General features: G+C 57.9%; 104 protein-coding genes, 5 tRNA genes and 1 rRNA gene (1 of these 110 cut by a window edge). 37 read left to right on the plus strand and 73 right to left on the minus strand.

Annotated elements, in window-relative coordinates; all coding sequences use genetic code 11:
* The 4 genes from RS9916_RS12910 to recA all read left to right on the plus strand — a co-directional run.
* Nucleotides 1-1,521 carry the 3' portion of an AAA family ATPase gene (locus RS9916_RS12910; protein WP_038023830.1) on the plus strand. 156 nt of this gene lie to the left of the window's left edge, so only the last 1,521 of its 1,677 coding nucleotides appear in the window; its start codon lies beyond the left edge, outside the window; the stop codon is at nt 1,519-1,521.
* Nucleotides 1,522-1,625: 104 nt separating this feature from the next.
* A tRNA-Gln gene (locus RS9916_RS12915) sits at nt 1,626-1,697 on the plus strand.
* 16 nt (nt 1,698-1,713) lie between these two features.
* The gene (locus tag RS9916_RS12920) at nt 1,714-2,484 is read left to right on the plus strand and encodes an HAD family hydrolase (protein WP_007099893.1); all 771 of its coding nucleotides are present in this window, start codon (nt 1,714-1,716) and stop codon (nt 2,482-2,484) included.
* A gap of 152 nt (nt 2,485-2,636) precedes the next feature.
* Nucleotides 2,637-3,821 carry a recombinase RecA gene (gene recA, locus RS9916_RS12925; RefSeq protein WP_007099894.1) on the plus strand — a complete coding sequence of 395 codons (1,185 nt, stop codon included), beginning with the start codon at nt 2,637-2,639 and terminating at the stop codon, nt 3,819-3,821.
* Between the two features lie 43 nt (nt 3,822-3,864).
* On the opposite strand, the gene RS9916_RS12930 is transcribed toward recA, so the two are convergent.
* The 3 genes from RS9916_RS12930 to RS9916_RS12940 form a co-directional block, all read right to left on the minus strand.
* Nucleotides 3,865-4,233: a DUF1815 family protein gene (locus RS9916_RS12930; RefSeq protein WP_007099895.1), complete on the minus strand. Its 369-nt coding sequence runs from the start codon at nt 4,231-4,233 to the stop codon at nt 3,865-3,867.
* 112 nt (nt 4,234-4,345) lie between these two features.
* A complete protein-coding gene (locus RS9916_RS12935; RefSeq protein ID WP_038024651.1) occupies nt 4,346-4,585 on the minus strand; it encodes a DUF2839 domain-containing protein in 240 nt (79 codons plus the stop codon).
* A 38-nt stretch (nt 4,586-4,623) separates the two neighbouring features.
* Entirely contained in the window at nt 4,624-6,072 is a 1,449-nt protein-coding gene (locus tag RS9916_RS12940; protein ID WP_007099897.1) for a hypothetical protein, read from the minus strand.
* A gap of 96 nt (nt 6,073-6,168) precedes the next feature.
* Between RS9916_RS12940 and RS9916_RS12945 the strand changes: the two genes are divergently transcribed.
* Nucleotides 6,169-7,041, plus strand: a complete 873-nt coding sequence (locus RS9916_RS12945) for a prephenate/arogenate dehydrogenase (RefSeq protein ID WP_038024652.1) — start codon at nt 6,169-6,171, stop codon at nt 7,039-7,041.
* A gap of 35 nt (nt 7,042-7,076) precedes the next feature.
* On the opposite strand, the gene crtD is transcribed toward RS9916_RS12945, so the two are convergent.
* Entirely contained in the window at nt 7,077-8,573 is a 1,497-nt protein-coding gene (gene crtD, locus RS9916_RS12950; protein WP_038023832.1) for a C-3',4' desaturase CrtD, read from the minus strand.
* Here crtD and RS9916_RS12955 point away from each other — a divergent pair.
* The gene (locus RS9916_RS12955) at nt 8,499-9,494 is read left to right on the plus strand and encodes a fructosamine kinase family protein (RefSeq protein ID WP_232199596.1); all 996 of its coding nucleotides are present in this window, start codon (nt 8,499-8,501) and stop codon (nt 9,492-9,494) included. The two genes, crtD and RS9916_RS12955, sit on opposite strands and share 75 nt — an antisense overlap.
* Nucleotide 9,495: 1 nt before the next feature.
* Here RS9916_RS12955 and RS9916_RS12960 read toward each other — a convergent pair whose 3' ends face one another.
* Nucleotides 9,496-9,885, minus strand: a complete 390-nt coding sequence (locus RS9916_RS12960) for a CAAD domain-containing protein (RefSeq protein ID WP_038024654.1) — start codon at nt 9,883-9,885, stop codon at nt 9,496-9,498.
* A gap of 20 nt (nt 9,886-9,905) precedes the next feature.
* Here RS9916_RS12960 and RS9916_RS12965 point away from each other — a divergent pair, with 20 nt between their 5' ends.
* A complete protein-coding gene (locus tag RS9916_RS12965; protein ID WP_083773071.1) occupies nt 9,906-10,439 on the plus strand; it encodes a M67 family metallopeptidase in 534 nt (177 codons plus the stop codon).
* Entirely contained in the window at nt 10,432-11,607 is a 1,176-nt protein-coding gene (moeB, locus tag RS9916_RS12970; protein ID WP_007099903.1) for a molybdopterin-synthase adenylyltransferase MoeB, read from the plus strand. Before RS9916_RS12965 ends, moeB begins: the two co-directional genes overlap by 8 nt.
* A gap of 12 nt (nt 11,608-11,619) precedes the next feature.
* Here moeB and RS9916_RS12975 read toward each other — a convergent pair whose 3' ends face one another.
* On the minus strand, nt 11,620-12,774 hold the full coding sequence (locus RS9916_RS12975; protein ID WP_007099904.1) for a cob(I)yrinic acid a,c-diamide adenosyltransferase: 1,155 nt from the start codon (nt 12,772-12,774) through the stop codon (nt 11,620-11,622).
* 175 nt (nt 12,775-12,949) lie between these two features.
* Between RS9916_RS12975 and larE the strand changes: the two genes are divergently transcribed.
* Both larE and RS9916_RS12985 read left to right on the plus strand, forming a co-directional pair.
* Nucleotides 12,950-13,771 carry an ATP-dependent sacrificial sulfur transferase LarE gene (gene larE / locus RS9916_RS12980; RefSeq protein WP_038023835.1) on the plus strand — a complete coding sequence of 274 codons (822 nt, stop codon included), beginning with the start codon at nt 12,950-12,952 and terminating at the stop codon, nt 13,769-13,771.
* Nucleotides 13,772-13,867: 96 nt separating this feature from the next.
* Nucleotides 13,868-15,262 carry a glutamate decarboxylase gene (locus RS9916_RS12985; RefSeq protein ID WP_007099906.1) on the plus strand — a complete coding sequence of 465 codons (1,395 nt, stop codon included), beginning with the start codon at nt 13,868-13,870 and terminating at the stop codon, nt 15,260-15,262.
* An 83-nt stretch (nt 15,263-15,345) separates the two neighbouring features.
* Here the strand turns inward: RS9916_RS12985 and speD are convergent, their stop codons facing one another.
* Nucleotides 15,346-15,834, minus strand: a complete 489-nt coding sequence (speD, locus tag RS9916_RS12990) for an adenosylmethionine decarboxylase (protein WP_007099907.1) — start codon at nt 15,832-15,834, stop codon at nt 15,346-15,348.
* Between the two features lie 29 nt (nt 15,835-15,863).
* A complete protein-coding gene (recF, locus tag RS9916_RS12995; RefSeq protein WP_038023838.1) occupies nt 15,864-16,961 on the minus strand; it encodes a DNA replication/repair protein RecF in 1,098 nt (365 codons plus the stop codon).
* Between the two features lie 103 nt (nt 16,962-17,064).
* Here recF and RS9916_RS13000 point away from each other — a divergent pair.
* Nucleotides 17,065-17,138: transfer RNA gene (locus tag RS9916_RS13000), tRNA-Arg, on the plus strand.
* A 17-nt stretch (nt 17,139-17,155) separates the two neighbouring features.
* On the opposite strand, the gene RS9916_RS13005 is transcribed toward RS9916_RS13000, so the two are convergent.
* From RS9916_RS13005 to RS9916_RS13040, 8 genes are all read right to left on the minus strand, one after another.
* Nucleotides 17,156-17,617, minus strand: a complete 462-nt coding sequence (locus RS9916_RS13005) for a hypothetical protein (protein ID WP_007099909.1) — start codon at nt 17,615-17,617, stop codon at nt 17,156-17,158.
* A complete protein-coding gene (ppc, locus tag RS9916_RS13010; RefSeq protein WP_083773099.1) occupies nt 17,618-20,593 on the minus strand; it encodes a phosphoenolpyruvate carboxylase in 2,976 nt (991 codons plus the stop codon).
* A 32-nt stretch (nt 20,594-20,625) separates the two neighbouring features.
* Nucleotides 20,626-21,768 carry a glutamate--cysteine ligase gene (gshA, locus tag RS9916_RS13015; protein WP_007099911.1) on the minus strand — a complete coding sequence of 381 codons (1,143 nt, stop codon included), beginning with the start codon at nt 21,766-21,768 and terminating at the stop codon, nt 20,626-20,628.
* Nucleotides 21,765-23,291 (minus strand): anthranilate synthase component I, encoded by a 1,527-nt coding sequence (locus RS9916_RS13020; protein WP_007099912.1) that lies wholly within the window; start codon nt 23,289-23,291, stop codon nt 21,765-21,767. Before RS9916_RS13020 ends, gshA begins: the two co-directional genes overlap by 4 nt.
* Nucleotides 23,292-23,332: 41 nt before the next feature.
* Nucleotides 23,333-23,764: a photosystem I reaction center subunit II PsaD gene (locus RS9916_RS13025; protein WP_007099913.1), complete on the minus strand. Its 432-nt coding sequence runs from the start codon at nt 23,762-23,764 to the stop codon at nt 23,333-23,335.
* A 103-nt stretch (nt 23,765-23,867) separates the two neighbouring features.
* Nucleotides 23,868-25,226: a HAMP domain-containing sensor histidine kinase gene (locus RS9916_RS13030; protein ID WP_007099914.1), complete on the minus strand. Its 1,359-nt coding sequence runs from the start codon at nt 25,224-25,226 to the stop codon at nt 23,868-23,870.
* Nucleotides 25,223-26,554, minus strand: coding sequence for a rod shape-determining protein RodA (gene rodA, locus RS9916_RS13035; protein ID WP_007099915.1), 1,332 nt, complete (start codon nt 26,552-26,554; stop codon nt 25,223-25,225). The genes RS9916_RS13030 and rodA overlap by 4 nt, the downstream gene beginning before the upstream one ends.
* 2 nt (nt 26,555-26,556) lie before the next feature.
* A complete protein-coding gene (locus RS9916_RS13040; RefSeq protein WP_007099916.1) occupies nt 26,557-27,651 on the minus strand; it encodes an Mrp/NBP35 family ATP-binding protein in 1,095 nt (364 codons plus the stop codon).
* A gap of 119 nt (nt 27,652-27,770) precedes the next feature.
* Here RS9916_RS13040 and hemF point away from each other — a divergent pair, with 119 nt between their 5' ends.
* On the plus strand, nt 27,771-28,880 hold the full coding sequence (hemF, locus tag RS9916_RS13045; RefSeq protein WP_038023843.1) for an oxygen-dependent coproporphyrinogen oxidase: 1,110 nt from the start codon (nt 27,771-27,773) through the stop codon (nt 28,878-28,880).
* Here hemF and RS9916_RS13050 read toward each other — a convergent pair.
* From RS9916_RS13050 to RS9916_RS13060, 3 genes are read right to left on the minus strand one after another with little or no spacing between them, the layout of a single operon-like run.
* The gene (locus RS9916_RS13050) at nt 28,807-29,667 is read right to left on the minus strand and encodes an N-acetylmuramoyl-L-alanine amidase (protein ID WP_232199597.1); all 861 of its coding nucleotides are present in this window, start codon (nt 29,665-29,667) and stop codon (nt 28,807-28,809) included. The two genes, hemF and RS9916_RS13050, sit on opposite strands and share 74 nt — an antisense overlap.
* Before the next feature lie 7 nt (nt 29,668-29,674).
* Nucleotides 29,675-30,232 (minus strand): cofactor assembly of complex C subunit B, encoded by a 558-nt coding sequence (locus RS9916_RS13055; RefSeq protein WP_007099919.1) that lies wholly within the window; start codon nt 30,230-30,232, stop codon nt 29,675-29,677.
* 33 nt (nt 30,233-30,265) lie between these two features.
* The gene (locus RS9916_RS13060; RefSeq protein ID WP_007099920.1) at nt 30,266-30,682 is read right to left on the minus strand and encodes a PadR family transcriptional regulator; all 417 of its coding nucleotides are present in this window, start codon (nt 30,680-30,682) and stop codon (nt 30,266-30,268) included.
* Between the two features lie 104 nt (nt 30,683-30,786).
* Here RS9916_RS13060 and RS9916_RS13065 point away from each other — a divergent pair, with 104 nt between their 5' ends.
* A complete protein-coding gene (locus RS9916_RS13065; protein WP_007099921.1) occupies nt 30,787-31,431 on the plus strand; it encodes a ribonuclease D in 645 nt (214 codons plus the stop codon).
* A 37-nt stretch (nt 31,432-31,468) separates the two neighbouring features.
* Here RS9916_RS13065 and RS9916_RS13070 read toward each other — a convergent pair whose 3' ends face one another.
* Both RS9916_RS13070 and RS9916_RS13075 read right to left on the minus strand, forming a co-directional pair.
* On the minus strand, nt 31,469-31,738 hold the full coding sequence (locus RS9916_RS13070; protein WP_007099922.1) for a hypothetical protein: 270 nt from the start codon (nt 31,736-31,738) through the stop codon (nt 31,469-31,471).
* Nucleotides 31,716-32,981 carry a lipid-A-disaccharide synthase-related protein gene (locus tag RS9916_RS13075; protein ID WP_038024659.1) on the minus strand — a complete coding sequence of 422 codons (1,266 nt, stop codon included), beginning with the start codon at nt 32,979-32,981 and terminating at the stop codon, nt 31,716-31,718. Before RS9916_RS13075 ends, RS9916_RS13070 begins: the two co-directional genes overlap by 23 nt.
* 54 nt (nt 32,982-33,035) lie before the next feature.
* Here RS9916_RS13075 and RS9916_RS13080 point away from each other — a divergent pair.
* A tRNA-Cys gene (locus RS9916_RS13080) sits at nt 33,036-33,106 on the plus strand.
* A gap of 125 nt (nt 33,107-33,231) precedes the next feature.
* Here RS9916_RS13080 and RS9916_RS13085 read toward each other — a convergent pair.
* Together RS9916_RS13085 and RS9916_RS14645 are read right to left on the minus strand one after the other, a co-directional pair.
* Nucleotides 33,232-33,771 carry a hypothetical protein gene (locus RS9916_RS13085; RefSeq protein WP_007099924.1) on the minus strand — a complete coding sequence of 180 codons (540 nt, stop codon included), beginning with the start codon at nt 33,769-33,771 and terminating at the stop codon, nt 33,232-33,234.
* A 12-nt stretch (nt 33,772-33,783) separates the two neighbouring features.
* Entirely contained in the window at nt 33,784-33,951 is a 168-nt protein-coding gene (locus RS9916_RS14645; protein ID WP_156777557.1) for a hypothetical protein, read from the minus strand.
* A gap of 71 nt (nt 33,952-34,022) precedes the next feature.
* Between RS9916_RS14645 and RS9916_RS13090 the strand changes: the two genes are divergently transcribed.
* Entirely contained in the window at nt 34,023-34,982 is a 960-nt protein-coding gene (locus RS9916_RS13090; RefSeq protein WP_038023849.1) for an aldo/keto reductase, read from the plus strand.
* Here the strand turns inward: RS9916_RS13090 and RS9916_RS13095 are convergent, their stop codons facing one another.
* Together RS9916_RS13095 and purM are read right to left on the minus strand one after the other, a co-directional pair.
* Nucleotides 34,983-35,615, minus strand: coding sequence for a hypothetical protein (locus RS9916_RS13095; protein WP_007099926.1), 633 nt, complete (start codon nt 35,613-35,615; stop codon nt 34,983-34,985).
* 129 nt (nt 35,616-35,744) lie between these two features.
* A complete protein-coding gene (gene purM, locus RS9916_RS13100) occupies nt 35,745-36,782 on the minus strand; it encodes a phosphoribosylformylglycinamidine cyclo-ligase (protein WP_007099927.1) in 1,038 nt (345 codons plus the stop codon).
* Nucleotides 36,783-37,153: 371 nt separating this feature from the next.
* Between purM and RS9916_RS13105 the strand changes: the two genes are divergently transcribed.
* Nucleotides 37,154-37,747, plus strand: a complete 594-nt coding sequence (locus RS9916_RS13105; protein WP_007099928.1) for a septal ring lytic transglycosylase RlpA family protein — start codon at nt 37,154-37,156, stop codon at nt 37,745-37,747.
* Between the two features lie 29 nt (nt 37,748-37,776).
* Nucleotides 37,777-39,294: a bifunctional pantoate--beta-alanine ligase/(d)CMP kinase gene (locus tag RS9916_RS13110; RefSeq protein WP_007099929.1), complete on the plus strand. Its 1,518-nt coding sequence runs from the start codon at nt 37,777-37,779 to the stop codon at nt 39,292-39,294.
* Here the strand turns inward: RS9916_RS13110 and RS9916_RS13115 are convergent.
* From RS9916_RS13115 to RS9916_RS13155, 9 genes are all read right to left on the minus strand, one after another.
* Nucleotides 39,284-39,763, minus strand: coding sequence for a low molecular weight protein-tyrosine-phosphatase (locus RS9916_RS13115; RefSeq protein ID WP_038023853.1), 480 nt, complete (start codon nt 39,761-39,763; stop codon nt 39,284-39,286). The genes RS9916_RS13110 and RS9916_RS13115 overlap by 11 nt on opposite strands.
* A gap of 8 nt (nt 39,764-39,771) precedes the next feature.
* Complete coding sequence (locus tag RS9916_RS13120) at nt 39,772-41,115, minus strand: HEAT repeat domain-containing protein (RefSeq protein ID WP_255346335.1); 1,344 nt, start codon at nt 41,113-41,115, stop codon at nt 39,772-39,774.
* Between the two features lie 149 nt (nt 41,116-41,264).
* The gene (locus RS9916_RS14015; RefSeq protein ID WP_007099932.1) at nt 41,265-41,858 is read right to left on the minus strand and encodes a chromophore lyase CpcT/CpeT; all 594 of its coding nucleotides are present in this window, start codon (nt 41,856-41,858) and stop codon (nt 41,265-41,267) included.
* 79 nt (nt 41,859-41,937) lie between these two features.
* A complete protein-coding gene (cpcA, locus tag RS9916_RS13130) occupies nt 41,938-42,426 on the minus strand; it encodes a phycocyanin subunit alpha (protein ID WP_007099934.1) in 489 nt (162 codons plus the stop codon).
* A gap of 41 nt (nt 42,427-42,467) precedes the next feature.
* A complete protein-coding gene (locus RS9916_RS13135) occupies nt 42,468-42,986 on the minus strand; it encodes a phycocyanin subunit beta (protein ID WP_007099935.1) in 519 nt (172 codons plus the stop codon).
* A gap of 156 nt (nt 42,987-43,142) precedes the next feature.
* Nucleotides 43,143-43,919 (minus strand): phycoerythrobilin:ferredoxin oxidoreductase, encoded by a 777-nt coding sequence (locus RS9916_RS13140; protein WP_007099936.1) that lies wholly within the window; start codon nt 43,917-43,919, stop codon nt 43,143-43,145.
* The gene (locus tag RS9916_RS13145) at nt 43,916-44,623 is read right to left on the minus strand and encodes a 15,16-dihydrobiliverdin:ferredoxin oxidoreductase (RefSeq protein WP_007099937.1); all 708 of its coding nucleotides are present in this window, start codon (nt 44,621-44,623) and stop codon (nt 43,916-43,918) included. Before RS9916_RS13145 ends, RS9916_RS13140 begins: the two co-directional genes overlap by 4 nt.
* Nucleotides 44,616-45,212 carry a phycobiliprotein lyase gene (locus tag RS9916_RS13150; RefSeq protein WP_007099938.1) on the minus strand — a complete coding sequence of 199 codons (597 nt, stop codon included), beginning with the start codon at nt 45,210-45,212 and terminating at the stop codon, nt 44,616-44,618. Before RS9916_RS13150 ends, RS9916_RS13145 begins: the two co-directional genes overlap by 8 nt.
* A 26-nt stretch (nt 45,213-45,238) precedes the next feature.
* Nucleotides 45,239-45,472 carry a hypothetical protein gene (locus RS9916_RS13155; protein WP_007099939.1) on the minus strand — a complete coding sequence of 78 codons (234 nt, stop codon included), beginning with the start codon at nt 45,470-45,472 and terminating at the stop codon, nt 45,239-45,241.
* 383 nt (nt 45,473-45,855) lie between these two features.
* On the opposite strand from RS9916_RS13155, the gene cpeB reads away from it, so the two are divergent.
* Nucleotides 45,856-46,410, plus strand: a complete 555-nt coding sequence (gene cpeB, locus RS9916_RS13165) for a class 1 C-phycoerythrin subunit beta (RefSeq protein WP_007099941.1) — start codon at nt 45,856-45,858, stop codon at nt 46,408-46,410.
* A gap of 51 nt (nt 46,411-46,461) precedes the next feature.
* Nucleotides 46,462-46,956, plus strand: coding sequence for a class 1 C-phycoerythrin subunit alpha (gene cpeA, locus RS9916_RS13170; protein WP_007099943.1), 495 nt, complete (start codon nt 46,462-46,464; stop codon nt 46,954-46,956).
* Nucleotides 46,957-47,029: 73 nt separating this feature from the next.
* Here cpeA and RS9916_RS13175 read toward each other — a convergent pair whose 3' ends face one another.
* Entirely contained in the window at nt 47,030-47,923 is an 894-nt protein-coding gene (locus RS9916_RS13175) for a HEAT repeat domain-containing protein (protein ID WP_007099944.1), read from the minus strand.
* An 84-nt stretch (nt 47,924-48,007) separates the two neighbouring features.
* Between RS9916_RS13175 and RS9916_RS14020 the strand changes: the two genes are divergently transcribed.
* Nucleotides 48,008-48,433 carry a DUF2656 family protein gene (locus RS9916_RS14020; protein WP_007099945.1) on the plus strand — a complete coding sequence of 142 codons (426 nt, stop codon included), beginning with the start codon at nt 48,008-48,010 and terminating at the stop codon, nt 48,431-48,433.
* Between the two features lie 18 nt (nt 48,434-48,451).
* Here the strand turns inward: RS9916_RS14020 and RS9916_RS14650 are convergent, their stop codons facing one another.
* On the minus strand, nt 48,452-48,787 hold the full coding sequence (locus RS9916_RS14650; protein ID WP_007099946.1) for a hypothetical protein: 336 nt from the start codon (nt 48,785-48,787) through the stop codon (nt 48,452-48,454).
* Nucleotides 48,788-49,044: 257 nt separating this feature from the next.
* Here RS9916_RS14650 and RS9916_RS13180 point away from each other — a divergent pair, with 257 nt between their 5' ends.
* Both RS9916_RS13180 and RS9916_RS13185 read left to right on the plus strand, forming a co-directional pair.
* A complete protein-coding gene (locus RS9916_RS13180; RefSeq protein ID WP_232199600.1) occupies nt 49,045-50,367 on the plus strand; it encodes a HEAT repeat domain-containing protein in 1,323 nt (440 codons plus the stop codon).
* Nucleotides 50,368-50,447: 80 nt separating this feature from the next.
* On the plus strand, nt 50,448-51,077 hold the full coding sequence (locus RS9916_RS13185; protein ID WP_007099948.1) for a HEAT repeat domain-containing protein: 630 nt from the start codon (nt 50,448-50,450) through the stop codon (nt 51,075-51,077).
* Nucleotides 51,078-51,082: 5 nt separating this feature from the next.
* On the opposite strand, the gene RS9916_RS13190 is transcribed toward RS9916_RS13185, so the two are convergent.
* From RS9916_RS13190 to RS9916_RS13210, 5 genes are all read right to left on the minus strand, one after another.
* Nucleotides 51,083-51,979 (minus strand): HEAT repeat domain-containing protein, encoded by an 897-nt coding sequence (locus tag RS9916_RS13190; RefSeq protein WP_007099949.1) that lies wholly within the window; start codon nt 51,977-51,979, stop codon nt 51,083-51,085.
* Nucleotides 51,980-52,121: 142 nt separating this feature from the next.
* Nucleotides 52,122-53,003 (minus strand): phycobilisome rod-core linker polypeptide, encoded by an 882-nt coding sequence (locus tag RS9916_RS13195; protein WP_007099950.1) that lies wholly within the window; start codon nt 53,001-53,003, stop codon nt 52,122-52,124.
* A 367-nt stretch (nt 53,004-53,370) separates the two neighbouring features.
* A complete protein-coding gene (mpeA, locus tag RS9916_RS13200; RefSeq protein WP_007099951.1) occupies nt 53,371-53,868 on the minus strand; it encodes a class 2 C-phycoerythrin subunit alpha in 498 nt (165 codons plus the stop codon).
* A gap of 43 nt (nt 53,869-53,911) precedes the next feature.
* Nucleotides 53,912-54,448 carry a bleomycin hydrolase gene (locus RS9916_RS13205; RefSeq protein WP_007099952.1) on the minus strand — a complete coding sequence of 179 codons (537 nt, stop codon included), beginning with the start codon at nt 54,446-54,448 and terminating at the stop codon, nt 53,912-53,914.
* A 196-nt stretch (nt 54,449-54,644) separates the two neighbouring features.
* Nucleotides 54,645-55,841, minus strand: coding sequence for a HEAT repeat domain-containing protein (locus tag RS9916_RS13210; RefSeq protein WP_038024665.1), 1,197 nt, complete (start codon nt 55,839-55,841; stop codon nt 54,645-54,647).
* Nucleotides 55,842-55,964: 123 nt separating this feature from the next.
* On the opposite strand from RS9916_RS13210, the gene RS9916_RS13215 reads away from it, so the two are divergent.
* Genes RS9916_RS13215 through RS9916_RS14030 form a run of 3 tightly spaced genes read left to right on the plus strand, consistent with a single transcriptional unit; the run spans nt 55,965 to nt 56,836 of the window.
* Entirely contained in the window at nt 55,965-56,285 is a 321-nt protein-coding gene (locus RS9916_RS13215) for a Nif11-like leader peptide family natural product precursor (protein WP_007099954.1), read from the plus strand.
* Nucleotides 56,285-56,581 (plus strand): Nif11-like leader peptide family natural product precursor, encoded by a 297-nt coding sequence (locus RS9916_RS14025; protein ID WP_071961585.1) that lies wholly within the window; start codon nt 56,285-56,287, stop codon nt 56,579-56,581. Before RS9916_RS13215 ends, RS9916_RS14025 begins: the two co-directional genes overlap by 1 nt.
* A gap of 33 nt (nt 56,582-56,614) precedes the next feature.
* Nucleotides 56,615-56,836, plus strand: a complete 222-nt coding sequence (locus tag RS9916_RS14030; RefSeq protein ID WP_007099956.1) for a Nif11-like leader peptide family natural product precursor — start codon at nt 56,615-56,617, stop codon at nt 56,834-56,836.
* Nucleotide 56,837: 1 nt separating this feature from the next.
* Here the strand turns inward: RS9916_RS14030 and RS9916_RS14035 are convergent, their stop codons facing one another.
* The 12 genes from RS9916_RS14035 to RS9916_RS13265 form a co-directional block, all read right to left on the minus strand.
* Nucleotides 56,838-57,143 carry a hypothetical protein gene (locus tag RS9916_RS14035; RefSeq protein ID WP_007099957.1) on the minus strand — a complete coding sequence of 102 codons (306 nt, stop codon included), beginning with the start codon at nt 57,141-57,143 and terminating at the stop codon, nt 56,838-56,840.
* 3 nt (nt 57,144-57,146) lie between these two features.
* The gene (locus tag RS9916_RS14040; RefSeq protein ID WP_038023861.1) at nt 57,147-57,758 is read right to left on the minus strand and encodes a chromophore lyase CpcT/CpeT; all 612 of its coding nucleotides are present in this window, start codon (nt 57,756-57,758) and stop codon (nt 57,147-57,149) included.
* Nucleotides 57,759-57,776: 18 nt separating this feature from the next.
* Nucleotides 57,777-58,313 (minus strand): phycobiliprotein lyase, encoded by a 537-nt coding sequence (locus RS9916_RS14045; RefSeq protein WP_007099959.1) that lies wholly within the window; start codon nt 58,311-58,313, stop codon nt 57,777-57,779.
* A 301-nt stretch (nt 58,314-58,614) separates the two neighbouring features.
* A complete protein-coding gene (locus RS9916_RS13225) occupies nt 58,615-59,346 on the minus strand; it encodes a phycobilisome rod-core linker polypeptide (protein ID WP_007099960.1) in 732 nt (243 codons plus the stop codon).
* A gap of 82 nt (nt 59,347-59,428) precedes the next feature.
* The gene (locus RS9916_RS13230; RefSeq protein ID WP_007099961.1) at nt 59,429-61,075 is read right to left on the minus strand and encodes a phycobilisome rod-core linker polypeptide; all 1,647 of its coding nucleotides are present in this window, start codon (nt 61,073-61,075) and stop codon (nt 59,429-59,431) included.
* 57 nt (nt 61,076-61,132) lie between these two features.
* Nucleotides 61,133-62,017, minus strand: coding sequence for a phycobilisome linker polypeptide (locus tag RS9916_RS13235; RefSeq protein WP_007099962.1), 885 nt, complete (start codon nt 62,015-62,017; stop codon nt 61,133-61,135).
* A gap of 169 nt (nt 62,018-62,186) precedes the next feature.
* Nucleotides 62,187-62,915, minus strand: a complete 729-nt coding sequence (locus RS9916_RS13240; RefSeq protein ID WP_007099963.1) for a pentapeptide repeat-containing protein — start codon at nt 62,913-62,915, stop codon at nt 62,187-62,189.
* A gap of 281 nt (nt 62,916-63,196) precedes the next feature.
* Nucleotides 63,197-64,099 (minus strand): phycobilisome rod-core linker polypeptide, encoded by a 903-nt coding sequence (locus tag RS9916_RS13245; RefSeq protein ID WP_007099964.1) that lies wholly within the window; start codon nt 64,097-64,099, stop codon nt 63,197-63,199.
* Nucleotides 64,100-64,534: 435 nt separating this feature from the next.
* Entirely contained in the window at nt 64,535-65,281 is a 747-nt protein-coding gene (locus RS9916_RS13250) for a phycobilisome rod-core linker polypeptide (protein WP_007099965.1), read from the minus strand.
* Between the two features lie 96 nt (nt 65,282-65,377).
* Nucleotides 65,378-65,956, minus strand: coding sequence for a phycobilisome polypeptide (locus RS9916_RS14050; RefSeq protein WP_007099966.1), 579 nt, complete (start codon nt 65,954-65,956; stop codon nt 65,378-65,380).
* A gap of 7 nt (nt 65,957-65,963) precedes the next feature.
* A complete protein-coding gene (locus RS9916_RS13260; protein ID WP_007099967.1) occupies nt 65,964-66,371 on the minus strand; it encodes a hypothetical protein in 408 nt (135 codons plus the stop codon).
* A gap of 53 nt (nt 66,372-66,424) precedes the next feature.
* Nucleotides 66,425-67,021: a chromophore lyase CpcT/CpeT gene (locus RS9916_RS13265; RefSeq protein WP_007099968.1), complete on the minus strand. Its 597-nt coding sequence runs from the start codon at nt 67,019-67,021 to the stop codon at nt 66,425-66,427.
* Between the two features lie 272 nt (nt 67,022-67,293).
* On the opposite strand from RS9916_RS13265, the gene RS9916_RS13270 reads away from it, so the two are divergent.
* Nucleotides 67,294-67,620 carry a hypothetical protein gene (locus tag RS9916_RS13270; protein WP_156777558.1) on the plus strand — a complete coding sequence of 109 codons (327 nt, stop codon included), beginning with the start codon at nt 67,294-67,296 and terminating at the stop codon, nt 67,618-67,620.
* A 9-nt stretch (nt 67,621-67,629) separates the two neighbouring features.
* Here the strand turns inward: RS9916_RS13270 and RS9916_RS13275 are convergent, their stop codons facing one another.
* From RS9916_RS13275 to nrdR, 9 genes are all read right to left on the minus strand, one after another.
* The gene (locus RS9916_RS13275; protein ID WP_369791596.1) at nt 67,630-67,893 is read right to left on the minus strand and encodes a hypothetical protein; all 264 of its coding nucleotides are present in this window, start codon (nt 67,891-67,893) and stop codon (nt 67,630-67,632) included.
* A tRNA-Phe gene (locus RS9916_RS13280) sits at nt 67,864-67,936 on the minus strand. The genes RS9916_RS13275 and RS9916_RS13280 overlap by 30 nt, the downstream gene beginning before the upstream one ends.
* Nucleotides 67,937-67,966: 30 nt before the next feature.
* On the minus strand, nt 67,967-68,623 hold the full coding sequence (locus tag RS9916_RS13285) for a ComF family protein (RefSeq protein ID WP_050752277.1): 657 nt from the start codon (nt 68,621-68,623) through the stop codon (nt 67,967-67,969).
* A 41-nt stretch (nt 68,624-68,664) separates the two neighbouring features.
* A complete protein-coding gene (locus RS9916_RS13290) occupies nt 68,665-68,937 on the minus strand; it encodes a DUF2470 domain-containing protein (protein WP_007099974.1) in 273 nt (90 codons plus the stop codon).
* A gap of 198 nt (nt 68,938-69,135) precedes the next feature.
* On the minus strand, nt 69,136-70,368 hold the full coding sequence (locus RS9916_RS13295; protein ID WP_007099977.1) for an FGGY-family carbohydrate kinase: 1,233 nt from the start codon (nt 70,366-70,368) through the stop codon (nt 69,136-69,138).
* Nucleotides 70,369-70,374: 6 nt separating this feature from the next.
* The gene (gene metK, locus RS9916_RS13300) at nt 70,375-71,601 is read right to left on the minus strand and encodes a methionine adenosyltransferase (RefSeq protein WP_007099978.1); all 1,227 of its coding nucleotides are present in this window, start codon (nt 71,599-71,601) and stop codon (nt 70,375-70,377) included.
* Between the two features lie 50 nt (nt 71,602-71,651).
* A complete protein-coding gene (locus RS9916_RS13305) occupies nt 71,652-72,449 on the minus strand; it encodes an HAD family hydrolase (RefSeq protein ID WP_007099979.1) in 798 nt (265 codons plus the stop codon).
* A 17-nt stretch (nt 72,450-72,466) separates the two neighbouring features.
* Complete coding sequence (locus tag RS9916_RS13310) at nt 72,467-73,546, minus strand: 30S ribosomal protein S1 (protein ID WP_007099980.1); 1,080 nt, start codon at nt 73,544-73,546, stop codon at nt 72,467-72,469.
* Between the two features lie 99 nt (nt 73,547-73,645).
* The gene (gene nrdR / locus RS9916_RS13315; protein WP_038023865.1) at nt 73,646-74,119 is read right to left on the minus strand and encodes a transcriptional regulator NrdR; all 474 of its coding nucleotides are present in this window, start codon (nt 74,117-74,119) and stop codon (nt 73,646-73,648) included.
* 6 nt (nt 74,120-74,125) lie between these two features.
* Between nrdR and RS9916_RS14655 the strand changes: the two genes are divergently transcribed.
* On the plus strand, nt 74,126-74,284 hold the full coding sequence (locus RS9916_RS14655; protein WP_156777559.1) for a hypothetical protein: 159 nt from the start codon (nt 74,126-74,128) through the stop codon (nt 74,282-74,284).
* A 1-nt stretch (nt 74,285) separates the two neighbouring features.
* Here the strand turns inward: RS9916_RS14655 and RS9916_RS13320 are convergent, their stop codons facing one another.
* On the minus strand, nt 74,286-74,381 hold the full coding sequence (locus tag RS9916_RS13320; protein WP_006042122.1) for a photosystem II reaction center protein T: 96 nt from the start codon (nt 74,379-74,381) through the stop codon (nt 74,286-74,288).
* Between the two features lie 21 nt (nt 74,382-74,402).
* Nucleotides 74,403-75,962, minus strand: a complete 1,560-nt coding sequence (gene psbB, locus RS9916_RS13325; protein WP_007099982.1) for a photosystem II chlorophyll-binding protein CP47 — start codon at nt 75,960-75,962, stop codon at nt 74,403-74,405.
* Nucleotides 75,963-76,215: 253 nt separating this feature from the next.
* Between psbB and RS9916_RS13330 the strand changes: the two genes are divergently transcribed.
* A complete protein-coding gene (locus RS9916_RS13330; RefSeq protein ID WP_038023870.1) occupies nt 76,216-76,707 on the plus strand; it encodes a 2Fe-2S iron-sulfur cluster-binding protein in 492 nt (163 codons plus the stop codon).
* Between the two features lie 59 nt (nt 76,708-76,766).
* Complete coding sequence (psbM, locus tag RS9916_RS13335) at nt 76,767-76,871, plus strand: photosystem II reaction center protein PsbM (protein WP_007099985.1); 105 nt, start codon at nt 76,767-76,769, stop codon at nt 76,869-76,871.
* Nucleotides 76,872-76,897: 26 nt separating this feature from the next.
* Here psbM and RS9916_RS13340 read toward each other — a convergent pair whose 3' ends face one another.
* Nucleotides 76,898-77,746 (minus strand): universal stress protein, encoded by an 849-nt coding sequence (locus RS9916_RS13340; protein WP_038024671.1) that lies wholly within the window; start codon nt 77,744-77,746, stop codon nt 76,898-76,900.
* A gap of 55 nt (nt 77,747-77,801) precedes the next feature.
* On the opposite strand from RS9916_RS13340, the gene RS9916_RS13345 reads away from it, so the two are divergent.
* From RS9916_RS13345 to RS9916_RS14985, 5 genes are all read left to right on the plus strand, one after another.
* Nucleotides 77,802-78,257, plus strand: a complete 456-nt coding sequence (locus RS9916_RS13345; RefSeq protein ID WP_038023873.1) for an acyl-CoA thioesterase — start codon at nt 77,802-77,804, stop codon at nt 78,255-78,257.
* Nucleotides 78,258-78,344: 87 nt separating this feature from the next.
* Nucleotides 78,345-79,391 carry a DNA-processing protein DprA gene (locus tag RS9916_RS13350; protein WP_232199601.1) on the plus strand — a complete coding sequence of 349 codons (1,047 nt, stop codon included), beginning with the start codon at nt 78,345-78,347 and terminating at the stop codon, nt 79,389-79,391.
* A gap of 8 nt (nt 79,392-79,399) precedes the next feature.
* On the plus strand, nt 79,400-80,299 hold the full coding sequence (gene prmC, locus RS9916_RS13355; protein WP_007099989.1) for a peptide chain release factor N(5)-glutamine methyltransferase: 900 nt from the start codon (nt 79,400-79,402) through the stop codon (nt 80,297-80,299).
* A gap of 83 nt (nt 80,300-80,382) precedes the next feature.
* Nucleotides 80,383-80,976: an L-threonylcarbamoyladenylate synthase gene (locus tag RS9916_RS13360; RefSeq protein WP_050752345.1), complete on the plus strand. Its 594-nt coding sequence runs from the start codon at nt 80,383-80,385 to the stop codon at nt 80,974-80,976.
* Nucleotides 80,964-81,122 carry a hypothetical protein gene (locus tag RS9916_RS14985; protein WP_007099991.1) on the plus strand — a complete coding sequence of 53 codons (159 nt, stop codon included), beginning with the start codon at nt 80,964-80,966 and terminating at the stop codon, nt 81,120-81,122. Before RS9916_RS13360 ends, RS9916_RS14985 begins: the two co-directional genes overlap by 13 nt.
* On the opposite strand, the gene RS9916_RS13365 is transcribed toward RS9916_RS14985, so the two are convergent.
* The 7 genes from RS9916_RS13365 to ctpZ form a co-directional block, all read right to left on the minus strand.
* Nucleotides 81,123-81,194, minus strand: a tRNA-Thr gene (locus tag RS9916_RS13365).
* Nucleotides 81,195-81,220: 26 nt separating this feature from the next.
* Nucleotides 81,221-81,391 (minus strand): response regulator transcription factor, encoded by a 171-nt coding sequence (locus RS9916_RS13370; protein ID WP_007099992.1) that lies wholly within the window; start codon nt 81,389-81,391, stop codon nt 81,221-81,223.
* An 84-nt stretch (nt 81,392-81,475) separates the two neighbouring features.
* Entirely contained in the window at nt 81,476-81,757 is a 282-nt protein-coding gene (gene minE, locus RS9916_RS13375; RefSeq protein ID WP_007099993.1) for a cell division topological specificity factor MinE, read from the minus strand.
* Nucleotides 81,758-81,762: 5 nt separating this feature from the next.
* Nucleotides 81,763-82,578 (minus strand): septum site-determining protein MinD, encoded by an 816-nt coding sequence (minD, locus tag RS9916_RS13380; RefSeq protein WP_007099994.1) that lies wholly within the window; start codon nt 82,576-82,578, stop codon nt 81,763-81,765.
* Nucleotides 82,579-82,650: 72 nt separating this feature from the next.
* The gene (gene minC, locus RS9916_RS13385) at nt 82,651-83,319 is read right to left on the minus strand and encodes a septum site-determining protein MinC (RefSeq protein WP_007099995.1); all 669 of its coding nucleotides are present in this window, start codon (nt 83,317-83,319) and stop codon (nt 82,651-82,653) included.
* 46 nt (nt 83,320-83,365) lie between these two features.
* Nucleotides 83,366-84,628: an HD domain-containing protein gene (locus tag RS9916_RS13390; RefSeq protein ID WP_007099996.1), complete on the minus strand. Its 1,263-nt coding sequence runs from the start codon at nt 84,626-84,628 to the stop codon at nt 83,366-83,368.
* 6 nt (nt 84,629-84,634) lie between these two features.
* Entirely contained in the window at nt 84,635-85,945 is a 1,311-nt protein-coding gene (gene ctpZ / locus RS9916_RS13395; RefSeq protein WP_007099997.1) for a carboxyl-terminal processing protease CtpZ, read from the minus strand.
* A gap of 59 nt (nt 85,946-86,004) precedes the next feature.
* Here ctpZ and petB point away from each other — a divergent pair, with 59 nt between their 5' ends.
* Both petB and petD read left to right on the plus strand, forming a co-directional pair.
* On the plus strand, nt 86,005-86,661 hold the full coding sequence (petB, locus tag RS9916_RS13400; RefSeq protein WP_007099998.1) for a cytochrome b6: 657 nt from the start codon (nt 86,005-86,007) through the stop codon (nt 86,659-86,661).
* 48 nt (nt 86,662-86,709) lie between these two features.
* Nucleotides 86,710-87,192 carry a cytochrome b6-f complex subunit IV gene (gene petD / locus RS9916_RS13405; RefSeq protein ID WP_007099999.1) on the plus strand — a complete coding sequence of 161 codons (483 nt, stop codon included), beginning with the start codon at nt 86,710-86,712 and terminating at the stop codon, nt 87,190-87,192.
* A gap of 50 nt (nt 87,193-87,242) precedes the next feature.
* On the opposite strand, the gene RS9916_RS13410 is transcribed toward petD, so the two are convergent.
* Entirely contained in the window at nt 87,243-88,742 is a 1,500-nt protein-coding gene (locus tag RS9916_RS13410; protein WP_007100000.1) for a glycoside hydrolase 100 family protein, read from the minus strand.
* Nucleotides 88,743-89,422: 680 nt separating this feature from the next.
* Between RS9916_RS13410 and RS9916_RS13415 the strand changes: the two genes are divergently transcribed.
* Nucleotides 89,423-90,290, plus strand: a 16S ribosomal RNA gene (locus RS9916_RS13415); the annotation flags it as partial.

Raw genomic sequence — 90,290 nt, forward strand, 5'->3', positions numbered from 1 at the left:
TCCATGCCCCTTGGAGATATCTGCCTCAGTCGCGAGGAGCTGCTGGCCACTGTTGAACGTCTTGGTCAATTCGGGGCTGACAATCGAGCCGGGATTGAACGCACCCTGCATCGCATCAGTGCGATTCGCAACCGTCGCGGCGATGTGGTGGGCCTTACCTGCCGAGTCGGCCGTGCTGTGTTTGGCACTGTGGCGATTGTTCGGGATTTGCTCGACAGTGGTGAGTCGCTGCTGTTGATGGGCCGGCCGGGTGTGGGCAAAACCACGGCTTTGCGGGAAATCGCTCGCGTGTTGGCCGATGAGCTTGGCAAGCGGGTTGTGGTGATTGACACCAGCAATGAGATTGCCGGCGATGGAGACATCCCTCACCCCGCGATTGGTCGGGCGCGGCGCATGCAGGTGGCCCGGCCGGAACTGCAGCATCAAGTGATGATCGAGGCGGTGGAAAACCACATGCCCGAGGTGATCGTGATCGACGAGATCGGCACCGAGCTCGAAGCGCAGGCTGCCCGCACCATTGCCGAACGGGGCGTGATGCTCGTGGCTACCGCCCATGGCAATGCCCTGGCCAATCTGATTAAGAACCCCACCCTCTGCGACCTGGTGGGGGGAATTGAGTCCGTGACCCTTGGTGATGAGGAGGCGCGGCGTCGCCGCAGTCAGAAAACCGTGCTGGAGCGAGCGGCTGAACCCACCTTTCCCCTGGCGGTGGAAATGCATCAACGCCATCGCTGGGCTGTCCATCCCGACGTCGGTGCCACCGTGGATCTGTTGTTGCGGGGACACGCGCCGCGGGCTCAGCTGCGGGAGCTCAGTCCTGACGGCCAGGTGCGTCTGGTCGAGATCGAGCCGGCTGGGACGGGCCCTCGGCGCCCTCAAACGCCCCCCTCCCCCTCCCCTGGCTTGCTCAGGGACAAACCAGTCTTGGCTGTGGTGCCATCGCCAGACCCCGCTGCTGATCCGGTTGGTTCTGATCTCTCCCTCGCTGAGGGTGAAGCGGTGTCGTTGCAAGACGACGGCGAGGGCGCCGAATTCGATGGCCTGCAGGTGCTCTGTTGCGGCCTCACTCCCCGTCTTGTGGAGGAGGCCACGCGTCGTCATGACTGGCCGGTACGCCTGGTGGAGGAGTTGGAGCAGGCGGATGTGGTGTTGAGCGTGCGTCAGGGCATGGGGCAGCAGCCGGGGTTGCGACGTCAGGCCCGGGAGGCGCGGGTTCCGATCCTGGTGATCAAATCCGACACATTGGCCCAGGTGGAGCGCGCCTTGGAGCGCTTGCTGGCCAGACGGGCCGATCAAACGCCCCCGGCCAGCAGTGAAGACCGCGCGGATGCGTTTGCGGCGTTGGAAGAGTGCCGCCTGGCGGTGGAACAGGTGGTGGTGCCTCTGGGGCGGCCCGTGGAGTTGCTACCGCGCACTGAGGAGGTTCGGCGCATGCAGGCCGATCTGGTGGAGCGCTATCGCCTGCGCAGCGATGTGTTTGGCCAGGCCGATCAGCGTCGGTTGCGGGTTTTCCCGCCCTGATTCGGTCGAAGGCTTCGCGGCAATGGATTGACGAAGGTCACTCCGCTGTGGGTAACTATTCAGGCACCAATCAGCAGTCCTCCGGGAACGCCGATTGCGCGCGTTGGGCCGTCGCCAAGTGGTAAGGCAGCGGGTTTTGGTCCCGCCATTCCTAGGTTCGAATCCTAGCGGCCCAGTTTTGAATCCTTCTCCGTGTTGGATCGCCCTCTGTTGGTCTTCGACTTTGACGGCGTCATCGTTGATGGCATGAATGAGTACTGGTGGAGTGCCAGTGCTGCCTGCGCTCAGCTGACGGGGTCTCAGCCCCCTTCATCCTCCGAGGGTGTTCCTGCTGCGTTTCGGGCGCTGCGTCCTTGGATTCACCACGGTTGGGAGATGGTGCTGATGGCGGCTCTCCTGCAAGATCGTGATGGCCTGTTGCAGCGTCTGGGAGTCAATGCCTTTGTTGAGGCTTACTCCGATCACTGCAGTCAGGCCCTGCAGGCCAGGGGCTGGACGGCGCCTCAGTTGCAGCAGGCCTTAGAGCAGGTGCGTCAGGACGCTGTCGCGTCGCATCGGGGTGACTGGTTGGCGCGACATCAGCCATTCTCAGGGGTGCCGGAGCGGTTGCGCTCTCTGGCCGATGACGGGGTGGACTGGGCCGTGCTCACCACCAAAGGCCGCCGCTTCACTGCTGAATTGCTCGACGGTTTTGATCTGCACCCCTCTCTTTTGTTTGGCCATGAGGATGGAACCAAGCCTGAGGTGTTGCTGCGATTGAAGTCCCAGCGACCGTTGCGCGGGTTTGTCGAGGATCGCAGGCCGACGTTGGAGACGGTCTTGGCAACGCCAGGCCTCGAGGCGGTTCCCTGTTTTCTCGCTGATTGGGGGTATCTGCGGCCGGTGGACCGTGACGGATTGCCGCAGGGGATCGCTCTTTTGGGCCTGAGCCGCCTGGCATCCCCCTTGGCGGAGTGGCCCTGATTCGTTAACAGTACATCTGTACTACATGGGACGGTTGGCCGTGGCCGGGGCACTGGATAAACAGTTCAGGTTCCGCTCGTCCGGTTGCAGCGCTTTGTGCTCCGTCCTGCTTGCGGCCTGTAACGCCCGTTAGCCCCTTAGCTTTTCCTGCCATGCCAGTCGACGTGAAAGCCGCTCAGTCCTCCGGATCCGATTCCCGCCCAGGCGACCGCGATAAAGCCCTCAACCTTGTGCTCGGCCAGATCGAGCGCAATTTCGGCAAGGGCTCGATCATGCGCCTCGGCGACGCGTCCCGGATGCGGGTCGAGACCATTCCCACCGGCGCCCTCACCCTCGACTTAGCCCTGGGCGGTGGATATCCCAAGGGCCGGGTTGTTGAGGTTTATGGCCCGGAAAGCTCCGGTAAGACCACGCTCACGCTTCACGCCATCGCTGAGGTGCAGAAGCGCGGTGGAGTGGCTGCCTTCGTGGATGCAGAGCACGCGTTGGATCCGGTCTATGCCGCGTCCCTCGGCGTCGATATCGAGAATCTGTTGGTCTCTCAGCCGGATACCGGTGAGATGGCGCTGGAAATTGTCGATCAGCTGGTGCGTTCGGCTGCTGTCGACATCGTGGTGGTCGACTCTGTTGCTGCCCTCACACCCCGGGCCGAGATTGAGGGGGAAATGGGAGATCTGGCGGTGGGGAGTCAGGCTCGGCTGATGAGTCAGGCGATGCGCAAGATCACCGGCAACATCGGCAAGTCGGGCTGCACGGTGATCTTCCTGAACCAGCTTCGTCTCAAGATCGGTGTCACCTACGGCAACCCGGAGACCACGACCGGCGGTAACGCCCTCAAGTTCTATGCCTCGGTGCGTCTCGATATCCGCCGCATCCAGACCCTTAAGCGTGGCACTGAGGAATACGGCATTCGAGCCAAAGTGAAAGTGGCCAAGAACAAAGTGGCCCCCCCGTTCCGGATCGCTGAATTTGACATCCTGTTCGGCCGCGGCATCAGCACCCTGGGCTGTCTTCTCGACCTCGCTGAAGAAACTGGTGTGGTGATTCGCAAAGGTGCCTGGTACAGCTACGAAGGCGACAACATCGGCCAGGGGCGCGACAACACCATCGGCTGGTTGGAACAAAACCCCGAGGCCAAAGACGCCATTGAGGTGTTGGTGCGCCAGAAGCTCACCGAAGGTTCCGAGGTCACGTCCAATTCGATGCGTCCTCTTGCCGCCGCAGCGCGCAGCGCCGCAGCCAAGGGAGGTTCGGCCTCGAAGGCGGCGTCCGCTGCAGCTGGCAAAGGAGGTGACGGGGCTGCCGCGGATGCCAAATCACCCTCGGCGGCCGCCTGATTGCGCGCAGTGCACGGATCAGGGATCACGCCCTACTGAGAGATCAGCGGGGAAGCTCAGCGACCTCGTTGATCTCTTTGCTCGTCAGGGATGTGGCTGCTTGCCCGTGATCTTGAAGGAACTGGGCCATGCGCTGCAGCTCCTGGATGGCTTCGGCGCCTTCGAGCTTCACCAGTTCATGGCCGTTCCGCGACTCCACCCAGCTGATGCCGAAGTCAGACACCAGAAAGCGGACGAGATGCTGGTCCCCCAGGTCGGCCACGAAAGAAGCTCCTTGGCCGTCACGGCCGTCTTCGCAGATGTAGCAGGTGGCTGTAAAGCCTCGCTTTTTGAGGCTGCTGGCCAGGGCTTGAAGGCTCATCACCAGGTCATTCACCACCGAGCGGTACTGCTGAGCCAGGCGTTGAAACATGGGGCAGGCCGATAGACCCATGAATCTTAAATGTTTCCTTTAGATTCCCGCGAGCCTGTGTGAGGACGGGAACACGGCCCTTGGGAGTTGTCTCAGCTGGATCTCAGTTGTGTTAGGGCATGTCAGCCAAGGTCCACCAGCCTGCGGCTGGACCGATAAAGCGCACCACCACCCAGAGCACCACCAGTGCGCCGATGCCGACCCAGGCTCCCCGGGTGGTGATCGCCATGAACTGGCTTGTTTGCTGCTTGGTCAGAGGGAGCCAGCTCACCACGCGTTCCGATGAGCCGCTGGATGTTTTCGGATTCCTGGGCGGTAGACCCTGGCTGGCGCGGCGTCGGGCTTCTCCCATGCAGGGCGTCTCTTGGCTGGCCAGCAGCCTAAAGGCAATCACTGCGGCAACAGTCTTTGCAGCGGTGTCCAGGGTTGCAGGGCCGTCAGCACCTGCTCTCCCCAGCTGCGGCTCCGTACCCTGCCATCCAGGATCGCCAGGCGGCCGCCATTGCGTCGCAGCGGTGACACGGCCGGTGCCAGTTGGCTGAGGGCTTCGGGCAACAGCAGTTCTCGGAACCAGTCACGTCCCTGGCGCTTGAGGGCTTCGACCCGCGCTGCGGTGAGGGGCGATTCCAGGCTGGCGAGTGGGAGGAGGGCGACGATCAGTTGTTCCGGGAGCGGTAGCTGGTGGTGATGGTGGTGCCACCACTCCCAGCGGCAGCAGATCACCCCATTGCTGTCCGGGCCGGTGGTTTCGTGGATCACCCGGCTGCCGAATTCCCCCGCCAGTTCACTGGTCAGGCGATGACGCAGCGCGTCATCGTTGAGTAGCACCACGGTGAGCCCTGCTCTGCCGAGGATGAGTCGACGCGCTTGGTCGAGGAGGTGTTCAGCAAAGATCTCCGAGTTGGGGAGTGGCTGGCGACGGGGGGCGAAGAGCGGCAACGGCTCCAGCAACGACGGCTCGCGCAGGTGCACGCAGACATCCAGTTCCACCCCGGTCGCCTCCAGTTCCTGTTGAAGCTGATCGGCCTGGCCGTTGGCGCTAATCAGCAGATTGGGCTGGCCTTGCAGCAAGGTTTGTAGTTCCTGGAGCGGTTCCAGGACATCCAGGTGCCACTGCCACTGCAGCAGGCGATGGTCGAGGGCGGCCCAGCTCACCCAGCGATCCCCATGGGTGTCGAGCAGCTTGGGCCATGGATCAGGAAGCGGACCCAGCATCCGCACCAGATCATTGAGGGCCTGGAGTTCGCTGCCATCGAGCCGCACCTGGGCATCGCATCGGGGGGCCTGGGAAAACAGGCGCCGGCTGAGGCGTTCGTGCAGGTCGAGCAGCGCCGCATCAGCACATGGATGGGCTTGGCGCAGCTGTTCCCAGTCGCCGGGACCGATGGTGATGGACAAGGCCTCGCGCAGGCGTTGGCTGAAGTGTTCGGCTTCGGGGATCACCAGCTGGTGGTCGGCGTTCAGCAGCCCCCGCTGATGGGCTTGCACCAGCCTGGCCGTTGACAGCACCCAGAGTTGATCCCCTTCGGGAGGGGTCTCCGCTGTCCAGCAGGCCAGCTTGAAGCCTGCATCACGCAGCCGGGGCAGTTCCAGCTGCAGGAGCCTTTTCTGTAGAGGCTCTTCCAGCACTAAAACGGCCCGGCGGCTTTGGAGGCACAAAGGCACGAGGACACCGAGCCACCACTGCTCCTGGCTCCCGGGAACCAATTGGAACAAGGCCTGATCGCGGCGCCGCAAGCCTCGTGCGATCAGACGACTGAGGGTGAGGTGGTGAGGCCAGGTGGATTGATCCCGCTGCAGCAGGTGCTTGAGATGCTGATGGGCGAGCGCTTCCAGCATCGACAAAGCCTAGTGGGGCTGCTCCAGGACCACTGTTCGTGGGTGACCGTTGCGCGGCAGCGTCGACCAACATGGATGCGATTGGTGTGGAAGGGGATGCAGCACGTGGCCACTGGCACAACGGCACTGCCTGCAACGGTCGGGCTGGTGGGGCTTGGCTTAATCGGTGGGTCCCTTGGCCTTGATCTTCAGGCGCTCGGTTGCCGTGTTCGAGGGGTGGCTCACCGGCAGGAGACGGCGGATCGCGCCCTAGAACGCGGATTGGTGCAAGCGGTCAGTACGGATCCGCAAACTCTCCAGGGTTGTGAGCTGGTGATTCTTGCTTTGCCGTTGGAGCGTCTGCTGGATCCAGACCCCGCTCTTGTCGCGGCGCTCCCACAGGATGCCGTGGTGACCGATGTGGGATCGGTGAAGGGGGCTGTGCTGGAGACATGGGGCGCCTTGCATCCTCACTTTGTGGCCAGTCATCCGATGGCCGGTACAGCGGAATCCGGTGTGGAAGCCGGCCTCCATCACCTGTTCCGGGGACGTCCCTGGGTGGCGACTCCCTGTCCCAGCACTGATATGGCGGCTCTCGCCATGGTGGAAGCGGTTGCCCGCGCGCTGGGCAGTCACTGGTTGGTGGCGGAAGCTGAGCGCCACGACCAGGCCGTGGCCTTGATTTCCCATGTGCCGGTGTTGGTCAGTGCGGCGTTGCTGCAAGCGGTGGGATCGGAGCGGGATCCCTCCGTGCTGGCGTTGGCCCGACAACTGGCCTCCAGCGGCTTCGCCGATACAACCCGCGTTGGCGGTGGCAATCCTCAGTTGGGTACGGCGATGGCCGCGCGCAACACCGCCGCCGTTCTGCGCGGTTTGGCTGCCTACCGCTGGAGCCTGGAACAGCTGGAAGAGGCGATTTTGGAGTCCAATTGGGAGCAGTTAGAGAGCGTGCTGAATCACACCAAGGCGTTGCGTCCTGAGTTCCTCTGATCGCGTCAGCCCCCGCGCGGATCGTTTCGCTTTCTTTAGCGGAGGGTCAACGATTGTCCCCGCGCGGCCATTAGCTGTTGGCAGGCCATCAGCGCCGACAGGCTGACTCCGGCAGTGCCTTCTCCGGGGTAGATCGAATCACCGCAGAGCCAGAGGTCAGGCATCGGCGTGCGGCTGGCGAGGCCAAAGGGGCCAAAGCGGCTGGGGTGTTGGCCGAGCCCACCAACGATTCCCTGGGGCCGTCCGGTCCAGTGGGCAAAGGCCCTGGGGGTGGAGAGCTCGACGTGATTCCAGGCGTCTGACGGGAAGCCGAGCCAATGCTCGAGCGTGCTGCACATCTTCTGCAGCGCGCTGGCCTTGCGTTCCTGGTGTTCCGTTTCCGATAGATCAACCCATCGATCTGGGTCGGTGAACACACTGGCGATCACGGTGGCTTGACCTTTCGGGGCACGACCATCTCCATCTCGGCTGATGGACACGAACAGGGAGCCAGGATCCTGCCCATCCCGTTGCAGGTGGGCGGGGCAGTCAGCAGGCAAGCAATCACGATTCACCGCGCCGTAAAGCACCAGTGCACCGCTCGGTGCTTTCAACCTGTTGATGCGCTGCTTGTATCCCTCAGGCATCGGCGTCAGCGCTGGCAGGCATTGGGGCGGAAGACTGCTGATCAACTCGTTGCAGTGCAAGCTCTGGCGACGACCATCGGGATGTTGGCTGTGCACACGCCATCCGTCCGCGTCGCAGCGTTCCAGCTGGGTGACCCGCTGGCGCAGTTGAATCGTGCCTCCGTCACGGCGCACCGCACCGGCGAGTTGCTCGCTCAACACCTGCATCGATCCCTGCAGATGCCAAAGCCCCAGGGGGGCTTGCACCATTTGCAGCACGGTGGCGCCGTAGAGCGCTGCGGTGCGCTCACAGGGCTCTTGGGAGTACAGCCGCAGCTGGAGGTCGAGGAAGCGGCGCAGGCGTTGTTGCTGAGCGCAGCCGGTGAGTCGCAGCAGATCCGCTACGGTCATCAGACTGAATGGGGCGCTGGCCAGGGTGCCGAGTCCGACGGCTTGCAGGGTGCGCTGGAGATCCCAGCCGCTGCGGACCGGTAGCACTGGATCCTGTTCGGCAAACGACCAGTTGTGGCGGTGCAGCCAGGCACAGAGGGCCCAGAACCGTTCTGAACCAGGAAATTGCCGCAGCCGTTCCTGGTGCCAGCGGGTCGGCTCGTGCCAAATCCTGATCGGATCACTGCCGTCGGCGAGATCCACAACGCAGCCGGGATCGAGCTGCTCTGCAGCGGGGAGCGGCAACTGCAGGTGGCGGAAGATGCGCGCATGGCTGCCACCGACCTCAAAGCCTGCGACCTGGGTGGCGCCGACATCAAAGGTGTAAGGCCCTCGCCGGAACGTACCGGCGCAGCCGCCTAGTTGGTGATGCGCCTCGAGCAGGGTCACGCGGGTGCCTGCATGGGCGAGCAGGGCGGCAGCGGTGAGACCGGCGATGCCACCGCCGATCACGATCACGTCCTGGTCGTGCTCCATGGCGGCATGCTGGCAGTGCAGCGGGTGGGGCCGTGGATGCAGCCTGAATTGGAACGACTCCTGAAGGCCGATTCGGCGTTGTTGGCCGGGGCCAGCCTGGATCAGTGCCATGCCCTTGGTGGGGGCTGCAGTCAGCAGGCCTGGCGGTTGCAGCTCAGCGATGGTCGCTGTTTGTTTGCGAAGCAGGGTGACGCGGCGATGCTTGAAGCCGAGCAGATGGGTTTGGCTGCGCTGCATGCCGCTGCGGATCCTGCCGACCTGGTGGTGCCTGAGCCTTTGGCGCTGTTGGTTGACTCAGCCGGCTCCGCTCTGTTGGTGCTGCCTTGGCTCGAGCAGCAATCGGGGGATCAGCAGGCTCTCGGCCGTGGTCTGGCTCGGTTGCACCGCCGCTCGCTTGCGCAGGGTTGTGGACGTTTTGGCTGGGCGACGGATGGATTCATTGGACTGGGCCCCCAGCCCGCCGGTTGGCGAGATCACTGGGGTGAAGCATTTGTGGAGTTGCGGTTGCGTCCTCAGCTTCAGTTGGCTCGCTCCTGGGGGCTTTCGTTGGCGCCGCTGGAGTCCTGGCTTGCCAGGCTCGCAGAGCTGTTGGACCAGCACGGAGCCGAACCGGTTCTCGTGCACGGGGACCTCTGGGGAGGCAATGCCGGTGTGCTCGGCGATGGCCGCGGCCTCTTGATTGATCCGGCCAGCTGGTGGGCTGATCGTGAGGTGGATATCGCGATGACCCACCTCTTTGGTGGCTTCAGCCGATCCTTCTATACGGCATATGAGCAGGAATGGGCCCTCGCACCAGGGGCTTCAGATCGTGTCGCGATCTACAACCTCTATCACCTGCTCAATCACGCCAATCTGTTTGGCGGTGGTTATCAGCAACAAAGTCGCCAAGCCATCCGCCATCTTCAGCAGCAGTTTGGCTGAATCAGCCGAGATACTCCTTCCGCAGCGTTTGGACGCGGTTCACCAGGGCAGAGCGCTTGTCGCTGGTGGTGAGGTTTTTCCAGCTCCATTGGCCGACAACAACCACACCCAGCAGTTCCAACAAACCGGGAACAACAGGCAGGAGATTGATGGTGTCGAGGATGCCCTTGATCAGAATCTGGGCAACGATCACCGCAGCAAAAATGCCGACCACTTTGCCCATACGGCCGACCTGGTTCCAGTCGACCTGGTCGAGGGTGGCGTTCACCTTGCCCAGCACTTCGCTGTAGCGCTCAGTGAAATTGATGGTTTCGCTGGTGCTGCCTGCGTCGCTCTCAGAGGTGGTCTGCGAGGTTGCAGGATCCTGGACTGCGGTGGTGTCCTCACTCATGAGCCTGATGCGCAAACCAAATGTTGGTTGAGCGTATCGGTCAACCTGCAGAAACGCCATGGTCGTTGGCGTTCGATCCCGAAGTGCTCATCATTCTGCGCAGCACCCTCCAGGTCGCGTTGCCCGAAGAGGGTTGTGCACTCTTACTGGGATGCCGGCAGCCTTCGGGGTGGCTGCTCCAGCACATCTGGCCCTGCCGCAATGTCTGGCACCCAGGCATCGCAGCGTTGCCGGAAGCAGTAGGGGAATGCATGGATGGCACCCCGCCTCCGTCCCGTTGCAATCGGTTCGCCTTGGATCCGCGGGAGCAGCTGTTGGCGCAGCGTTGGGCGCGGCAACGCGGCTTCGACGTGATTGGGACTGCCCATTCCCACCCCCAGGGGAATGCGACCCCATCCCGGCGCGATCGGGACTGGTTGCGCTTCCCGTCGTTGATGGTGATTCAGGGGGCTGACCTGCGGCTGCGGGCCTGGTGGCTCGAACCTGAGACGGCCCTTTGCACGGCCCTGGTGAAAGACACTGACGAAAGTGATCTCCCACTGCGCAGTGTCTGATGACCCCGGGTTCCCATCCAACCTCAGTGCTGATCTCAGCGCAGAGGAACGGGCCCGCTACGCCCGGCATCTGACCCTGCCCGAGGTGGGGCTTGAGGGTCAACGCTGCCTGAAGGGGGCATCCGTGTTGTGTGTGGGCAGTGGTGGCCTGGGATCCCCTCTGCTGCTCTACTTGGCTGCCGCCGGAGTCGGCCGCCTCGGAATTGTGGATTTCGATGTGGTCGACCACTCGAATCTGCAGCGACAAGTCGTCCATGGCACGGCCACGGTCGGAATGGCCAAAACGAGCTCAGCGCGGCATCGGATTGAGGACCTCAACCCCCACTGCCGTGTCGAGGAGCACAACCTGAAGCTCACGGCAGCCAATGCTCTCGAGCTGCTGGCCTCCTACGACTTGGTCTGTGATGGCACCGATAACTTCCCTAGCCGCTACCTGATTAACGATGCGTGCACCTTGTTGGGCAAACCTTGCATCTATGGCTCTGTTCAGGGATTTGAGGGGCAGGTGAGCGTGTTCAACCTCACCGCCTCCAGCCCTAACTATCGCGATCTGGTGCCTGAGCCTCCACCGCCAGGTCTGGTGCCCTCCTGTGCCCAGGGAGGTGTTCTGGGTGTGATGCCGGGTCTGATTGGGATCCTGCAGGCCACGGAAGCCATCAAGGTGATTACTGGAATCGGCAGGCCACTCGATGGGCGCTTGCTGCTGGTCGATGGGCTGGCCATGCGTTTTCGCGAGTTGCAACTGCAACCGATCCCTGGCCGGCCTCAGGTCAAGCAACTGATTGACTACGAAGCGTTCTGCGGCGTGACTGGCGCCGCATCTGAAGAGGTGGCTGCCATGGACAGCATCAACGTGCAGGAGCTCAAACAGCGCCTTGATGGGGGCGAGGCCCTCGTGCTGCTCGATGTGCGCAATCCGCCTGAAGCGGAGGTGGCGGTGATCCCCGGAGCCGAATTGATTCCCCTGGCCACGATCGAAAGCGGTGAAGCGGTTGAGCGGATTCGCGACCTCGCTGCGGGCAAGAGTCTTTACGTGCATTGCAAGCTCGGGGGGCGCTCCGCCAAAGCCGTGGCCCTGCTGGCAGGGCATGGGATCGATGCCATCAACGTGGCCGGGGGGATCGACGCCTGGTCGCAGCAGGTGGATCCCACTGTTCCCCGCTATTAATCGCGAAACGTCTCAGTAATCCACGCCGCGCTTGAGGTCGACCCCTTGCTCGGCGTAATGCTTGTGGCACACCATCTCGGAGTGGACACTGGCGAGATCGAAGTAGGCGGGAGGGTTCTTGCAGCGGCCGGTGATGATCACTTCGGTCTCGGCCGGTTTACGCAGCAGCGTTTGCATGATCGGCTCCACCGGCAGCAGTTCGAGATCCACGCTCGGGTTGAGCTCGTCGAGAATGACCGTTTTGTAGAGGCCGCTGGAGATGGCAGCGCGGGCAATTTCCCAGGCCCGTTCCGCTTCCACGTAGTCGATCGGTTCCTGCTGGCCTCGCCAGACGATGGCGTCGCGGCCGGAACGCAGATGGTCGACCAGGTGGGGGTAGCTCTCCCGTAGGGCCGCGATGGCGGCGTCTTCGGTGTAGCCGGTGCCGCCTTTGAGCCACTGGAGAATCAGCACACGATGGCTCTTGTCCTGGCTGATACCGCGCCCGATCGCTTGCAACGCCTTGCCAAGAGCGCTGGTGGATTTGCCCTTGCCTTCTCCGGTGTAGATCTCGATCGCTCCCTGCGCATCGAACCGTTGCGCATCCCCCGGGTCGGGGCGGCGGTGGGCGCGCATTTCTGAGTGCAGATCCGCCATCTGCACCAGAGGCCGGGGTGCACCCCGGCCAGTGACGATGATTTCCATCCCCTCAGGCCGAGCCTGCAGGCTGCGCACCACATCATCGATGTCAAGCAGCCCGAGATCCAGCACGGGATTCAGCTCATCGAGCACCACCACGGAATAGAGGGCACTGGCGATGGCGCCCTTGGCGATGTCCCAGCCCCGCTGCGCTTCCTGGCGGTCGAAACGGGTGACATCCTCCGCTCCAAAATGCTCACCGCGGCCGGTGCGCACCTGATCGATCAGATGGGGGAAGCCCTGTTGAAGGGCTTCGATCGCGGCGTCTTCGTCGTAAGCACGACCCGGGCCCTTGAGAAAGCGCAGCAAAAGCACCCGGGTGCGGCGCTGTTCGCAGATGCCCAGACCGATGGTGCGCAAGACGACGCCAAGGGCGGCCTGGCTCTTGCCTTTACCCTCGCCGTCATACACGTGCAGTTGCCCGAGACTGCGCTCACGGCTGTCAGCGGCGGTGACGATGCCGACGGCTGGTCTGCGATTCCCTGCCATGGACCGACCGGACGTTCCCGGAGCTTACCGAGTGCAGGCCTTTTGCGGTGTTCTGACCGGCACGGCGTTGCCGATGGCCACCAATGCCTAGCTTGGCGCCAGAATTCACTCCTGCCAGGCGCCCGTGGTTGAAGTCAACGCATCGTCGCCGGGGGTGCCGTCCACAGGGTCGCTGATGCGTCAGCTCGAGCCGTTGCAGGCAGATGACCAACGTCAGTTGGAGCGTCTGCGCCACGAGATCCGTGCCTACGGGCGGGTCGTTGTGGCGTATTCCGGCGGGGTGGACAGTGCGCTGGTGGCCACCATCGCCCAGGAGCAGTTGGGTGCCCAGGCCACGGCGATCACGGGCGTTTCTCCCGCTCTGGCTCCCCATTTGCTGCAGGAAGCCCGCCAGCAGGCGGCCTGGTTGGGCCTGCGCCATCAGGAAGTGGCCACCGAAGAACTCAAGGATCCGCACTACAGCAGCAACCCCACCGACCGCTGCTTTGCCTGCAAACGGGAGTTGCATCGCCACCTGGGGCCTCTGGCCGCGGCGGCCGAGGGGGCGCAGGTGCTTGATGGTGTCAACGCCGACGACCTCAGTGACCACCGGCCAGGCATCCAGGCGGCTCGGGAGGCTGGGGTGATGTCTCCCTTGGCGGATCTCGGCATCACCAAAATGCAAGTCAGAGAGCTGTCGAAGGCGCTGGGGTTGCCGTGGTGGGATAAGCCAGCCCAACCCTGTCTGGCCTCACGTTTCCCCTATGGAGAGGGAATCAACGCCGAACGCCTGCAGCGGGTCGCCCAGGCCGAGGCGTGGTTGATCGCCCGCGGCTTCGCTGCAGTGCGGGTGCGCAGCCAGGGCCTGGCAGCTCGCATTGAGGTGCCCGCCGATCAGATTGTGGCCTTGGCGCAGCATCCGGAGCGGGATGCGTTGGTGGAGGCGTTTTTGGATCTGGGATTCACGGCCGTCAGCCTGGATTTGGAGGGGTTGGTCAGCGGCAAACTCAATCGCTGAAGCGGTCGTGATTGGTGTCGCTTCGTCGCGGGGGTGTGACGGCCGACGGCAGGGTTGGACCGCTCTGGATACCTTCCCAATAGAAGCACTCCTTCCATGGGGATTCATCGCTCCAGGCATCACCTGATCGACAGCGGCGAGCAGGCGCTCGTCGATGCGATGGTCGATCCCCTTCCGCGGGATCACTTCCCTGTCGATGGCCGCGCTGCGGACACCACCGTTCAACTGCTGAAGGAAGAGTTGTTGCTTGATGGCAACAGCAAGCAGAACCTGGCCACGTTTTGCCAGACCTATCAGGGCTCTGCAGCGATGGAACTGATGGCCCTCGGCGTGGATAAAAACCTGATCGACAAAGACGAATACCCCCAGACCGCTGAGGTGGAGCGTCGTTGCGTGTCGATGATGGCCGATCTGTGGAATGCCCCGGGGGAGGCTATTGGGTGTTCCACCATCGGCAGCAGCGAAGCCTCAATGCTGGGGGGGATGGCCGCGAAATGGCGGTGGCGCAAGAAGCGACAGCAGGCAGGCCTGCCCACCGATCAACCCAATATGGTTTGCGGCAGCGTGCAGATCTGTTGGAAGAAATTTGCCCGCTACTGGGATATCGAGATGCGGGAGCTGGAGATGCGTCCCGGAGATCTGTGCATCACCCCTGAGCGGGTGCTGGAGGCCGTGGATGAAAACACCATCTTTGTGGTGCCCACGCTGGGGGTGACTTATCACGGCCTTTACGAGGATGTGGAGGCCATCAGCCGTGCCCTCGACGACTACCAGGCCCGCACCGGCATTGACATTCCGATTCACGTCGATGGAGCGAGTGGTGGTTTTCTTGCTCCGTTCTGTGCCCCTGATCTGCCGCCCTGGGATTTCAGGCTGGAGCGGGTCAAGTCGATTAATGCATCAGGCCACAAGTTCGGTCTTGCCCCCTTAGGTGTGGGTTGGGTGATGTGGCGTAGTCCGGAGGATCTGCCCGATGAGCTGGTGTTTCACGTCAGCTATCTGGGTGGCGACATGCCCACGTTTCAAATCAACTTCTCACGGCCTGCCGGGCAAGTGATTGCGCAGTACCACGAGTTTGTGCGTCTCGGCCGCGAGGGTTACCGGCTCCTGCATCAGGCCAGCCACAGCAATGCGCAATACGTCGCCAAGGCCCTCGGGCAGATGGGGCCTTTCCAGCTGATTCACGACGGCGCACCTGAGAAGGGCATACCCACGGTGGTGTGGACGCTCAAGGAGGGGGTGGACCCCGGGTTCAACCTCTATGACCTTGCGGATCGGCTGCGGATGCGTGGTTGGCAGGTGCCGGCTTATCCCTTCACCGGCGATCTCGCCCATCATGCGTTTCAACGCATCCTGGTGAAGCGCGATTTCACCCGCGAAATGGCCGATCTGCTGCTGGATGACATCCGGACGGCATTGGCCCATTTCCAGAAGCACCCGATCACCAGCAATCTGCAGGCATCGGAAGCGGCGTCCTACAACCACCTCTGATCCAAGCCAGTTCAGCGCCATCAAAAACCCGTGGTCAGCGGATGCCGGCCACGGGTTTGGAGGTTTTTGTGTGCTGCCTGTGTTCAGGCCAGCGACGCGATCAATTGGGGATCGCGCTGCGCATTGGCCACGGCTGCTGGAGTTTCCCGCAGGAAGCTCTTGAGCTGGTGGCGTTGAGCGCCAAGGGCGCAGCGCAGAACATCACAGGCCCGTTCGGGCATGGTGTGATCGCCGCAGGTGAACACATCAACAGCTGCGTAGCCGTTTTCAGGCCAGGTGTGGATGGAGATGTGGGATTCAGCCAGGAGAGCCAGTCCCGTCACGCCCTGCGGTTCGAACCGGTGGGTGATCAGGTTGAGCAGGGTTGCACCAGCACTTTTGGCTGCTGTGGTGATGGTGTCCCTGAGGAAGGCTTCGTCGTCGAGCTTGGCGTGGTCGCAGTCGTAAAGCTCGAGAATGCAGTGTTTGCCCACCATATCGGTGGCACTGGGCGCAGTGGAACTGAGGGCCGAAGGGGTTGCTCCGCCGCCCCATCCCGGGTTGGGATGCAGGCAAGACAGGTTCTGCTTCATCAGGATTCAGATGAAAAGAGTTCGTAACGTTACCTCAGGTTTCCTTCAGGTTTCAACGTTCCTGCGTCCACCACCTGGGATTGCCTGCACCAGTCCCCTTCGAAGGCGTCCAGGTGGGTGGCGCTGACAAGGCATTGGTGCTCGTCGCCCACAGCTTCCAGCAGGGTGAGCTGGCGTTCGGGGTCCAGCTCGGCCAGCACGTCATCCAGCAGCAACAGAGGCGGCTGACCCCACAGTTCCCCCACGAGTTCCAGTTCCGCTAGCTTCAGGGCCAGCACCAGGGTGCGTTGCTGGCCAGCCGAGCCGAAGCGCCGGGCTGGGTTGCCATTGAGGTCGAGGCTGATCTCATCGCGGTGCGGCCCGACCCGGCAACTACCCAGTCGCTCCTCCTCGCTGCGCTGCAATTTCAGTTGTTCGCCAATCGCTAATCGCCAGGGTTCTTCCGCTTCCTCCCCTTCCAGCCGGCTGCCCGGTTGATAACGCAGGGTCAGCTGTTCGTTCCCTTGGCTGAGATGGGTCTGCCACTGGCTGGCCAAGGGCTCCAGTCGGGCCAGGGCTCGGCGTCTGCGGCGGTGGATCCGGGTGCTGATCAGCGCCATCTGCAGGTCAAAAGTGTCGAGCAGAGCGTCCCGTTCCGCCGAGGGCATCCCGCGTCCACGACGCCAGAGTTGGGCGCGCTGACGCAGCAGCCGGCTATAGCGACTGATCAGCTCGGCATAGATCGGCTCCAGCTGCAAGACCACGCGATCCAGCCATGACCGACGCAGTGCCGGTTCGCCGCGCACGAGATGCAGATCGAGGGCGCTGAAGCCTACGCAGCGCAGCGGTCCGATCAGATCCAGCTGACGTTCCAGGTTTTTGCCGTTGCGCTTTGCTTGACGACCTCCTTTGCGTCGCAGCTGGAGCTCCAGCTCGTCGTGATCGACGGTGCGGGCCTTGAGCCGTGCTTCGCGGGCATCCCAATGGATCAGGTCTTGATCTTGGCTGGCCCGGTGCGACCGCAGGCTGCCGAGCAGCTCGACCGACTCCAGCAAATTGGATTTCCCCACACCATTGCGACCAATCACCAAGAGGCGAGGTGCCTCAATCTCCAGCTGCAAATTGCTGTAGTTGCGAAACCCCTGCAGTTCCAGCTGGAGAAGCCGAATGGGTCCGGGTGCGGCGTGTCGCTAAGGTACCTGCACCGGAGCGGCCTGCGGGCTGACTTCACGCAGCGGCATCAGCCGATGTGGGCATGTAGCTCAGTTGGATAGAGCATCAGATTCCGGTTCTGAGGGTCGCAGGTTCGAGTCCTGCCATGCTCGTGATCAGGCTCCACCGGTTATCGGAGCCTTAACCCCATGGCTCTGATGCCACCGGGGTCCAGTACAAAACCTTGGCTCTTCAGGGCTTCCAGTGCTGCTGGGGGAGCGGCAATCGAGATGCTGCATCCAGGCAACTCCTTGCGCAGGCTGCTCAATGACCTGTGCACCAGCACCGCCAGGAGCGCGGCCTGATGGGGGCCTGGGCGGGCCGCCAGATTCCACAAGTTGGCGTTCAGTGCCTTGTCGCTGGTGATGCGTACAAACCCCATCAGTTCGCCGCTTTCGCAGTCAAGGATGCAGAGTTGGCCATAGCTGTTCTGCAAGGCGGCGGCCCATCGATCAGCGGGAGGGATCGCTTCATTGCATGCCGCTAAGAGCTGATTGATAGCTTCAGCTGAGGGGATGTAGTCGTTGCGGAGTTCAAAGCCCCCGGGCAGGGCGGGGGCTGGGGGTTGCTGACGAAAGGGAAGGAAGGACACTCAGCCTGTGTTGCGCATGCCGGCAGCGATGCCATTGATGGTGAGCAGCGCCCCGCGCAACAGTTCGCTGCGGCTGTAAGTGCGGCCATCGCTATCACCTGACGTTGCCTCCCGCATGGGGGGCTGCCGGTTTTGGTCGCGCAGGCGGCGCAGTAACGCGACCTGCAGGAATCCAAGCGGCACAATCGTGCGATTGCGCAGATCGACAGACAGTTGGAGGCCAGGATCGCCATCGAGTAGACGTTCCTGACCGGTGATGTCGAGCACCAGCTGGAGCGTGAGGGCATGCTCGCGAGCAATGGTGCTGTAGATGCGCTCGAAGGCGTCGCGGTGCTCGCTGCGGCCCAGGCTGGTCACGTAGTGACGGGCCAGTTCGAGATCCACCTTGGAGAGAGTCATCTCCACTTTGGAAATCAACATTCGGAAGAAAGGCCAGCGTTGATGCAATCGCCGCAGGACATCCAGTTGTTCGGGGTCTGAAGCCACTTCTTCTGCCAAGGCCGTGCCGACACCAAACCAGCTGGGGAGCAGGAAACGACTTTGGGTCCAGCCGAACACCCAAGGGATGGCTCGCAGACTGGAGAGATCCTTCGCCCCCGTTTTGCGCCGTGCTGGGCGACTGGAGATCTGCAGTTTGCTGATTTCTTCGATCGGTGTGACCTGCTGGAAGAAGGCCACCAGATCGGGATTGTCATGCACCAGAGCCCGGTAGTGGCTGCGTGATCGCGCGGCGAGTCGGGCCATCAGTTCGTTCCAGCTCGGGGTGGCATCGAGCTGGTTGGTGACCAGGCTGTTTTGCACAACAGCGGTACTCACCGTCTCGAGGTTGTACAGCGCCAGTTCGGGCAGGCTGTATTTCGACGCCAGCACTTCACCCTGCTCGGTGATCTTGATACGACCCTGAAGCGTGCCGCTTGGTTGGGCGAGGATGGCCTGATAGGCCGGGCCACCACCACGCCCCACCGAGCCGCCCCGACCATGGAACAGACGCAGGGCCACACCGTGGCGGCTGGCCAGGTCTTGAAGGGCAATCTGGGCTTGGTGAATCTCCCAGTTGCTGGAGAGGAAGCCTGAGTCTTTGTTGCTGTCGGAATAGCCCAGCATCAATTCCTGCAGGGGCTGCACGTGCTCACCGACTTGGGGCAGGAGCTTGCGGTAGAGGGGGTTCTCGAACAGCTGCTCCATCACCGCAGGAGCGCGCTGGAGATCCTCCACGGTTTCAAACAGGGGAACGACCAGCAGATCGGCATGCTCGGCGGCCGGATCCACAAGGCCAGCTTCTTTGGCAAGGAGCAGCACCTCGAGCAAATCCGAAGCGGAGTTGCTCATGGAGATCACATAGGTCCGGCAGATGCGACTTCCGAACTCCTCCTGCAGGCGATGCAACATGCGGAAGACGGCAATCGTCTCCGCGGTGCCGGGGGACCATTGAACAGCCGGTGGAATGAGAGGGCGGCGTGTCTGCAGTTCCTCCAGCAACCAGGTCACGCGTTCGCTCTCATCCATGTCCTCGTAGGACTTGGGAAGCCGCAAGTAGCGGGTGAGTTCGTCGAGGGCGTCGCTGTGGCGGGTGCTCTCCTGGCGAATGTCCAGGCTGGCCAGGGAGAAGCCAAAAATGTGCACCTGCGTCAGCAAGGTGTCGAGTGGTTCGCAGCTCAGCTCGGTGCTCACCAGGCTGTTGCGGATCAGTTCGAGGTCACTGCGGAATTCAGCGACAGAGCCGTAGTGGAGTTCCTCTTGGCCGCCGGGGGTGGTGCTGTTGGCCACAAGCCCTTCGGTGGGGGTCTGCCAGCCGGCTTCCGCCAATTGCTTGTTGCGCAGCTGCGTCAGCCGGAGGCGCTCCAGCATGTAGCTGAGCTTGAGGCGGTAGGGCTCCAGCCGATAGCGCGCTGCCCGCTCCTCATAAACATCCGGGAAACGCAGCCGATCCATTTCCAGTGACTCGAGCAGTGGGGCGCTCACCTGGCTCCACTGCATGGAAATACTGAGCTGGTCGCGCAGGGCCTGGACGGCGGCGATGTAGCGCTCCAGCATCAACTGGCGCTGATAACAAGATGTTCTCCAGGTGATTTCAGGAGTCACCGAAGGGTTGCCATCGCGGTCGGATCCCACCCAGGAGCCGAAGGTGCAGAAAGCGGAGGGTGGAAGACGAACGTCGGGATAGCTGCTGGCCAGGGCGCTGCTGATGCGACGACGCAGTTGGGGCATCGCATCGAAGAGCACCTGCTGGAAGTAATGGAGGGCGTAATCGACCTCGTCCAGCACCGTGGGTTTGAACTGGTGCAGCTCGTCGGTGCGCCACCAGAGGCGGATCTCTTCTTCTAACTGCTGCCGCAGACTGGAACTTTCACTGCTGCTGACGGCTGGTGTGGCCTGCAGCTGCTGCAGCAAGGTGGCCACCCGGCGCTGCTTATGGCGCACGGTGTGACGGACGATTTCGGTGGGGTGCGCGGTGAACACCAGCCGAATGTCCAGATTCTGGAGCAGTGCTTCCAGTTGGGCGGGGGGCACATTCAGGTGCCGCAGCCGCTCGAACAGTTCGCGGAACGTGGCTGGTTCGGTTTGGCTGGCTAGCGGCGGAGCGAAGGGGTCCACCGCTTCGGCATGGTCGTGGGAGCGGCTGATGCTCTCCAAATAGCTGTCTTCCTCAATCCGCTGCTCGAGGATGTTGACCAGCTGGAAGTAAAGAGAGAAAGCCCGCGCTGCGGCGATCGCTTCCACCAGATCCATTTCCCGGATCAGCTGGGCTACGGCATCACTGCTCACCGCAGCACCGTCGCTGGCCACCGGGTCACTGAGCTGCTTCATCCGCAGCAGACGCTCGGCCTGATCCGGCGGGCATTCACTGCGCAGCACCGTTTCCCACAGGTCCTCCACCAAGGCCAGACGCTGCTTTAGCAGCTGCCCACCGGCCTGGAAAGGCTCAGCGATCCCCGACCGGTCACTCTCAGGAGTCTGGGCGTGGGTCGAGAGCATCGAGGAAGGGTCCGAATCAGCTGAATCCATGATCATCCCAAAACGCCGGTTTGCTCTGCCTCGCCGCGTTCCTCATCAGCCATGGTGCGAATTCCGGCTTGGAGTACTTCTGGGAGGGTGGCGCCTGAGTTGACCGCTGCCAGCCAGCGCATCGCCTGGTTTCCATCCTGAAGCACGCGATGGATCGGCTCGAGCTGCTGGATAAGGCCGAGTTCCTCAGCCAGAGGACTGACCGTCTCACAGAGTTCCGCAATCCAGTCACGGCAGAGCAGCGAGCGACCATCACGCCAGTGGTGCAGCGGCGCATCGAGGCTGGCGCGGGCCGCTGCCGCATCATTGGCATCGCTCAGGCTCTGCAGTTGCTCAGGGCTGAGCTGGCTGGCGCGGAAAGGATCAAAGCGTTCAGGAGACTCGATCACCATCAACACCCGCAGCTCCAGAAGGGTGGTGACCGCCAGCAGTAAGCCAGAGTCGGTGATCAGATCACAAATGCGCAACTCCAGGCGATTCAGGTCGAGAGGGCGGCTCGGACCATTCGGCCGCACCGAGGTCCAGAGGTGCCGCACGTTGTGCATCGTTCCGGCTTGCAGTTGCTCGTCGACCCAGCGGATGTAATGCCCATGGTCCTGAAACAGGGGGACGGACGATGGCGTGAGGGGAAATTGCAGCCACCGTTGGGAGTGGACGCCGGTGACCGCGCCACCGAGAAAGGGTGAGCTGGCACTCAGAGCCAGCAGGAGTGCCGCCTCACAGCGAATCAGTCGCAGTGCGGTGAACAGGGCGCTCGTGTCATCGATGCCCAGATTGATGTGAATGCTGGCGGTCACCACCCTGGTGCCGTAGGTGGCTTCGATCAGGGAGTGATAAGCATTGCCCGGGTTGGAGCGTTCAAACCGGTTTGGGTCTCCCAGGCTGAGAGTGCTGCCTGGAAGCAAGGTCAGAGCCCTTGCTTCCAACCACGCACGCAACTGGCGTCTGGGCGCGAGCAGGGCTTCGCTGAGCGGGGCATAGTTGTACTCCGGGGCCGTGATGTATTCGAGGTTGCGGTTGTCGGGCTCGGTGACGAACCCTTCAAGCGCTCGCGCTGCTTCTGCGGCGATGCCGACGTTTTCCCCGCTGGGGTTGCCTGTGAACAGCTCGATTTCAAAGCCTTTGAGCAGCAGCGATCCCGTCATGCCGATGGATCCTCGAGGCAGGCGAGGGCGGTGAGCATGCCCTTGGCCTTGTTGAGTGTTTCCTGGTATTCCGCCTCAGGCTTGGAATCGGCCACCACTCCGGCGCCTGCTTGCACTTGAATCCTCCAGCCACCTTCGGGATGGGGGCGCACCACCATCGTGCGGATGGTGATCGCAGTGTTGAGAGCACCTGCCAGATCGACTGACCCATACACCCCTGAATAGGGACCGCGGGCATCGGGTTCGAGCTCGTTGATCAGTTGCATCGCTCGGATCTTCGGAGCACCGCTGACCGTGCCGGCGGGGAATGCGGCCATCAATAAATCCCAGACGTCGTGCTCGGCGGCCAGGCGACCTTCCACCTGGCTGACGATGTGCATCACATGGGAGTAACGCTCGATCACCATCAGGTCCTTGACCTCGACGGAGCCCGGTTGGCACACCCGGCCAAGGTCATTGCGGCCCAGATCCACCAGCATCACGTGCTCGGCCCGTTCCTTGGGGTCGGCCAGCAGATCGGCCTCGAAGTTGCGATCCTCCAGTTCCGAATGGCCTCGCGGGCGGGTGCCGGCGATTGGTCGCAGGCTTGCCTTGACCCCTCCCGGGACTGGGTCGGCCTTGACCATCACCTCGGGGCTGGAGCCGATCAGCTGCCAGTCGCCGAAGTCGAAGAAGGCCATGTAGGGCGATGGATTCACCATCCGCAGGCTGCGATAAAGCTCCAGAGGCTTTTGGGGCACGCGAGCCTCAAGGCGCTGGCTGAGCACGAGTTGGAACACATCACCCGCTGCGATGTGGTCGCGTCCCCGCTCCACGGCGGCTTCAAAATCTTCGCGGCTGCGGTTGCTGATGGTCTGTGGCGAGTTCTGGCTGGTGGGTTGCCAGCGCAGCGGGCGGATCGCTGGCAACGGTGCCGCCATTCGCTCCTCCAGACGCGAAATGCGGGCCATGGCGTCATTCCAAGCCGCTTCCGCACTGGGCGGATTGCTGCCACTGAGGTCGCCGTAGGCCACGGCTGTGATCAGCCGTTTCACCTGATCGAAAATCAAGATGCTGTCCATCAGCATCCAGACGCCATCGGGAGGAGATCCTTCCGGCAGGGGATGGGTGGGCACGGAGGGTTCGATCCAGCGGATCAGTTCGTAACTCCAGATGCCGAACAACTGGCCGATCGACGGCAGCCCCGGTAAGGCCCCAGGTTGGTAAGGAGCAAGTGCTTCACGCAGCACATCGAAAGGATTGCCGCTCAGTTGCTCGCAATGGCCATCACGCCACTGCCGTTGAATCTCGTCATTGCGGACCGTGAGGGTCCAGAGCGGATCGCAGGCCACCACGCTGTAGCGACCGAGGGTTTCACCACCCTCAACGGATTCCAATAAAACACCTGGAGGACGTCCCTCTCCCACTTTGAGCCAGGTGGTGAGGGGGGTCTCCAGGTCTGCCGGCCAGCTGCGTGCCACGGGAATAAACGTGGCACCAGCGGCTGCGGCCTCAAGGAACGCGGCGCGGTCGGGGCTGAGCATTAAGGGATTGTCGCAGCCCTAACCGACGCTTGTCGACGGGATCAGGCGTCGAAGGTGTTCCGACCGCTGAACTTGATGTTTGCGGGGTTGGTGTTCTCGCCAATGCGGCGGGGGTTGTGGCCCACCATCTGGCGACCTTCGTTCACCTTCTCGGGGAACACACCATCGCTGGGATGCAGGAACTCGGTGTCGCCACCAGGGAAGATCCGGTAGATCTTGTAGTCCTCGATCCGGGGCTTGAACTTGGTGCGCAGCTGGGTGCCAAGGGCCAGGCACTGCTCTTTGCGGGCGAAATACATGATGTTTTCGCCTTGGCTCATCATCGCTGCGCCACCTGTGGGCAGCTCAAAAGCCTGCGCAGAGGAGCTGGTCCAGGTGATGGCGTACTTCTCTTCAGTCTCCGCGGCATTCAGAAGTCCACCGGTGCTGCCGATGAACTGGGGGAGCTGACCGTTCAACGCCGTTGCTGTCATGGCTGTCCTCGAAAAATCGGCATGCCGTTACGGCTGGAAAGTAGCACCGTGATTCGGTCCTGATCCCCTGTGCCGTCAGCAAGCTTCACACCCGTCAACATTGTCAGGCCACAGGGAAGAACACCGTCAGCCCGCGGTCCCGTTGCTGAATCAGTCGTCCTCCCAGGCTGGCCAGGAGTCGGCGGGTCGCGCCCTGGCTGAGTTGCAGGCTGCCGGTGCCTGGATTCCAGCTCAGCACCGGCCCCAGCTCTGCGGTGCGTTCGGCTGTGTTGTCTGCGGCGCGTCCATTGCGCACCTGGCCGCGGAGATGCAGCTTGAGACGCGCGCCAGCGGGCCGCAGTTGGATCAACAACTGGGCGCCGTCGGGAAGGCCGCGGCTGCTGCGGTCGATCAGGCCGCCGAGCATGGGTTCAAGCCGTCCGGGATCACTCAGCACCGCCGGCAAATTGGCGCTCAGGTCGAGCTGAAGGGTGATGCCCCGCCGCTGCAACTGCTGCTCCCATCCCGGAGCCAGATCCTTAAGCATGCGCCCCAGGTCGGTGCGAGCGAGGTCTCCGGGTGGGGGCGGTTGCCGTTGAAGTTCTGCGGCATGGAAGATCAGCCCGAAGCGATCGATCTGCTCGGTGCATTCGCTGTCAATCTGTTGCAGCCGGCTCATCACCACAGCTGGAAGGTCTTTTCGGCGCAAGAGGGATCGGATCAGGGTGCGGATGGTGGCTAGGGGTGTCCGGACTTCGTGGGTGATCGCCTCCAGCAACGACAGCTCCGCTTCCGCGGGATCGTTGCTGGTGTCTGGCTCTCGAAGGGTCTGAAGCGTCAGGCTGGGCGCCATCGAGGCCAGGCGTTCCGCCAGGCCTGGCCAGAACCGCTGGCCGAATTGTTCGCTGCTCTGCAGTGGGCCGAGTGCTCCGATGGCGCGCCTTAGGGCCATGGCTTGCTCAGGGGCCTGATCCTGCAGGCGTTGATCCAGCATGGCCAGCAGGGCTCCCAGGGTTTCTGGGTCGGAGCGCATCAGCAATTGGCGCCGGTTGCTGTCTCCATGCAGCGCTAAGGCCACCTGGCGCTCCGCGGTGATCACGATCAGCAGCGGGTCAAGGCCATCGCTGTCCAGCAGGGACAGGCGTTGATAGGGGCTGCTTGTTGTGCTGTTTTGATCGGCGCGATGCAAGCGATCCGGCGGCAGGAGGGCGCTGGGCCCACCTGTGTTCAGCTGGAGTTGATCCGGGGTCCAAACCCATCCCTCGAATCCAGCGAGCAGGTCGGGGTCGTAAAGCGCAGGTAGGGGGGCTGCGATCCAGACACCACGCGGGGGGGTGTGGGTGCCAACGGGCAGCAGTTCGGCCTGAATCGTTTCCAGCGCTGCCCACCAAAGTCGGCGGGCGGTGGCATCGTCGACGCGTCCAGTGTCCAGCCCTTCAGCCATTCGGGCTTGGAGGGTCTGCAGCGTGATCGTGGCTCTCACCGCAACTGCTGAATGCGGCTGCGACGTGCAACCGAAAGGCAAAGGCCAAGGGCGATGAAGTTCACGACCATCGCCGAGCGGCCGTAGCTCATGAATGGCAGTGGGATCCCCGTCACGGGGCCAAGGCCGATGGTCATGAAGATGTTTACCACCACCTGAAACATCACCATGGTGGCCACTCCGATCACAACCAGGGATTCGAAGTCGCTGCGCGCGCGGTTGGCGATTTGGACCAACCGCGCCATCAATGCAGCAAAGCCCACCACAACAAGGACAGTGCCGATGTAACCGGTTTCCTCCCCCAGGGCACTGAAGATGAAGTCGGTGTGCTGCTCAGGGATGAAGCGCAGCTTGGTGAGTTGGCCCTGAAGGAGACCTGTGCCGAACCAGCCTCCGGAGCCGATCCCTACCGTGCTCTGCAGCAGGTGATAACCGCCGCCGAGTGGGTCTTTGCTTGGGTCGAGGAACAGCACTAGTCGGTCGCGCTGGTAATCCTTCAGACCGTGCATCCACAACCAGGGTGTAACGGCTGCCACCCCTCCCTGGATGAGCAAGACGGTGGCTGTGGCTAGGCGCTTCCAGGGCAGTGAGCGGTAGGCGATCACCATCATCAGCGGTACCCAAAGGGCGAGAGCCCAGGGGATGAGTCCTGCCAAAAGAGCCGTTCCCAGTGGGGCCAGCAACAGGACGAGCCATTCGAAAGGCATCCCTGACCAATAGAGCATGGTCAGCAGGAGTGCTCCGAACACCAACGACGTGCCGAGATCAGGCTGGATAAACACCAGCGCCCATGGAATGGAAATCACACCAAGGGGGCGGAGGAGATCCACCGGTCGCTCCACTGGATAGCGATCGAGTACAGCGGCTAACAGAAGAATGGCGGCCAGCTTTGCGAACTCAGAAGGCTGAACATTGAATGGTCCAATGCTGATCCAGCGCTGGGCCCCTAGTGCAGACGTGCCGATGAACCGAACAGCGATCAAGCTGATCACCGTGACGATGTAAATCGGAAGTAGAGGGGGCTTGAGGCGTTCAAGCCTTAAGTTCGCGAACAACAGTGCGATCCCACAACCAACGAGTGCTGTCGCCAGTTGCGATAACCAGAATTGGCTGTTGATGAATGCAAGAACTCCGACAAAGCTGAACTGGAACGACGAGAATCCTTCGATTGCCTCCTGGCGCTCAATGCTGAGGATCAGGAAGCTCGAGACTCCCACCATGGCCAGGGGCACGCCCCACAGCACGAGTTCGAAGTCGTTGCGGCGACGCAGTGACGAGCCCGTTCGGGACTGAAGACTCTGTCGACGTCGCCGAAGACCCCCGAGCATGGTTAAGCAGTGGCTCCAACCATCGTGGTGACGTCTTGAGCAAGCTGCTTGAAGCTCGCTGCACTTGCTGAATCGGGCTGGCTGATCACGATCGGACTGCCCTGGTCTCCCCCAGTGAGGACTGGCATCTCCAGGGGCACCTGAGCCAGAAGCGTGGTCTCGAATTCATCAGCCAATGTTTGTCCGCCTCCTTCGCCGAACAGCGCATACCGCTTCTCTGGCTGATCGGGAGGGATGAAGGCGCTCATGTTCTCAACCACGCCGAGCACGGGAATCGACATCTGCCGGAACATGGCCAGGCCGCGACGGGCGTCCTGCAGGGCCACTTGTTGAGGCGTGGTCACGATCACGACGCCAGCCATGGGGACGGCTTGGGCCAGCGAGAGTTGGGCGTCACCAGTGCCGGGTGGGAGGTCGACCACGAGCACATCGCGTTCTCCCCAGGTGACCTGATACAAGAACTGACGGATGATGCCGTTCAGCATCGGTCCGCGCCAGATCACCGGTTGATCCGGGTCGATCAGAAGACCCATCGAGACCATGGCCACGCCACAGCTCTCAATGGGAGTCATCCGTTGTTCGCTGCCGCTGCCTTCCACTTCGGGCGTGCGATCCGCAACCCCCAGCATCGTGGGGGCATTGGGTCCATAGATGTCGGCATCGAGAAGACCAACCCGCAATCCCTGACGGGCCAGGGCGCAAGCCAGGTTCACAGCCACGGTGCTCTTGCCAACGCCGCCTTTGCCACTGCTGACGGCGATCACCTGCTTCACGCCAGGAATGGGTTGCCGTTCCGCCACCTGACCGTGGCCTGCCTGGCCGATGCCCCCGGGCTGAGGACTGCTCTGCTGCTGAGCGGGAGAGCCCAGTTCGATCTGCACATCATCGATGCCATTGAGCTGCAGCAATCGCTCGCGACTCTCCTGGGCAATGCGTTCCCGCTGGCCCTGGGCAAAACTGGGCAGGTTCAGGCGAATGACAGCGCGAGGTGGTGCGATTCGGATGTTGTCGATCCAGCCGAGATCGAGAGCCGGGCGTCCAGTTCCGGCATCCAAAATCTGCTTCAGCGCTGTGGTGGCCTGCTCTGCGGTCGCCATGAAACCCGTGCGTTGAGCGGGATCCTAGGTGTGGGCTCCCGTGACAGTCCTTCACGGCCTCTTGTCGGGAGAGGGCACGGGCTGAAAAGGTTCCTGTCAGTACCTGCAGCAATTGATCCATGGTTCGTTCACTGCTGAGGCGCCTGAAGGGTTCGTCCTCCTCCGCCCCCAGTGCAGCGTCCGGTAATGGCGCTGCAGCACCGATGTCTCCACCACCAGCTGATTCCAGGGAACGGGCTCGTGCTCTGGTGATGGGGCTCCAGGACGAGATTTGTGCAGGTCTGGAGGCCCTCGATGGTGTGGGCCGCTTCCAGGAGGAAAGCTGGGATCGCCCCGAGGGCGGCGGTGGCCGCTCTCGTGTCATGCGCGAGGGGCGCATTTTTGAACAAGGCGGCGTGAACTTTTCGGAGGTTCACGGCCAGGAGTTGCCGCCGTCCATCCTCAAGCAGCGTCCTGAGGCGAAGGGGCATCCCTGGTTCGCCACCGGCACCTCGATGGTGTTGCACCCCCGCAACCCCTATGTGCCCACGGTGCACCTCAATTACCGCTACTTCGAGGCAGGACCGGTGTGGTGGTTCGGCGGTGGTGCCGATCTCACGCCCTTCTATCCGTTCCTCGAAGACGCCCGCCATTTCCATCGCACCCATAAGCAAGCGTGTGATTCGGTGAGCACCGACCTGTATCCGGTGTTCAAGCCCTGGTGTGACGAGTATTTCTTCCTCAAGCACCGCAATGAAACCCGCGGTGTGGGCGGAATTTTTTACGACTACCAGGACGGCAACGGCCAGCTTTACAAGGGTCAGAACCCTTCAGGACCTGCTGCAGACGTTGCCAAGGCCACGGGGTCTCGTCCTCTCAACTGGGAGCAGCTCCATGACTTGGCCAAGGCCTGTGGTCAGGGATTCCTGCCGGCCTACACCCCGATCGTTGAGAAGCGGCACCCTCTGGCCTATGGCGAACGGGAGCGTCAGTTCCAGCTCTACCGCCGTGGCCGTTACGTCGAGTTCAACCTGGTGTGGGACCGCGGCACGATCTTTGGCCTGCAGACCAACGGCCGCACGGAGTCGATCCTGATGTCACTGCCACCCCTGGCACGCTGGGAGTACGGCTTCACGGCAGAAGAGGGGTCGCGCGAGGCTCTGCTCACGGACGTGTTCACCCGTCCTCAGAACTGGTTCGAGGATCCTTCTCTGGAGGAGCGTTGCCGTCCACATCAGGCGGTGAACTGACCTCCATGGGAGGTGCTGGCGGTAATCCATTGAGGATGGCGTCAGTGACCCGTCGGGCAATCGCATCGAGTGTTGCCTGACGGGTTTTGGGGTCCCGCAGTCGTGTCTCGAGTCGGCCCTCAAGCTTGCCGATTTCCAGGATGCCGATGCCGCGCTTCGGCGCACCGAGGCCCCCGCGGAACATCAGCGGGTAACGCCCGAAACTGACCGCCAGGCTTTCATCGATCGTGCTGGGGTGGCGGCGAATGGCAGGAATTAATCCGGATCCGTATCCATCACGGCCGTAGGCATCGAAATGAATCTCGAGCGCATAGCCGCCGCTGCCCACATGCTTCTTTCCCACTGACCAATTGGTGCTGGGATGGTTGCCGTTGGCAATGGTGAGCGCCGGTGGGGTGTAGGCCCTGATGTTGAGGCCGCGGCGACGTCCGTGCTGCACAACTGCATCGCGCACCTTCAGGTTCCAATACAGCTCATCACGCATGCGGGGATCCATGGGTTTTGCCCCATGGAGGTCAACGGCGGCACCGGAGGTGCCGGACCCCTGCATCCTTTGAGAGTCGGCATGGCCGGCCAGCATCAGAATTGAGATGGCCCTGTTGGGACGTGTTGTCCCCTTCCAGCTGGCCTTCAGTTGCACTCTTGGGCCAAGCAGTGGGTCGGTGCTTGGGGGGCTGGGAGCCTCGGCCGCGGTGGCCAATCCGAGCGTGGCAGTTACCAATGCACCAGCAGCCAAGGCCATGGACAGCCGGCGACGGGAAATGGGGATGTGCCGAGAAATCGGCATGGGAGTTTCAGATGGGAGACGACAGCAGCGAACCGTCGCTGGCGAGGTCGAGGGGGCCTGCCAGCTCGAGCTCGAGGGCAATCAGTTCGTCGCGATGGGCGCGGACACGAATGGTGCTACCGCCGGTTTCACCGTCTGGGTTCATCAAGCGGATCTCCACCCCTTCCTGGCGTTCAGCGCGCTTGCGGTAGATCACACCGGCCAGTGGTCCGAGCAGGGCCAGGCCAAGGGGCCACCAGTGGAGGGACGGCTGCACCTGCCGAACGACCAGGCCAAGGCTGCCGGCGCCCACGGTCCCCAGCAATGACAAGAGCACCGCGAGTGGTGTGCTGGCCGCCACCCGGCCCTGAAATCGCAGCACTTGGCGTTCGGCATCGCCGCCCTCGGGCGACCAGCCCCGTTGTTCCAACCAGGCGCTCAATCCTTCGAGGACCTCTAGGGGCGGGCGCGATGAGGCCACGTCCACCACGGTGGTGCGGTCTTTGCTGGCTGCCCTCAGAAAGAACACCAGGCCAATGGCCAACAGGAGGGTGAGAAGGAGGGTTGAGGTCTGGAAGGAAGGCATCCGCTGGCCGTGGGGCTTGGCTGCCTATCCGTTTTAGGTCGCCACGGGGGCGTTCCTGCTGCCACTCAGGTCGCTGAGCCAGTGTTGCCAAGGCTTCATCAGTTTCTGGGCCTCGGGGCGAGAGGCGCTCTCCAGGTGCAACATGCGTCGCGGCCGGCCGCGGCTTGGGCAACGCTTGCTGTAGCGGGCCAACATGCCCTGGCTCTCGAGAAAATCGAGGGCCTGGTGCAACACGGTCTCTGACAGCCGCAGTTTGGGATGTTCCGTCTCGAGGCGTTGCAGCAGGCCTGAGGGGTAGCTGTCGTTCTCCAGGAGGCAGTCGAGCACCCAGCAGACCGCGAGTTCCAGGTCCAGGAAGCGCGGTGGCGGTTGGCGGAAATAGCGCTCGATATCGGCCAGGCAGGCCCGAGGTGGCTTATGGCGGCTGTGCACGGGAACCCTGTGTCTCATTTGTGTCTATCTCGGTCTCGTTTTGATTTTCAAGTCTTTGAGAAAAAGTCTTGCGTCCCGCGGGTGGTCAAAGTGGATTGATCGATGTTTGTCCTGCGACCCCGATGGCTGATGCCGCGTCTGCACCCCGCGAGTTCGCCGTTTTTGACGGTGATCTCGATGCTGCATGGGCCGAGCGCTATGGCCGCGCCAAAGCCCTGGCGGTCGACACCGAAGCCATGGGGTTGATCCACGGGCGTGATCGCCTCTGTCTGGTGCAGATCTGTGATCCCGACGACCACGTCGCCTGTGTTCGCATCGGCTTGGGACAGACCGAGGCTCCACGACTGGAGGCGTTGATGGAGTCAAAGGCCGTGGAGAAGGTCTTCCATTTCGCCCGGTTCGATGTCGCCGCACTCGCCAGCGGCTTGGGGATTGCGGTGAATCCGATCTTCTGCACCAAGGTGGCGAGCCGCCTGGCCCGCACCTACACCCCGCGTCACGGCCTCAAGGACCTTGTGATGGAGCTGGTCGGGGTGGAGCTGGACAAACAAGCCCAGAGCAGTGACTGGGGTCGGGTGGATGAGCTGACCGAGGCTCAATTGGCGTATGCAGCCAACGATGCCCGCTACTTGTTGCCTGCCCGTGACCGTCTGGAGTTAATGCTGCGCCGGGAAGGCCGCTGGGAGTTGGCGGAGCGTTGCTTCCCCTGCATTCCGGTGATCGCTGACTTGGATCGTCTGCGTTTTAACCAGGTGTTCGAGCACTGAACGGGCCAGTGTTCAGTTGATTGGGGTGCTGATGGGTTCAGTCCTCCAGCATGAAGTTTTCGTCTTCGGGGCTGGCGACGAGTAAGGCATCGAGGCTGGTGGATGCTGCACCTTTGTCGGCGTTTTGCTCTTCGCGGGTCTCATCGATGAGTTGGGTGGCGATCCGCATGCGGGCTTCCACATCACGCAGGCCTTCCTTGGCAGCTGCCATCTCCACGCGGCGTCGAGCTGCCGCCTGACTGACGCCAAGGCGACGGGCCAGTTCGGCGCAGAGTCTCAGGTAGTCATGGTCCTGGATGCCGGCCATGGCGATGCGCAGTGGTGAGGCCAGTATCCGCGATCAAGCGTTCCACCACCAGCTCGGCCAGTGCCCGACTGCCTCCGGCCCGTCCCATTCGCTGGCGGCCGATGGTGCCGAGCTGATGCCGCAGGTTGGCGTCGGAGAGCAAGAGGTGCAGGCGACGTTGCAGGGCTTCTGCTGATGGGCAGGTGCGCACCGACCCTCCCAAAAGGCGGCTCTGGCGTTCAGCGAAGCCACGGGTGAACTGGGGGCCCGGTCCTGGCAGGGACAACGCGGGGATGCCAAGGCCCACCAATTGTTCGGTGGCGGTTCCGGCAGTCGCGAGTCCGACTTCGGCCCAGCCTGCCCAGCGGCTGAAGCGACCGCTGCCCAGCAACAGCATTTGCACTCCATTCACCCAGCAGGCCTGGGCGTCCAGGCTGTCTGCAGGCGGTGGGCAGGGGCGGAACCCCAGGTGCTGAAGCAGGGGCTCCAGTGCCTGGGCAGAGGGCTGAGAGCCCGTTGCCATCAACAAGGTGAGGGGGACGTCGCTTTTGAAGCCCTCCAGGCTGCGCAGCAGCCGCTCTGCGTTGGTCAGCGCTTCCGGCATACGGCTACCGCAGAGCAGCAGGATTCGCGTGCAGCGCTCGAGCGCTGCAGGTGGATGGCCTGGAGTGAAGCCATCCATCATCGGGTTCCCTGGTGCCAGGGCCCTCACACCGTGGCGCCTCAAGCCCCGGGCCGTGAGGCGGTCACGCATGGCCACTAGACGGCACCGAGAGGTTCTCATTACGGCCCACTCCCACGGGTCCCATTCGCTTCCTTTCAAGCGGTGATAGAGATCGCTGAGGTGCCTGCCCGGTCCGCTGCTCCAGGTGTAATCGCTTTTTGGGGTTCCCACGAATCCGAAGCGTTGTCCGCTGCCCCAGGCCATCAGCAATGGCAGCAGATCCCCGACGGCCAGCACTGCATCAACGCCCTTGGCGTGACGTCGCAAACAGCGCCACTGCCGCCAGGTGAGCAGGGGGAGTCCGGCCACCAGATCGGCGATGAATCCCCGGGCGCTTTGATTGCTGAACCCCCCACTCGGCAGCTTTGCGTTGGGGCCGATCAGTCGCAGCCATCCCTGCTGCACCGGCAAGGTAAAGGCCTTGCCTTCGCCCACGAGAGGCAAAACGACCAGAGGAAGCCTTGGCTGAAGGCTGTGGAGCGCCTCGAGGATTCGCAGGGCGATCAGGTCCTCGCCGTGACCGTTGCAAACCACCAGCAGCCCCCCACTGCGCTCGCTGATACGATCCGCTGGTGGAAACGCAGTTTCCCCGGCGGCGGCATGGCCAAGTGGTAAGGCAGAGGATTGCAAATCCTTTATCCCCAGTTCGAATCTGGGTGCCGCCTTCTGAATCCTGAAGGCTCGCTTCTCATCTCCATCACTGGTCTGCAGGCTCACGATGGCTTGCGCCCTTGAATCGAGATCTGATCGATCGTCTCACGCAGCAAGAGCTCTGCATCAGGTTGGGGAATCACAGTTTGGCCTCAGCGCGGAGGGTCAGGCCATTGCTCAATTGCGCGTGGCATTCCACTCCTGAAGAGTTGATCTTGCAGATCCCTTTTGCGGGCCAGGCCCGGGGTAATCCTTCTGCGATGCCGAGGCCGTTGGAGAACGCCTCAGCGGCGCCCATCACCGGTCCCTCCCAGGCAGTGGTGCTCAGTTGGCAGAGGCCATTCCTGCAGGTGATTGGAAGGTCCTTCCCCGCATCGGTCGCCACGAAGGTGAGCATGCGTGTGATGCCCTTTCTGCTGTCAGGGCCGATGAAGCGCACGCGCAGCACAGAGTCAGTTTTGCGATCCAGCTGAATTCGATCACAGCGTTGCTCTGAGCCTTCTGTGGCTGTGGTGTTGCACGCAGCCGTGGTGCGTTGCAAGCGTCCGATCGTTGGCGTGCTGCTGCTTGCTCCGATGCCCGCATGGGTTAGCAACACGCCTGTCGCCAGGATCTGGGCCGTGCGGGTGACCCATCGGTGGTTTACGGCTCTTGTTCCCATCGTTGCGAACGGACGCATGCGGTCGTCGATTCAATACTCGCTGTCGGCCACACAGATGCCCTGGCAGCGGATCCCATTGTCTGCGGTGCGCTTGCAATGGGGGCAGAGCACGGGAGAGGAGGGCTCAGTCGGTTGTTCTGCGGCGGCAGGTGTCGCTGTCGGGTGGGAACTGGAGGGGTGGTCGTGCTCTCGGGACATCTCGCTTTGAAGTGCTGCTGCGCTGCTTCCTGTTCGTCAGGCGATCATGGCGGCCAGCAGGAAAGAACGGTGTGACCGGAATCGGCTTCGGCACCTGGTCGTGGGGCAATCAGTTGCTTTGGGGCTATGACCCTGACCGGGATGACCCTGAGCTCGCCCAGACACTCGAGGTGGCGGCGCAAGGGGGGCTGTCGTTGGTGGATACGGCTGATTCCTATGGCACAGGTCGTTTCAACGGCCGTAGTGAGGCCTTGTTGGGAGCGATCCTCCGCGCCAGGGATCCAACCTTGCGGTCGCGTTTGACGGTTGCCACCAAATTGGCGCCGTTCCCTTGGCGGCTCGGACGGAGGGGATTCGATCGGGCGTTTGACGCCAGTCAGGAGCGTCTCGCTGGCCAGCTTCAGAGGGTGCAGTTGCACTGGAGTACGGCGCGTTATGCCCCTTGGCAGGAGGGGCCGTTGCTGGATGGTCTGGCCGACCTTGTGGAGCGAGGGCGTGTGGCTGAACTGGGAGTGTCGAATCTGGGCCCGAAGCGTTTGAGGGCTCTGCATGCTCGGTTGGCTGCGCGGGGCGTGCCCTTGCGCAGCGTGCAGGTGCAGCTGTCATTGCTGGCCCCGGATGCAATTCAGTCCGCAGGCTTGAAGTCAGTCTGCGCCGAGTTGGGGATTGATCTGCTGGCCTATAGCCCTTTGGCTCTCGGTGTGCTGGCTGTGGCACCTGGGGCGACTCCGCCGGCCTGTACGCAGTTGCGCAGCCGTCTCTTCCGCCGTCTGTTGCCGGCGAGTGATGGCTTGCGTCAGTGCATGGCATCCATTGCCCAGGAGCGTCAGGTGTCTCAGGCCCAGGTGGCTCTCAACTGGTGTCGCTCCCATGGCGCGATGCCCTTGCCTGGATTGCGGCGCGTTCACCAGGCCAGGGATGCGGTGGCCGCACTGGCCTGGATGCTCAGTGATGGAGAGCGTCAGGACCTTGATGGTTTGGCCCTGGATTGCCGGACCAGGATGCCCGCCAATCCATTCATGAGCGCCTAGCTAGACCGCTTCTCCGGGTTCAGGGTCAGGACTGACCACGACGGGAAGGGTGGATGTCGGATGGGGCAGCGCGACCACCTTCACAGGCCCCGTTGGGGTCGGTGTGGGCTGTTCGGTTTGCTCGCGTTGCTGTTCACAGGCCGCCAAGGCTTCCTGCAGAAGGGAATCAAACGTGGCCCCAGGGAGGCGATGACGGGCGATCTCCAGGAAGGTGCGGGGCAGCGACTCATTGGCTGCGTTGCGCACTGCGGGGTTGTTGCGCCGGTGTTCCTGCTCGTCGTGAATGGCCCTCAAGAAGCGATGGGTGACATCGCGTTTGGTGCAGGCCTTGATCAAGGTGTCGCGTTCGGGTTGCGCGATCGAGGATCCAGCCTCCAGTTCGCTGATCCGCCTTTCAAGGCTAGCCAGCACCTCTTCGGCTTCCTTGCTGATGTGGGTCAGCTGGCCATCGGAGAGATGGGGCATGTCGGCCACAAACACCTTGCCGTGGTCCTTGAGGGCCAGAAATGTGGGTCGGGGGCCTTGGCGGCTGGTGTGTCCGCGGTCGTGATTGGAAATAACAGGGCGACGCGGCGGAACCGGTCCCGCAGACGAACGTCTGCGGGTGGTGCGCTGGGGTTTATCGAAAGGCATTCAACTAAGGAGATGTAACGGCGCGGATGTTGCGTAGGCGACGCAACAAAGCTTCGAGGTGATGTTACGGCGATTGGCTGGTCAAATTGGCCAGTTGAAACGTCGTTTGATCTGGCCGGCCTGCTGGGTTCAGGCTGGCAGCCCATCCACCCCATCTGTTGAGGTCGACGCTGCTGTCTGCACGTCGCCGATCTGCCAGGCGGAGAGCTTCAGCGATTGACAGAGCGACAGGGCCTGGGAAACGGCATGGTCCGGCAGCACCAGGCAGAAGCCAATGCCCATGTTGAAGGTGTGCCAAAGATCTCGTTCGGGGATCTCGCCGTTCTGCTGAAGCCACTTGAACAGCTCCGGACGGGGCCAGTTGGTGGGCGAGATGCGTGCACGCAGTCCTGTGGGGAGGCAGCGGGGGAGGTTTTCAGGAATGCCACCGCCGGTGATGTGGGCCATCCCGTGAATCGGCAGCTGGGCGGCCAGCAATGACTTCACCAACTCGCCATACAGCTGTGTGGGGGCGAGCAGGGCATCAACGAGTGGGAGTTGTTCCGGGCCAAAGGTGGTGCTGGCGTCGGCGTTGGCCATGGCCAGCACTCTGCGCACAAGGCTGAAGCCATTGCTGTGCACGCCGTTGCTGGTGATGCCAATGATCTGATCGCCGGCTTGGATCGTGCGGCCGTCAATCACCTCGTCTTCCTCGACTACAGCTACGCAGAAGCCCGCGAGGTCGTAGCGACCCGCTGGATAAAAACCAGGCATTTCCGCCGTCTCACCACCCAGGAGAGAGCAGCCGCTTTGCCGGCATCCGTCGGCAATTCCCTCCACGACCTGCGCCATGGCCTCAGGGCTCAGGGCCCCAGTGGCCATGTAATCGAGAAAGAACAGGGGGGCGGCTCCAGAGGTGATCACGTCGTTGACGCACATCGCCACCAGGTCGATGCCCACGTTGTGGTGTTGGCCATGGTCTTGGGCTAACTCAAGCTTGGTGCCCACGCCGTCCGTGCCGGAGACGAGCAGTGGCCTGCGCATGCCGGCAGGCAGGCGCATCATTCCCCCAAATCCTCCAAGGCCGCCAACAACCTCAGGTCGAAAGGTCGCTTCCACGCTTGAGCGAATCCTTCCGACGAAGGCCCGTCCTGCCTCTACATCCACACCAGCGGTTTTGTAATCCATGTCGGACGCGGGTCTGCCCCGATTCGCGCTTGTTCTGATCCTCTCTCCCCATGGGGCCCGTGCCAATTGCGCCAGCGTCCATCCCTCGAATAAGCGCCTCTTGTTTTGGGAATTAGCTGGTCTGATTGGAGACGGCTGTCCGCAGGTCTTGCCGCGCCAGGTCAGTGCTGGTATTCCAACGATCAACTCCCTGCCCCGATTCGGGACGACTGCGTCGAGGGTGGCTGTTCGACTCGGCTGATTCTCCTTAAGTTTCGCAAGACTTTTTGCTCGCTAAGGCTGGTTCTTTGTTGATCCATTGCTGGATCAACTGATCGCTGGCAGGGGTGACCAAGTTTCCCCCCGCTCGATCACCGGGACAGTCGCCCGGCATGCGTTCACCTTTCTCTCTTCTGCTCGTTGCAGGGATGGCCTCCAGTGGCTTCGCCCTTCTTCCCGTTCTGGCCCGCGAGCTGGATTCCGACGCCGTGCGTGAATCGCTTGACGCGGTGCTGGCCCAGCCTCTGGATCCTTTCGGTTCCGCCTCAGTCACGGAGACCGACTCTGGCAGCGCCAAGGCTGAGGAACTCGAGTCTGGCGCCGTTGCGTCTCCTGAGACCCCAACAGAAGACACAGCCGTTGCGCCACAACCCGTTCAACCCCCTGCACCGCCCATCCCACAGCCTCGTGTGATCTCGGTGAGCACAGGAGAAGCCAGTTGGTATGGACCCGGCTTCTATGGCAATCGCACGGCCAATGGGGAAGTGTTTCGACCCGGAACCCTCACCGCTGCCCACCGGACGCTGCCTTTCGGCACCAAGGTTCGTGTCACCAATCTCTGGAACGGACGATCCACCGTGGTGCGGATCAACGACCGCGGCCCTTTTATTGGTCATCGGGTGATTGATCTTGCCCATGGTGCAGCAAACAAGCTGGGCTTGGTCGCCAGTGGCATCGCTCAGGTTCGCCTTGAGGTGCTTCGCTGACCGTTCAGGTTCTCAGAACACTCTCTGAATTGCACCATTGGCGCGCTCAGCAGGCCAAGCCGGTGCATTTCGTTCCCACCATGGGCGGTCTGCACCAGGGGCATGGGCGCTTGATGGCCCACGCCCGTGCCGTCAGCATCGATCCGTGTGCGGTTCTGGCCAGTGTTTACGTCAATCCTCTTCAGTTCGGTGCTGGGGAGGATTTTGAGCAGTATCCCCGGGATCTCAACGCCGATTGCCTTGTGGCGGCTCAGGCCGGAGTCGATGCGCTGTGGTGTCCGACCGATGCGCAGATCTATCCCGAGGGCCCGGAACAGGTGTTTCGCCTGCAGGTGCCGCAGAGACTGCAGCAGCATCTCTGCGGTGCGAGTCGCCCAGGCCATTTTGATGGTGTCGCCACGGTGGTGACCCGGTTGCTGTCACTCGTTCGCCCGTCAGTGCTTGTGCTGGGAGAGAAGGACTGGCAACAGCTCACCATCCTTCGCCACCTGGTGAAGGCTCTTGGCTTACCTGTGCGTGTGATGGGGTGTCCCACGGTGCGGGAACTGGATGGGTTGGCCAGCAGCTCGCGCAATCGTTACCTCACGCCTGATCAGCGCCATCAGGCCGCAGTGTTGCCCCGTCTGTTGCAGCAGGAGGCCGCCGCTGTTCAAAGCGGATCCCGCGATCTGAATACGGCAGCTTTGACGAACGCCCTGACCTCGGCGGGGTTTGAAGTTGACTATGTAGAGGTGGTGGATCCCAGCACGTTGCAACCCGCTGCAGCCGATCAGACCTGTCGGTTGCTGGCTGTGGCGGCGCGATGCGGATCGACCCGTTTGATTGATCACACCGTTCTGATGACTCGTTCGCCCATCGTCGCCATCGACGGCCCAGCCGGTGCTGGCAAAAGCACTGTGACCCGCGCCTTTGCGGAGCGCATGGGGCTTCTATACCTCGATACAGGGGCGATGTATCGCGCTGTGACCTGGTGGGTGTTGGAGCAGGGGCTTGATCCTGCGGATGCAGCAGCTGTGGCGCCCAGCCTCCAGGGGCTGGAGGTGGAGTTGGATCCTCTTCGCGATGGTGTGCAAGCCGTACGGGTCAACGGCAACGACGTCACCGACGTGATTCGTGATCCCCGGGTGACGGCCAAGGTGTCGGTGGTGGCTGCCCATGCCTGCGTGCGAGCTCTGCTCACTGCTCAGCAGCAGCGCATGGGTGAGCGTGGCGGTCTTGTTGCCGAGGGTCGAGACATCGGCACGGCGGTGTTCCCCCATGCCGAACTCAAGGTGTTCCTCACCGCCACGCCCGCTGAGCGTGCTCGCCGAAGGGCTGTGGATCTGGAGCGACGTGGCTTTGAGGTTCCGGCCTTGGCGGAGCTTGAATCGCAGATCGTGGAGCGGGACCATCTCGACAGCACCCGTGAGGTGGCTCCCCTGGTGCAAGCCCATGACGCCACGGAAGTGATCACCGATGGCATGGCGATTGAGGCGGTGATCGATGCCCTCGAGGATCTGTTTCGCCTCAAAGTGCCCGCAGAAGCTTGGCCTCGCCCTAGCGCCTGATCTGGGGCTTAATCTCCTCGATCAGCCCGGAGCAGGCATCCTCCAGCAGGTCGAGCACCTGCTCAAACCCCTGCTCCCCGCCGTAATAGGGATCCGGTACATCGCTGATCTCGGTTGATCGGGCGTAACTGAGCATCGGGCGGATCGTTGCTGTGGCGTTGTTCCCCGCCTCCTTGGCCAGGCTGCGCACGTTGCGCAGGTTGTCGCTGTCCATGGTCAGCACCAGATCGAAGCGACTGAAATCATCCAATTCGATCTGCCTGGCGCGACTCGGCAGGTGAATTCCGCGTCGTTCGGCCGCAGCACGCATGCGTGGGTCGGCCTTGTTGCCCACATGCCAGCTGCCGGTACCGGCGGAGTCAACGATGAAGTGCTTACTCAGTCCCTGTTGATTTAGTAGATGTAGAAAAACGCCTTCTGCAGCAGGGGATCGGCAGATGTTGCCGAGGCAGACGAAGAGTATTTTCATGATTGTTTTTAGAGAAGTGTTTTGTTCTCGGCTTGATGGATAGGCAGCTTATTTTTTGATTCTAGTAATGCATTCTCAAGGCGCCTGGAAAGGACTGGATCTGTTTCTTTCGCTTTGGCTTCACTTAGAATTTTAACAGAGTTGGAGTTGCCAATTCCTTCTAGTGCCAGGCATGCGCTGTAGCGTAATCCCCAGTCTTCAGGTGACTGAAGTGTCCATTCCAGTTTTTGGACAATCGAATGTGTTGATTGTGATGGAACTTTTTCGTCCCAAGCGATGTCTCCAAGGGCGCATGCAGCGACGCGACGTATGTTGCCTTGGCAATGATTGCCAATTTCGACTCCAATAGCATCAATAAATGCGTTTGCATAATGGGGTTTTTTTAGTTCGGCCATTGCTTTTATTAGTCCCATTTTGATGTCTTGATCCGATTCTGAGAAGTACAGATCTTGTAGATTGATTTGGGAATGATCAGCACCATGGATGAGTTGTTTGATGCCTGCTTCTCGGCTCGCCAAGGATGGTGATCGAAGATTCTTAAATGCGTGTGAAAGTAGATCGCTTACTGTTAAATTATTTTCCAGGCAGGTCTCTTGTATTTGATTGTCTTGCTCAATCAATAGGTTGCCCGAAAAATTATCTCTAGCGAGACTATCAAGTGCTTTAAAAAGAGAGCAGTGAATTGATTCGAGTTCTATTTCTGGAATGAAATCTGTCTGATTTGTCTTGCTGAGTGATTTGTTCAAGATGGCCTTGATGGCAAACATCTTGACATTGTTAGGGATTTTGGCATTCAGGATTGGATCTGCTGCCTTGATTGTTCCTATCCGGGCCAGGTCGAATGCAGCAGATTGTCTAATGAAGCGATTCTGATGATCAAGAAGTGAGATGACTTTGTTTAAATAGTTTATTTCGCCAGTGCGGCTGTAGAAAAAAGCTGCTGCCGAGCTGGCGATTCTCTCCGACTCGTTGTCAAGATAAGGTTGAATCTTTTCTGAAGTTCTCCACAGTTTGTGTTCCGCCAAAGCTTCTATAAGCGCTTCTAATGGCTTATTGGGAATGTCGCGCTCAAGGTAGTTAATGAGTGAGTCTGTGCATTCCTCGCTTTTGAATTCAATTAGGGCCCTAAGTGTTGCTTCGTGTAATTTAATATCATCTGTTTCCAGAGTTTTAAGAAGCTCTGGTATACAGCGTGAGTCTTTGATCATTCCAAGAGAGCGAGCTGCCTGTCGTCTCAGGGGATAGCCTCCTGCGGTTGTGATCTCCCTTTTGTCGCTCAGGCAATTCACGAGTTTCGGTACAGCCTCCACGACTCTGTGCTTGCCAAGCCACCAGGCTCCGTGGTATCGCACGCCCGCGTCTGGGTGATCGAGGGCTTCAAGAGCGGCTGTGACTGAGTTAATTGGAATCAATTGAGTTTTGTATAACAAAACCTGAGGTTTATTCTATAGGCTTGCCCCCACTGATTCGGGCGCTTGCCAGATGGCTTTTATGCTTGTGCTTATGTGGGACTATCTTGGTCCCACTTCGCTTCCCATGATTGTGTTCGTCTGAATCGAAATTCGCCTGCAATGGATCCCCAAAGTCTTTCATTGGTTTTTGGGTCATGACCACGATCAAGAGTCTTCAACGTGTCCTCCTGGAGGTGAAAAGTGCTGACCAGGAGTGTTTCTTGACCATTTCGATTGACAAGACACTGACATCCTGGTTCGATAGATCCATAATATCCGTCGGTTTTGTTTTGGACTTGGTAATGGCATTGGTCAAGGCAGATGAGGTCGCTGTCTCGAATGGTCTGCCGACATTTTTTGTCAAAGCTTGCAGTGGCAAACCTTGATGGCTCGCGGAAGCTATGGTTCCACAACTTGATAATTCCAGGCGATTGTTCCTCTGCTCTGATCATGCGTAGTCTGTAAGGATGGCTTGGGTTAACTGCATAGCTTTGTTCTAGCAAAATAGACCCTGGTTGGAGATGCTCTAAAGGGCGATATCTCAGAAAAATATGTGCAAAGAAAGGCGGATTGTCCAAGGCTTGTTGCTGATTGCTGTATTCGCCGCAAAGCAAGCTGAGAAAGTTCTGCACCGTTGATGTCATTTTAGAATCCTTGCTCAAGCTGTATGAACAATAAAAAAGCCCTCCATAAGGAGGGCTCACAGAGTGGTGTTCTAACCAATCAGGTCAGAGCATTGATGGCGTAATCAATGTAGCTGTTGGCTTCAGTGGCAGCGTCGCCAGAAAGGCCGTGGTTGGACTTGATGTGCCTCAGAGCTTCCACGTACCAGGTTGGAGAAAGCTCGAAGGTGCGGTTGATCTCGTCCAGACCTGCAATCAGGTAGTCATCCATGGGGCCAGTACCACCAGCAACCAGGCAGTAGGTGATCATCCGCAGGTAGTAGCCCACGTCACGGGAGCACTTGGCTTTGCCTTCGGGAGTTGCTGAGTAGTTGGGCCCCTCCATTTGGGTGGTGTAGGGGAACTTGGTGTAAACAGCTTGAGCTGCGCCGTTCACCAAGGAATCAGCCATGCTGGTGAGAGCCTTGGCGGCTTCGAGGCTGGCCTTGGCACGGTTGAAACGACCGGAGGCAGCCTGAACTTCGGTGTTGCTCAGGAAGCGGCCCTGAGAATCAGCTGCTGCAACAGCTTCGGTGAGGGGGGTTTTCATGAATCTGAGAGAGGATTAATGACGTCGAATCCAGGGGCCGATCAGGCGACAGAGGCGGCGGCGCGGTCGAAGTAGGTGCCGATCTCGCTGCTGAGGGAAGCGCAGTCACCAGAGGTGATGCCAGCCTTGTCGTTGATGATGTCCAGGGCGGCTTCTTTCATCAGGTTCACGCCAGCGGCGACAGATGCGCCGGGGGTGCCCAGAGCCAGGTAGGTCTCCCGCAGACCATTGAGGCAGCGGTCTTCCATCACGGACGCATCACCGGTGAAGGCTGAGTAGGTGACGTAGCGAAGGATGATCTCCATGTCGCGCAGGCAGGCAGCCATACGGCGGGAGGTGTAGGCGTTGCCGCCTGGTGCGATCAGCGCGGGCTGCTGAGCGAACAGGTTGCGAGCGGCAGAAGCAACGATGGTGGAAGCGTTGCTGGAGATTCGATTAACAGCATCCAGACGCTTGTTGCTGTCGGAAACCATGGCAGCGAGGGCATCGATCTCGCTGGTGTTGATGAATTGTCCCCGGGCGTCGGCCTGGGCGACAACCTTAGTGAAGGCGTCGAACATGGTTGTTGTCCTTTCTCAGACTGAGATGAGATGGAAAAAGGCTATTGCCTTCATCCCGTCGCCCGTGATTCTGGACCAACAAGCCGGATGCCCTCCGAAAGCTGTTCATAATGCTTAACTCCCTTGCGGTAACAAGGAAGTTGGCGATTGGGTCGCTTAGAGATCGAACAGTACTCCGTGGATGTACGACTCCGTCCATTCGCTGCCATAGAAGCGAGTCAACATCCCGCGGGCCGGATCCTTCTCGGAGCGATAGGCCGTATAACGCTTCTGGCCCGAGAGCAGAAGTCCCGCACGGTCATCGTCGACAGGCTCCGCTTCCTCTACCAACGCGAGGTAGAGCTGCAGGTAATCTGTGAAGGCCGGACGGATCACACGTTCAATCAGCGCATCGCCCTCCTCCCCTAGCGGGATCCGGGTCCAGAGAAAGGCAGGTGAGAAATACGGCTGTGCCTCGTCAGGAATGGGACCCCCATCGGGTAGTTCGGCGCGCCAGTGCTCGAACAGTGGCATCAGCCGTTCCCAAACCGGACTTGTGTGATCTGGATCTGTCTTGTTGACAGGCTGCAGGTCAAGGGCGAGCAGGTGCCCGTTGGGCAGCGTCACCAGATCGGCGCCAAAAAACGGAAGATCAAAACGACAGCTTGGATTGATCACGAAATTGAGAACCGATGCAGCGCCACCGGCTTCAACGCAGGCACAGCGCACTTGGCGCAGTTTTTCAGTTGAACAGGCCCAGGTTGCGGTGGTAACCGGAATGGGTTTCGCCTTCGATCCAGTGCTGCCCTCTTTCTGCAGAAACCGTTCCTCGATCGGATAGGCCTTCGGCTGAAGCGAGGCCATCGCCGTAACGGCGGTGTCGAGAAAAGGCTGCCAGCGCCATCCTGGGATCTGGACAGGATCAAGACTCGACGTGCGGAGAGGAAGGCTCATGCGGGCTGACTGGCGGGGAAGAGAAATTCGTGCAGGAATCGATCGGACCACTCTTTGCCGAAATGACTGGTGAATAAACCATGGGCAGGATCTCTTTCTGCGCTGTAAATGTCGTAGTTCTCCTGCAGACGCTTGACTTCATCGGGAGGAATGGAAGCCGTGCCATTGCAAGCATCGTCGTGAAGCTTCCAGTAGGCCTTGAGGAAGGAACTGAAGGCAGGTGGAAGTGAGCTGTCAGCTTGGTCAGCCCCTCCACGACAGAAGAGTAACCATGAGGAGAAATATTGATTTGGGTCGAAGGAACGCATGGTTTCTTCTCCATTGAGATCGGGAAATTGTGCGTTTAGGTTCTTTAGTCCGGTGAAGTATCGATCAAGGTAATCAGCATCCTGGACCAACGGTTGAAAGTCCAGCACCGCAACAAGTTTCTGACGTGCTCCAAACCAGAGCAGATCAACGCCCATCAGTGGGTGGTCGAAGTCGTGGTCGGGGTAGGCAACGGAATTCAACACCTGCAGGCTCTCGCCCGCGTCGAGTCTGGTAACGCGCCACCGTCGAAAGCCTGGTACTTGCCACAGCCAACTGCGGATCACGCTGTTGCCCTTGGCTGAACGGCATTCTTCAAGACCAGTCGGGACCTGAAGTGGAAGTCCTCCTCTTGAAGTGATGCTTTGATGCAGTTCGTCGAGAAAGGGATCAAACACGATTTAGCTCCGGAACGTCCGACGCTGGTGCATCAGCCTGCGCTCTCGCTGCTGCTGCAATCTCAGCAATATCAGCCTGAGTTGGACAGCGAAATTCAGTGCAATAGGTTGTCATGGCGACTCCGTTAAGGAACTGCACCGAACTCACGCGCATCCTGATCTGATCATTAACAAACCAGCACCGCTCAATTCCAACGTTTGTGTCATAGCGGGTCTTGATTGTCAAAATCCCATCGTCGGAGAATGCGTAAGTACTGACAACAGCTTTTTTCTCGACATATCCAACGTCGCGAAGCAAAAATCCTCTGCTGGCGTCTTGAGGGTTTGGTGCATTAACGACTACTGCTGCATAGTCATCATTTCGAGTCTCTTGCATCAGATTGCTTTCCCACCAGAACCTTGCTCCCCCAGCAGTGTCTTGGCGATTGACACGCAGCGATTCGCATACATTCTCGACAACAGGGTCGCTATTCTCGAAGGGTTCGATAATTAGATTGGAGTCCCCAGATTCGTCGTCTTGACTGTCGAGGTGGTGAACCACTCGTCGAATCATCCATGTTCCCCTGCTGGCCTCGAAGAAATCAGCCATCGTTCTCGGTGGAGTGGCCATTCCTCTCATTGGTTTTTGACTTGGAAGTCCCTTTGTTGTTTGAGCTGGCCTAGAACTTCGTCTATCCTGGTGAGTTCTGGATGTTCGTTTATGGTTGCATCGATCTTTTTCTGTGAAAGTCGTAGTTTTTTGCCGAGTCCAATTACATCATTGTAGAGTCGCTCACGATAAGCAGATAATTCGTCTATGGATTCCTGCAGTTCTTGAACGGTTGGTGCCTGGTCAGTTTGCTCTGTCATCCTGGTGATAGGCCCAGAAAATCATCGTTGCACCTTACTACTGGTTGTCATGGGCCAGGCTCTTGCGTTGTGATTGGTGACTTGGATGTCGTGAGTCTGGATTGATCTCGTCGTGTTGTACCCCCTTTGCAGTGCCCAGCCTCGGCACTGGCTCTGTCTTCTGTTTTGTCTTGATCTGAGTGATCCGAGGCTGAAAGGTGACGAACTCTTGCGTGATCATCAGATCCCAGGCCACGGCTTGGCAGACCCTGGTTAGCTTGTCAAAGCGCTTCACCCCATTGGGGTCAATGGTCGTCGGTACAACTCCTTTCCTTTTTTAGGGCAGGCTCGGCGATCACCTCACTGCACTAGAAGCCTCCCCCTGCAAAACTGTCTGGCCCACAATGCTCGACGCATTCTCCCGTTCGGTCGTCAGCGCTGACGCCAAAACTGCACCTGTTGGTGGTAGTGACCTCGCTGGTCTGCGCTCCTATGTCCAGAGTGGCAACAAGCGCTTAGACGCAGTCAATGCCATCACCTCCAACGCCTCCTGCATCGTTTCTGATGCAGTGACCGGCATGATCTGCGAGAACACCGGCCTGATCCAGGCTGGTGGCAACTGCTATCCCAACCGCCGCATGGCTGCTTGCCTGCGTGATGGTGAGATCGTTCTCCGCTACATCAGCTACGCCCTGCTTGCCGGCGACGCTTCCGTTCTGGATGACCGCTGCCTCAATGGTCTCAAGGAGACCTACATCGCACTGGGTGTGCCCACTCAGTCTGCTGCCCGTGCTGTGGCCATCATGAAGGCTGCTTCAACAGCTCTTATTGGTGAGACCAACTCCCCTGCTTCAGGTGGTAAGCGCTTCCGCAAGATGGAAACGACCCAAGGCGATTGCTCTGCCCTGGTTGCTGAAGCCGGCTCTTACTTCGATCGCGTGATCGGAGCCGTCTCCTGATCGGTCTGCTGACCTTCTTCTTCGACCCCATTCATCACCAGGAATCCAACAATGAAGTCTGTCGTGACCACCGTTGTGACCGCTGCTGACGCAGCTGGTCGCTTCCCCTCCCAGAACGACCTCGAAGCCGTTCAGGGCAACATCCAGCGCGCTGCTGCTCGTCTGGAAGCTGCTGAAAAGCTGGCTGCCGGTCTGGACAAGGTGACCCGCGAAGCTGGCGATGCTTGCTTCAACAAGTACGCCTATCTGAAGCAGCCCGGTGAGGCTGGCGACAGCCAGATCAAGGTTGACAAGTGCTACCGCGATCTCGGCCACTACCTGCGTCTGATCAACTACTGCCTGGTCGTCGGCGGCACCGGCCCTCTCGACGAGTGGGGCATCGCTGGTGCTCGTGAGGTGTATCGCTCCCTCGGACTGCCTACTGGTCCTTATGTTGAGGCACTCATTTACACCCGCGACCGTGCTTGCGCTCCTCGTGATATGAGCCCCCAGGCTCTGAACGAGTATAAGAGCTACATTGATTACCTGATCAACGCTCTTTCTTGATTTAGAGGCTCATAGCTTCAGGGGAGAAGGGGGCTTTCGCCCCCTTCTTTTGTGACCAAAAATGTTGGCTCTGCTAGCCACCCTCAGCTCTTGTTAGCTGATTAATGGCAAGTTTTAATACACTTAGGACAACATCATCATCTTCATTTTTTGCCCTCTCTTGAAGAGCGTTTAGCGCAGAAGTGTCCCGTAATTTCATCAATGAAAGTGCGCTATTCTTGCGTACCCAAGGGTCCGAATCTGCAAGTTTGGGCATCACAAGCTTTACGGCAATCTTTGTGTCGTCAAATTTTCCTATGAGCGTAACTGCTTCTGCACGAATTTCAGCATAAGGATCGCTAAGTGCATTGAGAAAAAGTTGTTTATCGTCTTCAGCATCAAGATTTTGTATTTGGCTTCCTAATGCAGAAATTGATGCCTTTCTTATGTTGGGATTCTCTGATGTGGCGGCTTGTCGAAGTACTTGAGGTGCTCGGTCTCCAATAAGAGTTAGCGCCCAATTTGCCAGACCAATCTGCATTTCTGTGCTTTCTGGAGCTGCAATAATGCTCAGGATTGCTTCTACAGATTGATCCCCCATTGAAGCCATGGCGCCCATGGTTGATCCTTGAACAACTGAGTCAGTATCAGAAAGAAATGTCGAAAGTAAATCGGGAAGACTGGAAGGATCCTTAATTAAAGTCAGTGTTTTAGCAGCTGCTCTTCTTACAGTGACTTGAGGGCTATGCTTCATCGCTTGGCATAAAGCAGGAACAGCAGCCTTGCCAACAGATCCAAGGCCACCCGAAAAACTACGACGTAGTAGTCCTCGGGAATCCCCGAGCCCAGCTATCATGGTCGCGATTGAGTCTGGATCAGAGTCAATCGGCAATCCGGCTCTAAGTCTCTCTTTGAGATGAGTAGCCAGATCAAGGGCTTCTTCTTCGCTGAGTTGCGCTTCAGAAGAGGTGTTCTCTCGAATCTCCATTATGCCTTTTGATGAAAATTGGTTGCTAGCTTCATAGCCTTGCGTTTGCCCTGATCAAGTTATCACCAACCATAGCCCCAGGCCATGACAGTTTTCGTTATTTCTCATAACCTCCAGTTGAAGTCCCCCCTTACTCCTGATTTTTCATCTCATGAGTTAGCAAAGGGATTAATGCATAATTCGAGCAAATTTTATTCTTCAGATGCTTTGGCCCACCCACATTGGCTGGTAAAACTTGAATCTGATTTGTCTGTCGATGACATGGCCAAGGAACTAGTGAGAGCTTGGAAAGCCTTCCGCCAAAGTGAAGGTCATTCAGTTACTCACTCTTTCTTAGCTCTTGGAGGTCGCAAAGATAGCACTGCGTTACCTGGAGCTCCACTTCAGATGGGAAGCTGGGGAGTTGATTTTGTTGAATGTGCCGATCCTGATGAATTTCTTGTGAGCATTAACTGGGATGCTCTGAAATCATCAAGACCGGCAGATGGTATTTTTGAGCTTAAAGCCTAAATGTAATTGAAAAGCTGATCATTTATTTTTACGTTGCCGCCTATTCCGTTGGGCAGGCTTCCTCTTTTTGGTATTCTCTTCATCTTTACCGGTCAATTTGTTTATTAGTGTCTTGCCTGCGTTTAAAATTACCTCCTCATCTTTAGAAGTATTCCCTTTGAGTGTGCTTTGACCCTTAGAAGGCTTTTGCTCGTTGGAGCTATCTTTAGTCTTTTCAGTTAATTTGCTGATTAGCGCCTTTCCAGCTTTAACCGTAATTCCTCCATCATTGGAAGCAGATGATTTGGTTTCGTCCTGTGATGATATTGGCTGCATCTCAGTAATAACATATCCGGTTCTATGCATCGCTTGCATGCCATTGCATAAACCCCTTAATGGGAGACTGAAGTGAGTTGATAGTCCTGGCCGAGACCGATTTAATGCATTGACGTGTACTTTGAAGCGTGGACTTGAAAATGGACCCATTTCTGTTTAGTTGTTGACTGTATTGATTTTATACCATTTCGACTGTGGACAAAAGTACTACTCTTGTTAATTGAGTTGACTTTTGTGAAGACGTGCTTCGCGTCTTGGCCTAGTATTTAAGTGAATCAATAGACCTTGAAGTTGTTGTGGGCCGTTTTGATAACATCCATCCAGGGCTTACATGTGATCATGCACGTCATATTCTTTCGTTGCCCATAGATGAACTGGAGACCAACAGTGACTTATATATGGCGGCTGCGCACTTGGTTAATTGCCCCTGTTCGGAAACTGAGGATGCACTTCAGTCACTCCTAATCTGTGATTTGGAAGATCAGGCGGTCAAGATTGCAAAAAGAAAGGCTGTGGAGGTTTTGGCGCGCCTGGGATCAGAATCATCAATCCCATTAATTGGTCAATGCCTCTTCGCGGAAGATATTTATCTGGTTGAAAACTCTGTTTGGGCACTTGATCAATTGGGCTGCAACGATCAGAAATTGATTCGTCAGATGATTTCCTTATTAGGGGACAACTCTCAAAACCAGAGGGTTCTTATTCAAGCTCTGTCTCGACTTGCAATTGAGCAGAGTCTTGATTCAATCCAATCACTTCAGGCTTCCGATAGACCTGGTGTTCGTGGGGCTGCCATAGCAGCAGTGTCTCAGTACACATGTGATAAATCCATGCTGTTGCAAATTACGGAGCATTTAATGCTTCCTAATCAAATGGATCGTCAATGTGCCGTACAGGATCTAATCGATGGGGGCGCGATTGATGTACTTCCATCTATCGCCTCTGCTCCTGTTTCGCCGGCGTTCAGAATACGTGCTTGCCGAGAGATTCTTGCCAAGGCCAAAGTCCTGCCTCAAGAACAGCTATGGCTCGAATTTATTGATACTATCCTAAGGGATGATCCTGCCAAGATAAATATTATCCATAAGTATGAGGTGCTTCCTCCTCCTGAGGCTCTTATTCATCAGCTTTATGATACTGATTTTAGTCGTTGCTATTTGGCTATGCAGAATTTGCCAGCGTACTCTTCTGAGAGTCTGATCCCAATATTGCAGAAATCATGGGAAGAGGAGGCTCATAATGATTATGGTGCACATTACTTTTTTATGCATATTTTCGGCTCACGAGATGACTGGAGCCCTTCTGCTCTCGACTGGGTTCTTGACTTGTTGTATCAAGCTGCGATCAATCGCAGACCCCAGTTTCAAAAAAGTCGGGCAGCTGCGATTCAAGCAATTCATAGGCTTAACCCAGATTTGTTTTTTGAACTTGGTTCTCAGCTCCTTCGTGGTTCGATTCACTCCTCCTGGGATTGCCGCTATGTGACCATTATGTGCTTAGAGCGCTCATCCATAGCCAGTTTGGATCTGATCAAAGAGTTAATTATGGATAGCCAAAAAGATTCTGATATTTTTTTGCAGGCTAGAGCTGCTTTGGCTCTTACCACAATTGCTAGCTAAGAGACGATTCCCATGACGTCACCGTCAGGTGTGGATCTTTTGAATGCTAGAATTTAGAAAGATTAAATCAAGTATTTAATATGGACTCTTCTGTGCAATCGTTTGATCAGCTCGTTATCGACCTTAGTCATCCTAATCCGAATATTCGCGAAGCTGCTTGCAATCTCATGGCGGAACATTATGCCGATCAAGCAATGCCTCGACTAATCTCCTTGCTGCATGATCCAGATCCAGCGCTCTACAGAACCGCGGTTAAGGGGCTTGGCATTCTTGGTCACCAAAGTGTTCCACCCTTGTTAGAGCTGTTCAAAAAAACGGATAATGGCACAGTAAAAGCCTGCTGTATCAAAGCTCTTGTTCAAGTTTCTGTGAATTTCCCGACTCAAGCTTTCCCTCCACAGACGATGGACGTACTAGAGCAGGCACTTGATGAAGACAATCCAGTCGTTGCACAGTCAGCACTGATGACCCTCGGTCATCTTTCGAAGCAGGATTCTGAAAAAGAGCATGTCATTCCCCTTCTGATCAAGGCCTGCGAAAGAGACAACATTGCTCATGTTCAGGGTGCATTAATGGCCTTAGCAGAACTTGACTCTCCTTTGGTTCATGACTGCTTGAAAAAGCTGGCTTCTGATACGAATAAGGACAGCTTGGTTAGAGAAATGGCTCAGGCAAGTGTCGAGCGTCGAGAAAGTCTCAATCTTGTCTGAGCGCGTTATGAATTTATTTCTAGCTGGTTGAGTGCCACTTTCATAACATTTTTGACTTGCTTGTCAGTCTCTCCCTTGATTGAAGCTGTTAAAGCCTCGATTGAATTAAATGATTCCATTTTCATTAGCGCAAGAGCAGTATTCTTCCTTACTTGAGGTGAGCTGTCTATAAGCAGAGCAATTAATTCGGCTTCTGCTTCCTCTGGCTCTAATGCCTTTCCAGTGATAGTTGCTGCTTCTGCCCTTACCTCTGCTTCTTCATCTTTTAATGCTTCTAGTAAAATATTTTTTGCGGTTTTGCTCGCACTGGAATGGACTTGTTCGGATAATGCTGTAAGGGCTGCAATCCTGATTTCCGGATTCTCTGATTTTGCGGCTGTCGTAAATGCATCTGGTGCTTTGGCTCCGATAAAGCTTAGAGCCAGATTGATCAATCCGACCTGAAATGCTGTGCATTTATCATTTGAAAGTATCTTTAGTAGCGATTCGATTGCTGGTATCCCAATTGTCGCCATGGCTCCAGCGGATGAGCCCTGAACGACCGGATCATTGTCAGTTTCAAATGCTTCTATCAGATTCGGTAGTGCTAATTCACTTCCGATGATATTGAGTGTTTTGGCAGATGCTCGTCTGATGACAACATTGGGATTTGATTTCAAGGCTACGCACAAAATTGGGATCGCTGCTTTACCTACTGAGCCTAGACTTTGCGCAAATGTGAGCCGGAGGGCTCCACGTTGGTCCCCCAATCCGGCCACCATTTTTTTGATCGAGGCCTCATCTGAGCTGGGCAGTTGCTGGTCTGCAAGTTGAAGTTTCAACGCTTCCGCCAGCTGGTAGGCCTCATCTTCAGTTAGTTCCCCAACCTCGAGCGTTGGAGCGTTTCCAGAAAGCTCGGTCATTATTAACTCTAATTTGTTGAGACTCTAGCTGATTCTGATAGGACTTAGCTGTTTATCTATTTGATTTGAGAAATTAAAAAAGCCTCCTCAGACCGTAGTCAGAGGAGGCTTACCTTTGAGGAGTTATTCGACTTCTGTCAAATCAGAAGTGAACTCCGAACGGACGGAAGGCGACGTAGTCAGTCATCTTCGGTGTCTGGTGGCCAGTGTACTGTTGCTGAGGCAGTTTGACCGGAGTGCGAGAAACTGCTGTATAAGAGAATGGCATTGGCTTTGCACTCTCGCGAGCTGCAATGGCCAAGGGATTCACCGTACGGCTGTTACGCCCCTGTGCATTATCACTGACGGCAACCTTCGTGCCACCCAATTCACGCATCAGGTTGAAGGTACGTGTAAACATACCTGCGTAGGAATCTTGACTGCGGTCGTAAGGAACGATGTCAGAGCCAAAAACTTCTGTGTATTCAGCTGAATCAGTCAAGCTGTCAATCAGAGCATCAAAGCCTTCTTCGGCTTGGAGCTTAATGCTTGCCTGAACTTCAGCCTGATTTAACGGAGCTCGGCCGAGCACATGCTTGTAGTTCAGTTCGATTCCACGCTGAGCACCAACAGCATGGAAGAAGTTGGCTTTGTAGAAGTCAGACTTTGCTAGCCCATTCACGAAATCACGGACTGTGATCTCGCCATTCATCAGGCGAACTTCCAGAGATGTTTCACGCTGGTTGTCTGTTGGAGGGAGGTTGCCGAGCACTTGACGGTAAGCAGCAACAATCACACGCTCCAGTGCTGCTGTGCTTTCTGGGCTGTATTGATCAAAGGTGACACCGAAGGGGCACTCAGAGTGCAGCCTTGGTCCAATACCAATCCCCATCGCAGCACAATGCTGACGCTTGTACTCAGCAATGGCGCCTGCAACGGTGCGAGGAACGGTGTTTTTGCCAGCTTTGCTTGATGTGGAGAATGACGCGGGCCCTGTTCTTGTGGCTGAAGTGAGGGCTTTCAGGCTGGTTTCTGTGCCGAGCATGATGAGAATTGGGATGAGAATTACTTTTTGTCGGGACTCACTCCTGATCAATGCTGTTGTGTATGCACCTCAAGAGTTACGTCATTGACAAAGGTTGCAGCATCAAGAACTTGTTTTAGGTAGCTTTTTGCTGTCAACACTTATTTTATGTATTAGAGCCAACTGGCTAATTGTTTGATAAGGGAATTTTTGCCCTGGCGGTTTTGGCTCACGCCTCTATTCCGGCAATGCTCTTGGCATGGACTGATACCTTCCGAAGCTGAATAGCTTGATTGGTTTTGAACTCATTCCAGCGGTAAAAAAAAGGGTGGGCAGTATTGCCCACCCAATTCACATTGCCGAAGTGATTAACAGCTAAGCTGAAAGATCAGCCGAGGGAGTTGATCACGTAGTCGAGCAGGGTGTTGTAGGCGGTCAGAGCCTGGGGGCTCATGTCGCGAGGGGAGCAACCGTCGTTACGCATGTTGGCGAAACCAGCAACGTAGGTGCCAGCGTCGATGCTCAGAGCCTTATAGACTTCCTTCTGACCGTTGATGGCCAGCTCGTCCAGAGGGCCGGTGCCGCCGGTGACCAGGCAGTAGTTGATCAGACGCAGGTAGTGAACGAAGTCACGCTTGCACTTCTCTTTGCCTTCGGTGGCACACTTACGAGGCTGGCGGCCGGTGGCGCCGTTGGGGTACTGGGCGTACACAGCGTCAACAGCACGCTGAGCGATGCCGTCGTAGTTGGAGGCCAGCTTCTCAGCAGCTTCCAGACGGGCAGCAGCGCGTTGGATGGAACCCTGCACGGACTCCATGTCGGAGGCGGAGGGGAAGCGGGATGCACTGTCGGCTGCGCCGACAACGGTGGTGATGACGGACTTCATGATTTAGAAGCTAGTTAGGGTTGGACGATCAAAAAGACTTGGTTCAGCTGATGGCGCTGATCACCATGTCGAAGTAGCTACCAGCTTCAGCAGACAGGCTGGCGCAGTCACCCTGGGTCACAGCTGCCTTCTTGGGCTGGCTGTTGGTGTTGGTGATCAGAGCACCGGCGGCGGCCTTCATGATGGCAACGGCGCGGGAAGCGGAACCGGTGGGAACGCCCAGAGCGGCATAGGTCTCGCGAAGACCATTCAGGCAGCGGTCCTGCAGCACGGAAGCGTCGCCGGCGAGCAGGGCGTAGCTCACATAACGAAGAACGATCTCACCGTCGCGCAGGCAAGCAGCCATCTTGCGGTTGGTGTAGACGCCACCGTTAGGGGCGGTCAGGCCGGTGTTCTCGCAGCAGATGCCAGCGACAGCGTCAGAAACGATGCAAGCAGCGTTGCCTGCGATGGCGTTCACGGCGTCGAGGCGCTTGTTGCCATCAGCGATGAAGGACTTCAGAGAGGCCAGCTCGCCTCCACCGATGAATGCACCGCTGGAATCGGCCGAGACGGCCTTCCGGGAGAATGCGTCGAGCATGGGGATCGGAATGTTTATGAGGGGGGATGCATATCCGCATCACGAATGACAGTACCCCTGGTTGCTGGCCCACGAGCGTGAACCGGAATGTGAGGACACACAAGTTTGCAAAAGTGAGTCCAGCGCGAAATGTAAAAAAAATTGGAACCGAATGGGCCTGTCGTTTTGGGGAAGCAAAGCGCAGCGTTTGCAGTATTTATGACAAGCCTTTAAGGGCGTGTTCGCAGCTCCATTTGAGTGGTATCCAGGTCGCAGTGTTTTGAATGTCCCTGAGAAGTTCCACTTGGTCTGTCAGTCCGAGTCTCAGGCATGCCCAAGCGGCCGCAACGCGTGACTTCGCGTACTGCGGAAGTGTCTCCGCCAATGCGGTGCGTACGACATCACTCCGCTCTTCAACGTTCTTCAGCCCAACAACTGCTGTCAAGAGATAGTTGGCTCCGTAATCGCTCCAGTATCGAGAGCGGAGTTGATCAATTGTCTCAATCTGCAGCTCTTGAGGCATATTCATGAGGCTTAATGCTCCTCCATATTGTTTTCCTTCGTCTCTATGCTGTAAATTTTTTTCAATTTCCGTCAAGTTGCTGCTGCAGATCCAGTCTTTTTGAAGTGAAAGCATTGCGGGGTCATCTTGCAGGAGTTGAATGATGAGATCGCTATGTGCTGTAGGAACCGTGCCCGTCTTTTCTGGATCGACGAGCTGAAAGGCACTTTTTGCCCGCAAAGGCATTGAGACCGGGCATGTCACTAAATGGGGAAGCATGCTGACGTCCCCGGCATCACCCAGGTCGATCACAGCTGCACGCCGCCTTCCGGCAATGGAATCCGTCAGTTGATGGATCAACGGTACGAGTCGATCCAATCGACCGTGAACCCTAGCGGCGTAAGCACGTGCTGCTCCGGCCACGAGCGGGTTTTCCTCCTGTTCAAGGGCTGCTATTTCCTCCTCCCCGCCGGCCAGGCCAAGACGAGTGTGGGTTTGAATCACAGAACGCTTCTGGTTGTCGCTGCCACGGAGTGCACAAAGAAGCTTCTGGCTTTGATTGCTGTTGAGAGCTGCTCCAATCTGTGCAATCGAATCCACCGCGTTGATCACCGATGTTTCGTCGTCAAACGCGAGAGCTGTAAAAAGCGCAGGCAAAGCACGTGCATCTCTTCTCCTCCCCAGTGCTTCCAGCACTTTTCGCCTTGTGATCCGGTTGAATAGATTTTCTGGATCTAGTTGAATGGCTTCAATCAAGCCTTCCAGAGATTGCTCGCTACGACTAGCAGCCAGCCTTGTAGCCGCTGTGTATTTCTCGACGGGATTGGAGAGATCTTCAGGATTTGTTCTCAGTAACTCTAACGCTTTCTCTTCTGATAGACCTTCGAATAAAATATCGAATCGTTCAGCCATGATCGATGTGAGCTGTTTTCTAAAAAATGCCACTGGCATCTTACTGTTTTCTGCCACTCCGCTGGCGTTTTGGGATTATATGCCTTGTATCTGCTAATGTAGCGTATAGATTCTTTCTGTTTTATGCCTGTCTCGGCTGAGGTGGAACAAGCTCTGCATCGTTTTGTGGATTCAATTGTTTCTCAATCTGCGCTTCAGGATCAGTTGAACCAGGTTGAAGATATTGAAGCCCTCCGCAACCTCGTTCAGTCGGCTGATCCGACGCTGACAGGAGCTGCTGTGATCCCTTTGGAGCAGGCAACACTGCCTCCTAAGATTCTGGTGAATTCTGGAGTTACGAGTCAAGAGATTCCCTGGCGCCTACTTCGCTGTCCTGGTGGGCCGTTGGTGCTGCAACTGATCTGTAAAAAAGCAAATTTTGCTGTTTGGATCGAGAGTTGCTGATGTCTTCTCATGAGTTAACGCGTTTTATTGATTCTGTGGTCCGCTCCCATGAGTTGGCCACTGGGCTCAAGCCCCTCACTACGCATGAACAAATCATTGCCTATGGACAACAGCAGGGATTTGACTTTACAGTTTCCGAATGGTCTGATTTGCATCAGCAAGATTTGCTGAATCAGTCAAGTGCCGTTCAAGAGTCCATTCGTCTGGCTGATCCTGGTCACTGGTCTTGGGCATTTCGCCAACTGTCTTCCTGGAGGGCTATGCTAATGGAGGGTGCAGGAGACGGTCGGTCTTGAATACCCAAATTATCAACTTGACTTCCGATTCTTATGTCTGATGCTGAACAAGATCAGCTGCTTGAGAATTTTATATCGCTTGCGCGTTCTGATCAAGCCTTGAGAGATGAGATTAAATCTGCACGTAATCAAGACGAGATTATCGCTATTGCGCAAACCAAAGGTTTCAAATTAGATTCGTTGGCTATTCTTCGCAAGTGGAGCAAGCATAGTGATTTTTCAAAGCCAACATGGTTAGGTTGGTTTGATGATTGAATCAGCTGTTGATCTCTGAGTAACGTGTCTGATTGCTCCCTTTTTTTGCCCAGTATGTGACAAGTTCTTCACCTCCTGGTCTAGGCACGCTTGCTGTAGCCCTTAGGATTTTAAAGGATCTGTTTGGTCCCATGGGCCAGTTTCCCACTGCTTTTACACTTCTCACCCGTCCACCAAGTTTTTCAATACACTGTTCAAATTTTTCAAGTTGTGTTTGATCTACTGTCTCAAAAATAAAATCAGTCCCCGCGCAAATCAAGTGTTGTGATCGTATCCAGCTTTTGATTTGCTTCTGGCTATCTTGCATATTTTAAGGATCTCTACTAGCCCATTCTTCAGTTATTAATTCAGAAAATGATTTAATCCTCGCAAAACGAAGTGGTCCATGTTCAGAACCCCATTTGGGCTCATCTGTTTCTGGATCAAACCCCCGATCACGACTGATCCAGGTCTCCTCATTGACTTCGACTTCGCTAACCAGATACGTTAGTTTCCCATCTCTAGGCACAATACATTTTTTCCCAGGCTCAACATTGCCAGTGTAATGACCTGGTCTGCTTTCAACAAAATGCATAGCGCATCCACAACGAGGCTCAAGATTTTCTTTCTTGATTGATTCCAGTAGTTCTGGAACTCGTCCAGCACCTGCAAGTCTTTCTTTATTTGGGAATCCAAAGTTCTCCATTACATATGTCTTTTCTTTAATCGTAAGGCGATGGATGCCTTGGCGATAGGGATCCCAGGGAGAGTGGTCGTAGTATTGTTCAGAATAAAATCCTGGTCCGTTAAAGATATCCCTTGGTAACGGCCTGAATACAATATTGATGCGAGCAAACTCTTTTGGATTCGCCTGAGACTGCGCAAAATTGTCAAAAATCCCGGCCATCGTTTTTGCGAACCGTATAATATTCACTTGAGACATTTTTGAAATGATTGTCTTTTATGCGCTGATTCTTTTGACCTCAGATGCAAATGAGGTTTGCAAGATACCTGAGCCTGCAGAGGTTTTTAGAACTGATGATCTGCATCTTAAGTTGTCTGATAAAAACCAGATTCGCTCCTCTGCAATTGATTGATCGTATTGGGTTGTGAGTATAAATGTGCCGTCTTCGAGGAATCGGTATTCTGATTCTGCTGGTACAGACTCTGCGTAACCCATGCTTCTCAGAAGATGCCCAGAATGATTATCATTAGGTATTGGCACGATGATACATGATCCGCTGGATACTTCGCTTGGATCATCGGGCTCCCAATCACTCTCTGCGCTCCATTCCATTTTGAATGGGGATTGGATTTTTGAATCAGAGGAGAATCTCGATTTTTCTATCAAGTCTGCGATTGATCCGGCTGTTTGATTTATCGCTGTGATTGAAATCTCACTTAAAACATCTTCGAATTGTTGAAAAGCAAGTGAGTGCCCCGAGCGCATCGATCGCCATTCACCAATACTTTGAGCAACAAATTGCTCAATATTCATAGCTATTGGTTGTTGAGTCCGATGTGACTCCTGGATTTTGATCAAGGTTGTTCTTCATCATGCTCACCATTGAGTCGACCATCATTGACATGGCCATGGGGCTAGAAGAAACAGAATTTTGAAATTCGTCTGTTTGATTGGGTTGTTTGCTTGTTGTATTTCGGAGGATTGGCATGGCTTGTGAGTCTTTAGGCTGACCTGGCAGTTACAACTAGTTATCCTGCCCAGATTGAGGATGGTTTTTACCCAAACTCAATCATGGCAGATTCGATTGTAGAGGAGAGGGGTGATGCGGAAAGACTTAAGCCTTCGCAATAGAGAGGATCTTTCCTTTTTGGGCCAGAATGCTCTGAATTGTTGAAGACATTGAGCTTTGGGGCACGACCGATGTTTGTACAGCACGTCGGTTCGCCCCAATCTGTTTTCCAGAGCTCCAGGTAATCGTTAACGCATTAGCATTACCAACACTCTTGCGATTGACGATGTTTGGTACCTCTCCAGTTGTCAGGCTGTTTAGCAGCTTAGAGCTTTGCTCTGCTCCATCAAATCCAGCGTATCCTGCATCCAAGATATTGGATCGTGTGAAGTTGATTGTTCTACCTCCTGCAACTGTCTGCTTAGAACGGTTGTAGGGAACTTGATCGACTCCAAAAGCAGTGAGATATTCCTCGCTATATATGTAACTTTCTATCTCTGCATCGTAACCTTCTTCGTGTAAACGCCGTACATGCTCCATGACCTCAGTTTGGTCATGCGGTGAACGCCCAAGAAGATGTTTAAAATTCAGTTCAACAAATCGATAGGCGTTATTGTTTTCCAAAAAAAGCTTTTTGTATGTATCAGACTGTGCAAGCGCTGTAACAAAACCCTGAACGGTGAGGTCCCCATTAATGAACAAGGCTTCAAGTGACTTGTTCACATCCAATTCCATCAGATGACGATTGCCAAACACCTGCTTGTAGGTGCCCTGAATCACCTCTTCAGCGTGACCGAGGTCGCTATTAGCGGGTGCTGCAAGTGTCGTGGTTTCCATCGTTGATCTGGGAGTGGAGAGAAGAGAAGGTGATTGAGCCTTGCGATAGCAAGGCTCAGATTGTTCAGAGTTTTGGCCTGTATTACATCACCTCAGTGATGGATACGATCTTTCCACCACGTGCATGGATGTACTTCATTTGGCTAGACATATCCTTCCCAGACACCAGGTAGGTACTTCCAGCTGTCCGCTGACGGGTCCGTGCAGCCTGAGCTGCCACAACAATACGGAAGCGCTTTTTGGTTGGATCGGGTGCCCCAGATTGAGTACCTGTGCGGTTAATCCGTGTCGTTGTGGAGCTCCAGCCCCCAGGCACTGTGCCAGTGGCCACTGAGGTCACCAGAGCCGAACTGGTTTGTACGGTGTCACTGGCTGCATAGCCTTCGGCCAGTTTGAGATGACGGTTGAAGGCAACCTGTGACCGTCCATTTTCGGAAAGGATGCGTGCGAAGGGAACAGTGTCTTCCCCGAAAGTGCTTTGGTACTCCTCACAATCAACATAGCTGCAGATTTCTGCTTCGTAGCCACCTTCGGCGAGGATTCGGGTGTGTTCACTGATCTCTGCTTGAGATTTAGGAGCACGGCCTAAGAAGTGCTTGAAATTCAGCTCAATGAAGCGGTATGGGGCATTGGTTTCAAAGAACCGTCGCTTGTATTCAGCAGAGAGGCCGATTGCTCGAACGAATTCTCGTGTGCTCAGATATCCATCGATGAATTTACTTTCAGCGGAAATTGCTCTTTCGAACTCCATAAGATGGGGGTTGCCCATCACTTGTTTGTATGTGGCACGGATGAGAGCGCTGAGTTGATCTGCGCTGTCTCCTGGGCAACGCTGATACGTTTCTTGCTCTCTTTGCCCAAGCCCGAAGAAAACGTAGGAGTCACCACGCATCGGTGCTGTATCTTTTCCGCTTGTAACTCCGGGATCCTTGCTTGCAATCCGGCCGCTGGCGTAGCTTGCACTTGGACGTAGACCCAATGCTTCGGATGTCAGGCTGATGCGAGGTGCGATGCCGCTTCCCAAGCTGCGGGTAAGTGCACTGTTGCCACCTCGAGCACTATCGCTGCCGGCGAAGCTCTTCTGAACAGCCGCCAGCATTGGGAATGCTGCGGTTGACAGGTCTGCAGGTGAATTCCATGCCCGTGCATAAGGAACGACATCACTGCCAAACACTTCGAGGTATTCGGCAGAATCAATGATGCTGTCAATTAGGGCATCGTGACCGTGTTCTGCCTGAAGGGCAATTTTGGCCGAAACTTCGGATTGAGCGTGGGGTGCTCGTCCTAACAGGTGTTTGAAGTTCAACTCGATTCCCCGTTGTGGGGCTACGGCCGCAAAGAACCGATTTTTGTAGAAGCTTGACTTCGCAAGACCACGGATGAAGTTGCGAACGTCGAGTTCACCGTTGCAAAGCTGGGCTTCCAGCTCGTTCGAACGTTCGAAGTCCATCACATGGGCGTTGCCGAATACCTGGCGGTAGGCGGCGGCGATCACTTCATTTAGAGCTGAAGTATCAGATGGGCTGTAGCACTCAAATGTGACGCGATGGGGGCAGTCTTCATGGTTGCGGGGGCCCACCCCGATGCTCATTTGATCACAGGATTGTTTGAGGAACTCGCCGTTCGTCAGGGCAGGTTTCGAGGACGCCTTTGCTTTGTGCTTGAAGCTGACTGGGCTGCTCCACTTGGTTTCTGCGCCGAATCCGGTTGAGACTTGATTGCTAGCCATTGTTCAGAGAGGGGATTGTTGAAGTGGTGAGTTCTTGAATGCTTGTTGCAGATTTGATCAGGTCACAGGTGTGATACTTGCGATCTTTCCACCTTCCTTGTGAATCCGTTTGAATTGCTCTGAGAGCTTGTCGAACGGCACATAAAAGACCCTGTTGCAACGGGTATAGCGTGAGATCCGACGCACATTATTGGCGCTGTACCCAGTCACTTCCACGCGGTAGCTCATGCCTTCAGCACCGGCCCCAACTCCAAGTCGAGTCGGTGCATCTTCCAGATTCTTGGATCTTTGGAAGCTCCAACCAGTGGTTTCGCTAGAGGATGGCGGAACCACTGGGAGAGGAAGGTTCTGATAGGCAGCACCACCAAGTTTGCTGCTTTTCCCTGAGAGATCTCCCTTCAAGCTGCTGCTGCTGTTTCCCCGCAGCAGCTGGAAGGTCCAAGTGAATTCCTGGAGTGTGGTGCAGCATTCGGTCTTCCAGCCGCGTTGGAAAGGAACAGTCCATTCGCCATAGGCATTCTGATAGTCAGCCGAATCGAGGTAACTATCGATATCGGCCTCGAAGCCTTGGCTATCCAGCCGTTCGGCATGCGCACGCATCTCTTCAAAGTCTTCCGGAGCGCGGCCCATCAGGTGCCGGAATGCAAGCTCGATGTAGCGATACCGAGAGCAGCTATCGAAGAAGCGGTTGCGATAGAGCTCGCTTTTGGCGATGCGGCGCACCAATTCCCGCACACTGATCTCGCCAAGTTTGAACTGGGATTCAGGTATGAGCTGTCGCTCGCTTTCCATTACGTAGGCGTTGCCAAGCACCTGCTTGTAGACAGCACGGATGATTTGCTCCTTCTTGGCGTCTTCGTCACCGGGAAGCAGTTCAAGGGGAGCCTCACTCTCGTCCGAGAAGCGCTCGACCCCCAAAAGCGAAGCAGGACCGAAGGGCATGAAGGTACTCGCGTTTTCGCCTGACCATGCTCCTTCAGAAGTGCCGTGAGAGGCCCTGTTCTTTATAAACCTCAATCAAGTGTGTCCTAATGTTGCGTGACGTGACAGTTGTGGTCCTGCCATGCTCCTTGGTTGATTGGCTTACTGGTTACGTCTATAAGCCACAGGCTCAGTTCCCAGCGAGTAGGGACTCCAGGCTTTTCCGGGTTGTTGTTCTGGTCAAGGGGTTCCAGCAATCCAACTCGTCTGCATTTCTGGCAAGTAGTCCTTCAATTTGTCCTTGCTCCAGCCCAGTACAGAAGGAAAAATCGGCACCTTTGATCGATTCGACAGTGTCCAATGAGGCCTGCTCTAGATCGCATCCTCTCATGTCAGCCATCTGCATTTCGCAGGTGCCGAAGCGGGTGCCACGACACATGGCGCCTCGCAGGTTTGCTGCGCGTAGATCCGACCCAGCCATGGAGACACCGTCAAGAATTGCCCCACTGAGATCAGCTCCACTCAAATAGGAGCCAAGAAGCACTGCTCCTCTGAGATCCATTGTTCGCAGATCACTATTATTGAGGAATGCTCCATTGAGTTTTGCGCCGGGTCCGACTGCCCCACTTGTTCGGAGTTCAAAGTCTTCAGGCACATTTGTCTGATGGTCGTAAAGAGCAAGTCGAAGATCCGCTCCTTCGAGCTGACATAAACTGAGGTTCGCACCTCTGATATCGCATCGGCAGAGCTGAGCTTTTCGTAAGTCTGCTGTCCCCAAATCTTTGTTGTTCCAGTTCGCCCCTCTTGCATCGAGAGGCTTTTGGTCGAGGTCATTTGTTCTTGCATCCTCAGGGGGCAACCATTCCCAAAGATTCAACGATTCAGGATCTTTCACAGGCAATCCAGCTCTCTTGTTCATGTTGTTCGCATACTAACCCAAGTCCTTACAACTCAGAGCTTGTGAGAGGTTACCCTCCGTTACTGTGCCGGTAGTTGATGGTCGATCATCGCTCTGATGTTCTGTAATCGCCTGATTTCTTGATGCGTTCGCTCCAGTTCCGCTCTTGTTGAAGACTTTAGATCAGGATCATCATAAGATCACTAAAAAGCACCGGATCTTGAGTGATCCGGTGCTTGAAATCAAGACATTGTGAGATCTATCTTTTTAAAGAATTTAGATCGTTAACGTCTTGGCTTGTTTCAAGCCCATGATTTGCAGTTTTTGGATTGGTACATCCTACGGAATGCTCCAGACGTCGGATCGCTGGTTGCTTTGGAGTAAACGAACCCGCTCACGTCGTAGCCCTTGCTAGCGCCGCTAATGCTGCGGGCATTGCTGAATTCCATCACGAGCTGGCTACGGCCTTCGATAATCACGTCTGAGGCCGCATTGGCTGGAGAGATCCGAGCCAAGTTGACAAATGTTGAGCAGTATTTGCCTGCTTCAGATGTCCATGCTCGTGGATAGGGAACAGTCTGTGTTCCGAACACTTCGAGATACTCGCCTGAGTGGGTGATGTGCTCGATAAAGGCGTCGAAACCTTGCTCTGCAATCAGACTGATGGCAGAGCTGACCTCTGCTTGGTTGATGGGAGGACGCCCCAACAGATGCTTGTAAGTGAGTTCTACGCCACGGATGGGAGAAACCTTGAAAAAATAATTTTGCTTGTAGAGGTCTGACTTGGCTAGGCCAGCAACAAAGTCTCGTACTGTGATATCCCCATTGCAGAGCCTTGATTCGAGTTCGGTGCAACGCTGGCTGCTTGTGGGCCCCAAGTTGCCGAGAACTTGCTTGTAGGTGGCAGAGATTGTTGCACTCAGTGCATCGCTCCCTGTGGCAGCGAACTGTTCAGCAACTGTGCTGAAGGGGCACTCGCTATGAACCCTTGGGCCCATGCCAAGGCCCATGGCGTTGCAGGTGTTTTCTTTGAAGGCATGAATACTGCTCGATGGCAGGCCTATGCGCGTGAGGAGCGCGTTCTTCTCGACTTCTTCTCTGTAAACATTGATTGCCTTGCCTTGCTTAAGTTTCCCCTCGTTTCTGGCGGCGTATGAAACTCGGTTGAGGCTTGTGAAATCACGGGTCGGCTTGATGGCAACCATTCTTGACTCTGGGAGGCGTATCTAACAAGGATTTTACGGCTTGGCATGATTTCCTTTGGTCAGTCTTGCTGCTTCGCAACAAAATGTTTGCTGGAGCCTCCTCTTCGCAATTCTGAATAGTGCCAGAGCGCTTAACGCATGGCTGTTTTGTCTGGTTTAGATGTTTCTTGCGATCAGGCTAGGCCTTGATTGAGCTCACTTCCTCTAGCTCTCGCTGTGTCTTGTCTGATCGACCAAATTGATTTCTGAGAAAATTTTGTTGTGGTTTGCCTGCTCCGATGAACTGGTTTTACGAGGGCGGATACGTTGGATATTTTCTGGTGTTCCCGCCTTGAATGTTCGCTAAGGGTAAAATCAACCAAGCCAGTCTTTCAAATTATTTGGAGAAGCTGGATATGGTCGCTGACCTTTTTAAGGCCTGTAGGCTCGTCTGAACTAGCGAGTTCCGTACATTTCGGATGCAATAATGAGGAGAATTCGTGTGATCTCGATGCCTCCAATCACTGCAAGACCCAGCCAAGTTTTGGTAGCCCACGCTGGTGGTGTCGTCCAAGCAGCTGTGAGGTTGCTGGCCTCAGGTCTTGACTGTAGATTCTGCTCCCATTGCTGATCTCGCCAATCGCTGCCGTAGCGAGGAAATTGCTGATAGATCGGGGTTTCACCCAGGGAACGACCCGGTAGAACGCGCGACCTTTGTTGTGGGACTAAGTCGTAGCCGAAGCTCGCCATGTATTCCTCGCTGTTGAGGAGTTGGTCGACGAATGCGGTGAAGCCTTGTGATGCAATCACGATCGACCAGGCGCGGCGCTCAGTATCGCCGTGCACCGGGCGACCGAGCACACGACCAACCACTTGATCCACCATTCGGTAGTTTGAGTTGCACTGGTAATAGCCGTGCTGAAATCGTTCCGACAGCAGCAATCCTCGTATGAAATCACGGGTGGTGATGTTCCCTGCTCGCAGTTGCGACTCCAGGTATGGATCTCGGTCGCAGCTCAGAGCATGAAAAAAGATCTGGCGGTAGGCCGTTGTCATTAAGGCATCGACAGTGGTGCGGCTTCCTTCGCTCGCGGCGCCAACTGAGCCCTGGAGTTGGCCACGAACGGTGGTACTGTCGCCAGCCAGATTGCTGACCCTGGAGTTTTGGGGCGTCAGCTCATAGCTCAGAAGCGGCAGGGCCATGCCGATGTCTCCGTGGGTATAAATACTTGCTGGTAATCATCGCCCGGTTGAAGGTTTGTGATCCGTGAGTGACCGAGAAACGTATCAGTAGTTTGCTTAACCTTTGTGAAGCTCGCCATTTAAATGTGCAAGAGCTTTCTCGAGGCACTTTGCTTCATGCTGATGGTCTTGCTTCAATAAATCAGTCGTGATCAGTTGTGAAAGGGATTGAAGAGCTAGTGTCATGCCAGTGATGGGCACATTCATCAGCTCAAACAGTTGGCGAACGGCCTTGATTCCAGAGGGGTCGGTGCATTGAGATTGATCGCTTGCCATCGCATAAATCGCAACACGGAGGAAATTCCAGCAATCTCGCCAGCAGGCGTCTGATCGCTCGGTTGGATAAAGTGCCCCTCCCTCTTCGAAAAGATGAGGCTGTCGAGCATGGAGCGTTTGCTTGCAGCTCTCCACATACCTGCTTGCTTCTCTAATCGTTAAATGGATAGCGCGTGGATTGGTCGCTGATTGTGTACAGATTGCTTCGATTTCTCTTTTATTCAGCATTCTTCTCTCTTGATCGGCTTTCTTGATCAAGCTTCGAGATTCTTCGTCGATCTGAGGATGATTGTGCAGTCCGCAAACTTGTGCTTTGCTAATCAGCTGTTTGAATGCTGCTTGAGATTCGGCGTTGTTCATGCCCCACTTATGAATCGTTTGAAACTGGTGATGCACTCAATGCGCCACTTCGGTCGAGATAGAACGCCCATGTCAGTTCAGATCCCAGCCCTGGGCAAAGTTTGGGGAGGTTGCTTGCCAGTGATTGGTCCACGCCAAGCTTGGTGAGGAGAGGGACGACCTCCTCTGCAGATTCGACATTAAAAAAGCGAATTGCAGAACCAACAACCCATGTGATTTGCGTGTCTTCAAGGGCGCGATCTCCGTGGGCGCAGGCGAGTAAAAGATTACAGCGTTGCTCACGAGAATTCAGTGTTTCGGCCCAAAGCCGAAGATCATCTGGCTTGAGGTCGATGCGAAATCTCTCAGGGCCAACGGCATGGATGATTTCGCCATTCTGGTCTGCGTTGTTGAGCAGTTGTTTGATTAATGACATTGTTCCTTTGGGCTAGTAAGTGCTCTGAATTGGTTTTGCGCAGGCTTGTTTGGTTAGGGTGAATGCCACTCGGGTGGGATTTCGCTGGAGTAGTCCACTGTTTTGTCAAATTGAAAAGGGCCGGCGATTGATCCCCAAAGATGCTCGTGTGTTTTTGGGTCGTGGCCGCGATCAATCGTTGTCATCCCTGAGTCGGAAAGTTCAAAGCTGCTGACAAGGTAAGACTCGATTCCTTGTCGCTTCACAATGCACTTGCACCCAGGCTCAACTTCTCCTTGAAAGCCTTTTCCATTTTCGCTGACGAGGTAGGTGCAGCCCTCAAGTAGTTTCAAGTCGGCCTCTGAGATTTGTGCTCGTTTGCTGTTGTCTTCAATGGCTCCCCAGAATCGTTGGTTGTCTTGGATGCCGTAATTGTTGATGACTAGTCCGCGTTGGTTGCAGATATTTGGTCTTAAAACACGAATTCTGTAGGGCTCTTTTGGTGCTACTGCATAGGCTTGCTCGAGCAAGAGCGATCCTGCTTTTAATTGGGGTAGGGGCCTGAACCGCACCAGGATGTGTCCGTAAAGAGGTGGGTTTTCGAAAGCTTGCTTCTGATTGTTGAAGCTTGCGCTTAGCTGCTTTGTCAGGCGGGCTAGAGACGCGTTCATGCCGAATGGGTGCTTGCCTGCAATGGGTTCTGCCCATTGGTCGGGGCAAGAGCTTGCTCCTCATCATGTTGGCAGCCTGATCACGTTGCTCTGGACACTCCCGGCGGAATCGATACGATTCGCTTGCTTCTTGAGGCATGTTCATGGGCGCGAATCTCGCCAGGCTCGACGATCAGGTCGTTCGGCACCTCTGCCGTCAGATGCAGGATATGACTCAAGTTTGCGAAGCGATGGCTCTAAAGCTGTTGGAGGTCGAAACTCGCCTTGATCAAATGGACTCCTCTCTGCAGGGGGTCGCTGTCGCCATGGAGAGTGATGGCTTGCATGAGCTGCTTGATGCAGTGGGTGGAAGGCTGGGTGATCTGAAGGGCCTTCTTGGCGTTGACGGTGAATCTGTGGGGGTGCCTGAGGTTGTGGCCTCGTCGAGTGAAGTGCTTTCGGAGGAGCAAGTTGAGGCCGATGAGTCGGTCGTGGCACACCTTGATCTTCATTCATCCCAGAATGAAGAAACTGATGAAGTGGTAGACCCAGTGGACACTGCTGAAGACGTGGACACCATTTATGTGGACGATCCTCAGATGGATTTGATGTCTGCTTGAGTTGGGTGACTAGGTCAGATCCAAAAGCCTGATTCTGAATTGAGCGACTTGTATCGCTTGCTCGGGATTGTCAATCAGAAATGGGTGCTCGCCAATCTTATTTTCAAAGATGAATGAAATTTTCTTTTCAATCGACTGATCCTTAAAGCTTGGATCGCTTGAGAGTTTTTTCCATGCATCATCGAATGTCATGGCAAAACTATCGGCGTTATTAAAAAGCCTGTCCATCGCACAACCATCTAATGCCAGGACCCAGATTTGAACTGGGGACACGGCGATTTTCAGTCGCCTGCTCTACCAACTGAGCTATCCCGGCCTGTCGCCTTGGCGACTGTCGAATTGTAGATCACTGAGGGCACTTCATTGGAGTGCGACCCAGGCAAGCCGCTCCGCTGACTGTGATGCCCGCCCGTTTGAGCGTTGTCATAGCGGCCATCACGGTTGCGCCGGTCGTGATGATGTCGTCGATAAGCCACGCCTGGTGTTGGCTCCAGTCGATGCCAGACCCTTCGGCTGCTGTGTTGTTGTAGCGAAAGCTGTTCCATTGGTTCTGCCACCGTTGCCGTCGATGGAGACGGTGTTGTCCCACCAAAGCTCTGGATCGCGCTAACAATGGAGCACGCGGGCGGTTGAGCACTTTGGCAATGCGCTCCGGTAAACGGTTGGCATGACTGGTCTGTTTCCAGCTGGGGATTGGAATCAGGATGGCTTGCGCCGGTAAGGCCTGCTGAAGGCTGTCGCTCAGACACCTGATTGGATGTTCGTGACCGCTCCTGCGCAGATGCAGGATCAGTCTTCTGAGATTGCCCGAGTAGTGGCCACCAGCCATCCATGGCAATGGGTCATCACCTTGCAGTGGTTGGCTGGGCAGATCAAATTGCTTTCGGCAGTGGCTGCAAGGTGATGCCGCCCCTTCCTTCGGCGCAGCCCATGTTGGTCCGCAGAGCGGGCAATGGGGCTGAAGGAGTAACTGTCCGATTTGAAAGCTGAGGGAGCTCCACATCCTCGACAGACAACTGTGAGGAGTATTCCCCTGGCAGCGTGTTAGTCAGACGCGGGCATCGCCCGCAACATCGCGACCAAGGTGCGATGGGCGTCCTCGCTATCGCTCAAGGTGTGGTCGAAAGGGATTTCCACGCTGTTGCCATCCACCATCAGTTCCATAGCCTCGGGTCGCACCGCTGTCATGGCAGCGGTTTGGGCCGAGTGCATGCCGCCGTAGTGCTGGGCATAGCGCAGGACCGCTTCGCTGTGGTCGTCATTCATGTGCCGGCAGATGCGATCGCTGACGGCGGTTGTGAGGGGATCTGCAGCCATGAAGTGGCGGAGGAAAGAGTGGGTTCTGGATCTCAGCTGAAACGTTGCCAGAGCAGGAGCCCCAGACGCATGCCGCTGAAGGTCACGTAACCGGCCAGAACGATGAACAAGCCAATGGCAAGAGCATCGCGCAGTTTGCTGGGCACGGCAGGGTGAGATGGACGACTTCGATTCTCGCCTGAAACCAGGGGGCAACGCTCAGGATGTGAAGGCCAATCGCGCTAACCGTGCAACCCCTTGTGCGGGGGGGGCCTGGCTGCTGACGACCGGACAGCCCAGAACGCGCTCCCGAATCCGTCGCCACTGAGGATTGCGGGCGCCTCCACCGATGCTGATCACCCGTTGGGGTGGTAGTGCTCCCAGTGCTGTCAGTTTCGCCCAACCTTCCGATTCAATCCGTGCCATCCCTTCCAGCAGGCCATGTAGATGGCGGACATCGCTCACCGGTCTTGGGGTGAGCACCGGTTCGCAAAACGGGTCATCCTGTGGAAAGCGTTCCCCGATGGTGGGCAAGGGCCGGTAATTCAGGCCACTGCTGCATTCTGGATCAATCTGCCGACTCAGTTCGGCCAAGTCGATCCCGGGAAATTGTTGTTGCAGCACCCCTCCACCGCTATTGGAGGCCCCTCCACACAACCAGCGCCCTCCAACGCGATGGCTGGTGATGCCTACTCCCTCCAGTGGCTGGTCGGTGAACCGTTTCATCACCAACGTGGTCCCAAGCACCGTGATCCCGTCGTCGTCTCCTGGATCGGCGGCCAAAACAGCGGCATTGCTGTCCGTTGTGCCAGCAACAATGCTGACTCGGTTGCTGAGGCCAAGGCTTGCGGCCACTTCGGGATTGATGGTTCCGAGAATGTTCCCACTGGCGCGCACCTGCGGTAAAGCGTGGTGCCAGCTTGTTCCCAGCATTCCTTGGGGCCAGCGCTGGTCTTGCAGATGCCATCCCAGCCGCAGGTTGTTTCCTTCTTCTCCCCAACGCCAGTCCTGCAGCAACCAGCCTGTGACCCAGTCAGCCTGATGTCGCAACAGCACAGTGTCGCCGTGCTGTTGGATCAAGCGAAGCGCACGGGCCAGGCTTCCGCTGCTGCTGGCTGCTGGTCCACCATCGGTCGCCAGGTCCTGCAGCTGTTCCATGTGCTCTGGGCAAGCTTCGCTGTAAGCCAATGCTTGACCCAGGGGATCCCCCTGTTGCGTGCAGGCCAGAAGTGTTCCTGAGGTGCCGTCAACGGCAACTGATTGGATGCGAAGGCGTAGATCAGCCGCAATCGATTCGATTAAGACCCTGGTGGCTTGGGCCCAGTCCTGAGGGTGGCAAAGATTGTGGGTGTAAGCCGTTGCTGCAGTGTGCAGCAGCAAACCTTCGCCATTAATCAGAGCAATCCTGACGCCGCTGGTGCCCAGATCAATGCCGAGCGCCAGTGGTGTCATCGTTGATTAGCCTTGCTGTAAGGCTGCTGCCTTGGCGCTGACGTCCTCCCAGGGGAGGTTCAGATCAGGACGTCCAAAGTGACCATAGGCCGCAGTGTCTTGATAAAAGCGGCCTCCCCGTTGCTGGGGCAGGTTGCGGAGACCAAAGGTCTCGATGATGGCGCCGGGGCGCAGGTCGAAATGCTTCTGCACCAGGGTTGTGAGTTCAGCATTGGAGACTTTGCCTGTGCCGAAGGCCTCCACAAGAATGGATACGGGCTTGGCTACACCAATCGCATAGCTCAACTGCACTTCGGCACGCTCAGCCAGGCCAGCGGCGACGAGTGCCTTGGCCACATAGCGAGCGGCATAGGCAGCTGAACGATCCACCTTGGTGGGATCTTTGCCGGAGAAGGCGCCGCCACCATGACGGGCGTAGCCGCCGTAGGTATCCACAATGATCTTGCGGCCGGTGAGGCCAGCATCGCCTTGAGGGCCACCCACCACGAATTTGCCGGTGGGATTGACCAGGTATTTGGTGGTGTCGCGCTTGGGCTTCAGGGTGAGATCCGCGGTGGCGGGCTCGACCACATGGGTCCAGAGATCGGCACTGATGCGCTCACGGATTCCCTTCTCATCGGAGATGCCAGCCACTTCAGCGGTGTGCTGCGTCGATATCAGGATGGTGTCGATGGCCACCGGCTTGTCGTTTTCATAAACGACGCTCACCTGGGTTTTGCCATCAGGCAAGAGGTAATCCAGGGTGCCGTTGTGACGCACCTCAGCAAGTCGCCGCGAGAGCCGGTGGGCCAGGCTGATGGGCAGCGGCATCAGCTCGGGCGTCTCATTGCAGGCGTAACCGAACATGATGCCCTGGTCGCCAGCGCCAACGAGATCCAAGGGATCGCCGGCGTGGTCGTCAGCTTCATCAACGCCCTGGGCGATATCTGGCGATTGTTGGTCCAAGGCGACCAACACCGCGCAACTGTTGGCATCAAAACCGCCAGCACGGGCGCCGCTGTAGCCGATGTCTTTGATCACGCTCCTCACCAGGCTGATGAAATCAACCTGGGCGTTGGAGGTGACTTCCCCCGTGATCATGCAGAGGCCAGTGTTCACCACGGTTTCGCAGGCGACGCGGCTGGAGGGATCCTGGGCCAGCAGCGCATCCAGCACTGCATCACTGACCTGATCGCAGATCTTGTCGGGATGCCCTTCGGTGACCGATTCAGAGGTGAAAACGTATTGACTCATAAGACGCCAGACTTGGCAGCGACTTTAGAGGTTGGTGGTCGGGGGGCTGATCAGCGGTCAACCACTTGTAGCTCGTCCCAATGACTGATCAGATGCTCATGCTCAGTGAGATCGGGGCTGCGCCTCCATCCGGCCACGTAGCCCAGGCTGAGTCCGATCCCTGCCTGGCGCGCCATGAGCAGATCTGAATCTGCATCTCCGATCAATGCACAGCGCGAAGGCTGCAAACCCAGGTTGTCGCAGAGCTGATGCACTGCCTCAGGGTCTGGCTTATTCGGTCGATCATCAGCGCTCCAGATGCCGGCCATGTGCCCCTCGAGTTGATGACCTCGCAGGAAGTCCTTAATCCCTTGATGGGTGTCGTTACTGATCACAGCGCAGGTGACCCCAGCCGCGTTCAGCTGATCGAGAAAGGGTTTCGTGGCAGGAAGCAGGGGGCTTGGGTTGTGGTCAGCAGTGGTGCTTTGGGCCTGCCGCCATTGGGCGGCCTTTTCGAAGCTGCGGTCCGCCATCAGCAGAGCACGGGGCCAAGACAGGCCCAACAGGGTGAACACGGTGGCAGTGGCCACCAGATTGTGCTGGCGTGAGGCAACGGCCAGCAGTCCGTCGGGGCTGACACTCTCTTTGCTCAGGCCATAGGCCTGCTGCATCAGGGTTCTTAATTGCTCCACCCGCTCGCTGGTGGCTGACTCTTCCGTGCTTGAAATCCAGCAGTCGCAAGCTGCTGCAATTCTGCTGTGCCCCTGTTCGATCAGTCGCGGCTCACTGTGGGAAAGGGTGCCGTCCTTGTCGAACAGCACCCCATCAAAGTCGCCCAAACACTCACCACGTAGCAGGAGTTGGGCCATTCACAGTGGGCTGAAGATCAGCCCATCATGCCGTAGGCCTCTTCGCCTTCCTCAGCCTGCTCGAGCAGCATTTGCTTGTAGCGGGCGGCCATTTCTTCGGCCTTATCGAACACTTTCTGGGGATCGGTGAGCATGTCACCGGGTTCCGGCTCGAGCGCCTTCGTGGAGAGGGAGATGCGACCGCGCTCTGCATCGAGGTCGATGATCATCACCTTCATCTGATCGTTCACGTTCAGCACCGAGTGGGGGGTCTCGATGTGCTCGTGGCTGATCTCGGAGATGTGCAGCAGACCGCTGACGCCACCGATGTCGATGAAGGCACCGTAAGGCTTGATGCCACGGACGGTACCGATGACCACTTCGCCCACTTCCAGGCGGTTCATCTTGCGCTCCACCAGGGCACGGCGATGGCTGAGCACAAGACGGTTGCGCTCTTCGTCCACCTCGAGGAATTTGAGGGGGAGGAAATCGGCGACCAGTTCTTCTTTGGGCTTACGGGTGCTGATGTGGCTACCGGGGATGAAGCCGCGCAGGCCTTCAACGCGCACCAGTGCACCACCGCGGTTGGTGGCGAACACTTCGGAATAGATGGTCGCGTCTTCTTTCTGAAGCTGACGCACACGCTCCCAAGCGCGCTGATATTCAATGCGGCGAATGGAGAGAGCCAGCTGGCCGTCTTCGTTCTCCTCACTCATGATGAAGAACTCGCGCACTTCACCGGGTTGCAGCACATCGCCGAGGCCCTCGACGCGGTTGATCGAGACCTCTTGCATCGGCATGAAGGCCGCGGTCTTGGCGCCGATGTCGATCATCGCGCCCTTGGACTCCAGGGCGAAAACGGTGCCGTTGACGATGTCGCCAGGCTTGAAGTTGTAGTCGTACTTGCTCAGCAGGGCTGCGAACTCGTCGAGGGAGAAACCAGCACTCTCGAGATCGCGTGGGTTGGCCCGGCTGCTCGGATCGTCAGCACTGGGCACATCCTCCGGAATGCTCAGGTCCTCTTCGGCGAAGGCTTCCGCCATCGTGGCCTCGGCTGCAGCGTCCTGCTCGCTGGTTGCTGCGGGGTCCTGAACCTGATCGGTGGAGGTAACAGACATAGGGGGGTGGCGGTCTGCCCGGAGACAGTGCGAAAGGAAGGATGCCGAGGCCCGCCGACCTCAAGCAATCAATCTTCCATCCTACAGATCAGCCAGGGATCAAACAGCAGCCAACTTGCCCTTCGGGGTGTGCATCCCCTCGAGGGTGGAGACAAAATCGCTGATGCCTTGGAATTGGCGGTAGACGGAAGCGAACCGCACGTAGGCCACTTCGCTGAGATCTTTCAGCTGCTCCAGCACCAGCTCTCCGATCTCCTGGCTGGTGATATCCCGGTTACTCCGTTGTTGGAGGATCGCTTCCAAGTCGTCGACGACCGTTTCAAGGCGCTCGGCTGATACGCCCGTTTTTTCACAGGCCCGGCCAAGACCGTGGAGCAGCTTGGTGCGGCTGAAGGTTTCACGGTTTCCATTGCGCTTGAGCACCGTGATGGGCATGGTTTCCACCCTCTCGTAGGTGGTGAACCGGAATTCGCAATTCAGGCATTCGCGTCTCCGCCGAACACTTTTGCCGCTATCGGCAGCGCGGGACTCCAGAACCCGACTATCTGTGTGTTGGCAGGAAGGGCACTGCACCGCCCGATGACCTCGAAACTCAAAGTTGTTCCAAGTTTAGACGCGCTGTCGAGCTCTGAACAGGGCGTGTTGCAACTGGTTTTTGCGATTGCTTCTTTGGGAGATCGGTGTGTTTTCGGCAATAAAAAACCCCGCCTGATGGCGGGGTTGATGAACGAAACCTGATCTACTTGCCGATCTTCGGGGGATCGCGGAAGGCGATCGCGAAGAAGAGAGTGGCAATCGCCAGGGTGAGGATGAGGATGTAAGCGAAGCTTTCCATCGAGAGTCTCCGGTGGGGCGATCAGCTGAGGGGGGTGCCTGCCGGGGGCACGTAGCCCTCGGGAAGACGACGGGTGGAACGGTCGCCCAGTTTCTGGAACAGACCGAACTCAACCTGTTCGCCCAGGTCGGGATCAATGCCGGCGAACACATCGCGGTAGAGGGTGCGAGCACCGTGCCAGATGTGGCCGAAGAAGAACAGTAGAGCGAAGCAAGCGTGGCCGAAGGTGAACCAGCCGCGGGGTGAGCTGCGGAAGGTGCCGTCGGAGTTATAGGTCTCGCGATCGAATTCGAACGCTTCACCCAGTTGAGCTTTGCGCGCCAGACGCTTCACGTCAGCAGGATCGGTGAAGGTTTGGCCGTCGAGGGCTCCGCCGTAGACCGAGGCTGTCACGCCCTGCTGTTCGAAGGAGTACTTCGCTTCAGCACGACGGAAGGGGATGTCAGCGCGAACAATGCCGTCACTGTCTTCAAGCACGACAGGGAAGTTCTCGAAGAAGTTGGGAAGGCGACGGACCTGAAGGTCGCGACCGTCTTTGTCAGTGAAAGAGATGTGTCCAACCCAGCCGGTGGGGAGGCCATCACCATTCACCATCGGACCAACACGGAACAGGCCACCCTTTGCAGGGCTGTTGCCGACATAGTCGTAGAAGGCAAGCTTCTCGGGGATGGCGGCGTAAGCCTGTTCCATCGATGAGCCCTCGTCCATGGCGGTTTGGACGCGGCGGTTGATTTCAGTCTTGAAGTAGCTCTGGTCCCACTGATAACGGGTGGGGCCGAACAGTTCGACGGGAGTTGCTGCAGAGCCGTACCACATGGTGCCGGCCACGACGAAGGCTGCGAAGAACACAGCGGCAATCGCGCTTGAGAGCACCGTCTCAATGTTGCCCATACGCAGCGCTTTGTAGAGACGCTCAGGCGGACGGCTGGTGATGTGGAAAATGCCGGCAATGATGCCAACAATGCCTGCGGCAATGTGGTGGGCGACGATGCCGCCCGGGTTGAAGGGGTTAAAGCCTTCTGGGCCCCATGCCGGTTGAACGGCTTCAAGGTGTCCTGTTAATCCGTAGGGATCAGAAATCCACATTCCGGGGCCAAATACACCAGTGAGGTGGAACGCTCCGAAGCCGAAGCAGCCAAGACCGGCCAACAGCAGGTGAATGCCGAAGATCTTGGGCAGGTCGAGTGCCGGTTCACCGGTACGGGGGTCCTGCCAGATCTCGAGATCCCAGTAGGTCCAGTGCCAGATGGCAGCCAGCATCAGCAGGCCACTGAAAATGATGTGGGCAGCAGCGACGCCTTCAAAGCTCCAGAAGCCAGGGTCAACACCGGTTTCACCGGTGATGCTCCAGCCACCCCAGCTCCCGGTCACACCGAGGCGGGCCATGAAGGGCATCACAAACATGCCCTGACGCCACATCGGATTCAGAACAGGATCCGAGGGGTCGAAAATGGCGAGTTCGTAAAGGGCCATCGAGCCGGCCCAGCCGGCAACGAGGGCGGTGTGCATGAGGTGCACGGCCAGAAGACGGCCGGGGTCGTTAATGACGACTGTGTGCACCCGATACCAGGGCAATCCCATGGGTCAGGTTCGGGGGAACGCAGCTGCTAAAGCAGCCAGACCTCGCGATCGTAAGGGGTGCTCCCTTGTGATCGGGCGCTGCTGTCGTGAGCTGCAACGTGTTGTGCCAGGGGTTTGGTCAAGTTGGCCATGCCCTGGCCCTGTGCTGTTGCTCGCTCGTGCCCGTGAGATGAGGAAGCCTTTGCGGGCGCCCACGGTTACAAAACGAAACTCTGGGCCTCAGAATGATGCGCTGACCTTTCTCTTGAGCGCCATGCCCGTCATTCGATTCGTTCGTGAAGGTCGGGATGTGGAGTGCTACCCGGGCGAAAACCTTAGGGATGTGGCGCTCCGGGAGGGGATCGAGCTTTACGGCCTCAAGGGTCGGCTTGGAAATTGCAATGGCTGCGGCCAGTGCATTACCTGTTTTGTGGAGATCTCGGGTGGTGCTGGGCCAGATTCGCTGTCGCCGCGCACGGCCGTTGAGGACGCAAAGCTCAAGCGTCGCCCAGAAGATTGGCGCTTGGCCTGTCAGGCCCTTGTGCAACGGTCGGCGATTGTGTTGACCAAGCCCCAGACGGGCCTCCCTGATCGTGAAGGCAAAATTGCTGCCGCACGAGCCCAGGAGCTTCCGGCTGGTCCCACCGCCTGGCCCGTCGTGGAGGTGGATGAAGACGATGCCGATGAGTCGGCCGATGCCGGTGGCGAGTCGTCAGCCGAGGCCGGGGTTGAGCTGGATGCTGCTACGCCCGGTGACGAGGGCTGATGCAAGGTTCCGGAAGGTCGCCGAACGGTGATACCTTCCGGATGCATCTTTTATCAGCCATGGAAACCAACGATCTCGGATTTGTTGCCAGCCTGCTGTTTGTTCTGGTTCCGACGATCTTCCTGCTCATCCTGTACATCCAGACCAACAGCCGCCAGGGTTGATTGAGGCGTGAGGCCGGAGGGGGTGATCAGCCCCGCTCCGGTTCCCTGACCAGCATCACCGGGGCAGGTGCGTGCACTCGGATGTAATCGCTCACTGATCCACCCAACAACTTGTCGAGATCCACAAGGCCGCGGGCGACAAGTGGACGGCGGTCTTGGGAGGCAATCACCACCAGGTCTGCGTTGCTCTCTTCAGCGGCTTTGCAGACGCCCCGACCAACGTCGGCATCGGTGACGTGCATCGGCTTGAGTTCAACCCCAAAGGTGCGAGCCTTCTGAACCGCATTGTTCAGCAGGTCGTCGCCTTTGCTGGATGCGCCCCGAGATGGAGCCAGTTCCTGCCTGGCAACATGCACGCCGATCAGCTGTCCGCCGGGGATGTCGCGGATCATTTCGCAGGCGATTTTGAGCGCGTCATCGCCGACGCCGGTGCCATCCACGGTCACCATCAACCGGTTGACATGGCGGACATAAAGGTCATCGCGCACCAGCAGCATGGGTCTGGTTGAGAGCTGGAAGACGTACTGACTCGTGCTGTTGGCGAGGATCGATTGCAGGCGTCCCAGGCCGCGGGAGCCCATCACAATCAGATCGGCATCCAATTCCTCTGCCACCTTCAGCACGGTTTGCTTGGCGTCGCCGTTGCGGATGATCGAATTCACTTCGCTTGCATCCAAACCCATGCGTCCTACGGCTTGGGCCAGGAGCGATGCGGCGGCGCCCCAGTGTTCCTCAGAGCCTGCGCTGCCCTGTTCCGGGACGACATGAAGCAGGTTGATCCGCGCGGTGCGGAACCCGGGCAAATCCCGCAGCATTCGCACCATCTCTTCCACGTGTCCCTTGCCGGAATCGGCGATCAGGAGATTCTTGAACACGGTTTCGTTCAGGCTTTGCTGCAGCCTATGGCGAGACTCTGTCTTCAGAACCACGGTGACTGAGAGCGTTACGACTCATCCATGGCGCCTTAAAAAGCGAGTTCTCCCGCAGCACACCGACCATGCTGGCGTGATGTGGCACGGCTCCTACGTGTCTTGGTTGGAAGAGGCTCGAGTCGAGGCTCTGGCTTCGGCAGGGATGCCCTATGGCCGGGTCTCTGAAGAGGGCTACGAGATGCCTGTGGTCCGGCTTGAGTTGACGTATCGCCATGCCTTGGCCCATGGCGATTTAGTGACGCTTGAAAGCAGGGCCCTACCGCGTCGGGGTGTGCGTTGGCCTTGGGAGTCCCGCTTCTGTCTCCCTGATGGAACGTGTGCGGCTGAGGCGACAGTGGAGCTCGTGCTGCTGCGTGTCGCAGATGGCAAACGTGGAGTGGTGCGGGAGGCGCCTGTCGCTTTGGCGGAAGCGCTCGCAGTGCTGGTGCGCGGCGAAGATCGCGCAGCTGATTAAGTAGTACCTTTGTACTGTTGGCGAATGGGTGCTGTGCGGCGTTGGTGGTGGCTATGGGCGCAGTGTCCTGGGGTTGGTCCTGCTCGGTTGGCCCAGCTTCAGCGAGTCGCCCTTGAGCACGGAACCGACCTCGGCGGTCTCTGGACCTGGCCATTGGACCAGTTGCGGATGGCGTTGCGCTGGTCGGATCAGCTGATCTGCGCGCTGGAGCGGCATCGCCAACGTTTGGGGCCTGATCCGCGTCTTCCACTCCCCCAGCGATTGTTATTGCCTGTGGATTCCCAATGGCCCAAGGGTTTTCATGCGCTGGACAGGCCTCCGATGATGGTCTTCTGGGAGGGCAATGATTCCCTGTTTGCTCCGCTGGGTTCGGGTCACGCTGTTGCCGTTGTCGGTTCAAGGCGACCGTCTGCCCATGGGTTGCGTGCGGCAGAGAAGTTAGGGGAAACGTTGGCCCGGGCGGGGTGGCCCGTGGTGAGTGGGCTGGCTGAGGGGATTGATGCTGCAGTGCATCAAGGTTGCCTGCGTGGGGGCGGACAGCCCGTTGCCGTACTGGGGACCCCATTGGAAAGGGCCTACCCGCCAGAGCATCGTCAGTTGCAGTCCGATGTCGCCCGTGCAGGCCTGCTGATCACTGAGCTTGCTCCGGGGGGCCGTGTGCAGCGCTCGAGCTTTGCTCTGAGGAATCGGTTGCTGGTGGCTCTTGCCCAGACGGTCGTGGTTGTCGAATGTCCAGAAGGCAGTGGTGCACTGTTATCAGCTAAGGCGGCCAAGACGCAGGGACGCGCGCTCTGGGCGATGCCAGCGGATGTTCTTCGGCATTCGGCGCGGGGAAGCAATCAGCTGTTGATCGACCAGGCCCGGCCGTTGCTGGATCCTGAACAATGGGTCGAGGGTTTGGGAGCGGGACCACTCACGCCCCTGTGTGGGGTGCAGGGCCTTCGCAATGGGGTGGCGTCGCACAAAGCTCTTCACGATCCTGCGTTGATGACGCTGTTGGAAGACGGAGCCACGCTCCAGCAATTGGCCCAAGGTTTGGGCCGCTCTCCAGCTGCTCTGGCTCAACAACTGGTGCAACTGGAGTTGGAGGGTGTGCTGAAAGCTGAAGCGGGAATGCGCTGGCGTCTTGCTTAGCTGGACGGATGGTCTCGCCGCCTCTCAAGGGATCCGACCTGCTGGCATGGCGCCGTCGCCTACTGGGGGACGGTGGTCACGCGGCCGACCTCGATTGGTTGCTGGATCTGGCCGCTGGATTGCGCTGGCCGGATTTGCAGCGTCTGCAGTTGGATCCCGATGGTGTGGAGCTGACACTGGCTTGCTCATTGGAAGCTTTAGAGCAGCAGTGGCTTCTGCATCGCCAGCGTCAGATTCCCCTGCAGCATCTGGTGGGCCGCTGTCCCTGGCGTGATCTGGAATTGTGGGTGTCGCCCGATGCGTTGATCCCCCGCCAGGAAACCGAGCTTTTGGTGGATCTTGCCGTGGCTCGGGGCCTTCAGTCTCCTTCTCCTCAATGGGGTCGGGGGCGGATTTGGGCTGATCTGGGAACGGGTTCCGGAGCTGTGGCGGTCGCTTTGGCGCGTCAGTTATCCGGCTGGCAAGGACACGCTGTCGATTGCAGCGCTGCAGCCCTGGCCTTGGCCCGCCGCAATCTTGAGTCGTGGGCTGATGGCATGGCTTGGCAGTTGCATCAGGGCAGTTGGTGGCAGCCGTTGCGGCCCTGGTGGGGGCAATTGGACCTGGTGGTATCAAACCCGCCTTACATCCCTGCGGGGGTGGTGGATCAATTGGATCCCGTCGTGCGTGATCACGAGCCGCGTTTGGCCCTTGATGGTGGTTTAGACGGGCTGGATTGCTGCCGTCTGTTGTTGGATGGCGCTGCTGAAGCTTTGGCTCCGGGGGGATGGTTGTTGCTGGAGCATCACCACGATCAGAGCGAGGCGGTGTTGGCGCTGATGACGAACGCTGGATTGCGCGACGTTCAAGCTGCTCAGGATTTGGAGGGTATTCGTCGCTTTGCCTTGGCCCGTCGTGCAGCAGGCTGAAGAGGGTTTTGCCGACGAACGGCATGTCGATGGCCGATCATCCGTCACCTACTGGCCAGCCCAACGTCTGCTCGACAGATGCGATGGCCCGCTGTTTATTGGCAGGAGGGGCCGGCTTGATGCCTACGGACACTCTTCCTGCTCTCATCGCGTTGCCGGGCCATGCTCGCCAGATTTGGACCCTGAAGCAGCGGCCCTCTGAAAAGCCTCTGATCCTGATGGCTGCAAACGCGGAAGCTTTGCTTGCTCTGGTCAGGCCTGAGGCCCAGGCTGCTGCGCGTCCACTGGCGCAACTCCATTGGCCTGGGGCCCTCACCATGGTGCTGCCGATTGCCGGTGATGCGCTGGCGCAATCCTGGTTGCGTGCGCTCAATCCGGGTGCCACAACGTTGGGGCTCAGGGTGCCGGCTTGTGCGCAGGCCAGACAGCTTCTGGCGCGTACGGGCCCTTTGGCCACCACCAGTGCCAATCCTTCCGGCGATGCTGCGGCATTGACCGCTGCCCAAGCGCATTGTTATTTCCCCGATCTGCCGTTGTTGGGGCCGACACCATGGCCCGCACCGCAGGGATTGGCCAGCACGGTGCTGGCCTGGCAAGACTCAGGGAGTTGGCAGACCTTGCGTGCAGGTGCTGTGATGCCCGCAGGAGTGGATTCATCTCCACCATGCTCTGGTTGATTGCCCTGGTTGTGATCCTGCAGAGCCTTGGGCTTTGGTTGTTCGACCCGCTGATTCAGCTCGGCACGGCCTTGACCAATCTCAGCTTCCTTCCCTGGATGTTGCTGCTGGTGGCGCTCTGGCTGCTGTCAGGACGCATGGATTGAAGCCGGCTAACGGATTTGAACCGATGGCCTTCGCTTTACAAAAGCGCTGCTCTACCGCTGAGCTAAGCCGGCGTCGATCGCACTGTACCGGCCGACTCTCAGCTCTGCATTGGGGTGTGGGTCATCAACCAGATCACGAGCTCCAATCGGCTGCGGCATCCGGTTTTTGCCAGGGAGTGGCTCACATGGGATTCGACGGTTCGCACACTCAGCATCAGCTGGGAGGCGATGGCTTTATTGCTCAGACCCTCGAGCAGCAGCGCGTTCAAACCATTTCGGCTGGGCTTAACGAGAAACGGGGCATGACGTCGAGGAATGCAGGCATGAGCAAGCATTCCCCGGTTGTCGGCATCTCAGCTCTCGTTGCGGTTGACCGCAAGCGGACGACGGATCGGAAGGTTGGCCACAAGGGCCGTGACGCGGTCTTCGGTTTCCAGGCTCACGTCGCCCTCGGAGAGGTCAATCTCCACATATTTCGCCACCACTTCAAAAATCTCGCGCCGCATCTGATCCAGCAGTTCTGGACTCAGATCACTGCGGTCATGGGCGAGCACCAACTGCAGCCTTTCACGCGCTGTGCTGGCGCTGGCGGGCTGTCGGTTCAGCAATTTGTCGAGAATGTCGCGCAGGGTCATCGGTTTCAGAAAATCTTCTTTTGCATCAGTCGGCGCACCTTGGCGCGGAGTCCACTCCGTTCCTTGGAGGGATCAATGAGGGGCACTTCTTCTCCCTGCAGTCGACGGGCCACATTCCCGTAAGCACGGGCCGCAGGAGAGTGACTTCCATTCAGCGTCAAGGGCTCACCACGGTTTGTGCTCACAATGACCTGCTCGTCCTCCAGGACCAGACCCAGTAGGGGCAGAGCAAGGATGTCGGTGACGTCGTCGACCGCAAGCATTTCCTGATTGGCCATCATCTTGGGACGGACCCGGTTGAGCACCAATTGCACAGGGCTGACGCCGTGGGTGTTCAGCAGCCCGATCACGCGATCAGCATCGCGTACCGCAGACACTTCCGGCGTCGTGATCACGATCGCTTCTTTCGCTGCAGCAACAGCATTTTTAAAGCCGTCTTCGATGCCGGCCGGGCAGTCGATCAGCACGTAATCGAACTGCTGCTCCAGCATCTTGGCGATTGCCTGCATGTCCTCAGGCTTGAGCCACTCGAGCATGCGTGGATTACCTGCCGGCAACAGAGCAAGGTTCGGCTCCTGCTTGTGCTTGACCAGAGCCTGTTCCAGGCGACAGGTCTCGGCCAGCACCTCCTGCGCGGTGAAGACAATCCGATTCTCCAGACCCAGCAGTAGGTCCAGGTTGCGCAGGCCGAAATCGGCATCGAGCACAACCGTGCGAAGCCCCAGTCGGGCTAAGGCGATGCCGAGGTTGGCTGTCAGTGTGGTTTTCCCGACCCCTCCTTTACCGGAGCAGATCAGGATCGTTCGCGAAGTGGACGCCACGGATTCCCGGGAAGTCGCGCCACCTTAAGGGTGGTCAAAGCTTCAGGCCAATCATTTCCCTTCAGTTCCTGATCACTCGATCCCGATCAGGTGCTTCGAAAGCCTGGGATCCGCGGGCTCAATCACGATTTCTCCGCCACTCATGCGTGCTTCTTCGGCCAGACCCGCCAGGGGTTGATCCTCGGGGCCACGCGCCACTTGATCGGCGATCCGCAGTTGCAGCGGGCGGAGCTGCAGAGCCACGATGCGAGCGGATTGATCACCTTGACGTCCGGCATGGGCCACCCCGCGCAGCCGCCCCCAAACCATGACGTCACCAACTGCTGTGACTGTGGCTCCGGGGTTTACGTCCCCCAGGACCAACAGGTCCCCTTCGCTGTCCAAGCGGTCACCTGCCCGAAGCGTGCCCCTGTGCAGGCGTAGTGAATCCGTGCTTTGGGGTGGGCTTGGCGCAGCACTCCCGGTTTGCTGCAGCTCCACGGGCAAGCCCAGGGCTTGGGCGCTGACCGCTGTCTGGGGATTCAGCGTTTGCAGTTGAGCAATGGTGAATCCGGATCCTGCCAACAGGTGCTGGAGCTGCCGAAAGTCTCTGCACCGCAGCAGCCAACCATGAGCGATCAGTTCGAGAGGGCCTGGGGACAGCGCTTGCAGCTGCTGGGGAAGAGTGTCTTCCCAGTGGGCCCTTCGCGGTTGCGGAAGAGTGAGTCGCTGGCGCATGCCTGGGATGTCATCAGCGGCCATCGGTGTGGTGGGAAAGGTGGGCAGAAGCGTGACCCGTGACTAGACGCTAGGCGCCATTGCTGAAGTTTTCGCCCTGCAGTGCGTATCGCAAATCCGACTGAATTTCGCGCGGATGGATCATCCAGGCCGTGGCCGCTGGGGTGGAGAGACTTTGCACCAGTGCTGAAACCTGCTCGAGCCCTTGCAGCATCACGCCATCCCACAACCGCAGGCCGCCGCGATAGGGGTGATACCCGCGGATCTGTTGATGGCGTAAGCCGCAGCAATGTTCGGGGTCCATGCCTGTCTGTTCGCTGAGACGACGCGCCAGCGTCAGTGCTTCCAGCTGCTCGCTCGGCTTGAGGTGGCCGACGGCCGTGGCTTTCAAAAGGCGACGATCGAGGAAGCGGCTACAGAGTGAGGCCAGCGGAGCGGGTGCCTCCTCCGCCCAGCGCTGCAGGTGATAGCCCGTGCGCAGGTCGTCATTGGCCAGAAAGGCTTCGGGTGTCAGGGCATCGGGTTCCCAAAGCCAGATGGCCATCACTGGATCGCACCACACCCGATCGCCCCCGAGTTGTCTGGCCAGACGAATCAGACGCTCCAACATCCAGTTGCACACCACATTCAGGCGATGGGTGTAGACGCTGCGGTACATCAGATTTCGCACCACCAGGTAGTGCTCCACAGCCATGAGTCCTTTGGGGTCGATGGCCAGGTCTCCATCCGGGGCCAGGGTGAGGGCCGCGATGATGCGCTCCAGATCCAGTTGGCCGTAGCGGGTGCCGGTGCTGTGGCTGTCGCGCATCAAATAGTCCAGCCGATCGCAGTCCAGCTGGCTGCTGACCAGGGCCTTGATCACCGGGCGCTCAGCGCGTCCATGCTCCAGCAAGGATGCGACTCCCTCCGCCGTGCCTGGGGCCAGCTGTTCCAGCAATGGGTTGATCTCTGGATGTTCGCGCACGAGGCGGGCTGACCAGCTCTCGTGATGGAGCCCGAACATCTCCTCACCGGTATGGCTCAGGGGGCCATGGCCGAGATCGTGAAGCAGGGCCGCGGCGTACAGCACCCTTTTCTGTTCGTTCAAGCTCGGATCGAGTTGCACCAGCCTGCGGAAGGCGAGACGTGCCAGATGAAACACCCCCAGCGAGTGGGTGAAGCGACTCGACTCCGCGCCATGAAAGGTGAGGAAGGCGGGCCCCAACTGCCTGATCCGCCGCAGTCGCTGGAAAGGGCGGCTGTCCACCAGCCCCATCACCATGGCTTCAGCGGGATCCTCGCCAGCAAGCTGGATGCTGCGATGCAGTGGATCGTGATACGTGCGTGACGCCATCACGGATCAAATCGCATCCGGATCGGCTGCATCCGCTGAGGTTGCCTCCTCCGGGCTTGGATTTTGTTCTGCGTTGCTCTCGAGCAGGGGCTCAAGGACCCGTTGGGCATCGATCAGCCAGCTGTCTCCGTCCCCGCCAGGATTGAGGGGTTCGGGTTGATCGAGTCGCCTGTCAGGCTCCAGGCCCTGTCCCTGGATGTCGCGCCCACTGGGAGTCAGATACCCCGCCACGGTCACTGCGAGGCCACTGCCGTCACTGAGATTGGTGAGGGTCTGGATGAGCCCTTTCCCGAAGGTTCGACTCCCCAGCAGTTGTGAGCGGCCATCGTCCTGGAGTGCTCCGGCGAGAATCTCGCTTGCGCTGGCGGTGCCTCCATTCACCAGTGTCACCATCGGCCCGTCGTAGAGGGTGAGGGCACTGGCCTGGATTGGATCGGCGATCCCTTCGCGATTCCTGGTTTCAACAATGGGATCGTTGCTGATGAAAGCGTCCGCCACTGCCAGCCCAGCGCTCACCAGGCCACCGGAGTTGTTGCGCAGATCGAGAACAAGTCCTTCGATTCCCTTTTCAGACAGTTCGGCGATGGCTTCCTGCACTTGCTGGGGCACCCCCTCGCTGAACTGGGTAATGCGCAGATAACCGAGGGTGTGGTCGTTCTGACGCAGGCGTCGGGTGCGGACTGGGCGCAGATCCACGCTGCGTCGCTCCAGGGTCACTTCATCTGTGGTGCCATCTGGGGCTTGCAGATTCAGCACCACCTGGGTTCCCACATCACCACGCAAGCGTGCTGCGGTTGCTTCCAGCCCGAGGCCGTCGGTGGGTTCACCATTCACAGCTAAAACTGCAGTCCCGCTTACCACCCCTGCTTCTGCGGCAGGTGAACCCTCCAGAGGGGCAATCACGACCACGCGGCCATCGTCACTGCCGTGGGCCAGTTGCAGGCCGACACCACTGAGGCTGCCTTGATTGCTGGCCTTCATGACGGTGTAGTCATCCGGGCGCAGCAGCCGGGTGTAGGGATCGCCCAAAGGGCTGAGCATGGTCTCGATGGCGCTGTAGGCCTGCTCACTGCTGGTGATCGTTCCCTCTAAAGCCTTCTGGCGCAACCGCTTCCAGTGCACCTCCTCGAAGCGATCAGGATTGACGTAGCTCTGGTTGACCAGCTTCCAGCTCTCCACCACCAGCTGCTGGGCGTCGTTCAGCGCGATGGCTGGGCTGGCGACCAGCACCGTGCTCAGCACCAAGGACACCAGTGCTGTGGCCACTTGTCGCCAGGTGGTCCATTGGCGATTAACAGTCGGCAACATCGACTTCATACCTGGCGCGATCGCTGGGATGTGTTCAGTAGACTCTCGCAATCCAAGCCCACTTCTGCATGGCGAACTCCTCACCTGTCTACGACTGGTTCCAGGAACGTCTTGAAATTCAGGACATCGCTGACGACATCAGCAGCAAGTACGTGCCCCCCCACGTCAACATCTTTTATTGCCTTGGCGGGATCACCCTGGTCTGCTTCCTGATCCAGTTCGCGACTGGATTCGCGATGACCTTCTATTACAAGCCGACTGTGGCTGAGGCCTATTCCTCGGTTCAGTACCTGATGACCGATGTCAGCTTCGGCTGGCTGATCCGCTCCATCCACCGCTGGAGCGCCTCGATGATGGTGCTGATGCTGATCCTGCACGTGTTCCGCGTGTATCTGACTGGAGGTTTCAAGCGTCCTCGTGAGCTCACCTGGGTCACCGGCGTCACCATGGCAGTGATCACCGTTTCCTTCGGCGTGACCGGCTATTCCCTTCCTTGGGACCAGGTTGGTTATTGGGCTGTGAAGATCGTGTCCGGCGTGCCCGCAGCTATTCCTGTTGTTGGTGACTTCATGGTCGAATTGCTTCGGGGCGGCGAGAGCGTGGGTCAGTCCACCCTCACCCGCTTCTACAGCCTTCACACCTTTGTGATGCCCTGGCTGCTGGCCGTGTTCATGCTCATGCACTTCCTGATGATCCGGAAGCAGGGCATCTCCGGTCCCTTGTGATCCAGCCACATCCGTTCAGTTTCAAGCGAACACGTACTGGTCATTCCAATGCACATTCTCAAGAAGCCTGATCTCGCCGATCCCAAGCTGCGCGCCAAGTTGGCCAAGGGCATGGGTCACAACTATTACGGTGAGCCTGCGTGGCCTAACGATCTCCTCTACATCTTCCCAGTGGTGATCCTTGGCACCATTGCTTGTGTGGTGGGCCTCGCCGTGCTTGACCCTGCCATGCTTGGGGACAAGGCTGATCCGTTTGCCACTCCTCTGGAAATTCTTCCCGAGTGGTACCTCTACCCCGTCTTCCAAATTCTGCGCGTCGTTCCCAATAAGCTCCTCGGGATCGCTCTGCAGACCCTCGTTCCTTTGGGTCTGATGTTGGTTCCGTTCATCGAGAGCTTCAACAAGTTCCAAAACCCTTTCCGCCGTCCTGTGGCGATGGCAGTCTTCCTTTTCGGAACTGTCACCACCATTTATCTCGGCATCGGTGCTGCTCTTCCGATCGACAAGTCCCTGACCCTGGGTCTTTTCTGATTCATTGTTACGAACACCGTTTTCAAAGCCCGGTCGACGACCGGGCTTTTTTATGGCTGGGATTCGGAGGCTGATGCCTCATCGTTGTCTGCGCCGGTCCCAAAAAGCTCCTCAAGATCGAGGATCTCCACATCTTCTGGACGGGTGCGAAGAAAGTGGTGGAGCAGCAAGAAACCAACGATGGTCCAGGTCTGATACGTGCGTGATTGCTGTCCGACCCACGTTCCTGTGGGGCCGTCGAAATATTCCGCCCATTGTTGGCGTGGCAGTTGATTGAGCTGACTCCAGTAGCTTTCTTCCAGCAGGGCTTTCATTTGCCCCATCAGCAGCACATCAGCATGGGGGTGTCGGCGCTCATGCAGCAAGATCGATGCCCCAAAAAACCAGAGCAAGCTCGGCCAATGGCCACCGTTGTGGTAGCTCCACGGCCAGTTTTTGGGATCTGATCCAGTTTTGTTCTGCCATTCGAGTCCATCCATGGGCGGGTGGCAGATGCGCATGGGCATCTGGGCCATCAGATGATCGCGGTTATGGAGCACAAGCCGAAACAAGGCTCGTTGTTGGGGGCTGGTCAGTAGCCCGAAGAGACAGCCCAAGGAATTTCCGAGGCTGTAAAAGCGGAAGTCCGGACGACCTGTCCGCATGTTCCCTATCAAGTAGCCACCTCGGTTTTCCAGCCAGTCCTGTAACCAATCCGGAATCACCTGGGGTTGAACGTTGAATTCGTTCTGGTGCTGGTTGTCTCCGTATTGCTCGGTTGGTCTTCGCCTCAGCACCTGCATGGTCTTACTGGTGACCCAGTAGTGCTTAAGCAGAAATTGCCTCAGGTCATGGACCCACTGACGTGTGAGCACCAAGCGTTGATCCAGCAGACGACTGTCGTGGTGGCGCCGGCTCAGTTCCATCAGCTTGATGCAGCTGCGCAGTGATCCGTACAGCAGCACTTCCACTTCCAGCGGAGCACCCCACACATCCATGGGGCGATCAATCATGAACGCGCAGTCGGGAACGAACAGCACTGGCGTGCCTTCGAAGGTGGGATGCAGAACCAGATCCAGTAACAGTTGGATGCCGCGTTGCACCTTCTGGCTTGAACCGAACTCCTCGTCGCCGCTGTGCTTGACGTAAAGCCAGCAGAGCACAGGCCACCAGAGACTGGCATCGACAGAGGTAATCCGACCGATCGAGCGTTGGCCGTAATCCGCTAGGAGTGCATCGCCCTCCTCGACAAAGCTCGTGGGGAAAACACCGCGGGTCTGATAGGTGGTGCTCTGCAGATCAAGGCAGACCGTGAGGAAATGCCGGACGATGTCGTACCTCCGTTGGGTCAGGAGATAGACCATCACCGGCACGTTGTCGCGCAGGAAGATTTCTCCGTAATTCAGGGCTTCGTCATGGCTTGGATGTTCCAAGGCCGCAACCGACCCAGCGACAGACCCGGCGATCTGGATCAAGGTGCGTTCGAAGTGTTCCTTCGCTTTCTCAACAACCTGGTCTTCCTTGGAGCTCGGCCGCACGCGCTGGTTCTGTTGGCTGAAGCGTCCTGCCATGGCGCTTGAAGGGGCGTCCTAGGTAAACGCTAGTAATGCCAAAGGATTTGGGCAGTGGAAGACAGTCTGGAGAAGTGATGAGCTCGCTGGATGTTGCGCACAGCCCAGTGATGGGTTATGTTTTTGGACTGCGCAGGAGCCGAGAGGCGAGAGCGCAGGTCACGGTCTGATGAGGCGAGAGCTTTGTTGTGTCTGTGGCGCTTGCAACAGATGAGGGAGCGATCCCACGGTGTTGTAAGTTCATTAGGCGGTCGCGAGGCCGCAGCGCAGAACCACTCCTGAGAGGGAGTAGGGAAGCGAGAACCTGGACAATTGAAAAGTTTAGGAACTGACGCTTTTATCGCGTTTGGTTTTGAGCCGAACTGAAAGGTGAGGTGAGGAGCTGAATGGAATTGCGATAAAGGTGTGAGGTCCCGTCAAAAATTTTCGTTGCGTTGAAGTCATTCGCTGCAACGGGGAGGTTTTCACGAGCCTCTTTGTTGCCGGTGTGCGAAGTGACGGAGCAACAACCGGATCTGAGATTCTGGAAAGTCATGGATAGAGAGATCTAGAAGTGCACTCTTAAGAACCCTTTTTGTGTCAGCTGAAAGGAGGCAACAACTGCGGAGAGCATTTTTGCTGCTTTGCGGGTGAAGCAAATCATTTTGAGGATGTGAAAAACGTCTAAGAGGAAATGATCTACAACGGAGAGTTTGATCCTGGCTCAGGATGAACGCTGGCGGCGTGCTTAACACATGCAAGTCGAACGAACCTTCGGGTTAGTGGCGGACGGGTGAGTAACGCGTGAGAATCTGCCCTCAGGAGGGGGACAACAGCTGGAAACGGCTGCTAATACCCCATATGCCGCGAGGTGAAATGAATTTCGCCTGAGGATGAGCTCGCGTCTGATTAGCTAGTTGGTGAGGTAATGGCTCACCAAGGCATCGATCAGTAGCTGGTCTGAGAGGATGATCAGCCACACTGGGACTGAGACACGGCCCAGACTCCTACGGGAGGCAGCAGTGGGGAATTTTCCGCAATGGGCGAAAGCCTGACGGAGCAACGCCGCGTGAGGGATGAAGGCCTCTGGGCTGTAAACCTCTTTTATCAAGGAAGAAGATCTGACGGTACTTGATGAATAAGCCACGGCTAATTCCGTGCCAGCAGCCGCGGTAATACGGGAGTGGCAAGCGTTATCCGGAATTATTGGGCGTAAAGCGTCCGCAGGCGGTCCAGAAAGTCTGCTGTTAAAAAGTGGAGCTTAACTCCATCATGGCAGTGGAAACTTCTGGACTAGAGTGTGGTAGGGGCAGAGGGAATTCCCGGTGTAGCGGTGAAATGCGTAGATATCGGGAAGAACACCAGTGGCGAAGGCGCTCTGCTGGGCCATAACTGACGCTCATGGACGAAAGCCAGGGGAGCGAAAGGGATTAGATACCCCTGTAGTCCTGGCCGTAAACGATGAACACTAGGTGTCGGGGGAATCGACCCCTCCGGTGTCGTAGCCAACGCGTTAAGTGTTCCGCCTGGGGAGTACGCACGCAAGTGTGAAACTCAAAGGAATGACGG

The sequence above is a fragment of the Synechococcus sp. RS9916 genome, assembly GCF_000153825.1.
Classification (GTDB): domain Bacteria; phylum Cyanobacteriota; class Cyanobacteriia; order PCC-6307; family Cyanobiaceae; genus Synechococcus_C.

Coding starts and splice junctions, on each gene's coding strand:
- recA (WP_007099894.1), top strand. CDS start 2,637: ATGCCAGTCGACGTGAAAGCCGCTCAGTCCTCCGGATCCGATTCCCGC.
- RS9916_RS12930 (WP_007099895.1), bottom strand. CDS start 4,233: ATGTTTCAACGCCTGGCTCAGCAGTACCGCTCGGTGGTGAATGACCTG.
- RS9916_RS12935 (WP_038024651.1), bottom strand. CDS start 4,585: ATGGGAGAAGCCCGACGCCGCGCCAGCCAGGGTCTACCGCCCAGGAAT.
- RS9916_RS12940 (WP_007099897.1), bottom strand. CDS start 6,072: ATGCTGGAAGCGCTCGCCCATCAGCATCTCAAGCACCTGCTGCAGCGG.
- RS9916_RS12945 (WP_038024652.1), top strand. CDS start 6,169: ATGCAGCACGTGGCCACTGGCACAACGGCACTGCCTGCAACGGTCGGG.
- RS9916_RS12955 (WP_232199596.1), top strand. CDS start 8,499: ATGGGCGAGCAGGGCGGCAGCGGTGAGACCGGCGATGCCACCGCCGAT.
- crtD (WP_038023832.1), bottom strand. CDS start 8,573: ATGGAGCACGACCAGGACGTGATCGTGATCGGCGGTGGCATCGCCGGT.
- RS9916_RS12960 (WP_038024654.1), bottom strand. CDS start 9,885: ATGAGTGAGGACACCACCGCAGTCCAGGATCCTGCAACCTCGCAGACC.
- RS9916_RS12965 (WP_083773071.1), top strand. CDS start 9,906: ATGTTGGTTGAGCGTATCGGTCAACCTGCAGAAACGCCATGGTCGTTG.
- RS9916_RS12975 (WP_007099904.1), bottom strand. CDS start 12,774: ATGGCAGGGAATCGCAGACCAGCCGTCGGCATCGTCACCGCCGCTGAC.
- larE (WP_038023835.1), top strand. CDS start 12,950: ATGCGTCAGCTCGAGCCGTTGCAGGCAGATGACCAACGTCAGTTGGAG.
- RS9916_RS12985 (WP_007099906.1), top strand. CDS start 13,868: ATGGGGATTCATCGCTCCAGGCATCACCTGATCGACAGCGGCGAGCAG.
- speD (WP_007099907.1), bottom strand. CDS start 15,834: ATGAAGCAGAACCTGTCTTGCCTGCATCCCAACCCGGGATGGGGCGGC.
- ppc (WP_083773099.1), bottom strand. CDS start 20,593: ATGCTCTCGACCCACGCCCAGACTCCTGAGAGTGACCGGTCGGGGATC.
- gshA (WP_007099911.1), bottom strand. CDS start 21,768: ATGACGGGATCGCTGCTGCTCAAAGGCTTTGAAATCGAGCTGTTCACA.
- RS9916_RS13020 (WP_007099912.1), bottom strand. CDS start 23,291: ATGCTCAGCCCCGACCGCGCCGCGTTCCTTGAGGCCGCAGCCGCTGGT.
- RS9916_RS13025 (WP_007099913.1), bottom strand. CDS start 23,764: ATGACAGCAACGGCGTTGAACGGTCAGCTCCCCCAGTTCATCGGCAGC.
- rodA (WP_007099915.1), bottom strand. CDS start 26,554: ATGCTCGGGGGTCTTCGGCGACGTCGACAGAGTCTTCAGTCCCGAACG.
- RS9916_RS13040 (WP_007099916.1), bottom strand. CDS start 27,651: ATGGCGACCGCAGAGCAGGCCACCACAGCGCTGAAGCAGATTTTGGAT.
- hemF (WP_038023843.1), top strand. CDS start 27,771: ATGGTTCGTTCACTGCTGAGGCGCCTGAAGGGTTCGTCCTCCTCCGCC.
- RS9916_RS13050 (WP_232199597.1), bottom strand. CDS start 29,667: ATGCCGATTTCTCGGCACATCCCCATTTCCCGTCGCCGGCTGTCCATG.
- RS9916_RS13055 (WP_007099919.1), bottom strand. CDS start 30,232: ATGCCTTCCTTCCAGACCTCAACCCTCCTTCTCACCCTCCTGTTGGCC.
- RS9916_RS13060 (WP_007099920.1), bottom strand. CDS start 30,682: ATGAGACACAGGGTTCCCGTGCACAGCCGCCATAAGCCACCTCGGGCC.
- RS9916_RS13065 (WP_007099921.1), top strand. CDS start 30,787: ATGGCTGATGCCGCGTCTGCACCCCGCGAGTTCGCCGTTTTTGACGGT.
- RS9916_RS13070 (WP_007099922.1), bottom strand. CDS start 31,738: ATGGCCGGCATCCAGGACCATGACTACCTGAGACTCTGCGCCGAACTG.
- RS9916_RS13085 (WP_007099924.1), bottom strand. CDS start 33,771: ATGCGTCCGTTCGCAACGATGGGAACAAGAGCCGTAAACCACCGATGG.
- RS9916_RS14645 (WP_156777557.1), bottom strand. CDS start 33,951: ATGTCCCGAGAGCACGACCACCCCTCCAGTTCCCACCCGACAGCGACA.
- RS9916_RS13095 (WP_007099926.1), bottom strand. CDS start 35,615: ATGCCTTTCGATAAACCCCAGCGCACCACCCGCAGACGTTCGTCTGCG.
- purM (WP_007099927.1), bottom strand. CDS start 36,782: ATGGATTACAAAACCGCTGGTGTGGATGTAGAGGCAGGACGGGCCTTC.
- RS9916_RS13105 (WP_007099928.1), top strand. CDS start 37,154: ATGCGTTCACCTTTCTCTCTTCTGCTCGTTGCAGGGATGGCCTCCAGT.
- RS9916_RS13115 (WP_038023853.1), bottom strand. CDS start 39,763: ATGAAAATACTCTTCGTCTGCCTCGGCAACATCTGCCGATCCCCTGCT.
- RS9916_RS14015 (WP_007099932.1), bottom strand. CDS start 41,858: ATGACATCAACGGTGCAGAACTTTCTCAGCTTGCTTTGCGGCGAATAC.
- cpcA (WP_007099934.1), bottom strand. CDS start 42,426: ATGAAAACCCCCCTCACCGAAGCTGTTGCAGCAGCTGATTCTCAGGGC.
- RS9916_RS13135 (WP_007099935.1), bottom strand. CDS start 42,986: ATGTTCGACGCCTTCACTAAGGTTGTCGCCCAGGCCGACGCCCGGGGA.
- RS9916_RS13140 (WP_007099936.1), bottom strand. CDS start 43,919: ATGAGCCTTCCTCTCCGCACGTCGAGTCTTGATCCTGTCCAGATCCCA.
- RS9916_RS13150 (WP_007099938.1), bottom strand. CDS start 45,212: ATGGCTGATTTCTTCGAGGCCAGCAGGGGAACATGGATGATTCGACGA.
- RS9916_RS13155 (WP_007099939.1), bottom strand. CDS start 45,472: ATGACAGAGCAAACTGACCAGGCACCAACCGTTCAAGAACTGCAGGAA.
- cpeB (WP_007099941.1), top strand. CDS start 45,856: ATGCTCGACGCATTCTCCCGTTCGGTCGTCAGCGCTGACGCCAAAACT.
- cpeA (WP_007099943.1), top strand. CDS start 46,462: ATGAAGTCTGTCGTGACCACCGTTGTGACCGCTGCTGACGCAGCTGGT.
- RS9916_RS13175 (WP_007099944.1), bottom strand. CDS start 47,923: ATGGAGATTCGAGAGAACACCTCTTCTGAAGCGCAACTCAGCGAAGAA.
- RS9916_RS14020 (WP_007099945.1), top strand. CDS start 48,008: ATGACAGTTTTCGTTATTTCTCATAACCTCCAGTTGAAGTCCCCCCTT.
- RS9916_RS14650 (WP_007099946.1), bottom strand. CDS start 48,787: ATGCAAGCGATGCATAGAACCGGATATGTTATTACTGAGATGCAGCCA.
- RS9916_RS13185 (WP_007099948.1), top strand. CDS start 50,448: ATGGACTCTTCTGTGCAATCGTTTGATCAGCTCGTTATCGACCTTAGT.
- RS9916_RS13190 (WP_007099949.1), bottom strand. CDS start 51,979: ATGACCGAGCTTTCTGGAAACGCTCCAACGCTCGAGGTTGGGGAACTA.
- RS9916_RS13195 (WP_007099950.1), bottom strand. CDS start 53,003: ATGCTCGGCACAGAAACCAGCCTGAAAGCCCTCACTTCAGCCACAAGA.
- mpeA (WP_007099951.1), bottom strand. CDS start 53,868: ATGAAGTCCGTCATCACCACCGTTGTCGGCGCAGCCGACAGTGCATCC.
- RS9916_RS13205 (WP_007099952.1), bottom strand. CDS start 54,448: ATGCTCGACGCATTCTCCCGGAAGGCCGTCTCGGCCGATTCCAGCGGT.
- RS9916_RS13210 (WP_038024665.1), bottom strand. CDS start 55,841: ATGGCTGAACGATTCGATATTTTATTCGAAGGTCTATCAGAAGAGAAA.
- RS9916_RS13215 (WP_007099954.1), top strand. CDS start 55,965: ATGCCTGTCTCGGCTGAGGTGGAACAAGCTCTGCATCGTTTTGTGGAT.
- RS9916_RS14025 (WP_071961585.1), top strand. CDS start 56,285: ATGTCTTCTCATGAGTTAACGCGTTTTATTGATTCTGTGGTCCGCTCC.
- RS9916_RS14030 (WP_007099956.1), top strand. CDS start 56,615: ATGTCTGATGCTGAACAAGATCAGCTGCTTGAGAATTTTATATCGCTT.
- RS9916_RS14035 (WP_007099957.1), bottom strand. CDS start 57,143: ATGCAAGATAGCCAGAAGCAAATCAAAAGCTGGATACGATCACAACAC.
- RS9916_RS14040 (WP_038023861.1), bottom strand. CDS start 57,758: ATGTCTCAAGTGAATATTATACGGTTCGCAAAAACGATGGCCGGGATT.
- RS9916_RS14045 (WP_007099959.1), bottom strand. CDS start 58,313: ATGAATATTGAGCAATTTGTTGCTCAAAGTATTGGTGAATGGCGATCG.
- RS9916_RS13225 (WP_007099960.1), bottom strand. CDS start 59,346: ATGGAAACCACGACACTTGCAGCACCCGCTAATAGCGACCTCGGTCAC.
- RS9916_RS13230 (WP_007099961.1), bottom strand. CDS start 61,075: ATGGCTAGCAATCAAGTCTCAACCGGATTCGGCGCAGAAACCAAGTGG.
- RS9916_RS13235 (WP_007099962.1), bottom strand. CDS start 62,017: ATGCCCTTCGGTCCTGCTTCGCTTTTGGGGGTCGAGCGCTTCTCGGAC.
- RS9916_RS13240 (WP_007099963.1), bottom strand. CDS start 62,915: ATGAACAAGAGAGCTGGATTGCCTGTGAAAGATCCTGAATCGTTGAAT.
- RS9916_RS13245 (WP_007099964.1), bottom strand. CDS start 64,099: ATGGTTGCCATCAAGCCGACCCGTGATTTCACAAGCCTCAACCGAGTT.
- RS9916_RS13250 (WP_007099965.1), bottom strand. CDS start 65,281: ATGGCCCTGCCGCTTCTGAGCTATGAGCTGACGCCCCAAAACTCCAGG.
- RS9916_RS14050 (WP_007099966.1), bottom strand. CDS start 65,956: ATGAACAACGCCGAATCTCAAGCAGCATTCAAACAGCTGATTAGCAAA.
- RS9916_RS13260 (WP_007099967.1), bottom strand. CDS start 66,371: ATGTCATTAATCAAACAACTGCTCAACAACGCAGACCAGAATGGCGAA.
- RS9916_RS13265 (WP_007099968.1), bottom strand. CDS start 67,021: ATGAACGCGTCTCTAGCCCGCCTGACAAAGCAGCTAAGCGCAAGCTTC.
- RS9916_RS13270 (WP_156777558.1), top strand. CDS start 67,294: ATGGACTCCTCTCTGCAGGGGGTCGCTGTCGCCATGGAGAGTGATGGC.
- RS9916_RS13285 (WP_050752277.1), bottom strand. CDS start 68,623: ATGTGGAGCTCCCTCAGCTTTCAAATCGGACAGTTACTCCTTCAGCCC.
- RS9916_RS13290 (WP_007099974.1), bottom strand. CDS start 68,937: ATGGCTGCAGATCCCCTCACAACCGCCGTCAGCGATCGCATCTGCCGG.
- RS9916_RS13295 (WP_007099977.1), bottom strand. CDS start 70,368: ATGACACCACTGGCGCTCGGCATTGATCTGGGCACCAGCGGCGTCAGG.
- metK (WP_007099978.1), bottom strand. CDS start 71,601: ATGAGTCAATACGTTTTCACCTCTGAATCGGTCACCGAAGGGCATCCC.
- RS9916_RS13305 (WP_007099979.1), bottom strand. CDS start 72,449: ATGGCCCAACTCCTGCTACGTGGTGAGTGTTTGGGCGACTTTGATGGG.
- RS9916_RS13310 (WP_007099980.1), bottom strand. CDS start 73,546: ATGTCTGTTACCTCCACCGATCAGGTTCAGGACCCCGCAGCAACCAGC.
- RS9916_RS14655 (WP_156777559.1), top strand. CDS start 74,126: ATGACCTCGAAACTCAAAGTTGTTCCAAGTTTAGACGCGCTGTCGAGC.
- RS9916_RS13320 (WP_006042122.1), bottom strand. CDS start 74,381: ATGGAAAGCTTCGCTTACATCCTCATCCTCACCCTGGCGATTGCCACT.
- psbB (WP_007099982.1), bottom strand. CDS start 75,962: ATGGGATTGCCCTGGTATCGGGTGCACACAGTCGTCATTAACGACCCC.
- RS9916_RS13330 (WP_038023870.1), top strand. CDS start 76,216: ATGCCCGTCATTCGATTCGTTCGTGAAGGTCGGGATGTGGAGTGCTAC.
- psbM (WP_007099985.1), top strand. CDS start 76,767: ATGGAAACCAACGATCTCGGATTTGTTGCCAGCCTGCTGTTTGTTCTG.
- prmC (WP_007099989.1), top strand. CDS start 79,400: ATGGTCTCGCCGCCTCTCAAGGGATCCGACCTGCTGGCATGGCGCCGT.
- RS9916_RS13360 (WP_050752345.1), top strand. CDS start 80,383: ATGGCCCGCTGTTTATTGGCAGGAGGGGCCGGCTTGATGCCTACGGAC.
- RS9916_RS14985 (WP_007099991.1), top strand. CDS start 80,964: ATGCTCTGGTTGATTGCCCTGGTTGTGATCCTGCAGAGCCTTGGGCTT.
- minE (WP_007099993.1), bottom strand. CDS start 81,757: ATGACCCTGCGCGACATTCTCGACAAATTGCTGAACCGACAGCCCGCC.
- minC (WP_007099995.1), bottom strand. CDS start 83,319: ATGGCCGCTGATGACATCCCAGGCATGCGCCAGCGACTCACTCTTCCG.
- RS9916_RS13390 (WP_007099996.1), bottom strand. CDS start 84,628: ATGGCGTCACGCACGTATCACGATCCACTGCATCGCAGCATCCAGCTT.
- ctpZ (WP_007099997.1), bottom strand. CDS start 85,945: ATGAAGTCGATGTTGCCGACTGTTAATCGCCAATGGACCACCTGGCGA.
- petB (WP_007099998.1), top strand. CDS start 86,005: ATGGCGAACTCCTCACCTGTCTACGACTGGTTCCAGGAACGTCTTGAA.
- petD (WP_007099999.1), top strand. CDS start 86,710: ATGCACATTCTCAAGAAGCCTGATCTCGCCGATCCCAAGCTGCGCGCC.
- RS9916_RS13410 (WP_007100000.1), bottom strand. CDS start 88,742: ATGGCAGGACGCTTCAGCCAACAGAACCAGCGCGTGCGGCCGAGCTCC.